The 110,838-nt window shown below is 62.3% G+C and carries 118 protein-coding genes (1 of these 118 only partly in view); 73 read left to right on the forward strand and 45 right to left on the reverse strand.

All coding sequences use genetic code 11. The annotated features are described in order from the left end of the window. Positions 1-339: 339 nt before the first annotated feature. On the reverse strand, positions 340-1,224 hold the full coding sequence (locus M3P21_RS04240; protein WP_249707127.1) for an ankyrin repeat domain-containing protein: 885 nt from the start codon (positions 1,222-1,224) through the stop codon (positions 340-342). 298 nt (positions 1,225-1,522) lie between these two features. Between M3P21_RS04240 and M3P21_RS04245 the strand changes: the two genes are divergently transcribed. Genes M3P21_RS04245 through M3P21_RS04260 form a run of 4 tightly spaced genes read left to right on the forward strand, consistent with a single transcriptional unit; the run spans position 1,523 to position 4,764 of the window. After that, complete coding sequence (locus M3P21_RS04245; RefSeq protein WP_249707128.1) at positions 1,523-3,010, forward strand: FAD-binding oxidoreductase; 1,488 nt, start codon at positions 1,523-1,525, stop codon at positions 3,008-3,010. Beyond that, positions 3,007-3,414, forward strand: coding sequence for a DUF4383 domain-containing protein (locus M3P21_RS04250; protein ID WP_249707129.1), 408 nt, complete (start codon positions 3,007-3,009; stop codon positions 3,412-3,414). The genes M3P21_RS04245 and M3P21_RS04250 overlap by 4 nt, the downstream gene beginning before the upstream one ends. Continuing rightward, complete coding sequence (locus M3P21_RS04255; protein WP_249707131.1) at positions 3,411-4,463, forward strand: hypothetical protein; 1,053 nt, start codon at positions 3,411-3,413, stop codon at positions 4,461-4,463. Before M3P21_RS04250 ends, M3P21_RS04255 begins: the two co-directional genes overlap by 4 nt. Next, positions 4,453-4,764 (forward strand): hypothetical protein, encoded by a 312-nt coding sequence (locus M3P21_RS04260; protein WP_249707133.1) that lies wholly within the window; start codon positions 4,453-4,455, stop codon positions 4,762-4,764. The genes M3P21_RS04255 and M3P21_RS04260 overlap by 11 nt, the downstream gene beginning before the upstream one ends. Here the strand turns inward: M3P21_RS04260 and M3P21_RS04265 are convergent. Beyond that, complete coding sequence (locus M3P21_RS04265) at positions 4,761-5,696, reverse strand: DMT family transporter (RefSeq protein ID WP_249707135.1); 936 nt, start codon at positions 5,694-5,696, stop codon at positions 4,761-4,763. The two genes, M3P21_RS04260 and M3P21_RS04265, sit on opposite strands and share 4 nt — an antisense overlap. A 172-nt stretch (positions 5,697-5,868) precedes the next feature. Between M3P21_RS04265 and M3P21_RS04270 the strand changes: the two genes are divergently transcribed. Further along, positions 5,869-6,627: a hydroxypyruvate isomerase family protein gene (locus tag M3P21_RS04270; protein ID WP_249707138.1), complete on the forward strand. Its 759-nt coding sequence runs from the start codon at positions 5,869-5,871 to the stop codon at positions 6,625-6,627. 7 nt (positions 6,628-6,634) lie between these two features. After that, positions 6,635-6,859, forward strand: coding sequence for a DUF2798 domain-containing protein (locus M3P21_RS04275; protein WP_249707141.1), 225 nt, complete (start codon positions 6,635-6,637; stop codon positions 6,857-6,859). Between the two features lie 3 nt (positions 6,860-6,862). Here the strand turns inward: M3P21_RS04275 and polA are convergent, their stop codons facing one another. The 3 genes from polA to M3P21_RS04290 all read right to left on the reverse strand — a co-directional run bounded on the left by polA (position 6,863) and on the right by M3P21_RS04290 (position 10,627). After that, positions 6,863-9,661: a DNA polymerase I gene (gene polA / locus M3P21_RS04280; protein WP_249707144.1), complete on the reverse strand. Its 2,799-nt coding sequence runs from the start codon at positions 9,659-9,661 to the stop codon at positions 6,863-6,865. Positions 9,662-9,762: 101 nt separating this feature from the next. After that, on the reverse strand, positions 9,763-10,428 hold the full coding sequence (locus M3P21_RS04285) for a YrbL family protein (protein ID WP_249707146.1): 666 nt from the start codon (positions 10,426-10,428) through the stop codon (positions 9,763-9,765). 19 nt (positions 10,429-10,447) lie between these two features. Next, on the reverse strand, positions 10,448-10,627 hold the full coding sequence (locus M3P21_RS04290; protein ID WP_249707148.1) for a zinc-finger domain-containing protein: 180 nt from the start codon (positions 10,625-10,627) through the stop codon (positions 10,448-10,450). 89 nt (positions 10,628-10,716) lie between these two features. Here M3P21_RS04290 and M3P21_RS04295 point away from each other — a divergent pair, with 89 nt between their 5' ends. Further along, complete coding sequence (locus M3P21_RS04295; RefSeq protein ID WP_249707150.1) at positions 10,717-11,646, forward strand: ABC transporter ATP-binding protein; 930 nt, start codon at positions 10,717-10,719, stop codon at positions 11,644-11,646. A 6-nt stretch (positions 11,647-11,652) separates the two neighbouring features. On the opposite strand, the gene M3P21_RS04300 is transcribed toward M3P21_RS04295, so the two are convergent. Further along, positions 11,653-12,105 (reverse strand): DUF1203 domain-containing protein, encoded by a 453-nt coding sequence (locus M3P21_RS04300; protein ID WP_249707496.1) that lies wholly within the window; start codon positions 12,103-12,105, stop codon positions 11,653-11,655. 146 nt (positions 12,106-12,251) lie between these two features. On the opposite strand from M3P21_RS04300, the gene M3P21_RS04305 reads away from it, so the two are divergent. The 6 genes from M3P21_RS04305 to M3P21_RS04330 all read left to right on the forward strand — a co-directional run bounded on the left by M3P21_RS04305 (position 12,252) and on the right by M3P21_RS04330 (position 18,805). Further along, positions 12,252-12,500 carry a hypothetical protein gene (locus tag M3P21_RS04305; protein ID WP_249707152.1) on the forward strand — a complete coding sequence of 83 codons (249 nt, stop codon included), beginning with the start codon at positions 12,252-12,254 and terminating at the stop codon, positions 12,498-12,500. Then, positions 12,497-12,907, forward strand: a complete 411-nt coding sequence (locus M3P21_RS04310; protein WP_249707154.1) for a hypothetical protein — start codon at positions 12,497-12,499, stop codon at positions 12,905-12,907. Before M3P21_RS04305 ends, M3P21_RS04310 begins: the two co-directional genes overlap by 4 nt. Before the next feature lie 105 nt (positions 12,908-13,012). Then, positions 13,013-14,530 (forward strand): 2,3-bisphosphoglycerate-independent phosphoglycerate mutase, encoded by a 1,518-nt coding sequence (gene gpmI, locus M3P21_RS04315; protein ID WP_249707156.1) that lies wholly within the window; start codon positions 13,013-13,015, stop codon positions 14,528-14,530. Then, positions 14,527-15,660 carry a murein hydrolase activator EnvC family protein gene (locus M3P21_RS04320; protein ID WP_249707157.1) on the forward strand — a complete coding sequence of 378 codons (1,134 nt, stop codon included), beginning with the start codon at positions 14,527-14,529 and terminating at the stop codon, positions 15,658-15,660. The genes gpmI and M3P21_RS04320 overlap by 4 nt, the downstream gene beginning before the upstream one ends. Positions 15,661-15,666: 6 nt before the next feature. Next, positions 15,667-16,995, forward strand: a complete 1,329-nt coding sequence (locus tag M3P21_RS04325; RefSeq protein WP_249707161.1) for a S41 family peptidase — start codon at positions 15,667-15,669, stop codon at positions 16,993-16,995. Positions 16,996-17,158: 163 nt separating this feature from the next. Next, positions 17,159-18,805, forward strand: a complete 1,647-nt coding sequence (locus M3P21_RS04330; RefSeq protein ID WP_249707162.1) for a tetratricopeptide repeat protein — start codon at positions 17,159-17,161, stop codon at positions 18,803-18,805. Between the two features lie 123 nt (positions 18,806-18,928). On the opposite strand, the gene zapE is transcribed toward M3P21_RS04330, so the two are convergent. Continuing rightward, positions 18,929-19,987, reverse strand: coding sequence for a cell division protein ZapE (gene zapE, locus M3P21_RS04335; protein ID WP_249707498.1), 1,059 nt, complete (start codon positions 19,985-19,987; stop codon positions 18,929-18,931). A 147-nt stretch (positions 19,988-20,134) separates the two neighbouring features. On the opposite strand from zapE, the gene M3P21_RS04340 reads away from it, so the two are divergent. Continuing rightward, complete coding sequence (locus tag M3P21_RS04340; protein ID WP_249707164.1) at positions 20,135-21,376, forward strand: MFS transporter; 1,242 nt, start codon at positions 20,135-20,137, stop codon at positions 21,374-21,376. On the opposite strand, the gene M3P21_RS04345 is transcribed toward M3P21_RS04340, so the two are convergent. The 7 genes from M3P21_RS04345 to mbfA form a co-directional block, all read right to left on the reverse strand. Further along, entirely contained in the window at positions 21,377-22,309 is a 933-nt protein-coding gene (locus M3P21_RS04345; protein ID WP_249707166.1) for an alpha/beta fold hydrolase, read from the reverse strand. Next, positions 22,306-23,220, reverse strand: coding sequence for an ornithine cyclodeaminase family protein (locus M3P21_RS04350; protein WP_249707168.1), 915 nt, complete (start codon positions 23,218-23,220; stop codon positions 22,306-22,308). Before M3P21_RS04350 ends, M3P21_RS04345 begins: the two co-directional genes overlap by 4 nt. After that, positions 23,217-23,510 (reverse strand): HAD family hydrolase, encoded by a 294-nt coding sequence (locus M3P21_RS04355; protein WP_249707169.1) that lies wholly within the window; start codon positions 23,508-23,510, stop codon positions 23,217-23,219. The genes M3P21_RS04350 and M3P21_RS04355 overlap by 4 nt, the downstream gene beginning before the upstream one ends. A 30-nt stretch (positions 23,511-23,540) precedes the next feature. Beyond that, positions 23,541-23,990, reverse strand: a complete 450-nt coding sequence (locus M3P21_RS04360) for a YaiI/YqxD family protein (RefSeq protein ID WP_249707171.1) — start codon at positions 23,988-23,990, stop codon at positions 23,541-23,543. Beyond that, positions 23,987-24,817, reverse strand: a complete 831-nt coding sequence (fghA, locus tag M3P21_RS04365; RefSeq protein ID WP_249707173.1) for an S-formylglutathione hydrolase — start codon at positions 24,815-24,817, stop codon at positions 23,987-23,989. The genes M3P21_RS04360 and fghA overlap by 4 nt, the downstream gene beginning before the upstream one ends. 74 nt (positions 24,818-24,891) lie before the next feature. After that, the gene (locus tag M3P21_RS04370; RefSeq protein ID WP_249707175.1) at positions 24,892-25,821 is read right to left on the reverse strand and encodes an AEC family transporter; all 930 of its coding nucleotides are present in this window, start codon (positions 25,819-25,821) and stop codon (positions 24,892-24,894) included. A gap of 73 nt (positions 25,822-25,894) precedes the next feature. After that, a complete protein-coding gene (gene mbfA, locus M3P21_RS04375) occupies positions 25,895-26,869 on the reverse strand; it encodes an iron exporter MbfA (protein ID WP_249707177.1) in 975 nt (324 codons plus the stop codon). A gap of 127 nt (positions 26,870-26,996) precedes the next feature. On the opposite strand from mbfA, the gene M3P21_RS04380 reads away from it, so the two are divergent. Next, a complete protein-coding gene (locus tag M3P21_RS04380) occupies positions 26,997-27,614 on the forward strand; it encodes a TetR/AcrR family transcriptional regulator (RefSeq protein WP_249707180.1) in 618 nt (205 codons plus the stop codon). Here M3P21_RS04380 and M3P21_RS04385 read toward each other — a convergent pair. Both M3P21_RS04385 and M3P21_RS04390 read right to left on the reverse strand, forming a co-directional pair. Beyond that, positions 27,611-28,327: an NYN domain-containing protein gene (locus M3P21_RS04385; RefSeq protein ID WP_249707182.1), complete on the reverse strand. Its 717-nt coding sequence runs from the start codon at positions 28,325-28,327 to the stop codon at positions 27,611-27,613. The genes M3P21_RS04380 and M3P21_RS04385 overlap by 4 nt on opposite strands. Before the next feature lie 114 nt (positions 28,328-28,441). Next, positions 28,442-29,554 carry an S-(hydroxymethyl)glutathione dehydrogenase/class III alcohol dehydrogenase gene (locus tag M3P21_RS04390; RefSeq protein ID WP_249707185.1) on the reverse strand — a complete coding sequence of 371 codons (1,113 nt, stop codon included), beginning with the start codon at positions 29,552-29,554 and terminating at the stop codon, positions 28,442-28,444. Between the two features lie 203 nt (positions 29,555-29,757). Between M3P21_RS04390 and M3P21_RS04395 the strand changes: the two genes are divergently transcribed. Further along, positions 29,758-31,893 carry a glycosyltransferase family 2 protein gene (locus M3P21_RS04395; protein ID WP_249707188.1) on the forward strand — a complete coding sequence of 712 codons (2,136 nt, stop codon included), beginning with the start codon at positions 29,758-29,760 and terminating at the stop codon, positions 31,891-31,893. A gap of 38 nt (positions 31,894-31,931) precedes the next feature. After that, the gene (locus M3P21_RS04400; RefSeq protein WP_249707191.1) at positions 31,932-32,564 is read left to right on the forward strand and encodes a class I SAM-dependent methyltransferase; all 633 of its coding nucleotides are present in this window, start codon (positions 31,932-31,934) and stop codon (positions 32,562-32,564) included. A 27-nt stretch (positions 32,565-32,591) separates the two neighbouring features. Here M3P21_RS04400 and M3P21_RS04405 read toward each other — a convergent pair whose 3' ends face one another. Continuing rightward, complete coding sequence (locus tag M3P21_RS04405) at positions 32,592-34,835, reverse strand: glycosyltransferase family 2 protein (protein ID WP_249707193.1); 2,244 nt, start codon at positions 34,833-34,835, stop codon at positions 32,592-32,594. 349 nt (positions 34,836-35,184) lie between these two features. Here M3P21_RS04405 and M3P21_RS04410 point away from each other — a divergent pair, with 349 nt between their 5' ends. The 9 genes from M3P21_RS04410 to M3P21_RS04450 all read left to right on the forward strand — a co-directional run bounded on the left by M3P21_RS04410 (position 35,185) and on the right by M3P21_RS04450 (position 43,234). After that, positions 35,185-36,924, forward strand: a complete 1,740-nt coding sequence (locus M3P21_RS04410) for an ABC transporter substrate-binding protein (RefSeq protein ID WP_249707195.1) — start codon at positions 35,185-35,187, stop codon at positions 36,922-36,924. Between the two features lie 100 nt (positions 36,925-37,024). Further along, positions 37,025-38,086, forward strand: coding sequence for an ABC transporter ATP-binding protein (locus tag M3P21_RS04415; protein WP_249707198.1), 1,062 nt, complete (start codon positions 37,025-37,027; stop codon positions 38,084-38,086). A 1-nt stretch (position 38,087) separates the two neighbouring features. Beyond that, positions 38,088-39,164 carry an ABC transporter ATP-binding protein gene (locus tag M3P21_RS04420; RefSeq protein ID WP_249707200.1) on the forward strand — a complete coding sequence of 359 codons (1,077 nt, stop codon included), beginning with the start codon at positions 38,088-38,090 and terminating at the stop codon, positions 39,162-39,164. Next, positions 39,161-40,024, forward strand: a complete 864-nt coding sequence (locus M3P21_RS04425; protein WP_249707203.1) for a carbohydrate ABC transporter permease — start codon at positions 39,161-39,163, stop codon at positions 40,022-40,024. Before M3P21_RS04420 ends, M3P21_RS04425 begins: the two co-directional genes overlap by 4 nt. Further along, on the forward strand, positions 40,021-40,818 hold the full coding sequence (locus M3P21_RS04430; RefSeq protein WP_249707205.1) for a carbohydrate ABC transporter permease: 798 nt from the start codon (positions 40,021-40,023) through the stop codon (positions 40,816-40,818). The genes M3P21_RS04425 and M3P21_RS04430 overlap by 4 nt, the downstream gene beginning before the upstream one ends. Beyond that, positions 40,818-41,222 carry a DUF2160 domain-containing protein gene (locus M3P21_RS04435; protein ID WP_249707206.1) on the forward strand — a complete coding sequence of 135 codons (405 nt, stop codon included), beginning with the start codon at positions 40,818-40,820 and terminating at the stop codon, positions 41,220-41,222. The genes M3P21_RS04430 and M3P21_RS04435 overlap by 1 nt, the downstream gene beginning before the upstream one ends. Before the next feature lie 71 nt (positions 41,223-41,293). Beyond that, positions 41,294-41,689: a BlaI/MecI/CopY family transcriptional regulator gene (locus M3P21_RS04440; RefSeq protein ID WP_249707208.1), complete on the forward strand. Its 396-nt coding sequence runs from the start codon at positions 41,294-41,296 to the stop codon at positions 41,687-41,689. After that, on the forward strand, positions 41,676-42,770 hold the full coding sequence (locus M3P21_RS04445) for a M56 family metallopeptidase (RefSeq protein WP_249707209.1): 1,095 nt from the start codon (positions 41,676-41,678) through the stop codon (positions 42,768-42,770). The genes M3P21_RS04440 and M3P21_RS04445 overlap by 14 nt, the downstream gene beginning before the upstream one ends. Before the next feature lie 113 nt (positions 42,771-42,883). Beyond that, complete coding sequence (locus M3P21_RS04450; protein WP_249707211.1) at positions 42,884-43,234, forward strand: DUF2794 domain-containing protein; 351 nt, start codon at positions 42,884-42,886, stop codon at positions 43,232-43,234. On the opposite strand, the gene M3P21_RS04455 is transcribed toward M3P21_RS04450, so the two are convergent. From M3P21_RS04455 to M3P21_RS04465, 3 genes are all read right to left on the reverse strand, one after another. Next, on the reverse strand, positions 43,235-44,059 hold the full coding sequence (locus M3P21_RS04455; RefSeq protein ID WP_249707212.1) for a C40 family peptidase: 825 nt from the start codon (positions 44,057-44,059) through the stop codon (positions 43,235-43,237). Further along, on the reverse strand, positions 44,056-45,438 hold the full coding sequence (locus M3P21_RS04460; protein ID WP_249707214.1) for a leucyl aminopeptidase family protein: 1,383 nt from the start codon (positions 45,436-45,438) through the stop codon (positions 44,056-44,058). Before M3P21_RS04460 ends, M3P21_RS04455 begins: the two co-directional genes overlap by 4 nt. 63 nt (positions 45,439-45,501) lie before the next feature. Further along, entirely contained in the window at positions 45,502-45,891 is a 390-nt protein-coding gene (locus M3P21_RS04465) for a hypothetical protein (RefSeq protein ID WP_249707216.1), read from the reverse strand. A 147-nt stretch (positions 45,892-46,038) separates the two neighbouring features. On the opposite strand from M3P21_RS04465, the gene M3P21_RS04470 reads away from it, so the two are divergent. Continuing rightward, entirely contained in the window at positions 46,039-46,689 is a 651-nt protein-coding gene (locus M3P21_RS04470; protein ID WP_249707219.1) for a carbonic anhydrase, read from the forward strand. Between the two features lie 27 nt (positions 46,690-46,716). On the opposite strand, the gene M3P21_RS04475 is transcribed toward M3P21_RS04470, so the two are convergent. Continuing rightward, complete coding sequence (locus tag M3P21_RS04475) at positions 46,717-47,613, reverse strand: LysR family transcriptional regulator (RefSeq protein ID WP_249707221.1); 897 nt, start codon at positions 47,611-47,613, stop codon at positions 46,717-46,719. A 99-nt stretch (positions 47,614-47,712) separates the two neighbouring features. On the opposite strand from M3P21_RS04475, the gene M3P21_RS04480 reads away from it, so the two are divergent. Next, positions 47,713-48,840, forward strand: coding sequence for an enolase C-terminal domain-like protein (locus tag M3P21_RS04480; protein WP_249707223.1), 1,128 nt, complete (start codon positions 47,713-47,715; stop codon positions 48,838-48,840). A gap of 11 nt (positions 48,841-48,851) precedes the next feature. On the opposite strand, the gene M3P21_RS04485 is transcribed toward M3P21_RS04480, so the two are convergent. Next, positions 48,852-49,367 carry a winged helix DNA-binding protein gene (locus tag M3P21_RS04485; protein ID WP_249707224.1) on the reverse strand — a complete coding sequence of 172 codons (516 nt, stop codon included), beginning with the start codon at positions 49,365-49,367 and terminating at the stop codon, positions 48,852-48,854. A 120-nt stretch (positions 49,368-49,487) separates the two neighbouring features. On the opposite strand from M3P21_RS04485, the gene M3P21_RS04490 reads away from it, so the two are divergent. From M3P21_RS04490 to M3P21_RS04530, 9 genes are all read left to right on the forward strand, one after another. Further along, positions 49,488-50,747, forward strand: coding sequence for an NAD(P)/FAD-dependent oxidoreductase (locus M3P21_RS04490; RefSeq protein ID WP_249707225.1), 1,260 nt, complete (start codon positions 49,488-49,490; stop codon positions 50,745-50,747). 42 nt (positions 50,748-50,789) lie between these two features. Further along, the gene (locus tag M3P21_RS04495; protein WP_249707226.1) at positions 50,790-51,773 is read left to right on the forward strand and encodes a TRAP transporter substrate-binding protein; all 984 of its coding nucleotides are present in this window, start codon (positions 50,790-50,792) and stop codon (positions 51,771-51,773) included. A gap of 65 nt (positions 51,774-51,838) precedes the next feature. Next, entirely contained in the window at positions 51,839-52,372 is a 534-nt protein-coding gene (locus M3P21_RS04500) for a TRAP transporter small permease (RefSeq protein ID WP_249707227.1), read from the forward strand. A 28-nt stretch (positions 52,373-52,400) separates the two neighbouring features. Then, a complete protein-coding gene (locus M3P21_RS04505; protein WP_249707228.1) occupies positions 52,401-52,787 on the forward strand; it encodes a cupin domain-containing protein in 387 nt (128 codons plus the stop codon). 17 nt (positions 52,788-52,804) lie between these two features. After that, positions 52,805-54,121 (forward strand): TRAP transporter large permease, encoded by a 1,317-nt coding sequence (locus tag M3P21_RS04510; RefSeq protein ID WP_249707229.1) that lies wholly within the window; start codon positions 52,805-52,807, stop codon positions 54,119-54,121. A gap of 88 nt (positions 54,122-54,209) precedes the next feature. Then, the gene (locus M3P21_RS04515) at positions 54,210-55,127 is read left to right on the forward strand and encodes a hypothetical protein (RefSeq protein WP_249707231.1); all 918 of its coding nucleotides are present in this window, start codon (positions 54,210-54,212) and stop codon (positions 55,125-55,127) included. Further along, entirely contained in the window at positions 55,114-55,863 is a 750-nt protein-coding gene (locus M3P21_RS04520; RefSeq protein ID WP_249707232.1) for a 5-oxoprolinase subunit B family protein, read from the forward strand. The genes M3P21_RS04515 and M3P21_RS04520 overlap by 14 nt, the downstream gene beginning before the upstream one ends. Next, on the forward strand, positions 55,860-56,867 hold the full coding sequence (locus tag M3P21_RS04525; RefSeq protein ID WP_249707234.1) for a 5-oxoprolinase subunit C family protein: 1,008 nt from the start codon (positions 55,860-55,862) through the stop codon (positions 56,865-56,867). Before M3P21_RS04520 ends, M3P21_RS04525 begins: the two co-directional genes overlap by 4 nt. 4 nt (positions 56,868-56,871) lie before the next feature. Beyond that, the gene (locus M3P21_RS04530) at positions 56,872-57,642 is read left to right on the forward strand and encodes a LamB/YcsF family protein (protein WP_249707236.1); all 771 of its coding nucleotides are present in this window, start codon (positions 56,872-56,874) and stop codon (positions 57,640-57,642) included. 64 nt (positions 57,643-57,706) lie between these two features. Here the strand turns inward: M3P21_RS04530 and M3P21_RS04535 are convergent, their stop codons facing one another. Continuing rightward, entirely contained in the window at positions 57,707-59,131 is a 1,425-nt protein-coding gene (locus M3P21_RS04535) for a D-alanyl-D-alanine carboxypeptidase family protein (protein WP_249707238.1), read from the reverse strand. A 236-nt stretch (positions 59,132-59,367) separates the two neighbouring features. Next, positions 59,368-60,069, reverse strand: coding sequence for an HAD family hydrolase (locus tag M3P21_RS04540; protein WP_249707240.1), 702 nt, complete (start codon positions 60,067-60,069; stop codon positions 59,368-59,370). A gap of 91 nt (positions 60,070-60,160) precedes the next feature. Between M3P21_RS04540 and clpS the strand changes: the two genes are divergently transcribed. From clpS to hemF, 4 genes are all read left to right on the forward strand, one after another. After that, a complete protein-coding gene (gene clpS, locus M3P21_RS04545) occupies positions 60,161-60,502 on the forward strand; it encodes an ATP-dependent Clp protease adapter ClpS (protein WP_249707243.1) in 342 nt (113 codons plus the stop codon). 75 nt (positions 60,503-60,577) lie between these two features. Continuing rightward, positions 60,578-61,558, forward strand: a complete 981-nt coding sequence (locus M3P21_RS04550; RefSeq protein WP_249707245.1) for a class I SAM-dependent methyltransferase — start codon at positions 60,578-60,580, stop codon at positions 61,556-61,558. Between the two features lie 19 nt (positions 61,559-61,577). Continuing rightward, positions 61,578-62,381, forward strand: a complete 804-nt coding sequence (locus tag M3P21_RS04555; protein ID WP_249707246.1) for an SDR family NAD(P)-dependent oxidoreductase — start codon at positions 61,578-61,580, stop codon at positions 62,379-62,381. A 46-nt stretch (positions 62,382-62,427) separates the two neighbouring features. Beyond that, positions 62,428-63,321 (forward strand): oxygen-dependent coproporphyrinogen oxidase, encoded by an 894-nt coding sequence (hemF, locus tag M3P21_RS04560; RefSeq protein WP_249707247.1) that lies wholly within the window; start codon positions 62,428-62,430, stop codon positions 63,319-63,321. On the opposite strand, the gene M3P21_RS04565 is transcribed toward hemF, so the two are convergent. Both M3P21_RS04565 and hemC read right to left on the reverse strand, forming a co-directional pair. Next, positions 63,318-64,262: a fatty acid desaturase family protein gene (locus M3P21_RS04565; RefSeq protein WP_249707249.1), complete on the reverse strand. Its 945-nt coding sequence runs from the start codon at positions 64,260-64,262 to the stop codon at positions 63,318-63,320. The two genes, hemF and M3P21_RS04565, sit on opposite strands and share 4 nt — an antisense overlap. A gap of 65 nt (positions 64,263-64,327) precedes the next feature. After that, positions 64,328-65,287: a hydroxymethylbilane synthase gene (gene hemC, locus M3P21_RS04570; protein WP_249707251.1), complete on the reverse strand. Its 960-nt coding sequence runs from the start codon at positions 65,285-65,287 to the stop codon at positions 64,328-64,330. A 106-nt stretch (positions 65,288-65,393) separates the two neighbouring features. Between hemC and hemE the strand changes: the two genes are divergently transcribed. After that, complete coding sequence (gene hemE, locus M3P21_RS04575; RefSeq protein ID WP_249707253.1) at positions 65,394-66,428, forward strand: uroporphyrinogen decarboxylase; 1,035 nt, start codon at positions 65,394-65,396, stop codon at positions 66,426-66,428. A 6-nt stretch (positions 66,429-66,434) separates the two neighbouring features. Here the strand turns inward: hemE and M3P21_RS04580 are convergent, their stop codons facing one another. Both M3P21_RS04580 and M3P21_RS04585 read right to left on the reverse strand, forming a co-directional pair. Next, positions 66,435-67,523 (reverse strand): CaiB/BaiF CoA transferase family protein, encoded by a 1,089-nt coding sequence (locus tag M3P21_RS04580; protein ID WP_249707255.1) that lies wholly within the window; start codon positions 67,521-67,523, stop codon positions 66,435-66,437. Between the two features lie 23 nt (positions 67,524-67,546). After that, entirely contained in the window at positions 67,547-68,527 is a 981-nt protein-coding gene (locus tag M3P21_RS04585; protein ID WP_249707257.1) for a DMT family transporter, read from the reverse strand. 204 nt (positions 68,528-68,731) lie between these two features. Here M3P21_RS04585 and M3P21_RS04590 point away from each other — a divergent pair, with 204 nt between their 5' ends. The 9 genes from M3P21_RS04590 (at position 68,732) to M3P21_RS04630 (ending at position 76,842) form a co-directional block, all read left to right on the forward strand. After that, positions 68,732-69,661, forward strand: coding sequence for an ABC transporter ATP-binding protein (locus M3P21_RS04590; RefSeq protein ID WP_249707259.1), 930 nt, complete (start codon positions 68,732-68,734; stop codon positions 69,659-69,661). Then, positions 69,658-70,419, forward strand: a complete 762-nt coding sequence (locus M3P21_RS04595) for an ABC transporter permease (protein WP_249707260.1) — start codon at positions 69,658-69,660, stop codon at positions 70,417-70,419. Before M3P21_RS04590 ends, M3P21_RS04595 begins: the two co-directional genes overlap by 4 nt. A gap of 107 nt (positions 70,420-70,526) precedes the next feature. Next, positions 70,527-71,324, forward strand: coding sequence for a S49 family peptidase (locus M3P21_RS04600; RefSeq protein ID WP_249707261.1), 798 nt, complete (start codon positions 70,527-70,529; stop codon positions 71,322-71,324). Between the two features lie 168 nt (positions 71,325-71,492). Continuing rightward, positions 71,493-72,443 carry a calcium/sodium antiporter gene (locus tag M3P21_RS04605; protein ID WP_249707262.1) on the forward strand — a complete coding sequence of 317 codons (951 nt, stop codon included), beginning with the start codon at positions 71,493-71,495 and terminating at the stop codon, positions 72,441-72,443. 22 nt (positions 72,444-72,465) lie between these two features. Then, on the forward strand, positions 72,466-73,245 hold the full coding sequence (locus M3P21_RS04610; RefSeq protein WP_249707263.1) for an SDR family oxidoreductase: 780 nt from the start codon (positions 72,466-72,468) through the stop codon (positions 73,243-73,245). Positions 73,246-73,535: 290 nt separating this feature from the next. Continuing rightward, on the forward strand, positions 73,536-75,410 hold the full coding sequence (gene uvrC, locus M3P21_RS04615; RefSeq protein WP_249707264.1) for an excinuclease ABC subunit UvrC: 1,875 nt from the start codon (positions 73,536-73,538) through the stop codon (positions 75,408-75,410). Positions 75,411-75,477: 67 nt separating this feature from the next. Then, positions 75,478-76,149 (forward strand): CDP-diacylglycerol--glycerol-3-phosphate 3-phosphatidyltransferase, encoded by a 672-nt coding sequence (gene pgsA, locus M3P21_RS04620; RefSeq protein WP_249707265.1) that lies wholly within the window; start codon positions 75,478-75,480, stop codon positions 76,147-76,149. Continuing rightward, positions 76,149-76,394, forward strand: coding sequence for a molybdopterin converting factor subunit 1 (gene moaD, locus M3P21_RS04625; RefSeq protein ID WP_249707500.1), 246 nt, complete (start codon positions 76,149-76,151; stop codon positions 76,392-76,394). The genes pgsA and moaD overlap by 1 nt, the downstream gene beginning before the upstream one ends. Before the next feature lie 4 nt (positions 76,395-76,398). After that, positions 76,399-76,842, forward strand: a complete 444-nt coding sequence (locus M3P21_RS04630; protein WP_249707266.1) for a molybdenum cofactor biosynthesis protein MoaE — start codon at positions 76,399-76,401, stop codon at positions 76,840-76,842. Here the strand turns inward: M3P21_RS04630 and M3P21_RS04635 are convergent, their stop codons facing one another. The 3 genes from M3P21_RS04635 to ubiA all read right to left on the reverse strand — a co-directional run bounded on the left by M3P21_RS04635 (position 76,843) and on the right by ubiA (position 80,092). After that, entirely contained in the window at positions 76,843-77,163 is a 321-nt protein-coding gene (locus M3P21_RS04635; RefSeq protein WP_249707267.1) for a hypothetical protein, read from the reverse strand. It abuts the gene before it with no gap. Beyond that, complete coding sequence (locus M3P21_RS04640; RefSeq protein ID WP_249707280.1) at positions 77,164-79,065, reverse strand: OmpA family protein; 1,902 nt, start codon at positions 79,063-79,065, stop codon at positions 77,164-77,166. It abuts the gene before it with no gap. Between the two features lie 64 nt (positions 79,066-79,129). Beyond that, complete coding sequence (ubiA, locus tag M3P21_RS04645) at positions 79,130-80,092, reverse strand: 4-hydroxybenzoate octaprenyltransferase (protein ID WP_249707281.1); 963 nt, start codon at positions 80,090-80,092, stop codon at positions 79,130-79,132. A gap of 12 nt (positions 80,093-80,104) precedes the next feature. Here ubiA and M3P21_RS04650 point away from each other — a divergent pair, with 12 nt between their 5' ends. From M3P21_RS04650 to M3P21_RS04665, 4 genes are all read left to right on the forward strand, one after another. After that, positions 80,105-80,824 carry a 16S rRNA (uracil(1498)-N(3))-methyltransferase gene (locus M3P21_RS04650; protein ID WP_249707282.1) on the forward strand — a complete coding sequence of 240 codons (720 nt, stop codon included), beginning with the start codon at positions 80,105-80,107 and terminating at the stop codon, positions 80,822-80,824. Next, entirely contained in the window at positions 80,825-81,655 is an 831-nt protein-coding gene (locus M3P21_RS04655; RefSeq protein WP_249707283.1) for a GNAT family N-acetyltransferase, read from the forward strand. A gap of 114 nt (positions 81,656-81,769) precedes the next feature. Beyond that, the gene (locus tag M3P21_RS04660; protein ID WP_249707284.1) at positions 81,770-82,297 is read left to right on the forward strand and encodes a hypothetical protein; all 528 of its coding nucleotides are present in this window, start codon (positions 81,770-81,772) and stop codon (positions 82,295-82,297) included. Between the two features lie 62 nt (positions 82,298-82,359). Next, a complete protein-coding gene (locus tag M3P21_RS04665; protein WP_249707286.1) occupies positions 82,360-83,730 on the forward strand; it encodes a glutamate--cysteine ligase in 1,371 nt (456 codons plus the stop codon). A gap of 159 nt (positions 83,731-83,889) precedes the next feature. Here the strand turns inward: M3P21_RS04665 and M3P21_RS04670 are convergent, their stop codons facing one another. The 9 genes from M3P21_RS04670 to M3P21_RS04710 form a co-directional block, all read right to left on the reverse strand. Beyond that, on the reverse strand, positions 83,890-84,363 hold the full coding sequence (locus M3P21_RS04670; RefSeq protein WP_249707288.1) for a YHS domain-containing (seleno)protein: 474 nt from the start codon (positions 84,361-84,363) through the stop codon (positions 83,890-83,892). 229 nt (positions 84,364-84,592) lie between these two features. Then, a complete protein-coding gene (locus M3P21_RS04675; protein ID WP_249707289.1) occupies positions 84,593-85,435 on the reverse strand; it encodes a fatty acid desaturase in 843 nt (280 codons plus the stop codon). A gap of 104 nt (positions 85,436-85,539) precedes the next feature. Beyond that, entirely contained in the window at positions 85,540-86,082 is a 543-nt protein-coding gene (locus M3P21_RS04680) for a GbsR/MarR family transcriptional regulator (RefSeq protein WP_249707291.1), read from the reverse strand. Between the two features lie 83 nt (positions 86,083-86,165). Further along, complete coding sequence (gene plsY / locus M3P21_RS04685; protein WP_249707292.1) at positions 86,166-86,774, reverse strand: glycerol-3-phosphate 1-O-acyltransferase PlsY; 609 nt, start codon at positions 86,772-86,774, stop codon at positions 86,166-86,168. Then, positions 86,774-88,054 carry a dihydroorotase gene (pyrC, locus tag M3P21_RS04690; protein WP_249707293.1) on the reverse strand — a complete coding sequence of 427 codons (1,281 nt, stop codon included), beginning with the start codon at positions 88,052-88,054 and terminating at the stop codon, positions 86,774-86,776. Before pyrC ends, plsY begins: the two co-directional genes overlap by 1 nt. Further along, positions 88,051-88,437: a hypothetical protein gene (locus M3P21_RS04695; protein ID WP_249707294.1), complete on the reverse strand. Its 387-nt coding sequence runs from the start codon at positions 88,435-88,437 to the stop codon at positions 88,051-88,053. The genes pyrC and M3P21_RS04695 overlap by 4 nt, the downstream gene beginning before the upstream one ends. After that, on the reverse strand, positions 88,422-88,949 hold the full coding sequence (locus tag M3P21_RS04700; protein ID WP_249707295.1) for a hypothetical protein: 528 nt from the start codon (positions 88,947-88,949) through the stop codon (positions 88,422-88,424). The genes M3P21_RS04695 and M3P21_RS04700 overlap by 16 nt, the downstream gene beginning before the upstream one ends. Continuing rightward, the gene (locus M3P21_RS04705; RefSeq protein ID WP_249707296.1) at positions 88,946-89,884 is read right to left on the reverse strand and encodes an aspartate carbamoyltransferase catalytic subunit; all 939 of its coding nucleotides are present in this window, start codon (positions 89,882-89,884) and stop codon (positions 88,946-88,948) included. The genes M3P21_RS04700 and M3P21_RS04705 overlap by 4 nt, the downstream gene beginning before the upstream one ends. A 71-nt stretch (positions 89,885-89,955) precedes the next feature. Next, positions 89,956-90,528: a scavenger receptor class F, member 2 gene (locus tag M3P21_RS04710; RefSeq protein WP_249707297.1), complete on the reverse strand. Its 573-nt coding sequence runs from the start codon at positions 90,526-90,528 to the stop codon at positions 89,956-89,958. 82 nt (positions 90,529-90,610) lie between these two features. Here M3P21_RS04710 and M3P21_RS04715 point away from each other — a divergent pair, with 82 nt between their 5' ends. From M3P21_RS04715 to M3P21_RS04740, 6 genes are all read left to right on the forward strand, one after another. Further along, on the forward strand, positions 90,611-91,372 hold the full coding sequence (locus tag M3P21_RS04715) for a uracil-DNA glycosylase (protein WP_249707298.1): 762 nt from the start codon (positions 90,611-90,613) through the stop codon (positions 91,370-91,372). A 2-nt stretch (positions 91,373-91,374) separates the two neighbouring features. Beyond that, entirely contained in the window at positions 91,375-91,974 is a 600-nt protein-coding gene (locus tag M3P21_RS04720; RefSeq protein WP_249707299.1) for a metallophosphoesterase family protein, read from the forward strand. Next, positions 91,971-92,591 carry a LysE family translocator gene (locus M3P21_RS04725; protein ID WP_249707301.1) on the forward strand — a complete coding sequence of 207 codons (621 nt, stop codon included), beginning with the start codon at positions 91,971-91,973 and terminating at the stop codon, positions 92,589-92,591. The genes M3P21_RS04720 and M3P21_RS04725 overlap by 4 nt, the downstream gene beginning before the upstream one ends. A gap of 6 nt (positions 92,592-92,597) precedes the next feature. After that, positions 92,598-93,140, forward strand: coding sequence for a molybdenum cofactor biosynthesis protein B (gene moaB, locus M3P21_RS04730; RefSeq protein ID WP_249707303.1), 543 nt, complete (start codon positions 92,598-92,600; stop codon positions 93,138-93,140). A gap of 106 nt (positions 93,141-93,246) precedes the next feature. Then, positions 93,247-94,701, forward strand: coding sequence for an efflux RND transporter periplasmic adaptor subunit (locus M3P21_RS04735; RefSeq protein WP_249707304.1), 1,455 nt, complete (start codon positions 93,247-93,249; stop codon positions 94,699-94,701). A 6-nt stretch (positions 94,702-94,707) separates the two neighbouring features. Continuing rightward, the gene (locus tag M3P21_RS04740; RefSeq protein ID WP_249707305.1) at positions 94,708-98,112 is read left to right on the forward strand and encodes an efflux RND transporter permease subunit; all 3,405 of its coding nucleotides are present in this window, start codon (positions 94,708-94,710) and stop codon (positions 98,110-98,112) included. On the opposite strand, the gene M3P21_RS04745 is transcribed toward M3P21_RS04740, so the two are convergent. Together M3P21_RS04745 and M3P21_RS04750 are read right to left on the reverse strand one after the other, a co-directional pair. Continuing rightward, entirely contained in the window at positions 98,093-98,518 is a 426-nt protein-coding gene (locus M3P21_RS04745) for an NUDIX hydrolase (protein ID WP_249707306.1), read from the reverse strand. The genes M3P21_RS04740 and M3P21_RS04745 overlap by 20 nt on opposite strands. Then, positions 98,515-99,321 (reverse strand): protein-disulfide reductase DsbD domain-containing protein, encoded by an 807-nt coding sequence (locus M3P21_RS04750; RefSeq protein WP_249707307.1) that lies wholly within the window; start codon positions 99,319-99,321, stop codon positions 98,515-98,517. Before M3P21_RS04750 ends, M3P21_RS04745 begins: the two co-directional genes overlap by 4 nt. Positions 99,322-99,468: 147 nt before the next feature. Between M3P21_RS04750 and M3P21_RS04755 the strand changes: the two genes are divergently transcribed. Further along, entirely contained in the window at positions 99,469-100,023 is a 555-nt protein-coding gene (locus tag M3P21_RS04755) for a YqgE/AlgH family protein (RefSeq protein ID WP_249707502.1), read from the forward strand. A gap of 1 nt (position 100,024) precedes the next feature. Here M3P21_RS04755 and M3P21_RS04760 read toward each other — a convergent pair whose 3' ends face one another. Beyond that, positions 100,025-100,975 (reverse strand): L-threonylcarbamoyladenylate synthase, encoded by a 951-nt coding sequence (locus M3P21_RS04760; protein ID WP_249707308.1) that lies wholly within the window; start codon positions 100,973-100,975, stop codon positions 100,025-100,027. Positions 100,976-101,109: 134 nt separating this feature from the next. On the opposite strand from M3P21_RS04760, the gene M3P21_RS04765 reads away from it, so the two are divergent. The 7 genes from M3P21_RS04765 to M3P21_RS04795 all read left to right on the forward strand — a co-directional run bounded on the left by M3P21_RS04765 (position 101,110) and on the right by M3P21_RS04795 (position 107,610). Continuing rightward, positions 101,110-102,816: an acyl-CoA dehydrogenase gene (locus tag M3P21_RS04765; protein ID WP_249707309.1), complete on the forward strand. Its 1,707-nt coding sequence runs from the start codon at positions 101,110-101,112 to the stop codon at positions 102,814-102,816. Then, positions 102,816-103,862 (forward strand): MBL fold metallo-hydrolase, encoded by a 1,047-nt coding sequence (locus tag M3P21_RS04770; RefSeq protein WP_249707310.1) that lies wholly within the window; start codon positions 102,816-102,818, stop codon positions 103,860-103,862. The genes M3P21_RS04765 and M3P21_RS04770 overlap by 1 nt, the downstream gene beginning before the upstream one ends. Before the next feature lie 3 nt (positions 103,863-103,865). After that, positions 103,866-104,324 (forward strand): DUF6173 family protein, encoded by a 459-nt coding sequence (locus tag M3P21_RS04775; protein ID WP_249707311.1) that lies wholly within the window; start codon positions 103,866-103,868, stop codon positions 104,322-104,324. A 65-nt stretch (positions 104,325-104,389) separates the two neighbouring features. Further along, positions 104,390-106,228 carry a glycerophosphodiester phosphodiesterase gene (locus tag M3P21_RS04780; protein WP_249707312.1) on the forward strand — a complete coding sequence of 613 codons (1,839 nt, stop codon included), beginning with the start codon at positions 104,390-104,392 and terminating at the stop codon, positions 106,226-106,228. A gap of 22 nt (positions 106,229-106,250) precedes the next feature. Then, positions 106,251-106,775, forward strand: a complete 525-nt coding sequence (locus M3P21_RS04785; protein WP_249707313.1) for a helix-turn-helix domain-containing protein — start codon at positions 106,251-106,253, stop codon at positions 106,773-106,775. A gap of 63 nt (positions 106,776-106,838) precedes the next feature. After that, entirely contained in the window at positions 106,839-106,973 is a 135-nt protein-coding gene (locus tag M3P21_RS04790) for an aa3-type cytochrome c oxidase subunit IV (RefSeq protein ID WP_249707315.1), read from the forward strand. Positions 106,974-106,989: 16 nt separating this feature from the next. Continuing rightward, positions 106,990-107,610, forward strand: coding sequence for a hypothetical protein (locus M3P21_RS04795; protein ID WP_373319948.1), 621 nt, complete (start codon positions 106,990-106,992; stop codon positions 107,608-107,610). 3 nt (positions 107,611-107,613) lie between these two features. On the opposite strand, the gene M3P21_RS04800 is transcribed toward M3P21_RS04795, so the two are convergent. Further along, complete coding sequence (locus tag M3P21_RS04800) at positions 107,614-107,946, reverse strand: AzlD domain-containing protein (protein ID WP_249707317.1); 333 nt, start codon at positions 107,944-107,946, stop codon at positions 107,614-107,616. Further along, positions 107,943-108,659, reverse strand: a complete 717-nt coding sequence (locus M3P21_RS04805) for an AzlC family ABC transporter permease (RefSeq protein ID WP_249707319.1) — start codon at positions 108,657-108,659, stop codon at positions 107,943-107,945. The genes M3P21_RS04800 and M3P21_RS04805 overlap by 4 nt, the downstream gene beginning before the upstream one ends. A gap of 49 nt (positions 108,660-108,708) precedes the next feature. On the opposite strand from M3P21_RS04805, the gene M3P21_RS04810 reads away from it, so the two are divergent. The 4 genes in view from M3P21_RS04810 to M3P21_RS04825 are tightly spaced (at most 19 nt apart) and all read left to right on the forward strand, a layout consistent with a single transcriptional unit that may run on beyond the window. Further along, on the forward strand, positions 108,709-109,596 hold the full coding sequence (locus M3P21_RS04810) for a formate dehydrogenase accessory sulfurtransferase FdhD (protein WP_373319949.1): 888 nt from the start codon (positions 108,709-108,711) through the stop codon (positions 109,594-109,596). A gap of 19 nt (positions 109,597-109,615) precedes the next feature. Next, a complete protein-coding gene (gene mobA / locus M3P21_RS04815) occupies positions 109,616-110,233 on the forward strand; it encodes a molybdenum cofactor guanylyltransferase MobA (RefSeq protein ID WP_249707322.1) in 618 nt (205 codons plus the stop codon). Then, positions 110,230-110,721: a molybdopterin-guanine dinucleotide biosynthesis protein B gene (gene mobB, locus M3P21_RS04820; RefSeq protein ID WP_249707323.1), complete on the forward strand. Its 492-nt coding sequence runs from the start codon at positions 110,230-110,232 to the stop codon at positions 110,719-110,721. The genes mobA and mobB overlap by 4 nt, the downstream gene beginning before the upstream one ends. Then, a protein-coding gene (locus M3P21_RS04825) for a molybdopterin-binding protein (RefSeq protein ID WP_249707325.1) crosses the window boundary here: on the forward strand, positions 110,718-110,838 show its beginning. It continues 1,949 nt past the right edge of the window; 121 of the gene's 2,070 nt are visible here — the first part of the coding sequence; the start codon lies at positions 110,718-110,720; its stop codon lies beyond the right edge, outside the window. The genes mobB and M3P21_RS04825 overlap by 4 nt, the downstream gene beginning before the upstream one ends.

Consider the following 110,838-nt stretch of genomic DNA (forward strand, 5'->3'; position numbering starts at 1 on the left):
CGCGACAGGTCCAGCCCTATTACGGCATTGGGATGAGCAACATGCCAAAGCTCGCTAACGCGGGCGCTGGCAGGAATGTGAGCGAGCGACGACCTGAATGGGCACAAGGATCGCGCAGATCTGGGCTGGGAAAACCAGTGCTACCGGCAGAGCTGCAAAGCTCGCACGTCAGATATGGACCTGTCCCGCAGATCACCAAACCGGCTGGCTGCTTCTAGCAGCGCCGCAAAAGAGGCCTGAAAGAACACCGCCATCGATCACATGTCAAAACGGTCAGAAATCTCTTGCATCACCGGCGGCAACCAAAGAAGCCGGTAGTGGTTTAGAAATTGCGCGTCTTCACTTGAGTGTCTCCAGATACGCAATAAGAGCCCAACGCGTTTCTTGATCAGTCACTTCAATACGATCATTGCTGGCTGCCATCATATTGCCGGGCATGGCCATCTTCGGGTCCGCGAGGAATGCATTTAGCCTGGCGATATCCCATACGCCGCCTTCTTCACGCATCGCATTCGAATATGGAAACCCTTCAAAACCGGCCACAGGCCGACCAACAATCTCCCATAGCGAGGGGCCTTTGGCCGACTCGCCCGCTCTGATCGGGTGGCAAATTTTACATGTTTCAACCGCTTTGCGACCCATTTCTTCGTCTGCTTTTGAGATGTCAGCTTCTGTAGGTGATGGAGGCGGCTTCCAAACTGTAACTTCCCCAAGCAAATCCACAACTGCGAAATGGTTCTTCTGCATTGCCAGATGAAGTGGCGGATCGCCAAATTTCGTGCGTGCCAACGGGTCAGCACCGTTATCAAGAAGAACCTGAACGATATCCGCGGCTCCAGAAAAGGCCGCTGTGTGCAGCGGAGTGCGTTTTTCACGCCCTCCTGCGATATTTGGGTCTGCCTTGTTTGCAAGTAACAACTCCACGAGGCCAATCCGTTTTCGACCTGCCGCTACCATCAATGGTGTGCCGAGTGCAGTGTCGGCGTTGGGATCGGCGCCGCGCGCCAGTAATATACCAGCGGCTTCTTCATGCCCTGACATGAGTGCGAAATGAAGTGGGTGAGCAACGCCCGGTTCATCTACGGGTGCGCCCTTGTCCAGTAGGATGATCAGGGCTTCAACGTCTCCTGACCGAGCCGCATCTGCAACTTCGCCAGCATTTGATGCGGCCGTTGAGAGGATACAAAATGTCAATGCAAACAGACTTGCAGCAAAATCTCTCATTGAGTTCCCTCCGCACTCGGCGATCAACTCGCTAGAACAGTAACACATTTCCTGCGTCAGTTCAGTATTTCGGAGTGGTATGCTATCGGCTCATGGCTGACCTTGGGCGAAATTAGGACCGTCTATGCGGGCCCCTGAAAGAGGCTCTGTCATGCCAGGCATCTTCGTGTCAGAGCGGTGGGATTCATGACTTTGCGCTTTTGGTCAGTCAGCGGATACTGTCGGGATGACAGGGCCACGCCTTCGGCAAGTGGTCCTTCAGGCTGGAATTGTGTTGTGGTTACATGGTGGAGACCTGATGAAAAAATTTGCGCGACGTGCGTTCCTGGTGGGCGCGGGCGGTGTGGCGGGCTGGGTCGCGGCAGAGCGGTTCGGTGCAAAGCAGCCCGTTTATGCCGGGGCGAAACGGATTGTACCTGCTTCGGGTGAGGGGGTGCTCAACGATGCCAGCGGGTTGTCGGCGACCCCGATCCACAAACATATCGTCATTGGCGAAGACCCTGGCGACGCGCTGGTGCAGGCCGTCCGCGACGAGATGCGTGCAGCACAGCAGGACGGGCGCGCCTTCAATATCGGCGCGGCGCGGCACTCGATGGGCGGGCAGGCGATCCCGCGCGATGGCATTGCCGTCACATTTGACAACGGCTGGATCGAACCGGACATAGATGCTGGTGTCTTCCGCGTCCATGCCGGGGCACGCTGGTCGGATGTGATCGCGACGCTCGACCCGATTGGCTTTTCGCCCAAGGTCATGCAATCAAACAACGATTTCGGGGTAGCCGCGACCTATAGCGTCAATGCGCATGGCTGGCCGGTGCCTCTGGGTCCGATGGGCTCGACCGTCCGGTCGCTCAGGATGGTGCTGCCCTCGGGCGATCTGGTCACCTGTTCGCGCAGCGAGAACGCCGATCTGTTTGGTCATGCGATGGGTGGCTATGGCCTGATCGGCGCGATTGTCGACATGGAGGTCGAGACGGAGCGCAACGCGCGGCTCTATCCGCTGTATGAGGTCATGCCTGCGGATGAATTCAGCAAGGCCTTCGAGGCAGCGCTTGCGGACCCTGAGGTCACAATGGCCTATGGTCGGCTGAACGTGCAACGCGCAGTGTTTTTCGAAGAGGCGCTGTTGGTGACCTACCGCAAGACGGATGATCAGCAGAACCTGCCGCCCGCTACCGGGTCGGGTTGGATGGCACATGTTGCAAGCCGGATCTACCGCGCCCAGCTGGGCAGCGAACCGATGAAGGATTTCCGCTGGTGGAATGAAACAACCGTCGGCCCGAGCCTGAGCAGCGGCGACGTGACCCGCAACAGCCTGATCAACGAACCGGTGGTGACGCTGGATGACCGCAACCCGGACCGCACCGATATCCTGCACGAGTATTTCGTGGGCTTTGACCGCTTCAATGATTTCCTGATCGCCTGCCGCGAGGTGATTCCGGCCTCGTATCAGGAATTTCTCAACGTCACTCTGCGATATGTGGCGACCGACGCCGAAAGCACCTTGTCTTATGCGACGGTGCCGCGGATCGCTGCGGTCATGTCGTTCTCTCAGGAACTGACCGAGCGGGCCGAGGCCGACATGGCGCGGATGACCGAGGCGCTGATCGACCGGATCGTGGCCATTGGCGGCTGTTATTATCTGCCCTACCGCCCGCATGCGCGGCTTGACCAGCTGGTTGCGGCCTATCCGCAGGCGCTGGAATTTGCCGCCGGCAAACGCAACCTGGACCCCGATCTGGTCTTGCGGAACAACTTCTGGGACAGGTATCTGAGCAAGCTATGAGCACACTCCAGAAAATCGCGATTTTCTACTTCGTTGCGCTGATGATCGCGGCCTCGATCAACTATATCCCCGGTCTGACCGATGAAAACGGGCTGGCCTTCGGCATCTTCGCGCTCGACCTCTACGATGATGCGCTGCATGTGGCCTCGGCGCTCTGGGCACTGGTCGCAGGGCTGATGTCGCGCAATGCGGCACGGATGTTCCTGATCCTGTTTGGCGCGGCCTATCTGGGCGATGGCATTTTCGGTATTTTCACCGGGTACGGGTTTCTGGATATGGGCATCTTCACCAACGCCTCGCTGGGGATGGATCTGTCGCTTGGGCGCTTCCTGGCGAACCTGCCGCATCTGGCCCTTGGTGGCTTCGGGCTTTACGCGGGGTTGTTCATCGAGCGTCACGCATGAGGTTCCTCTGGCGCTGGGCAGGGCGGCTGCTGCTGGTTCTCGCGCTGCTGGGCGTCGTGCTGGTGGCACCGGTTATCTATGTCGAGGCGCGCTGTCAGGGCGAGCCGGTCGCTCAGGATTATGTCGCGCTGCTGCCACCGGAACACCACCGGGCGGAATCGCGCACGTTCATGACCTATCCGGAATGGCACATCGTTCACGCCTATGACGATTACGGCAAGGTGATCAGCACCGGCGATCCGCATCACTATAGCTATCTGCGCAGCATCGGGGCGTTCTGGTCCTCGCTCTGCTACTTGTCCGAAAGATCTGCCGCGCATGGCGGCATCGACGGGCCGACCAAGCAGATGGTCTATGTGATCGGATCGAGCTTTACGCTCGAATTGATGCTGAAGGCCGCTTATGAGGAAACCATCGGGCGTGTGGCCACGATGATCCGGGGGGGTGAGAGGACCCAGACGGATGATCTGTCGGCGCAGCAGGCGGCGGGGTATGCCCGGTTCCTGCAGCAGATTCCGTGGTACAAATGGGATTTCCGCATGGATGCCGAGGCGTTGGACGCCGTGCAGGGTCAGGGGTTTCGCGATAGCGAACGCAAGACGGCGCTTGGCCTCGAATACGCGGCAAAGGCGGCTTATGCGGATGTGATCGCTGCTGCCGTCGACGGGGTCGGGGCGGATGAACTGACCCTGCGGATGGTGGTGGACGGAACCGATCCGATTGGCCTTGCATCTTATGACGGTGTTGAGCTTGTCGAAAGGCATAGCGAGGGTTTTGTCATCGAAACACCGCGCTATCGCGCGCTCACCACCCTTCTGGTCGAGATGGCGGGGGATGGCATCGACTTCGTCGAGATCGCCGGCAATGACGATATCCTGTTCACCGCGATTTCTTCAAAGGCGGGGCAGCCCGACGCGCTCTACAGCTTTGCCCGGCAGGGCTATGGGGATTACCGCCATCTGATCGTGGTAAAGGTCGCGGATCTGGCCGAAACGCTGCGGCAGTTGGACAGCGCTGGTCTGCAACTGGAACATATCCATGACTATTAGGCAGGTTCTGCTTGCCCTGCCGCTGCTCGTTTTGGGCTGGCTGTTGACGCTGGTGGCGGTCAGCCTGATGACAGATGCGGCCCCGGCTTATGTGGTTGTGCTGCCGTCTTCGGATTTCGTGGACAGGCTGGATCCGGACATGTCTGTGCTTGCGGCAGGGCCGGTCACCGTGACGCTTGCCGCAGAAGATCCGCGCGCGGCGATGCGGCTTTACCGGGCCGGGGCGCGACTGGTGTTGCCTGCGGGCCTGCCGGGCTGTCTGCCGCTGCCCAAACAAGCGCTGAAACAAGGCCGGGGTTAGGCGGGGCGCTGGCCGCCCTGCGCCAGAACGACCCCAAGTGCCACGATGCCCGCGCCCAACGCCTGCAACCAATTCCACCCGGCCCCCAGAACCACCATGATGATCATCACGTAAAAGGGCGCGGTGTTGATGTGGAAGGACGCAACCGTTACGCCCAATTTGCTGATCGAGGCGACGAACAACACTTGGCTTAGCCCCAACGCAAGGCAGGCATAGATCAGCAGCATGCCGATCTGGCTGGTGTCGACCGGACCAAGCGGCATCAGATCATGGCCAACGGCAAAGCCGGTCAGGCAGATCACCGACATCGCGATCAACCCCCCGGCAAGCGTGATCGTGCCACGCCCGATGGTGGACAGGTTCGGGAAATCGCGTGCGGTCGCCATGCCGGCCCAGGTAAAAAGAACGGTTGCAATCACAACGCAGGCGGCACCGACCCCGATCTGGCTGGGTTCCAGCGCGCTGGTCGCAACCACCCCGCCGGTGATCGAGGCCGCAACCCCAAGCGCAAAGCGCCAGCTCATCCGCCTGGTCTTTGCAAAAAGCTCCAGCACCGCGCCAACCAGCGGCGCGCAGGACGCGATCAGCGCAACGGTGACCGGGTCGGTCAGAGATTGCGCCAGCAACATCAGATAGGTCCCGGCGCCAAAGCCGATGCCTCCGACCCAGCAGGCGCGCGTCCAGTTGGCGCCCAGAACCTGCCGATGGCCGTCCATCCAGAGCCAGATCGCAATCATGAGCGACACCGCGACCGCGAAGCGCGCAGTGATCAGGGTCAGCGGTGGCCATGTCTGCAGCAGAACCTCGGCTGCGGGAAACCCCGCCGCCCACATCATCATCGATGACATGCCCAGCAGGTTGCCGTTCAGCGCAATGCTGCGCCCGCCGTAGCCAGCACCATGGCCACGGACGGGATCGGGTCCGAGAGGCATTCCGCGATCCTGTTGAATGTGTGAAGACCCGGGCCGAATCGCCCTGTCCCGAACATCTCAGATCATCCCGCGCCCCCGATCTGGTCTGAATTCGACAATTGGTCGTTTTTGATCGTTTGGGTCTTGCCGCGTGACCGGTTTGGCGGTTTTGTCTGTCGGACAAAGAGGTCCCATGCCCCGATTTGCCGCCAATATCAGCCATTTGTTCCGGGAACTGCCCTATGCCGAGCGGTTTCGCGCGGCGGCGCGGGCGGGGTTCGAAGGGGTCGAGGTTCTTTACCCCTACGAACACCCCGCCAAAGAAACCCATCGCGGGCTGCTGGCCAACGGGCTTGACCTGATTCTGATCAATGCACCACCCCCTAACTACGCCGGCGGCACGCCGGGCTATGCCGCCATTCCCGGCGGCGAAGAGCGGTTTCGCTCCGACATGCGGCGCATGCTGCGCTTTGTTGGTGAGATCAGGCCGGGCCTCATTCACGTCATGGCCGGGTATGATCCGGGGTCGGGGGCGTTCGAGACATTTGTGCAGAACCTGCAATGGCTTGCTGATCAGGCCCCGGCGCAACGCTTCACCATCGAGCCGCTGAACCCGGTGGCGCAGCCGGGGTATTTCCTGAACGATTACCAGCTGGCGACCGATATCCTGACGGCGGTCGCGCGGGACAATGTGGGGCTGCAATATGACAGCTATCACGCGCAGATGATCCATGGGGATGCGGCGGGTATCTGGGAACGTTTTGGCGCGGGGGCGTTTCACGCCCAGATTGGCGCCGTCCCCGATCGCAGCGAACCCGCGCCGGGTCTGATTGATTTCCCGGCGCTGTTCGCAGCTATAGACGCCAGTGGCTATTCCGGCTGGGTCAGTGCCGAATACACACCCTCGCGCGCCAATACCGCCGACACACTGGATTGGATGTCATGGAAGTGAACCCGTCATGATCCCGCCCCGCTTTGCCCATCCGGTGTTCTGCCTGATCACATCGGGGCTGATGTCCTGCATCGTGACCTGTGTGGCCACGATCAAGGCCATCGGTCTGGGGCCGCAGACCTTCGGCGACTGGATGGCAGCGTGGAGCCTGAGCTGGCCGATTGCCTTTGTCATCATCCTGATCGCCGGGCCGCGTATCCGGCGATGGGTGGACAGCAAGACGCGCCGATGAGCCTCAGTGTGCCTCGGCCCAGTTCGCGCCTTTGCCCGCATCCACCACAAGCCGCACATCCAGCTTGACGGCGGGGTCTGATGCACCCTCCATCACATCGCGGGCCGCTTCGATGGTTGCGTCCACCGCGTCCTCAGAAACTTCGAACAGCAGTTCGTCATGCACTTGCAACAGCATTTTTGCAGGCAAGTCGGCGATTGCCGCAGGCATCCGCACCATTGCGCGGCGAATTACATCGGCGGCGGTCCCCTGGATCGGCGCGTTGATGGCGGCGCGCTTGGCAAAGCCTGCATGCGGGCCTTTGGCATTGATCTCGGTTGTGTGGATCTTGCGGCCAAAGAGGGTCTGTACATAGCCATGTTCCTTGGCGAAACTGACCGTGTCGTCCATATAGGTGCGGATGCCGGGGAAACGTTCGAAATAGCGGTCGATGAAGCCCTGCGCCTCGGCTCGCGGAATACGCAGGTTGCGCGCCAGACCAAAGCCGGAAATGCCATAAATCACCCCGAAATTGATCGCCTTGGCCTGACGGCGGATGTCCGGCGTCATCTCATCGAGCGGCACGTCGAACATCTCGGAGGCGGTCATGGCGTGGATGTCCAGCCCGTCGGCAAAAGCCTGTTTCAGCGCGTCGATCCCGGCGATATGGGCCAGAATGCGCAGTTCGATCTGGGAATAGTCGAGCGACAGCAGCACATTGCCCGGCTCTGCCACAAAGGCCTCGCGGATGCGGCGGCCTTCTTCGGTACGCACGGGGATGTTCTGCAGGTTCGGATCGGTCGAGGCCAGACGCCCCGTGTTGGCCCCGGTGATCGAATAGGACGTATGCACGCGGCCCGTATCGGGATTGATATGCGTCTGCAGCGCATCGGTATAGGTTGATTTCAGCTTGCTCAACTGCCGCCAGTCCAGCACCCGGCGCGGCAATTCGTGCTCGGTGGCCAGATCTTCGAGAATATCCGCGCCGGTCGAGTATTTTCCGGTCTTGCCGCGCTTACCGCCGGGCAGCGACATCTTGTCGAACAGGATCTCGCCCAATTGCGCCGGTGAGCCGACATTGAAGGTCTCGCCCGCCAGGTCGTGTATCTCGGCCTCAAGCCCCGCCATCTTCTGGGCGAAGGCGTTGGACATGCGGCTCAGGGTCTCTCGGTCGACCTTGATGCCGTGCATCTCCATCTCGGTCAGGACCGGCACCAGCGGGCGTTCAAGCGTTTCGTAAACGGTCGTCACCTGCACCTGATGCAATTGCGGTTTGAAATGCTGCCAGAGGCGCAGGGTGATATCGGCGTCCTCAGCCGCATAAGCCGTGGCGTCGTCGATCGGGACCTTGTCGAAGGTAATCGCCGATTTTCCCGATCCCAGCAACGGTTTGATCGGGATCGGCGTGTGGTCGAGATAGCGCTCGCTGAGCGTATCCATGCCATGCCCGTGCTCACCGCCATGCATCGCGTAGGACATCAGCATCGTGTCGTCGATAGGGGCAACAGCCACGCCATATCGGGCAAAGATCTTGGCATCATATTTCATGTTCTGCCCGATCTTGAGGATCGACGGGTCCTCAAGAACCGGCTTCAGCAGCGCCAGCGCTTCTTCGAGTGGCATCTGCCCCTCGGCCAACTCGTCCGAGCCGAACAGGTCATCGGTGGCACTGGCACGGTGGGTCAATGGGATGTAACAGGCCGTGCCCGGTTCGACACAGAGCGAAATGCCCACCAGACCAGCGATCATTTCGTTCAGTCCGGTGGTCTCGGTATCCACCGCGACCCAGCCGCGTTCCCGGATCTGGCCGAGCCAGGGCTGCAGCGCCTCGGCGTCGCGCACGCATTCATAGTTCGAGGCATCGAAGGGGATGTCTTCCTGCGGTTCGGCCTCGGACTTGGCGGGTGCGTCCTTGATGGTCGGTGCCTCGACCCCCAGTTGGTCGGCGATGCGTTTGGTGAGGGTGCGAAACTCCATCTCGGCCAGAAACGCCATCAGCGCCTCGGGCTCGGGGTCTTTGACCACGAGATCGTCGAGGGTGAAATCCAGCGGCGTGGCCTCGTCCAATTGCACCAGTTTCTTCGAAAGCTCGATCTGCTCGCGCTTTTCCAGCAGGGTCTGGCGGCGTTTGGGCTGCTTGATCTCTTCGGCCCGGTCCAGCAGGGTTTCCAGATCGCCATATTCGTTGATCAGAAGCGCGGCAGTCTTCACGCCGATCCCCGGCGCGCCCGGCACATTGTCGACGCTGTCGCCCGCCAGCGCCTGCACATCGACGACGCGCTCCGGCCCGACGCCGAATTTCTCGAACACGCCATCGCGGTCGATCCGGCGGTTCTTCATGGCGTCGAACATCTCGACGCCGTCACCCACCAGCTGCATCAGGTCCTTGTCGGAACTCACGATGGTGACCTGGCCACCGGCATCGCGTGCCTGAACGGCCAATGTGGCGATGATGTCGTCGGCCTCGAACCCTTCGAGTTCCTTGCAGGCGATGTTGAAGGCCTGCGTCGCCTGGCGGGTCAGGGGCATCTGCGGGCGCAGATCCTCGGGCATCGCCTCGCGGTTGGCCTTGTAGAGATCATAGAGGTCATTGCGGAACGTGTGCGAACCCTTGTCGAAGATCACCGCAACATGGGTCGGCGCATCGGGACCTGCGTTATCCTCGACATATTTCTGCAGCATGTTGCAAAAGCCCGCGACCGCCCCGATCGGCAACCCGTCGGACTTGCGCGTCAGCGGCGGCAGCGCGTGATAGGCGCGAAAGATGAAGGCCGAGCCGTCGATCAGGTGAAGGTGGCAGCCTTTGCCAAAGTTGGAGGTCATCGCGCGCGCCCTTGTCGGAATTCAGGTGTCGGGGCCGTTATCGGGCATTTGCGCAGTGGCCGCAATCACTGCCCGCAATCACAGCCCAAAGGCGGTGTCGCTCAGGGCTTCGAAAAGGCGCGGGTGGCCTTGTCCCAGATCAGCCCGGTCCGGGTCGCGATGTTGCGCATCTGCTTGTTCAGGGAGCGGTCGTTCAGCCTGCGGCTCATGCTCCGCAGGGGGATCATGTTGCGTTCACCATAGCCGTCGATCAGAAAGAACCCTTGGACTTCGCCGCGGTGACCATAAACGATATTGGCCTCGTGAATGTCGCGCGCGACGACCTGCAAATGGAACAGCCTGCCCACCAGATCGTTGAGGTCCCGCAGCATCGCGTCACTCAACTGGCCGTCGTGGCAGATCGAGGACAGATGGGTCGCAAGCTCTCCGGTTTTGCTGGTGATGCGTTCAAAGACCGAGCCCGGCCCCAGATCGGTCTGCACCACCCCGAGCGAGCGGGCCAGCGGGGTACGCGCAATCTCGGACCCGACCTTCAGTGCGGTTTTCAGCTCGCACTCGATCTCTTTGAGGGTGTTGCGGTGAACGGAATCGGGAAACAGCTTCCAAGCCAGCCGCTTGGCCCAGGTGTGGTTGGCGTAATATTCCCTGATCGGTTTGATCTTGATCAGCAGGTCCGGCTCGCCCGGACAGGCATAGACGGTTCGGTGCCCGCCGCTGGCGACCGGTTCCAGATCGGACAGATGGAAAAGCTTGGCGGCAAAGAGCATCCGGCCTCCGTCAACTGGGTCAGCTTTGCGGGGCGTGGCCCTTGAGGATGTACTTGCAGTCGCAATAGGGGCACTCGACCCAGCCGGTGTCCTCGGGGATCTGCAGCCAGACGCGTGGGTGGCCCAGGGCGCCTTCGCCGCCATCGCAGGAAACACGGCTGGTCTCGGCGGTTCTGGTTTCCGGCGCGTCTATACTCATCGCTGGCAGTCCTTCTGGTGTTGTCGGCCCGGCGGGCTTGGATTAGGTGCTTTTATGAGCGATGAGCCAGCAAGGGGCAAGACCGTCAGATGACGCAGGACGCCATTCGGATCGAAGCACTGGTCAAGACCTATAAGGGCAGTGGCGGCATGGGCGACAAGCGGGCCCTGAACGGCATCGACCTGCAAGTGCCGCGCGGGTCGGTCTTTGGCCTGCTGGGTCCGAACGGAGCCGGGAAGTCGACCCTGATCAACATTCTGGCCGGGCTGGTGCTGAAGACATCGGGCAAGGTCACGATCTGGGGGTTTGATCAGGATGCCAACCCGCGGCAGTCGCGTGCCTCGATCGGGGTGATGCCGCAGGAACTGAACCTGGACCCGTTCTTCACCCCGCGCGGCGCGCTCGAAGTGCAGGCGGGGCTTTACGGTGTGCCCAAATCGCAACGCCGCAGCGACGAGATTCTGGAACTGGTTGGCCTGAGTGACAAGGCCGAGGCCTATGCCCGCACGCTCTCGGGCGGGATGCGGCGGCGGTTGCTGCTGGGCAAGGCGCTGGTGCATCACCCGCATGTGCTGGTGCTGGATGAACCGACGGCAGGTGTGGATATTGAACTGCGTCAGATGCTCTGGGCCAATGTGCGCAGGCTGAACCAGCAGGGCATGACCATCATCCTGACGACCCATTATCTGGAAGAGGCCGAGGCGATGTGCGACGAGATCGCCATCATCAACCATGGCGCGCTGGTGGCGCGCGACAGCACCGCCAACCTGCTGGGCCGCCTTGATGCGCGGTCGATGGTGATCGTGCCCGACGGGCCGGATGCGACCCTGCCGCAGGCTGAGGGTATCGAGGCGCATAAGCGCGAGGACGGCGCGCTGGTGTTGAACTATTTCAGCCGCCGCACCAGTGCCGAGCAGGTTCTGGCCGCCGTCCGGGACGCGGGTATCACGATCCGCGACGTCAAGACCGAGGAAGCCGATCTGGAGGATGTCTTCCTGTCCCTGACCGCCGCGCGCTGAGCGGCGTTACGCGTCACGATCCAGCCGCGCCTGATAGCAATTGTTGCTGGACGAGCGGATGTGGACATAGGCGATCTCCGGTCGCGCAAAGATGTCGCTTGCGGTGTCCAGCAGGGTCTGGGAGCTGGTGATCGTTCCGGTGCCATAGACGATCCGGTCATCCGCGCCATAGCCCTTGATCAGGTAATCGGGTGCGGTGGTCAGAACCTCGGGCAGCGCGCCGGTATCCTGATGCCGCTCGCAAGGCGCGGCGCACAGAAAGATCGGGCCGGTTTCGGCATAGGGTTGCACCGCGTCAAAAGGCCGATGCGCCAGGATCAGCATCGCTGCGCCCTCGGGTATATTGCGCAGACAATGGCGACAGGGATTGCCGGTTCCGGTCGAGGTGGCGCGCTCTGGCGCGTTGCCATAAGCGTCGGGCGCGCCCGACTGATATGCGCGGACCTGATCAGTGGGCAGGCGGTTATTCTGGGCATGGTGATCTCCTTTTTTTGGCAGTCTGGCTGATCCGCATGGTTCGGGGCGATCCGTTTCCTGCGCAATGAAGGTTGTGCTCGGGATGTTATCTTGATACCAAGATATCAAAATACTGCTGTGGAGCGACCATGAAAAACATCACGCGGGTGCAGACCGGGCTGCGCCTTGAAGCGAGACTGCTGAAAACAATGAAGGGGCTGGCCGAGTATCTCGACATGTCGGTGGCTGAACTGATCGAGGGCATGGCGCTGCATGCGTTTGAAGGCAAAGCACCGTTCTCGGAGGCCACGCTGCAGAAGATCGCGGCGCTCAGGGCGGTTTACGATCTGGACCTGACCGCCGAGGACAGTCACCGCCTGACGGAGGATCCTGCATGACCCAGGAACGCTACGATTACACGGCCATGGCGCAGGAAATGGCCGCCGGGACGTTGAGGCCCGAGGGCTTCAGCCATCGCGCCCATCTGGGCGTGGCCTATGAAATTCTGTCACGCCACGAGGTGTTCGAGGCGATGGCGATCTATGCCGGTGGTTTGCGTGCCCTTGCGGCGGCGGCGGGCGTGCCCGAGAAGTTCAACGCAACTGTCACATTCGCCTATCTCAGCCTGATCGCCGAGCGGATGGCGCAGGCGTCCCACGCCAGCTCCGAAGCGTTTCTGACCCAAAACCCGGATCTGCTGGGTAAGGGCCTGCTGGACGGGTACTTTTCCCTGGACGCCCTGTCCTCCCCCCTTGCACGGCGCGTGCCCCTGCTGCCGGGAACCGCGCGGGCAGGCCTGCATTAAGGCAAATTAATTTGACCCGCACGCGGGCGGACGCGACAAAGGCGGTTCACCATGGGGACGCCTGAGGATAGAAGGCAGCAAGAGCAGCTTCCGGAGTTTCTGACCATGCCCGCGCCCAAGCCCGTTGTTTTGTGTATTCTCGATGGCTGGGGCCTGTCCGATGACACCGCCGCCAACGCGCCTTATCTGGCCAAAACCCCCACTTTCGATGCGATCATGGCAAACGGCCCACATGCGCGGCTGATCACCCATGGTCCCGATGTCGGGTTGCCAAGCGGGCAGATGGGCAATTCCGAGGTTGGCCATACCAATATCGGGGCGGGCCGGGTGGTGGCGATGGATCTGGGCCAGATCGATCTGGCCATCGAGGATGGGTCGTTTTTCGAGAACGCCGCCTTGCTGGATTTCATCGCCAAGACCAAGGCCACCGGCGGCATCGCGCATCTGATGGGGCTGGTGTCCGATGGTGGGGTGCATGGGCACATCACCCATATCCTCGCCGCTGTGAGGGCGGTTACCGAGGCCGGTGTTCCGGTTGCCTTGCATGCCATCACCGATGGGCGCGACGTGGCCCCGAAATCCGCCGCCGGGTTTGTGGCGGAGCTGCAGGCGCAGCTGCCGCCAAACGCGCGCGTGGTCACCGTTTGTGGCCGCTATTATGCGATGGATCGCGACAACCGGTGGGAACGGGTCAGCCAGGCTTACGCCGCGATGATCCGGGGCGCGGGGCGCACGGCCGCCAATGCTTCCGACGCTGTGGCTGACGCTTACGCGGCAGGCGAGACCGACGAGTTCATCCTTCCCACGGTCATCGGCGATTATGCCGGTCTGAGCGACGGCGACGGATTTTTCTGCCTGAACTTCCGCGCCGATCGGGCCCGCGAAATCCTGCGGGCCATCGGCGAGCCGGATTTTTCCGAGTTCGAGACCGGTGCGCGCCCGAAACTCGCGGCACTACTGGGCATGGTCGAGTATTCCGATGGCCACAATGGCTACATGACCACCGCTTATCCCAAGGCCAGGGTTGTCAATACTCTGGGCGCTTGGGTCGCCAAACAAGGCCTGCGCCAGTTCCGTTTGGCCGAGACCGAGAAATACCCGCATGTGACCTTCTTCCTCAACGGTGGCAAGGAAGTGCCAGAGGTTGGCGAAGACCGTTTCATGCCGAAATCGCCCAAGGTCGCCACTTATGACCTGCAACCCGAAATGTCGGCGGGCGAGGTTACCGACAAACTCGTCGAGGCGATCGAGGCGGGCTATGATCTGATCGTCACCAATTTCGCCAACCCCGACATGGTCGGACATACCGGCGATCTGGATGCCGCGATCAAGGCTTGCGAGGCGGTGGATCAGGGTCTGGCGCGGGTTGTTGCGGCGCTGAACAAGGCAGGTGGCGCGATGATCGTGACGGCTGATCATGGCAATTGCGAGATGATGGTCGACCCGGTTACGGGCGGCCCGCACACCGCCCATACGCTGAACCCGGTCCCGGTGGTGCTGGTTGGCGGGCCGGATGGTGCGCGGCTGCGGGATGGACGCCTCAGCGATCTGGCGCCGACGCTGCTGGAACTGATGGACCTGCCGAAGCCCGAGGAAATGACCGGCGAGAGCCTGCTGGCATGAGGTGGGCCGGACCCATAGTCGGGGTCTGTCTCTGGGCCGGAGTGGCGAGCGCCGAAAGCGACCCGTCCGAGGCGGCGCGGCTGGCGTCGCAGATGTTGCAACAAGCCTCGGTGGCGCTGGATGAAGCCGACGGCGCCCGCAACCGGGTCAGGGCGCTGACCGCGACCGTGCAGGCCTATGAGGCCGGGCTGGAGGCGATGCGCGACGGGCTGCGCCGCGCCGCGAGCCGGGAGGCCGAGCTGACCGCGCGACTGCAGGCCCGCGAGGCGGAGATTTCGGAACTGATCGGCGTGCTGCAGACAATGGAAAGCGCGCCACCCCCGGTGCTGCTGCTGCATCCCTCCGGGCCGCTGGGCGTGGCGCGGTCGGGCATGATGCTGGCCGAGGTGACGCCGGGTCTGAACCAGCGTGCACAGGCCCTGTCGCAGGATCTGGCAGAGGTCAGCGACCTGCGCAGCATCCAGCAAAACGCGCTTGCCACCCTGCAGGAGGGGCTGACCGGGGTGCAGACCGCGCGATCGGAACTGAGCAAGGCGGTCGCGGATCGGACCGATCTGCCGAAACGCTTCGCCGAGGACCCGGTGCGCACCGCGATCCTGATTTCCTCGACTGAGACGCTGGATGCCTTTGCAAGCGGGCTGTCCGAGATCGCAGGTGCGGAGATCGCCGCGACCAATGCCGATATCTCGGAACGCAAAGGCGCGATCAAGCTTCCGGTGTCGGGTGTGCTGCTGCACAAGGCCGGGGCGGCGGATGCGGCGGGGATCACGCGGGAGGGCATGATTGTGGCCACCCGCCCCCGGGCGTTGGTCACGACGCCAACGGCGGCGACGATCCGCTATCGCGGGCCGTTGCTGGACCTGGGCAATGTGGTCATTCTGGAACCGCAGCCCGACCTGCTCTTTGTGCTGTCGGGGCTGAACGAGGTCTATGGCGAGGCCGGGCAGGTCATTCCAAGGGGGACGCCTGTGGGTCTGATGGGTGGTGCCGCCCCTGAAATCGGCACGATTTTGTCACTAAGCGGTGATGGCACTGGAACTGACAGGTCGGAAACGCTCTATATAGAAGTCAGAGAGGGCGGCAGCCCGGTGGACCCGGAGACGTGGTTCCAAACCGAGAAGGATGGATAAACCAGCATGAAGAAATTCGTGATTGCGGCCCTGAGCGGCTCATTGGCGGGGATCATCGTCACCTCACAGGTGGCGGGCCCTCTGGTCGCGCAGGAAGCCAAGAAAAATGCCAGCGTTTATGAACAGCTTGACCTGTTCGGCGACATCTTCGAACGTATTCGCATTCAATATGTCGAAGAGGTCGAGGCTGGCGAACTGATCGAGGCGGCCATTGACGGCATGCTCACTTCGCTTGACCCGCATTCCAGCTATCTCTCGCCCAATGACGCCGAGCAGATGCGGGTGCAGACCCGCGGCGAGTTCGGTGGTCTGGGCATCGAGGTCACGCAGGAAGAGGGCTTCGTCAAGGTGGTCTCGCCGATGGATGGCACTCCGGCGGATGAGGCCGGTGTCGAAGCCGGAGATTTCATCACCCATGTCAACGGCGAAAGCCTGCTGGGCCTGACGCTGGACAAGGCGGTGGACCTGATGCGCGGGCCGGTTGGTTCTGAAATCGTCATCACCGTGGTGCGCGAAGGCGAGCAGGAACCGTTCGATGTTTCGATCATCCGCGACACGATCAAGCTGACCGCCGTGCGGGCGCGCACCGAGGGCACCAGCGTGGTGCTGCGGGTGACCACCTTCAACGACCAGACCTTCGCGAACCTCGAAGAGGGGCTGATGGAGCAGGTTGATGAAGCGGGTGGCATGGACAAGATCAACGGTGTCGTGCTGGACCTGCGCAACAACCCCGGCGGATTGCTGACGCAGGCGATCAAGGTGTCGGATGCCTTCCTGGAAGAAGGCGAGATCGTCTCGACCCGGGGCCGCAACCCCGAGGATGGCGAGAGGTTCAACGCCGGTGAAGGGGATCTGGCGGATGGCAAGCCGATCGTTGTGCTGATCAATGGCGGTTCGGCCTCGGCCTCCGAAATCGTCGCGGGCGCGCTTCAGGATCACCGGCGGGCCATCGTCGTCGGGACGAAAAGCTTCGGCAAGGGATCGGTACAGACCGTGATGCCGCTGCGCGGCGAAGGCGCGATGCGGCTGACAACGGCACGCTATTACACGCCGTCCGGGCGCTCGATCCAGGCGCTGGGCGTTTCTCCCGATATCATCGTGGAACAGCCGCGCCGCACACCCGCCGAGGAAGAGGAAGAGAATGACCGCCCCTCGCGTTCCGAGGCCGATCTGCGCGGCAGCCTGAACAATGACAGCCTGACCGAGGACGAGATTCGCCAGATCGAAGAGGATCGCGCCAAGGCCGAAGCCACCGCAGAACTGCGCGAGCAGGATTATCAGATGGCCTATGCCATCGACATCCTGAAGGGGCTGTCCGCCTTCGGCAACGAATAAGCCCTGCGCGACCGCAGGGGTGAGATGACCAAGCCGCGCCAGCCTATGGCGCGGCTTTTTTGATGGCAGAACGTCCGGTTCGCGCACATCACCGATTTGATGCATTTTGTGAACCGAGGTTGATCGGATAAGCTGCGGGCAAAGGAAGAAGGGAGCCATTGCGATGGAATACTACGACCTTGGCGCGTACTCTCGGCAGGTTTCGACCTTGTCAGAGGAGGCACAATTGTGGTTCGACCGTGGTTTGGTCTGGACTTACGCATACAACCACGAAGAAGCGATTGCCTGTTTCGGGAAAGCTCTGGCAGCCGACCCCGGCTGCGCAATGGCCCATTGGGGCATCGCCTATTGCATTGGTCCCAACTACAACAAACCGTGGGAAACTTTCGAGGAAGAAGAAAAGCCGGATTGCATCGCGGTGGCCAATTCCTCAATCAATGCGGCAAACGCGTTGCTGGCCAATCTGAGGCCGGTCGAGCGCGCTCTGATTGACGCAGTCTCCGCACGCTATCCCACGACATCGGACGTTCAGGACTTTGGCCCGTGGAACGACGCCTTCGCCGATGAGATGCGCAAAACCCACGCGAAGTACCCTGACGATCTCGATATATGTGCGGTTTTTGCCGAATCGATTATGAACCGAACGCCCTGGCAGCTTTGGGACCTGCCGACCGGCCAGCCAGCAGAAGGGGCGGATACGCTGGAAGCCATCGCCGTCCTCGATAAGGCGTTTGAAACCTTGCCGGGGGCTTGGCAGCATCCGGGCCTGTTGCACATGTACATTCACTTGATGGAGATGTCGCCGCATCCCGAACGCGCGCTGCGCCACGGTGATGCGCTCAGCAGGCTGGTGCCCGATGCGGGCCATCTTCTGCACATGCCAACGCATGTGGATGTGCTCTGTGGGGACTACATGAATGTCGTTTTGCGGAACCAAGCGGCGATTGTCGCGGATCGGAGATTTCTAAAGCGCGCAGGTGCGGATAATTTTTATTCGGTCTATCGCTGTCACAATTTTCATTTCAAAATCTATGGCGCGATGTTTCTGGGCCAGCCCGGCGCAGCGCTGGAGGCCGCCGATGAGCTGATAAGCACGTTACCGTCCAAGACGCTTCGCCCCATGGCAGACTGGTTCGAAGGCTTCATTCCGATGAAGCAACATGTTCTGATCCGATTCGGGCGTTGGCAGGAGATTCTCGATCAGGCTTTGCCCGAGGATGAAGACCTTTACTGCGTCACGCTGGCCATGATGCGATATGCGCGCACGGTGGCCTTTGCCAATATGCAGCGGACCAAAGAGGCGGAGGCTGAACAGGTGCTGTTCTATCAAGCGCTCGAACGGGTGCCGGAAAGCCGAATGCTGTTCAACAACACCTGCCGCGATATCCTGATGGTCGCCGAGCAGATGATGCTGGGCGAGTTGGCTTACCATCAAGGTGACCATGAAACTGCCTTCAGCCATCTGCGCAAGTCCGTCGAAATCGATGACACCCTGCCATATGACGAGCCTTGGGGTTGGATGCAGCCCACGCGCCATGCTCTGGGTGCGCTTTTGTTGGAACAGGGCCAGGTTGAGGAAGCAGAGGCAGTCTATCGCGCCGACCTCGGGCTGGATGCGACGCTTAGCCGGGCCTGCCAGCACCCGGGTAACGTTTGGAGCCTGCATGGCTTGCACGAATGCCTGACCCAACGTGGTGAGACGGTAGAAGCGGCGCATATCAAGCTACAGCTCGACAAGGCTGTTGCGCGCGCGGACGTGCCAATCAAGGCGTCCTGCTATTGTCGGCAGAAAAACCTGGCAGCGGAGTGATTTTACAGGGCTAAACGCAGGTGGACACGACGTTTGACGGCCTCCTCTGGCGATGATTGCCGCTTTGTGAGCGAATAGGGCTTCCGGTTGGTTTGCTCTGCAGGAACAACCGGGCCAGCGTCCTCAGCTTCCCCATTCGACACTTTGCATCTCGTGCAGGCGCGAGGCGGTGCGTTCGAACTCGAACGTGCCTTCACCCTCGACATAGAGCATGTCCGGCGCCGCCGCCGCCGAGCAGATCAGTTTCACCTTTGCCTCGTAAAGCGCGTCGATCAGGGTGACGAAGCGTTTCGCCTCGTTGAAGTTGTTGCGCGACAGGCGCGGGATATCCTCCAGCACCAGTACTTTCACCGCATCCGCAATTGCCAGATAATCGCCCGGCCCCAGCATATGGCCGCACAGGTCATAGAATGTCGCCCGCGCCACGCCGTTGCGGAAGGCGGGCAGGGTGACCGCGCGGCCCTTGACCTGCAGAGTCAGCGGCTCGGCGTGGCCGCCTGCCAGATCACTCCAGACCGACTGGATTTCCTGCCGCGCCTCGGGTCCGATCGGTGTGAAGTAAACCTGCGAGGCCTCCAGCCGGTTCTGGCGGTAATCGGTCGGGCTGACCATCTCCCAGACCTCCATCCGCGCCTTGATGAGGTCGATGAAGGGCAGGAACAGCTGCCGGTTCAGCCCGTCCTTGTAAAGGTCGTCGGGGAGGCGGTTCGAGGTGGTGACAACCACCACCCCGGCATCAAAGAGCGCCTGAAACAGCCGCCCGACGATCATCGCGTCGGTAATGTCCGAGATCTGCATCTCGTCAAAGGCCAGAACCTTGGCCGTTGCGATCACCTGCTCGGCCACCGGGGCCAGCGCGTCCTCGACGCCGTTCTGGCGGGCCTGATGCATCTGGCTGTGGATTTCCTGCATGAAGGCGTGAAAGTGCACCCGGCGCACCGGGATATCGCCCAATGTGTCGACGAACATATCCATCAGCATGGATTTTCCGCGCCCGACCCCGCCCCAGAGGTACAGACCTTTTGGCGGCGGCGGCGCCTTACGGAACAACCCGCGTTTGATCGGCGCAGAAAGCGCGGCGTGGATGCGGTCAAACTCGGGCAGAACAGCTTCCTGCGCGGCATCGGGCGTCAGCGTGCCATCAGCGACGCGTTCAGCATAGAGAGTGGTCAGATCCGTCATTCCGAAGCCATAGCGCAGGGCAGGCAGAATTGGAAAGCGCCGCGCGCGGTGGCGCATATCAAATTCCCTGATCGTTGCCCGCAAAACTCCTGATTTGACCGCCGTGATATTTCGAATACCGTCAGACCGCCTGATTTGAGACGCCAGATGACCCGAGACACCCGCCTGATAACGCCAGTTCTGATCGTGAGCTGTATCATCATCACCGTCAGCTTTGCGGTGCGTGCCTCTTTCGGCGTGTTCCAGATCCCGATTTCGGACGAGTTCGGCTGGATGCGGAGCGAGTTCTCGCTGGCCATTGCGATCCAGAATCTCGCCTGGGGAATCGGGCAGCCGATCTTTGGCGCGATCTCGGAAAAGCTGGGTGACCGGAGGGCCATCGTTCTGGGGGCGCTGATCTATGCGCTGGGCATGGTGTTGTCGGCGGCCTCGACCACGCCGCTGGGGCATCAGTTGAACGCCTGGCTGGTGGGGTTCGGGATTGCGGGCACCGGGTTCGGGGTCGTGCTGGCGGTGGTTGGGCGGGCATCCTCGGACGAAAACCGCTCCATGTCGCTGGCCGTCGTGACCGCTGCGGGCAGCATCGGACAGGTGATTGGCGCGCCTGCCGCTGAGTGGATGTTGGGGTTCATCAGTTGGCAGATGGTGTTTGTGATCTTTGCCATCGCGATCCTGTCGCTGGTGCTGACCCTGCCGATGATGCGCCCCCCGGTGCAAGCCTGCAAGCAGGAGGTCGAGGAAAGTCTGAGCGCGATCCTGCAAAAAGCGTTTCGCGATCCGTCCTACACGCTGATCTTTCTGGGCTTTTTCAGTTGCGGGTATCAACTGGCCTTCATCACTGCGCATTTCCCGGCCTTTGTGGCCGAGATGTGCGGCCCGATCGAGGTGGGCGGCGTGCTGCATTCCATGGGCATCACCACAACCTCGGCGCTGGGGGCGGTGGCGCTGTCGCTGGTGGGGCTGGCCAATATCGCGGGGACGCTAACGGCGGGCTGGGCGGGCAAGCATTTCACCAGGAAATACCTGCTGGCCGGTATCTATACGGCGCGCACCATCATCGCTGCGGTGTTCATCCTGCTACCGATCACGCCCGGTTCGGTCATCATCTTTTCGGTGCTTATGGGCTCGTTGTGGCTGGCGACGGTGCCTTTGACCTCGGGGCTGGTCGCGCATCTCTACGGGCTGCGCTACATGGGCACGCTTTACGGGTTTGTCTTCCTCAGCCATCAGATCGGCGGCTTTCTGGGTGTCTGGCTGGGGGGGCGGATGTACGACACCTATGGCGATTACACCGCCGTCTGGTGGGTCGGCGTGGCCGTGGGCGCCTTCAGCGCGGTGGTCCATCTGCCGATCCGCGAGACCCGCACACCCAGTCCGCAGGCCGCCTGATCAGTTCAGACCTTCGCGCAGCCGTTCGCGCATAATGTCCAGCACCTGATCGGTGTGGGTATAGGTCAGGCCGTGGCCTGCGCCCTCGACCATCTCTTCGCGGGCCATGCGGCTCCAGGTGGTGAGCTTGCCCATGGCGGAGATCGGGATGATCCTGTCTTGCTGCCCCCAGATCGCCAGTACGGGCAGCCCGGCCTGATGAATCTCGCGGTGCTCGACTTCCAGCTCTTGCCTGAGCATGCCGCGCAGGCTGGACAGAACCCCAGCGATGAAGCCCCGATAGTTCAACTCCCGCTGTTGCAGATCAGCCATATCGGGAACCGAGCAGGGCAGCGCGCGTTCGGCCTCGGTTTCCTTGCGCTGCTTGTAGGGGAAGAGCAGCATCATCAGCCAGTCGCCCAACACCGGCATGTCGCGGATGAACCGGGACAGGCCATCAAGCGTCATCTGGATGCCTGCCGGGGCGATCAGGACAAGATGGCGGATCTTCGGGGCGTGTTTCGCCGCGTAGCAGGTGGCGATGGAGCCGCCCATGGAATAGCCGATCAGCGTGATCTCATCAGTGATCTCTTCGACCGCGAGCACCTCTTCCAGTTGCTGCAGGAAGAACGCCGCATCCTGTTCCCCTGCAGGCCGGTCCGAGTAGCCCCGTCCATAGAGGTCATAGGTCAGCACCCGATAACCCATCGCACCCAACCCTTCGGTGACGCTGTCCCACACGAAAGAGGGCGTGGTCAGCCCATGCACGCAGACCGCAACCGGGCCACGCACCGCGCCGCCCCATTTCACATGGGTCAGCCCTTGCGACAATTGCAGGAAATGGCCGGGCGCGTCGGATCGCTCTGAATCATCCATCACCTTGCGCCGCGCCTCGGTGTAGTAGGGCAGCGCCACGATCATGGCCAGCAGGATCAGGACAAGAAAAAGGATCATTGGGCCTCCTGCCATTTTTCGAGGATATAACGGCTGGTCATCAGGTCCAGATGCGCGCCGCCGCCATTCTTGAACAGCGTGGGTTTGGCGGGATCGTGGGCAAAGGCGCTCAGATCGTAGTAGTCGGCCAGTAGATGCTCGCGGGTGATGACGCCGGCATCGAGCGGCGTCTTGATCTCGCCGATATGGCCGATGGTGGTGTCGAAACTGTCGACATAGACCCGGCTCATGCGCAGCGCGTCATCATCTGCCTCGCGCATATCCGCGCGGTAGGCGCCGATCAGGTTGATATGTTGGCCGGGGCGCAACCACTCGCCCTTGATGATCGGGTCCGAGGACATGGTGGCCGAGACCACGATATCTGCCGCGTTCACCGCATCCGGCAGTGTTGCCGCCACATCGGCATTTCCGACGGTCTTTGCCAGCGCCTCTGCCTTGGCGGTGGTGCGGTTCCAGATCGACAGGCGCGCCTGCGGGAATCCGGCCGCGAATGCCTCGCACAGCGATTGACCCACGGTGCCCGCGCCAACGATCAAAATGCGTTTGCTGTCGGGATCAGCGAGGTGCAGCGCAGCCAGCAGGCTGTCACCGGCGGTTTTCCATTTGGTGACCAGATGAAAATCGATCAGCGCGGACAATATGCCGTCGCGATCGGCAAAAAGATTCACCGAGCCGTGGATCATCGGCTGGCCGTGATCGGGATTGGCGGGAAAGACGGTCGCGGTTTTTACCGCCAAGCCCAGCCCGTCGATCCAGGCCGCGCGCGACAGCAGCGTGTCCTGCCCGCGATAGAGGAACGTATCACCGATTTCGGCCTTGGGCAGGGCGTGCCCGTCGGCCAGCGCCTGGGTCAGCTCGACCCAATCCAGCAGCACCTCGCCCTCGTCAAAGGGGATGATCGGGATGCTCATGCCGCCTGATCCTGTGTCACTAACCCATCGGAGACCAGCCGTTCGGCGCAGCTTTTCGGTCCGTCGAAATGGTGGGTCTGCCAGCCGCGCGCCTGTGCGGCGGTGATGTTATTGGGCATGTCGTCGGTGAAATGCTCGCCCAGATCGACCAGTTCGTGCATGCCTTGCAGGTCAATCTCGGCAAACATCGCGCGGCGGCGGTCTTCGCCGATCACGCGGTCGTAATAGCGTTCTGGCTGCCATTCGATCAGCACATTTCCGATGTCATAAATGACGGCCTGTGGTTTCACAGCGCGCGCTCCTTCTTCTGTGAGAGCCTGCTAGCGTGTCGCCGCCCGGACCTCCCGCTCCAACACGTCCAGAAAACGGGAGCGGTCGGCTTTTGTAAAGCCTTTGCCGCCGCCTTGCATTCCCAAAGGGTTGGCGGCGCGCAGATCGGCCATCAGATCGCGCATCGCAAGCTGCTGGCCAATATTGGCAGCGGTGAGCGCGTCGCCATTGGGACGCAGGCAGCGCGCGCCGGCCTCGACGCATTTCGCGGCCAGCGGGATGTCAGAGGTGATCACGATATCGCCCGGCCCGCAGCGCTCGGCGATCCATTTGTCGGCTTCATCCGCGCCCTGATCGACCACCACGATCTGCACCAGAGGGTTCTGCGACGGGCGCAGCCCGCCGTTTGAAACCAGCACCATCGGCAGTTTGTGGCGGGTGGCCACCCGTTCCGCCTCGGCTTTGACCGGGCAGGCATCGCCGTCGATGTAAAGCGTCACGACCAGAGGTGTTCTGCATGGAAGGTCACGTGGTCCTCCATGAAGGAGGAGACGAAGAAATAACTGTGGTCATAACCCGGCTGCAGCCGGTTGATCACCTGCTGGCGGCGCGCTGCCATGGCTTCGGCCAGCGCCTCGGGACGCAGCAGCTTGATGAACTGGTCATTTGTGCCGGTGTCGATCAGGATCGGTCCGTCAAAGCCGGTTTCACGCATCATCAGCGTGCTATCATGCTGCGCCCAGTTGCTTTCGTCATCACCCAGATAGGCGCTGAGCTGCTTGCGGCCCCAATCGGCTCCGGTCGGGTTGGAAATCGGCGCAAAGCCCGAGACCGAGCGGAACCGGCCCGGCAGGTTCATCGCCAGCGTCAGCGCGCCATGGCCACCCATGGAATGGCCGGTGATTGCCTGCCGCTCGCCGTCGATGGCGAAGTTTGTGGTCAGCAGCGCGGGCAGTTCCTCGGCCACATAATTCCACATGTTGAAATGTGGGGACCAGGGTTTCTGGGTCGCGTTGACATAGAAGCCTGCGCCCTGACCCAGATCGTAATCGTCATGATCGGCCACGCCTTCGCCCCGTGGTGAGGTGTCGGGAAACACCAGCGCAATGCCCTGTTCGGCGGCCCAGCCCTGGGCACCGGCCTTGGTCATGGCGTTCTCATGTGTGCAGGTCAGCCCCGACAGGTACCACAGCACCGGCACCGGGCCATCCTTGGCCTCGGCGGGCAGGAACAGGCCAAAGGTCATGTCGCATTTGCACGCGTCTGATGCGTGTTTGTAGACGCCCTGAACGCCTCCGAAACAGGTGTTTTCCGAGAGAGTTTCCATTTGTTCCATCCTTGACCCAGCCGCTGTATCGTATCGCTAACCTTGCCGGACGGGCCTGTAAAGGGTGACGCGGCTCATGGCGCGGAGGTCAGCGCAATGAGCACCGGCACAGTGAAGATGCTGAGGCAGGTCGACACGAAGATTGCCGCTGAGGCCCGGTGCGGCGCGACCCCGTAATGCGAGGCCAGCATGAAGATATTGCCCGCCACCGGCAGCGCCGCCGCCGCGATCACCACCGAGGCAGAGAACGCATCAAGCGGCAGGATCACCAGCACCGCCAGCGCCACGAACAAGGGATGCAGCACCAGCTTGCAAAAACTGAGCCACCCGGCCACCGCCAGCCGCTCGGTCGATTTTAAGGCCAGCGAGGCGCCAATGGCGAACAGGGCGCCGGGCGTGGCCGCGCCGCCAAGGATCGTCAGGAACGACTCCAGCGGCTGGTGGATCGGCAGGCGCAGCGCCGACCAGATCAACCCGATGCTGATCGAGACGATCATCGGGTTTTTCAGCAGCCCAATCCCGATCAGCCGCAGCATCTGTGCGACCGGAACTCGCGCGCGGCCACCATTGATCAGGATCACGATCAGCGACGAGAACACGATCAGGTCCGTGGCCAGCACCAGCATCACCGGCCCGATCGCCGCCTCGCCGAACAGGAGCGCCAGCATCGGCAGGCCCAGAAAGCCGACATTGCCGATGGCGGCGCATTGCGCCTCGATCGCGGTGGTCGGCACGTCCTGCCGCCGCAGGAACCCGACGATGCTGGCCACGAAATAAACCGTGGCGGTTCCCAGCAGATATGCCAGAATCAGCCGCCCGTTGAAGATCTCGTTGAACGGCAGCGTCGCGGAAAACCGAAACAGCATCGCCGGAAGGGCGAAGAAAAAGACGAACTTGGTCAGATAGGTCGTCGCCTCTTGGGTGAAAAAGCGGGTGCGCCCGGCCCAGTATCCCAGGCCGATGATCGCGAAAAAGGGCAGCGTTCTGAGAAAAACCTCGACCATGGCGCGATTGGTAACACCAAGCGGTCAAAGCTCAACCGGATAATTCACACGCTAAAACAATTTGCGAAGGGCTTTAGCCGCTGCCGATCAGGATACCCGCCGCCAGAACCAGCGACCCGCCCAGAACCACCTGAAACGCCGCGCGAAAGAACGGCGTCTGCATAAAGCGGTTCTGAATCCAGGCAATCGCCCAGAGTTCACAGAACACGACCAGGAAGGCGATGGTGGTTGCGGTCCAGAACTCGGGGATCAGATAGGGCAGCGCATGACCCAACCCGCCCACCGTGGTCATCACCCCCGAGGCCAGCCCGCGTTTGAGCGGCGAGCCGCGCCCTGATAATTCGCCATCATCCGAGGCCGCTTCGGTAAAGCCCATCGAGATGCCCGCCCCGACCGAGGCCGCCAGACCGACAAGGAACGTGGTCCAGGTATCTTGCGTGGCAAAGGCGGTCGCAAAGATCGGCGCCAGGGTCGACACCGACCCATCCATCAGCCCGGCCAGCCCCGGCTGCACCCAGGTCAGGATGAATTGCCGGTGCGAATTGGCCTCTTCCGAGGTGCGCGCATCATGATCCAGAAACGTGTCTTCCAGATGGGAGGCGGTTTCCTGATGCCCGGCCTCCTCCACAGCGAGATCGCCCAGCAGCTTGCGCGTGGCGGCGTCGCTGGTGCGTGCGGCGGCGGTCAGATAGAACCGCTCGGCATCGCGCTCCATGCCCTCGGCCTCTTCGCGGATGCGTTCAATGCCCAGATTCTCGACCAGCCAGACCGGGCGGCGCGTATAATATCCCGCCACATGTTCGCGGCGGATCAGAGGAATGGTTGCGCCGAACCGATCCTCGTGCAGGGCAATCAGCCGCGCCCGGTGGGTGTCTTCTTCGGCAGCCATGCCGTCGAACATCTTGGCCGAGGCGGGGTATTCTGCCCTCAGACGCTCTGCATAATTGCGATAAATCCGGGCGTCGTCCTCTTCGGACGAAATGGCAAGCGCCAGTACCTCCTGCTCGGACAGGTCCCGGAAGTGTTTGCGATGAGAGAGAAATTTCATGCCTGCCCCATGATTTAGAATGATTCCAGTTCATAGTATCGTGACGTTAACCGAAGTTCATCCAGAAAGTCGTTGAAACTGAACTGATCGGTTTTATTCTCAGGGGGTCATTCAACCAGGAGTTCCCATGACCGAAACCTCGACTGTCCTGCGCACCGGACGCAAATTCGATCAGGTGTTGAAAGGTGCCCGCGAGGTATTTATGGCGGATGGATTCGAGGGGGCCAGCGTCGATGATATCGCCAAGGCGGCGAATGTGTCCAAGGCGACGCTCTACAGCTATTTCCCCGACAAGCGGCTTCTGTTCCGCGAGGTTGTGCAGACAGAATGTGGCCGCATGTCCGAACAGATCCTGTCCATGGTGGACGAAACCCAGCCCGCGCGCGAAGTGCTCACGGTTGCTGCGCAGCAATTGGCGGCCTTTCTGATCTCGCGTTTTGCGCAGCAGATTTTCCGCATCTGCGTGGCCGAGCGTGACCGGTTCCCGGAACTGGGTCGCGCCTTTTACGAGGCCGGGCCCAGGAATGGCTGCAAGCAATTGATGGACTATCTGGAGAAGGCCATCGCAAAAGGCGAGTTGCAGATCGACGACGTCGAACTGGCCGCCGAACAGTTTTCGGAACTGTGCAAGGCCAAGCTCTGGATGGAAGTCGCCTTCGGGGTGCGCACTTCCGTTGAGCAGGCCGAAATCGATGTGGTGGCCCACAGTGCCGTCGACATGTTCATGGCGCGTTACGGGGTCTAGGCCGCCTTTGGGCGGACCTTGAAACCGCCATCGGCTTTCTTGAGCTCGAACTGGCCCGAGTTTCGCAACAACGTGCTGAGGTTACTGCACCCGTAGCTGCGCGGATCAAAATCGCGATTGTTGGCCAGGATAACTTTTCCAAGCTGGCCCAGATGATACCACTCATCCTCCTGCGCGATCATATCCATTGCCCCTTTTACCAGGGATGCTGCCTTTTTGGGGCTTTTCTTGGTGCTGGATTCTGGCGCTTTATTGTCGGATTTATCCGGCTTCCCGATCAGGTTTTCGATCAGCACAAAGCGATTGCAGGCATTGCGCAACGATGTCGGCGTTTTGTCTTCTCCGATCCCGACAACGGTCAGACCCTGTTCCCGAATTCGGTTGGCCAGGGCCGTGAAATCGCTATCGGAACTCACCAGAACAAAACCGTCAAAACGACCGGAATGCAGTAGATCCATCGCATCAATAACAAGACCGATATCGCTTGCGTTCTTGCCCGATGTATTTGCGGTTTCCTGGCGGGCGACCATTCCCAGATTTACAACCGTGTCTCTCCACCCATTCAGATTGCCATTGGACCAGTCCCCATAGACGCGTTTCAGCGCGGGTGATCCGAAGGCGTTGATCTCTTTCAATATCTGTTCGGCAAATCTGGACGAAACGTTGTCCGCGTCGATCAGGACGGCAAGCAGTTGGTTTTCGGATTGGGACAATGGATGGACCTCAAAAGTATCATTTTGCGACGAACCTGCAAAAGGAACGTGGCAACAAAATGGCCGGGCACCACAGGGACCCGGCCTTGAAGCTGTAACAGGTCTGCCCGCGCGTCAGTACACGACCACCGAGCGGATGCTTTCGCCCGCATGCATCAGATCGAAGCCGTGATTGATCTGGTCCAACGTCAGTTTGTGGGTGATCATCGGGTCGATTTCGATCTTGCCGTCCATATACCAATCGACGATCTTGGGCACATCCGTGCGGCCCCGTGCGCCGCCAAAGGCGGTGCCGCGCCACGAGCGCCCGGTGACCAGTTGGAAGGGGCGAGTGCTGATCTCGGCGCCCGCAGGGGCAACTCCAATGATGATGCTCTCACCCCAGCCCTTATGGGCGCATTCCAGCGCGTCGCGCATGACATTCACATTGCCAGTGGCATCGAAAGTGTAATCCGCGCCGCCCTTGGTCAAGTTGACCAGATAGGGGACCAGATCGCCCTCGACCTCTTTGGGATTGACGAAATCGGTCATGCCGAATTTCTCGGCCATCGGAATCTTGTCGGGGTTCAGGTCGACACCGACGATCTGATCGGCCCCGGCCAGACGCAGGCCCTGAATGACATTCAGACCGATGCCGCCCAGTCCAAACACCACCGCGCGCGAGCCGATCTCGACCTTGGCGGTGTTGATCACCGCGCCGATCCCGGTGGTGACGCCACAGCCGATATAGCAGATCTTGTCGAAGGGCGCGTCCTCGCGCACCTTGGCCAGCGCAACCTCGGGCAGAACCGTGTGGTTGGCGAAGGTCGAACAGCCCATGTAATGCAGGATCGGCGTGCCATCCAGCATCGAGAACCGCGAGGTGCCGTCCGGCATCACGCCGCGGCCCTGGGTTTCGCGGATCGCCTGGCACAGGTTGGTCTTGGGGTTCAGGCAGTATTCGCACTCGCGGCATTCCGGGGTGTAAAGCGGGATCACGTGATCGCCCGGTTTCAGGCTGGTCACACCTGCGCCGACCTCCAGCACCACGCCCGCGCCCTCATGGCCGAGGATGGCGGGAAACATCCCCTCGGGATCGGCGCCCGAGCGGGTGAATTCGTCGGTGTGACACAGGCCGGTAGCCTTGATCTCGACCAGAACCTCGCCCGCTTTCGGGCCCTCCAGGTTCACCTCCATCACTTCCAATGGTTTGCCCGCCTCAACGGCGACAGCGGCACGGGTGCGCATCATAAAACTCCCTCTGAATTTTTCCCGACCATGCTTGAAAGCCCGCGAGTTTTCAACACGCGTTTCGACGCAATCCTGCCGATCCCGGCCGGATCACTTAGCTTTTGCATTGGCTCTGGATTTGACTTAGCCTCTCGCGCAACGCCCGGACAACCGGGCCACCTCAGGCAGAAGAGGGCACAGGGGCGATGAACGGGCACATCTTGGATCTTTCGCTTTCGTCTTTCACGTTTGACGGACAGCACCCCTCGCATTACCGCGACCGGCTGGGCGTGATCGAGGAACGCGATCTCAATTACGACAACCGCTATGATTTCCATACGTTGTTCTATGACTGCTATTTCGACCCCCAGGTGGGTGAGGTCATCCTGATATGCCCGTCGCTGATGAATTTCCGCCGTCTGGTGGAACAGGCCGCATTCTCGCTTGACGGAACGGATGTGCAGATCAAGGCGATCGACGCGCTGTCTCGCGGCAATGTGATCCGCTTCCAATCGCCGTCCGGGCACCCGGCTGAGCTGACGATCACCCACGAGCTCTTTTCCGGCGCGGTGGCGGTGAACGCGCTGCACACAGATGTGTTCGCGGGCAAGAATGTGCTCTATGCGATTTCCAAGGACAACAAGCTGGAATGGATCCGGGACTGGCTGATCTATTATGTCCGGGAACATGGCGCCAATGCCGTGGTGATCTATGACAACCACTCCACCGCCTATTCCATGGACGAGTTGAAGGAAACGCTGGCCTCGGTCGAGGGGATCGAGGCGTCGGCCGTGGTTCGAGCCTGGTTTCCCTTTGGTCCCGGCGGCGGCGGCAAGACCAATTTCAAGTCGAAATTCCTGCATCTGACAATGGTTGAACTGGGCCGGCGGCGCTTGTTGTCCGAGGCCCGCGCGGTGCTGAACGTGGATATCGACGAGTTGGTCTATTCCCGCTCGGGCGCATCGATTTTCGATGCCACCATGGCGTCCAGGCAAGGCTATGTGCGTATCGACGGGTGCTGGGCCTTTGCTGACCCGCCCCGGGATGGCCAGTTGATCCGGCACGCCGATCATCAGTTCATCCGTCGCGACAGCGGAAAAGCAAAGATGAACCGCAAGTATTGCGTTGCCCCGCAGGGCCCGCTCAAGGGGCACTTGTGGCTGACCCATCGGATCATCTCGCGCCGCGACCCCACCGATCCCGATTTCGGGTTCTGGCATTTCCGCCGGATCAGCAACAATTGGGACTACAACCGCGAAGATTTCGATGCCGACCTGATGAAAGTTGACCCGCGGCTGACAGAAACGATGAGCCGGGTTTACGGAACGGCGCCCAAAACCCCCGCCAGGCCGAAGCCTGATGCCGAAGAAATCAGTGAGCGAAGGGCCGAAACACCGCTGCTTATCACCGCGATGAAGAACGAAGGCCCCTATATTCTGGAATGGGTCGCCTATCATCGGGCCATCGGGTTCGAACAGTTTCTTGTCTATACCAACGACTGCTCGGACGGCACCGACCTGATCCTCGACCGCATGGCGGAACTGGGGCTTCTCACCCATGAACGGAACGAGGTTCTGCGCCGTGGCCCGCAGAAAAGCGCGCTGAAATACGCCTTTGATCACCCGGCGACGGCGCGCGCCGATTGGATTCTGGTCTCGGATGTGGATGAATTCCTCAACATCAAGATCGGTGAGGGCAAGCTGGATGACCTGTTGAACGCTGTACCCGAAGCGGATGTGATCCCGGTCACCTGGCGGCTGTTCTCCAATAATGGGCGGGTCGATTTTTCCGACAGACTGGTGATCGAGGATTACACCGATGCTGAATTGTCGGTTGAAAATGGCGGGCAGGAGCGGCGCTTTGTCAAATCCCTGTTCCGTCCGCGCCCTGAGATCACCCGCTTTGGCACCCATGGCCCGGTTCATGAGCCCGAGGATTTCGCTACGCTTCGCTGGGTTGCCCCCGATGGCGGCGTTGTCGACCCCGAGACTTGCACCCGACCGCGGGCGCGATTCGCCTACTCCGTGGCGCAGATCAACCATTACGCCACACGGTCCGTGGACAGCTATCTGGTCAAGCGCGACCGGGGCCGGGTGAACCACTACCGTGAGGTGATGGGCATCGAATACTGGACCAAGATGAACCGGGGCGGCCAGAAGGATACCAGCATCAACCGCTGGATCGACCCGACGCGAGCTGAAATGGCGCGCATTGCTCAGGACAGAAAGCTTGCCGACCTGCTGCAGGCCTCGACCGGGTGGCACAGGCAGCGCATCGCAGACCTGCGCGCGCAGCCGGAATACGAGGCGCTGCGATCCGAAATCCTCGGTGCCAGCGCGCCTGCCATTGCAGAATAAAATTCACCCGACTTAACCCTTCACAAAAGGAGCCGGAGATGGAATCTGGCCTGTCCAAGAATCCGATAGACCACCTGCACCACAGGGCCGCGTCCCGGTCTGCAGAGTTCATAGAAGAGCAAGGCGCGACCTCGATGATCTTTCCCAGGAAACAACGTCTCTGGCCGTGGTTGGCGACGCAGATCCCCGATACCGGCCTGATGATGGAATGCGGCGTGTGGAAAGGCCGCTCGATCAATGCGATGGCGCGATTTCATTCAAACAGGACGCTCTATGGTTTTGACAGTTTCGAAGGGCTGTCGGAAAGCTGGGTCGGGGTCGACCTTGGCGAAGGTGCGTTCGATCTGAAAGGGCAATTGCCCGAGGTGGAAACCAACGTGGTGCTGACCAAAGGCTGGGTCGAGGACACGCTGCCGCCGTTCTTCGAGAAAGAGCAGGGCGAGATCGCGTATCTGCATGTCGACACCGACACCTATTCCCCGGCCAGGACAATCCTCGGCCTTGCCAAGTCGCGGTTTGTGAAAGGCACGATCGTTCTCTTTGACGAGTTGATCGGCTACCCGTTCTGGGAGGCAGGCGAATACAAGGCGCTGACCGAGGAACTGGATCGCGACCAGTACGAATACATCGCCTTTTCGCAGATGCAGGCGGCCATCCGCATTCTCGGGTAAGGTCAAGGGCCGGGGCCAGACCCGGCCCTAATGTTCGGGTTCGCCTTTCTTGACCGTGAAGAAGACCGGATTCTCGGAATCCGACTCGAGCACCTCCTGCGGCACCGCGCCCGGCCCCTGCAGAAAGACGTTGGCGCCAAAATGCGCGTGCATGCGGGACAATTTCTCCATCCGCACGCTGGTGAGTTCTTCGAAGAAGGCGGAATAGTCGGGCGTCTGCTTCAGCGCGTCGATCTTGCCGCGATGCGCCTTAAGTGCCGCGTTATGGGCCGCCGCGATGTCGGGGTCCTGTATCAGAGCGTCAAACTCGGCCTGAAGGCGCGGCAGCATCCGTTGGATGGATGTGTCCGTTTCTGCGTTATTGTTCATCCGAAACCAGTAGGCGAGCCCCTGATCGCGGTCGACATGGTTCACGCGGCCCCGGTCACGCTTGACCAGAAAGCTCTCGGCGGATCGCACCGCGTAGTGGTTGAGCTGGACCAGATCATAGCCGTAGCTGTCCATCGTCGAGCGCCAGGCATTGCGGTACATTTTCCTGGGCAGTGGTTTGCCCGATCCGTTGACCCAGCGAATCTGCTCCCAAAGCTGTGGCTTCAGCCCCTTGGGCCGGTGCACGCCGAGCTTTTTGAAGATGCCGGAATTCCGGTAGAGCGTCTTGAACCCCCAGGCCTGATGCGGTTTGCGGGCAAGTTCAGGCGCACAGTTGGTGAACTGGTTGGTGACGAAATCGGGTGTGAAACCATGCCGGTCGCCATTTCCGAACAGCCGCCATGTCATTGAGATCAGGTTGACATCGCCAAGCGCCTCGAACAGTGCATCCAGCGTTCCGTCGCCGCATTTGATGTTGATGAATTCGTCCACATCCATACAGACGACCCATTCGGCCTGCGCAATCACCGGCTCGCTATCCGCCGCGCCGAGGGCTGCGTGCTGCGGCTTCATCGTCGTGCCGCGATAGGGGTTGTCGCGATGCTGGACGATGCCCTTCTCCTGCAGGACATTCAGCAGCGTGTCGGTGCCGTCGCTGCAATCATTGGTATAAACCAGAAAATCGTTAATCCCGATGGCACGGTGATAGGCAATCCACTCCAGAATGAATGGCCCCTCGTTCTTCATCGTGGTGACGATGGCCCGGCGTCCGTTGGTTTTGATATCCGTCTTCACAGTCGGGGGCAGGACAGGCTTGGTCTCGAAATGCCGCCCAAGCATCTCGATCAGCGGAGGGTGCGCGATCAGGCTGGATTTGGGCACGATGCGCGACACCGCGCCGGTCCGGTGCCGCAGCGCCATACAGCGGTAGAAGGGCTGCATCTGATCGGGGTCGGGCGCTGCGCCGCCCACCCGGATGGCGCGCCACATGCTGTCCTCGGCCAGCATATCCGGTGCCACGCACCAGCGCCGCCGCGCCCGTTGCGCGTCGAACTGGACGCAGGCGTGATCGCTGAAATCGGGCTTGTCCCCGTTGCGAATGCGCCAAGGATAACAATGCCGCCCCGCCATCGCGATATATCCCGTCGGACTGGTCGCCGCGCGATCAAAAACGCTTGGTCCCGGCGCGTCGGTCAGCAGGTCATGCACGTCGAAATTCGCCACCGCGTGGGCTGACCCGAGATATCGCGCGCGCGCCCATTCATAGAGGATGACCTCGGCGAAGGACGCATGCCAGGGGTCGGCTGGCGGGACCTCCATCCGGTCCTTCCCCGGCGCTTCGGGCACGCAATAGGGGTGGGTTTCCGCAGGCTGGTCCTTGCCTCCCAATGGATGATCGACCGTGACCACCAGAACCGCGCAGTCCGGCCCGTCGGACAATAGCCCAGCTTCGAGTTCCCGGACAAATTCCGGGTCCGCCCCCGGTTCGTCACGGTCAAGGATCACCGCGCCGTTCAACCCATGGGTCCGGTGGTGATAGCGCAGCCAGTCCAGGACCAAGTCCGCCCGCTCGCCATTGCGAAGGGCCAGCGCCACGTCGCGCCCGGCAAAAAGCCCGGTCTCGGGCGGGGTCGGGTGGATGGTGACCGGAGCGCTGTTGAGCAGCATCACCAGCGGCCCGGACCACCTGACCGTGATCATGGGCGAGCCGCCCAAAGTATGCTGCGCGATGATCTCGGCGCGCGGGCCTGCGGTGATCGCCTCAAGTGGCGTGTCATGGGTGAAGAACAGCTCGGCCTGGCCGGGTTTTGTGGCCACCGCGTCCAGCAACGTCACTGCGCCCTTCTGCACTTTCCGCAAGCTGCAGAGCGACAAGGTGCCGGATGATGCTGGCTTGGTCATGAAGTGCGCTGCCCGCGATGTGTTTGCCGGTTCCCGGGTCTGACTGCCCGTTTCCCCAAATGTTCTAAAGGTCGCGGCCATCGCTGCCAACGCCTTTCCCTTTCGCGCGTGATCCCGGCATCGCGTACGCTGGTGATTTTGACCCGCTTCATGTGGTGGGACAGGCAGCGGCAGAAGTCATATTTGGAAAATTGCATGCCTAAGATCTGTCAAATATACTGATTAAAGACAGTGTTTTACGAGGAATCTCCACATTTACTAATTTTTTAGTTTGACAAAGCCGCACTGCGTTCGGATGCTAATCGCGCTCAGGCTTGGCCTGACAATAATATCTCTAGGGAGGAGAATTATGCGGAAGTATCTGCTATCCGCTGTGGCGGCGTCTGCTGTCATGGCCGGAGGAAGTGCGGCCTGGGCCGATGAGGCCGCCGCGCAACGCTGGATCGACGAAGAGTTCCAGCCATCAACCCTGTCCAAGGATGAACAGCTGTCGGAAATGCAGTGGTTCATCGACGCGGCAAAGCCGTATGCGGGGATGGAAATCAATGTCCTGTCCGAAGGCATTCCGACCCATAGCTATGAATCCGAAGTGCTGACCAAGGCGTTTGAGGACATCACCGGTATCAAGGTCAACCACCAGATCCTCGGCGAGGGTGAGGTCGTGCAGGCGGTTCAGACCCAGCTGCAGACGGGGCGAAACCTCTATGACGGCTATGTCAATGACAGCGACCTGATCGGCACCCATTCGCGGTTGCAACTGGCTTACCCGCTGACCGACATGATGGGCGGCGACTGGGCAGCGGCGACTTCGCCGACGCTGGATCTGGATGACTTCATGGGCATTCAGTTCACCACCGGCCCTGATGGCAAGCTCTACCAACTGCCTGACCAGCAGTTTGCCAACCTCTACTGGTTCCGCAAGGACTGGTTCGATGATGAGGCCAACAAGGCCGCGTTCAAGGAAAAATACGGCTATGATCTGGGCGTTCCGGTCAACTGGTCCGCTTACGAAGACATCGCCGATTTCTTCTCCAACGACGTGAAAGAAGTCGACGGCACCACGATCTATGGCCACATGGACTATGGCAAGCGCGCGCCCGATCTGGGCTGGCGCATGACCGACGCCTGGCTGTCGATGGCCGGTGCTGGCGACAAGGGTGAGCCGAACGGTATCCCTGTTGACGAATGGGGCATCCGCATGGAAGCGGGCACCTGTAACCCGGTCGGTGCCTCTGTGTCACGCGGTGGTGCTGCGAACGGTCCGGCTGCGGTCTATGCGATCCGCAAATGGGATGAATGGCTGCGCAACTATGCGCCTCCGGGTGCGGCAAGTTATGACTTCTACCAGTCGCTGCCGGCACTCAGCCAAGGCAATGTGGCCCAGCAGATCTTCTGGTACACCGCCTTTACCGCCGACATGGTCAAGCCGAAATCCGAAGGCAACAACACCGTGGATGACGAGGGCACGCCGCTGTGGCGGATGGCGCCCAGCCCGCATGGCCCCTATTGGGAAGACGGCCAGAAGGTCGGCTATCAGGACGTGGGGTCCTGGACCTTCCTGAAATCGACCCCTGCGGATCGTGCTCAGGCGGCCTGGCTCTACGCTCAGTTCGTGACCTCCAAGACGGTCGATGTGAAGAAGTCCCATGTGGGTCTGACCTTCATCCGCGACAGCTCGGTCAATCACGAGAGCTTCACCGAGCGCGCACCCAAGCTGGGTGGTCTGGTCGAGTTCTACCGCTCTCCTGATCGCGTGGCATGGTCGCCCACCGGCATCAACGTGCCGGACTATCCGAAGCTGGCCCAGATCTGGTGGCAGCAGATCGGTGACGTGAACTCGGGCGCGTTTACCCCGCAAGAGGCGATGGACCGTCTGGCCGAAGAGATGGACATCACCATGGCCCGGATGCAGGCCGCAGATGAAAGCGCCGGTGTCTACGGGGGCTGTGGCCCACGCCTGAACGAACCGCAGGATGCCGCTTTCTGGCTGGAGAAAGAAGGCTCGCCCAAGGCCAAGCTGGAAAACGAAAAGCCGCAGGGCCAGACCGTCAATTATGACGAGCTGGTGCAGCGCTGGCAGTCCCAGTAAGCCTATGAAACCGGGGGTGCCGTGTCAGGCATCCCCACCTCAAGACGCCCCACCTCAAGACCAGAACAGCCCTCGTGCTGCGGGATCGGAACCCACGGACATGATCGAACTTCACGACGTGACAAAGCGCGTGGGTCAGGTGACCCATATCAAGCCCACCACACTTACCCTTGAACCGGGACAGTTCAATGTCCTGCTGGGGGCAACCGGATCGGGCAAAACCTCGCTGATCAAGCTGATGGCCGGGCTCGACCCGATGGCCTCGGGGCGCATCGAGATGGATGGGCAGGACGTCACACGGCTGAACACGCAGAAACGCCGGATCAGCCTGGTACATCAGTTCTTCGTCAATTACCCGCATATGTCGGTCTTTGAAAACATCGCCTCGCCCCTGCGTGTCGCGGGCATGACCAAAAGCGAGATCGAGGGCCGGGTCGAAGAGGCCGCCGACCTGCTGCAACTGCGCCCGATGCTGAACCGCCGCCCCAGCGAATTGTCCGGTGGCCAGCAACAGCGCACGGCGCTGGCCCGCGCCATCGCCAAGGACAGCCGGGCCGTGTTTCTGGACGAACCGCTGGCCAATCTGGACTACAAGCTGCGCGAAGAACTGCGCGAGCAATTGCCCGACCTTTTTGCCGGGCGCGGCGCGGTGGTGGTTTATGCCACCTCGGAACCCGAAGAGGCGCTGATGCTCGGCGGCAAGACAGCGCTGATGGATGACGGTCGGGTCACCCAGTTCGGCACCACGTCCGAGATATATCGCAACCCCGAGAACCTGAGCGCGGCGCGCGTCTTTTCGGACCCGCCGATCAATTCCGCCGCAGTGACTATTATGCGCAGCGAGGCGGAACTGGCCGGTGCGGCCAAGTGGGCCTTGACCGGGGCGGCAGCCGACCTGCCCGATGGTCTCTATACCGTGGCGATCCGACCGCATCGGGTTCTGCCTGTGCGCTCCGGCGCGGCCGAGATTGAACTCAAGGGCCGCGTCATCGTTACCGAGCTGTCAGGCTCGGACTCCAGCGCGCATTTCCAGATGGGGGCAGAGGCCTGGGTGTCGCTTGCGTCGGGGGTGCATCCCTACCGGATCGGCGAGGATCACGTCTTTTACATGGACCCCGGGAACTGCCGCTACTTCGGACAGGACGGGAGGCTGGTGGCCTGACATGGCACAGATCAAGCTTTCGAACCTCAAACACAGCTACTATCCGAACCCGCAAGGGCCGGAAGATTACGCGCTGAAAGAGATCGACGTCACCTGGCGCGATGGCGGGGCCTATGCGCTGCTTGGGCCGTCGGGGTGCGGCAAGTCGACCCTGCTCAACATCATATCGGGCCTGCTGATGCCCTCTGAGGGACGTATCCTGTTCGGAGACAGCGATGTGACCGCATTGCCGCCTGATCAGCGCAACATCGCGCAGGTGTTTCAGTTCCCGGTGATCTACGACACGATGAGTGTGCGCGAAAACCTGGCCTTCCCGCTCAAGAACCGGGGCGCGGCGCCGGACAAGATCGCCAGCCGTGTTCAGGAGATCGCCGAGATGCTCGATGTGGTCGAGATGCTCGACACCCGCGCCGCCGGTCTTAGCCCCGACAACAAGCAGAAGATTTCGATGGGGCGGGGTCTGGTGCGTGATGACGTCAATGTGGTGATGTTCGACGAACCGCTCACCGTGATCGACCCGCATCTGAAATGGAAACTGCGCTCGAAACTGAAAGAACTGCATCAAAGGGTGCAAGCCACGATGATCTACGTGACCCATGACCAGACCGAGGCGCTGACCTTTGCCGATGAGGTGGTGGTCATGCAGGAGGGCGAGGTGGTGCAGATCGGCACCCCGGTAGACCTGTTCGAGCGGCCCCAGCATACGTTTGTGGGCCATTTCATCGGCTCGCCCGGCATGAACGTGCTGCCCTGTCAGGCCACCGGCGATCACGCCATGTTCGAAGGCCATGAGGTCGCGCTGGAAGGGCCGGTGACCGGCGATGGCGGCACGCTGACACTGGGTGTACGCCCGGAACATGTGGCAATTGGCGAAAGCGGAGTGCCCGCCCATGTCACCAAGGTCTCGGACGTGGGGCGGCATTTCATCGTCGAGGCGATGGTGGGTCAGACACCGCTCAAGGCGGTGCTGGATCATGGCGCGCCCGAGCAGGGCAGCGAAGTGCGCCTGAGCTTCGATGCCGCAAAGACCCGCGTTTACCGCGACGGCTGGATCGCAACGCAGGAGCGTGGGGCATGAGAACCGAGAACCAAAAAGCCTGGCTGTTTGTGATCCCGGTGCTGGCGCTGGTGGCGTTCAATGCGCTGGTGCCGATGATGACGGTGGTCAACTATTCGGTGCAGGAAACATTCGGCAACAACCAGTTCTTCTGGGAAGGGTTGGGGTGGTTCGAACAGATCCTGCGCTCGGATCGCTTTCAGGCCGCGTTGGGGCGGCAGTTCATGTTCACCGCGATCATCCTCGCCATCGAGGTCCCGCTGGGCATCATCGTGGCGCTGTCGATGCCGCGCAAAGGGTTCTGGGTGCCGGTCTGTCTGGTGCTGATGGCCCTGCCGATGCTGATCCCGTGGAATGTGGTCGGCTCGATGTGGAACATCTTTACCCTGCCCAAGATCGGCCTGTTGGGCTATTTCCTGAACGATGTGCTGGGTATCAACTATGACATGACCCAACAGCCGATTTCGGCCTGGATCACCGTGGTGGTGATGGATGTCTGGCACTGGACGTCGCTGGTGGTGCTGCTGTGTTATGCGGGGCTGGTCTCGATCCCCGATGCTTACTATCAGGCCGCCAAGATCGACGGCGCCAGCGCCTGGTCGGTGTTCCGCTATATCCAGCTGCCCAAGATGAAGGCGGTGCTGACCATCGCGGTGCTGCTGCGCTTCATGGACAGTTTCAACATCTATACCGAGCCGTTCGTGCTGACCGGCGGCGGGCCCGGCAACTCGACCACCCTGCTGTCGATCGATCTGGTCAAGATCGCGCTGGGTCAGTTCGACCTCGGCCCGGCGGCGGCGATGAGCCTGATCTATTTCGCGATCACGCTGCTGGTGAGTTGGGTCTTCTACGTCTTGATGACAAAGGACGATCAGCCATGAAGAAGCGCTATCTGATTCCGATCCTCTATATCGCCTTCCTGATGCTGCCGATCTACTGGCTGGTGGCGATGTCGTTCAAGACAACGAACGAAATCCTGTCGGGTTTCTCGCTGTTCCCGCAGACTTTCACGCTGGAAAACTATGCGGCGATCTTCACCGATCCGACCTGGTACTGGGGCTATATCAACTCGATCCTCTATGTGTCGTTGAACACGGTGCTGTCGGTCTGTGTGGCGCTGCCTGCGGCCTACGCGTTTTCGCGCTATCGCTTTCTGGGCGACAAGCAGTTGTTCTTCTGGCTGTTGACCAACCGGATGGCCCCGGCGGCGGTCTTTGCACTGCCGTTCTTCCAGCTCTATTCTTCGATCGGGCTGTTTGACACCCATCTGGCGGTGGCGCTGGCGCATACGCTCTTCAACGTGCCGCTGGCGGTCTGGATTCTGGAAGGGTTCATGCGCGGCATTCCCAAGGAGCTGGACGAGACGGCCTATGTGGACGGCTATTCCTTCCCGGGGTTTTTCGTGAAAATCTTCCTGCCCAACATCAAGGCGGGCGTGGGCGTGACCGCGTTCTTCTGCTTCATGTTCTCCTGGGTCGAGATGCTGCTGGCCAAGACGCTTACTGCGGTCGAGGCCAAGCCCATTGCCGCCGTGATGACACGCACCGCCTCCAGCGCGGGCTATGAACTGGGTCTGCTGGCGGCGGCCGGAACGCTGACCATCATTCCCGGCGCCATCGTGATCTGGTTTGTCCGCAATTACATCGCGCGCGGTTTTGCGATGGGGAGGGTGTGATGCTGCGATCCCTGACAGTCATTGCCGCACTGCTGCCGATTCAGGCCATGGCGCAAACCGCCGGCTGGGGTAGCGTCGGGCAGCAAGAGGAAAAAGGGTTCTCCTGGACGGCACCGTTCTGGCCCGATTTCTGGATGGCCTGGACGCCTGCGACTCTTGTGGTGTTCATCGGGATATTCTCGGCCATCGCCCTGATCGGCCTGCTGGAAGGGTTCAAGTACCGCGACGGGATCGAGCGCAAGGGCGTGTTGGGCCTGACCACCACGTTGGGCGACCGGTTGTTCATCACGCTGCTGGGGTCGGTCTACATCTTTCTGGCCTGGCTCGGGATCATGGGGCAGCCGATCTGGATCCCGCTTTTCATCGCCATCGGGTGGGGAATTTTCGTGTTCTGGAAAGTTTAGGCTTTGAGAATGGGCGCCATGCTGGTTTGTTTGCGGCGGTAGCGGGTGTTTGGATTGGTAGTTGTACACCGATGAGGAAAAGAAAAGCGGGAAATCTGCTGACGGATGTCGAGCTGGAGTTCATGACCGAACTTTGGGAGCTTGGCGAAGGGTCGGTGCGCGATGTGCTTGGGCAACTGCCACCCTCGCGGGGGTTGGCCTATACTTCTGCCGCGACGGTGTTGCGCATCCTAGAAGACAAGGGTTTCGTCGAAAGCCGAAAGCAGAATAAATCGCTGATCTACACGCCGCTTCTGGCCAAGGACGCCTATCAGACGCGTTCATTAAAAAACCTGTCTCAGACCCTGTTTGACGACACCCCGGCCACTCTGGTTGCACGGCTTGTCGACGATGCCGGGCTGACCGAGGCCGATCTTGAGGAAATTCGGGCGCTGGTGGAGAGGAGGCTCCGGAATGATGGCGGCTAAACAGATCCTTGAGGTTTTCGTCAACCTGAACATCATGCTTGCTCTGGGATGTCTCATCTGGCTTGGGCTGCAAGCGCTCGTGGCCAAAACCGCGTTGCGGCATGCGTTCATCCTGCAATTGGCGGCGTTGAAGACCGTTCTGGCGCTGATTCTGCTCAGCCCCGTTCTGGCCATCGCGGCAACCCAAGCGGTCGAGCTGTTCTCGCCCGGTCGCAGCCTTGTGCTGAGCGATTTTGTGGTCGCCGCCTATCTGCGCGGCGAGATCGCAATGGATGCTATCCGCTTTGAGCAGATCCTGAACACACGCGAAAACTGGACCGAGCGTTTCCTGCTGATGAATACGAAGGGACCGGCCATTGTTGCCTTGCTGCTGGCAGCGGGGATGGTGGTTGCGATCCTGCGCCTGGCCCGCTCTGCGCTGCAATTGCACCACCTGCTGGATGACAGCTATCTCTGGAAACGGGTGGGTCCGGTGGACGTTCGCCTGTCGGACCGGATCGCGGTGCCGATGGCGACCCGTGGGCTGTTCCGGCGGCATGTTCTGTTGCCCTCGGATCTGATCTCGGACAGCGACCGCCGCCGCATTGCGATCGCGCACGAGTTGCAACATTTCCGGCAATCGGACCTTGAATGGGAGATCGTGTTCGAATTGACGCGCCCGTTCTTCTTCTGGAACCCGGCCTTCACCCTGCTCAAGCGGCGGTTCAACCGGCTGCGCGAACTGGCCTGCGATCAGGCCGTGGTCAGCCGGTACCGGGTCGCCCCGCTGGATTACGCGCGCTGCCTGCTGCATTTCTGCGAAAGATCGGTGGGCCTTGCCCAGGCGCAGCGGCTGAACGTGGCGCTGCTGAGCGCTGGCCGCAAGGATGCCCGGCAGGAACTGGCCAATCGTCTGCTGTCGCTTAAATCCACGGCCAGCCAGCTTTCGGCCCCGCGCAGGCATCTGATCGCGCTTGCCTGTGTCATGGGTACATTTCTGTCCTTTGCGGGCGCTTCTCTGGAGGCACCAAAGGACTGGAGCCATGACCGGCTTATGCTGTCGACGGTGGTCAACCTTGAGCGGCTGCGCGCGGATCGTTGAGCACCACACAGGCTGGGAACGAACCGGATCGCGGCGTGCCACATTACCTCAGTTTGCTGTGATTCCAGCGCGTCAGGCTTGATTTGACACGAAAATGCGGCAAGGCTGAACGCATGAACATGCAGCCTCCAAGCCGGTTTCCCGCCGGACAGGCCCAGATGCAGGTCGCGTTCGACCGGCGCGAGCTTAGCCTTATTCTCTCGGTTTACGGGCGTATGGTCGCCGCCGGAGAGTGGCGGGATTACGGTATCTCAAACCTCCGCGACAGCGCCATATTCTCGGTATTCCGGCGTACGGCCGAACATCCGATCTACCGGATCGAAAAACAGCCGAAGCTGCGCAATCGGCAGGGGATGTATTCGGTGATCGGGATGGATGGGCAGATCCTCAAGCGCGGGCAGGACCTGAAAGCGGTGCTGAGGGTGCTCGAGCGCAAGTTGATCCGCGCGATCGACCCTGATTGATCAGAGCCGCTTATGGGCCGTAACCGGCCCGCCGCCCTGTGCCTGAATACGCGCAAGCGCCGCCTGCAGCGGTTCATAAGTCACCGCCATATGGCCCGCATTTGCATGTAGAATGGTCTCTGGGTCTGCAACCCAGGCCACATGACCTTTCCAGAACAGCAGATCGCCGCGTTCGGGCACGGTGCCTTTGGGCAGCGCCCGGCCCAGCCTCTGTTGCTGCAGGTCGCTGTCGCCGGGGCAGGCGATACCACAGGCCAGGAGTCCGGCCTGCACCAGACCCGAGCAATCGATGCCGAACCGGCTGTTGCCACCCCAGAGATAGGGCGTGCCCAGAAACCCTGCCGCCACCGTCGCCGGGTCGCTCATCAGCGTGTCGATCTCCGACAGGTGGACCGTTGGCATATAGCCCAGCGGCGTCTTGGCAAACCCGTTCGTGATTTCGGCAACCTCCAACCGGCTGGCGAAGCTGAGCGATGCGGCCTCGGGCGATTTCATGTCGGGCCTCACATAGGCATGGGTTGCGGGCGCAGAAACCCAGTGCGTGGCCTGCGCAACCGGGACCAGTGCGCTGCTGGGCAGATAGCCGACATAGCCGTCCTTATCGGCCTGCACATAGGCCCAGCCGTCACGATCCTCGAAGACGCGCAGCGTGTCGCCATAGAGAAGCTGCCGTTCGCGCGTGCCCTCGGGCGCGCGCAGCAGGTCGATGACCGGGACACCAACCTGCCGGGCTGTGCCTTCGACCCGGGCAACCCCGTCCGGAACATCGTGCAGCCGCGCGTCGGCCACACGGGTGTTCATCGGTGTCAGGCGCGGATCGCTCATAGGTTCAGAATCTCGGGCAGGCTCGCCAGCAGGGCGCGTGGGCCTTGCGCGGCCCCCCCCTTGGGCCGGGCCGGGGCTTTTGCCGGTTGCCAGCCATAGATGTCGAAATGGATGTAGCGCGAGGCGGTCACAAAACGGCGCAGAAACAGCGCGGCGGTGATCGACCCGGCGAACCCGCCACCCGGCGCATTGTCCAGATCGGCCATGTCCGGTTCGATCATGCTTTCATACGGGGTGTGGAAGGGCAGCCGCCAGACCGGGTCTGCCACCCGCGCTGCGGCCTTGCTCAGGCTTTGGGCCGCGTCTTCGTCATCGGTATAGAACGGGGCCAGGTCCGGCCCCACCGCCACACGCGCCGCCCCGGTGAGCGTGGCCATCGAGATGATCAGATCGGGTTCACCCTCATCCGCGAGCGCGAGCGCATCCGCCAGCACCAGCCGCCCCTCGGCATCGGTGTTGTTGACCTCGACCGTCAGCCCCTTGCGCGAGGTCAGGATGTCGCCGGGCCGGAACGCGTTTCCCGCCACCGCGTTTTCGACCGCCGGGATCAGGACACGTAGTTGTACCGGCAGATTCAACGCCATGATCATCCGCGCCAGGCCCAGCACATTTGCCGCGCCGCCCATGTCCTTTTTCATCAGCGCCATGGCCGAGGCCGGTTTCAGGTCCAGCCCGCCAGTGTCAAAACAGACACCTTTGCCAACCAGTGTCAGGCGTGGTCCGGTGTTGCCCCAGTTGAACTCGATCAGGCGCGGCGCTTGTTCGGCGGCGCGCCCGACCGCATGGATCATCGGCAGGTTCTGCGCCAGCAGGTCATCACCCAGAACTGTGGTCGCGCGCGCGCCGAATTCACTGGCCAGCGCCAGCGCCGCCGCCTGCAATTGCACTGGCCCCATATCGGCGGCGGGGGTGTTGATCAGGTCGCGCGTCAGCGCCTCGGCGTTGGCCAAGGCCTCGATCCGGGCGCGGTCGACCCCGTCGGGGGCCACCAGACGGGCCTTGCTGCCGGTTTTTGTCTTGTACCGGTCAAAGGCATATCCGCTCATCAGCCAGCCAAAGCATTCCGCCGCCAGATCGTCGTCGGTCAGTTGGTGCTGCAACCGGTACACGCCTTCAGGCAGGGATTCCGCAGCGGCGGCCAGACAAAACCGCTTGCGCGCCCGGCTTTCGGGCGTTCCGTAGCCCAGCAGCGCGCAGCGCGGCCCGCCCTGTGACGAGGGGATCAGCAAAGCCTGCCCGATCCTGCCGGTGAACCCGTTTGCCGCGACCCAATCGCGGGTCACCTCATCCTGGTCGGCCAGCCAGCCCTCAAGCGCAGGGCGTTCCAGCGCGTGCGCGGGCAAGGTGGTTTCGGTCGGATCGGCGAAGGCAAGGGTCATGATGTCTGCTCGGTCGTTGGAGTTGGGTCCAGACTAGCCTCACCGCTGCCGCCCGCAAGCCCCTCAGACCGTCAGATCACGCTGATCCCAGATCGCGGTCAGCGACCGTTCGCCCACCCGGATCAGTCGATAGAGCGTCGCGCCCGTCGCCACCGGATCCTCATTGTCGATCGTGTCGGTCACATCCTGTGCCACACGGGCCAGCGCCACCATGCCGATCTGCTCGGCGATCGCGACCAGCGACCGCGCGCTCTTGCGCAGATCGTTCCAGTCTTTGTTGCGCCAGAGCCGTTCACAGACCGACAGACGAACGGCCAGCTCCTCGACAGCGCGGCACACCACGTCTTCGGCCGACGAATCGCCCAGTTCCCGATAAAGCCCAGCCAGCTGGCCGGGATTCAGACGAACGGATTCGTCCTGTACCAATGCGACAATCTTGTCCACCACACACACCCTTGATTCATGTGCCCCCACGGCACGCGGCCATCCTGCGCCGGGAGTGGTTTGCAAAAGGTTGCCTTGGCTGCGCGAAAAACCTCGAATTCGCTGCAAATAGGAACTATTGCCTGTGAAACGAACAAACTGGACAGGTCAAATCTGATGGAACATGCCCGGCCCCTGCCAAGCTATCTCGTGCAACGCTATCACGGATGGAAAGCCACAACCTATGCCGAAAATCACGCCTGGTACGAGCGTCTGGCCGCAGAGGGTCAGCGCCCGCGCGCGATGGTGATCTCGTGCTGCGACAGCCGGGTGCATGTCACCTCGATCTTCGGGGCCGATCAGGGCGAGTTCTTTATCCACCGCAACATTGCCAATCTGGTGCCGCCCTATCTGCCGGACGGAGACCATCACGGCACCAGCGCAGCCATCGAATACGCGGTGACCGCGCTCAAGGTCACGCATCTGATCGTGCTGGGCCATTCCCAATGTGGCGGGGTGCAGGGGTGCATCGACATGTGCCACGGCAAGGCACCGCAGCTGGAAGCCAAAGAAAGTTTTGTCGGGCGCTGGATGGATATTCTGAAACCGAAATTCGAACTGGTGGCCGATATCGAAGATGGCACGGAACAGGCGCGCCAGCTCGAGCGCCAGGCGGTTGTGGCCTCGCTGGAAAACCTGATGAGCTTTCCTTTTGTCAACTCGGCAGTCGAGAACGACACGCTGAGCCTGCACGGGCTCTGGACCGATATCGGTGCGGGCGGGTTGGAATATTACGACCCGTCCAGCCAGAAGTTCAAACCGGTCTGACGGAACCCGGCCGGGGCAGGGGTCGCATCAGTTGACCGCCATCGCAGCCATGCTTTCCGAGATCTGGTCCAGGAACTGGCTGGCGATGGTGGAAAGCGGGCGTTCCCGCGCGGTCACGATCACAACGTCCAGCAGGATGCGCGGCATGAATCGGCGCAACACATAGCCGCCGCCGTCATCGCTCAATAAGGTGAAAGGATCGACAAAGGTTGCGCCCAGACCCTCCTTCACCATGTTGAGCGCATTGCGGAACAGATCGGTCTGGCACCGCACCCGCCAATGAGCGCCGACCGAGTGAAACGCCTCGCTGGCGCGGCGGTTGACCATGTGATCGGCCCCCATCACGATGAAGGGCATGTCGCTCAGCAGGGCGGGGGTCAGCACGTCATGTTCAGCCAGCGGACTGTCCTCGGGCAGGGCGCAGACGATCTCGAAGAAGAAGGGGATCTTGTGCAACCCGTCATGGCGTACCGGTAGCTCGCAGATACCAATCTCGAACAGCCCGGCCATCACCCATTCCTGTATCTTCGAGGAATATTGCGACTGGAACGCGATGGTCAGATTCGGCTTGTCCGCAGTAAAGCGCGCGATCTGGCCAGGCATGAAGCCGAAGGCCATCGCGTGACTGGTCGCCACCTGCAATTGCCCCGCCTTCTGGTTCTGCAGATCCACCACCGCCTGGTTCACATGATCCAGCCCGCGCACGATGGTGTCGATCTCGTCGAACAGAACAACCGCCTCTGGGGTGGGCAGCAACCGGCCCCGGCTGCGTTCGAACAGGCGCAGCTTGGTCCGGCGCTCCAACTGCGCCAGCAGATTCGAGATCGCGGGTTGTGACACGCCAAGCTGTTCGGCGGCACCGGTCACGGTGCCGGTGTCGATGATCGCGTGAAAGGCCTGGTATTGGCGAAAATTGGTCTGCATGAGGTCAGTCTATAAGATTTTATGATACCCTGACAAAAACATAATATTGGAAATGATGAAGTTTGCCGCGCACACTTCCCCAACGGCAGGGAGGGCGACGTGTCGAACCTAGATCAGCGCATTACCGGTTTCGATCTGTGGCATCTGGCATTGCCTGTGCGATCGGCGCGGGATCACGGCATCGGCCGTGTCGAGGGTCATTGCGAGGTCATCATTCTGCGGTTGACCAGCGAAGACGGAACGCAAGGATTCGGCGAGGCCTCGCCGTGGTCGGTCTTCACCGGTACGCCCGAGGCAAGCTATGCCGCGCTCGACCGCTACCTGCGACCTTTGGTGGTCGGGCAACGCCTTGCAGACCGGGCCGGGATCATGGGGCAGGCGGCCCGTGCAGTTGCGCATTGTACCGAGGCCAAGGCGGCGCTCGACAGTGCCCTGCTTGATCTGACCGGTCAAATCTCCGGGGTTCCGGTCTGGGCGCTGCTGGGCGGGCGTTGCCGCGACCGCATCCCGCTGAGCTGTTCGATTGCGAACCCGGATTTCGATCAGGACATCGCCTTGATGGAACGCCTGCGCGACGATGGTGTCGGGGTCATCAAACTGAAAACCGGGTTTCGCGACCACGCCTTTGACGTGATGCGGCTGGAGCGGATTGCCAGCGACTTTCCCGACTTCCGTGTCCGCGTCGACTACAATCAGGGGCTGGAGGTGGGCGAGGCCATGGACCGGGTGCGTGACGTGGCGCAATTCCGGCCCGATTTCATCGAACAACCGGTGCGTGCACCCGAATTCGGTATGATGGCTCGGCTGCGCGACGCGATCGACGTGCCCTTGCTGGCTGATGAAAGCGTGTTCGGCCCCGAGGATATAACCCGCGCCGCGCGCGAAGGCATCTGCGACGGGGTGTCGATCAAGATCATGAAATCAGGCGGGCTGGGTCGAGGCCAGATCGTGGCCCGCATTGCGGCAGCCAACGGTCTGACCGCTTATGGCGGTGATATGTTCGAGGCCGGTCTCGCCCATCTGGCGGGCACTCACATGATTGCCGCGACCCCGGAAATCACCTTGGGCTGCGAGTTCTATCAGGCCAGCTATTACCTGCGCGAGGACATTCTCCAGACGCCGTTTCCCGTTGTCGACGGTCATGTGGTCGTGCCCGATGGCGCCGGGTTGGGGGCGGTGCCGGATATCGACAAGCTGAACCATTACGCCGCCCGGAGACCCGAATGAGCCACGCAGGGTCAATACACCGTCGCCGCCCGCGCCGCCTGATCATATTGGCCGGACATCAGCCGCATCAACGCGGACAACCGGTCCATCTGCTTCGCTTCGATGCCAACCTCGTTCATCGCGCGCAGCAGCAGCACCTCGCGGATCTCGCGGTACCGATCGCAAGCCTCCGCGCCCTGCTCGGTGGCCTCGACCGTCTTTTCCTTGCCTTGCTTGCCTTCCCTCACCAGCCCCGCCTTGACCAGTTTCTTGATCGCATAATTGACCGTGTGGGTGTCCTCGACATTCAGCACAAGGCAGATATCGGCAAGCTTCTTGGGTTTGCCACGATGACGCACGGTGTGCAGAACGCACACGTCGAGCGAGGACAGGTCTGCAAACCCCGCCGCTGCCATGCAACGTGTCGTCCAGCGGCCAAAGGCGTGGCTCGCGATGATCAGCCCGAACTCGAACTCGCTGACCTCGGGAAAGCTGCCATCGGCCAGATGGGCCGACGAGACAACCGGGCCGAGAGAGGGGTCTGACATGCGCGTGCTCCATCCAATTCAGGTGTTTTATAAACATTTTGTTGACGTTTTGTCAATGTATGCAATGCTGTGTCCCGGAGAATCGGTGTGCGGCACAGACGCACCCGGTGGGAGACCACAATGACCACGGACCAGAAAACAGTGGCCATCATTGGCGCGGGCATCGTTGGGGTGTCGGCGGCAATCTGGCTGCAACGCGCAGGCCATGACGTCATCCTGATCGACCGCAAAGGCCCGGCCGAGGGTACGTCTTACGGCAATGGTGGCGTGCTGGCATCCTGCGCGGTGGTGCCGGTCACGACGCCGGGCCTGCTTGCGAAGGCGCCGAAGATGCTGTTCAGCGCCAATCAGCCCTTGTTCCTGCGCTATGGCTACCTGCCGCGCCTGTTGCCCTGGCTGGGAAAATACCTCTCGCATGCCAATGCCGACGACACCACACGCATCGCCTCGGCCCTGACCCCTATCGTCGGCGACAGCCTTGAGGATCATACGGCATTGGCCGCGGGTACGGGGGCCGAGCACTATATTCATCCCTCGGACTATCTGTTCCTCTATGACGACCGCGCGCATTTCAATGGCGATGCGTTTGTATGGAACCTGCGCAAGGCGAACGGTTTTCAGTGGCAGGAAATGGAGGGCGCGGACCTCCATGCCTATGATCCGGCGTTTTCCAAAGATCTGACATTTGCGATCCGGCTGGGCAACCATGGCCGGATTTCTGACCCCGGCGCTTATGTGCAAGCGCTTGCCCGCCACCTTGAGGCGCAAGGTGGGCGTTTCCTGCGCGCCGATGTCGAGGATGTGGTGCAGCAGAACGGATCCCTCACCGGCATACGCGCGGGCGGAGAGACGATCGCCTGCGACGCAGCCGTGGTTGCCACCGGCGCCTGGTCGGGCCCGCTGGCCAAAAAACTGGGACTGAACGTGCCGCTGGAATCCGAGCGGGGCTATCACCTGGAATTCTGGGAACCCACGGTTATGCCGAAATCGCCGGTGATGATCGCAGGCGGCAAATTCGTCGTCACGCCGATGGAGGGCCGCGTCCGACTTGCCGGGGTGGTGGAGTTCGGCGGGCTGGATGCAGGTCCCTCGCGCGCGCCGCTGGATCTGTTGCGCCGCAACGCGGTCAAGGCGCTGCCGGGCCTGCGCGGCGCGCATGTGACCGAATGGATGGGCCATCGACCGGCCCCGGCGGATTCGATCCCTGTGATCGGCGAGGTGCCGGGCATCAAGGGGGTCTTCACAGGCTTTGGCCACCACCATATCGGCCTGACAGGGGGGCCGAAAACCGGGCGCCTGCTGGCGCAGATGATTTCGGGAAGGCAACCAAATATTGACCTGAGCGTCTATTCCCCTGCACGTTTCAAAGAGGCTGGGTAACAACAACCAAAAAACCGACAAAACCAAAATAGGGAGAAGACAATGACGAAACTCACACATCTGCTGGCCGCCACCGCCCTGACTGCGGCAAGCGCTGCACCGGCGCTGGCCGAGAAATGGGATATGCCGATGGCCTACTCCGGCTCGAATTTCCATTCGGTGACCGGGGCGGAGTTCGCCAAATGCGTGACCACCGGCACCCAAGGAGAGATCGAGATCGTGACGCATCCGTCCGGCTCGCTCTTCCCCGGCGGGCAGATCAAGCGCGCGATCCAGACCGGGCAAGTCCCCATTGGTGAGCGGCTGCTGTCGGGCCACCAGAACGAAAACGCAATTTTCGGCGTGGATTCCGTGCCCTTTCTGGCGACGTCCTTTGATGATGCCGACAAGCTCTGGAGCGCGGCCAAGCCAACGCTGGAGAAAGTTCTGGCCGACCAGAACCTGACCCTGCTCTATTCGGTGCCCTGGCCGCCGCAAGGGCTGTATTTCCGGGACGAGGTGAATTCGGTCGCGGATATGGAAGGGATCAAGTTCCGGTCCTACAACAACGCCACCGCGCGTCTGGCGGAACTGACGGGCATGCTGCCGGTGACGATCGAAGCAGCTGAGATCAGTCAGGCCTTTGCCACTGGTGTGGCCGATTCCATGGTCAGCTCGGGCGCCACCGGATATGACCGAAAGGTCTGGGAAAGCCTGAACCATTTCTACGAAGTCGATTCCTGGCTGCCGCGCAACTACATCATGGTGAACTCCGATGTCTGGTCGGGCGTGTCCGATGGCAACAAGGCCGTGGTGCAGGCCTGTGCCGGTCTGGCGGAATATGCGGGCACATGGCGAGCGGTGCAATATACCGACTTCACCCTCAAGGGCCTGCGCGATGGCGGCATGAACGTGGCCCCCGCCAGCGATCAGCTCAAAGGTGAGTTGCAGCAGATTGGCGAAACCATGACCGCCGAATGGCTTGAGGCCGCGGGCCCCGACGGGGCTGCCATTGTCGAAGCCTTCAAGGCGTCGAAGGCGGAATAAACCCGACCACCGGGGCAGACCAGCGGTCTGCCCCGACCCCAATCCAACATCGAAAGGGGAACCTCATGCCACTCGCAAAGCGACTGCGTACCGCGCTTGATTTTCTGTATCTCGGCTCGGGCATTCTGGCCGCGCTCTGTCTGATCGCGATTCTGATCCTGATCGTGGTGCAAATGCTGGCGCGCTGGACCGGCGAGGTCTTTCCCGGCGCACCCGACTATGCCGGTTATGCCATGGCCGCCGCCTCCTTCCTGGCCTTTGCCAACGCGCTCAATCGCGGTGCCCATATCCGGGTGTCGATCCTGATCAACGCGGTTGGCCCCAAGGCGCAGCGGATCATCAATATCTGGTGTTTCGCCATCGGCACGGCAGTGGCGTGGTATTTCGTGCGCTACTGCGTGGACTTCGTCTACTGGTCGTGGAAATTCAACGATATCAGCCAGGGCCAGGACCGCACCGCGCTGTGGATTCCACAGTCGGTGATGCTGCTGGGCGCGGTTATCTTCGCCATCGCGCTCACCGATCATCTGATCAGCCTGATCCTGAAGGGCGATCACCGCATCCAGCGGGATCTCGTCGATCAGAGCTTTGGTGAATGACATGCCTCCTGTCGAAGGAACAAAATCCATGATCCGCACCGCCATTGCCATCACCCTGTTTGCTCTTGCCCCTGCATTTGCATGTGCCGAAGGCGCCATCAATCGAACCGAGCTTTCACGCGCCGATGTGCCCGGGTCCGACACCCATGAGGTCATCGTCGCCCGGCTTGAGATCGAACCGGGCGCATCGGTGCCTCGTCACACCCACCACGGCGATGAGCACCTTGTGGTGATCACCGGCGGCACCATGCAGACCGGTGACGGCAAGCAGATTCCGTTTCCCGATGGTATGGCGGCGCATTTCCCGCAAGGTGAACCGCACGGCGGCCTGACCAATGCGGGTGACACGGTAATGATCGCCATCACCACCCATGTGGTCGAGAAGGGCAAGCCCCTGAACGTCCCGCTCCAATGATGCGGAAAGGATAAGACATGGAAGACTTTTCGATCATCATCCTGTTTCTCTTCGTGCTGTTCCTGCTGTTGGGCACCGGAGTCTGGGTCGGGCTGGCGCTGATGGGCGTGGCCTGGGTCGGGATGGAGCTGTTCACCTCGCGCCCGGTGGGCGATGTCATGATCACCACGATCTGGACTGCCTCGTCCTCATGGACGCTGACGGCGCTGCCGCTGTTCATCTGGATGGGCGAGATCCTGTATCGAACCCGGCTCAGCGAGGACATGTTCAAGGGGCTGGCGCCCTGGATGGCCGGGCTACCCGGCGGGCTGGTGCATACCAATATCGTGGGTTGCACGGTCTTTGCTGCCGTATCGGGGTCGTCGGCGGCGACGCTGACCACGGTGGGCAAGATGTCGATCCCCGAATTGCGCAGGCGGGAATATCCTGAACCGATGATCATCGGCACCTTGGCCGGGGCTGCGACGCTTGGCCTGATGATCCCGCCCTCGCTGACACTGATCGTTTATGGCGTGACCATTAACGAAAGCATCTCGAAGCTGTTCTTTGCCGGCATCCTGCCCGGTCTGGTTCTGGCGAGCATGTTCATGGCTTATGTGGCGATCTCCAGCCGGGTCTCGAAAAAGTGGAACCCGGCGCAGGAGCCGCCGATGACCCTGGGCCAGCGCATCGCCAATTCGCGCTTTCTGCTGCCGGTGATTTGCCTGATCATGGTGGTGATCGGCTCGATGTATCTGGGCTATGCCACCGCAACCGAGGCAGCCGCCTTTGGGGTGATCGGCGGGCTTGTGCTGGCCGCCAGTCAGGGCTCGCTGACCTGGCAGACCTTCACCGAAAGCCTGATGGGGGCGACCCGCACCTCGGCCATGATCGCGCTGATCCTTGCGGGTGCTGCGTTCCTGTCGCTGTCGATGGGGTTCACCGGGCTGCCGCGCGGATTGGCCGACCTGATCGCGCAATGGGAACTCAGCAAGTTTCAGCTGCTGATGGTGCTTTTGGTTTTCTACATCGTGCTGGGCATGTTCCTTGACGGGATTTCGTCGGTCGTGCTGACCATGGCCGTGGTCGAGCCGATGGTCCGTCAGGCGGGGATCGACCTGATCTGGTTCGGCATCTTCATCGTGGTTGTCGTCGAGATGGCACAGATCACCCCGCCGATCGGCTTCAACCTGTTCGTGCTGCAGGGAATGACCAATCACGAGATGGGCTTCATTGCCCGCGCCGCCTTCCCGATGTTCCTGATCATGGTGGTGATGGTCTTTGTGTTGATCCTGTTCCCGGAAATCGCCACATGGCTGCCTGAAAACCTCAGGCAGGCACCCGGAGGCGGCTAGCACGGCCATCCCGGTCGGGCGGCGCCACCAGCGCCGCCTGCGCATCCCCCATGACCAACAATAGGGCCCGCAAGGGCAGTCCTGCCGCATGACCGCGCTTATCTTCATCGCCAGACATGGGAAAGTCGCGCTGATCTGCGGGTTGCTGGCCGGGTTGCTTTTGCCTGATATCGCACAGGTGCTGCGATGGAGGATTCCCGAACTGGTGGCGCTGCTGCTGCTTCTGACCGCCTTTCGCATCGGGCTGGTCGAGACGCTCTCCAATCTGGCAGAACTGCGCCGGACGGTGCTGGCGGTGCTGATCCTGCAATTGGCCCTGCCGGTCGGGGTCCTGCTGATCGTCGTGCTGTTGGGCCTGCCGGTGACACCACTTGCGCTGGCGCTGGTGCTGGTCATGGCAGCCCCTTCGGTCACCGGGTCGGCCAATTTCGCGATCCTGCTCAATGGCGATCCGGCCCCGGCGCTGCGATTGCTGATCCTTGGCACGGCGCTGCTGCCGCTGACCTGCATTCCCGTTTTTGCCCTGCTGCCCGGTTTCGGAGATATCAGCGACGTCATGATCGCCGCGCTGCGTCTGCTGGTGGTCATTCTGGCGGCGGCGGCGCTGGGCTTTGCCCTGCGGCACTGGTATGCGCCCGACCTGTCGGAACGGGGCCGCAAGGCAACCGACGGTCTGACCATGATCGTGCTTGCCGTGGTGGTAATCGGTCTGATGTCGGCGGTCCGCCCGGCATTCGAAAACGACCCCGTGGAACTGGCCTTTTGGGTCGTGGTCGCATTTGCGTTGAATTTCGGTTTGCAGGCGGTGGCCTATCTCACCCTGCGCCGCCGGGGTTCACCTGCTGCCACGCCGCTGGCCATCGTTGCGGGAAACCGAAATTTCGCGCTGTTCTTTGTCGCGCTGTCGCCCCAGGCGACGGACCCGCTGTTGATCTTTCTGGGCTGCTACCAGTTCCCGATGTATCTTACCCCGACCCTGCTGCGGAGGCTTTATGACTCACGCTGACGCCTTCCCCCTGATCCGCCCGCTTGGGCTGGACGGTCTGCTGGTCAGTTTTGCCGACACCATGTCGGAACCGGCCAACCGTGCGGCGCTCGCCTTTCGCGCGGCTCTCCTGTCGGATCTGCCCGAGGGCGTGCTCGAGACATCAACCTCGCTGACCTCGGCCTATCTCCGCTTTGATCCGCTGGTGCTGCCACATGCGGCGCTACAGTCGTGGCTGGGGCAATTGCTTGCCACGCAGGACTGGTATGCGGCCCCTTTGCCTGCCGGGCGCAGGCTCTGGCGGGTGCCCACGGTCTATGGCACCGACCTGGCACCACAACTGGAAGAAGCCGCGGCACTGGCAGGCCTGTCGCCACAGGACGCGGTAGAAAGGCTCAGCGCATCGCGGGTCCGCGTGCTGACCATCGGTTTTGCACCCGGTCAACCCTATCTCGGCTCGCTTGGGCCAGAGTTCAACATCCCCCGGCAGCAGGAGCTAACACCGATGGTGCCCGCCGGAGCGTTGATTCTGGCGATCTCGCAATTCGTGCTGTTTTCCGGCCCCGCACCCACCGGCTGGCGGCATGTGGGGCAGACGGCTTTCCGGTGTTTCCGCCCGGAACGGAAACACAGCTTTGCACTGGCTGCCGGTGACGAGATGATCTTCGAGGCGGTTTCACCCGAAGCATTTGCGGCGATCGACGATCGCGACGCGGGCAGCAATGGCGGCGCGCGGGTCGAGGCGATCCGGGCATGAGCCTGATCGTTCACAGCATCGGCCCGGCTTGCACGGTTCAGGATCAGGGGCGACCGGGCTATCTGGATCAAGGCCTGTCCCGTTCGGGCGCGGCCGATCTGCTGGCGCTTCACGAGGGGGCGGCGCTGCTGGGTCAGCGTCCCAGTTGCGCGGCGCTGGAAATGGCGGGGTTCGGTGGGAGCTTCGAAGCGGTGGGCGCGGTGAACATCGCGCTGACCGGTGCGCCGATGCAGGCCAGTATCGATGGCGCTCAGGTTGCGTGGAACGCCTCGCACATGTTGACGAACGGGCAGGTCCTGACCATCGGCGCCGCGCGGCAGGGTACCTATGGCTACCTGCATATCGCCGGAGGGATCGATGCGCCGCTGATGCTTGGCGCGCGCGCAACCCATCTGACCGCGAATATCGGCAGGGCGGTCACGCCCGGGGACATGCTGCCCGCCAGCGGTGGCAAGGCGGCGGGCGGCTACAAGATCGCCAGCACCGACCGATTCACCGGCGGTTCCCTGCGCGTGATTGCCAGCGCCCAGACCGGGCTGTTCAGTGCCGCAACGCTTGAGCGCCTGGAACACACAATGTTCCACCGCGGCGCGCGCGCCAACCGGATGGGCATGCAACTGGACATGGACGGCCCCGGATTTGCCGCAGAAGGCCAGTTGAACATCCTGTCCGAGGTGATCACCCCCGGCGACATCCAGATGACCGGCAGCGGCAATCCGTTCATCCTGCTGCCCGAGTGCCAGACCACCGGCGGCTATCCCCGGATCGCCACGGTGATCCCCTGCGATCTGCCGCGCGCGGCGCAGGCCCCGGGTGGTGCGCCGCTGCGGTTGCAGTTCGTGACACTGGAGGAGGCTCTGGCATTGCAGGCCGCGTTCGAGGCCGAGCTGGCGCGGCTGCCTACCCGCCCCGAACCGCTGGTGCGCGATCCGCATGACATCAGCGATCTTCTGTCCTACCAACTTGTCAGCGGCGTGGTGTCCGCAACCGATCAGGGAGAGTAAACGCATGACCTCAGTGGATCTGAATGCCGATATGGGCGAAAGCTTTGGCCCCTGGAAAATGGGCGATGACGCGAGTCTGCTGGACATCATCACCAGCGCCAATATCGCCTGCGGCTTTCACGCGGGCGACCCGGATGTGATGGCCAGCACCATGGCGCTGGCGGCACGAAACGGGGTTGGCATCGGGGCGCATCCCGGTTTCGGCGACCTGCAGGGGTTTGGCCGCCGTCGCATGGTGCTGCCGCAAGACAGCCTGCGCAATCTGGTGCGCTACCAGCTCGGCGCGGCGCGCGGCATGGCGCAGGCGCTGGGGACACAGGTGCGGCATCTGAAGCTGCATGGCGCGCTCTCGAACATGGCCTGCACCGACTATGACATGGCGCGCGCCTGTTACGAGGCGGCGCTGGAGGTCGACCCCGACATCATCATCATGGTGCTCGCCGCCACCGAGATGGAGCGGGTGGTGCGTGATCTGGGCTGTCGCTGGGTGGGCGAGATCTTTGCCGACCGGGCCTATAATGATGACGGCACACTGGTGGACCGGTCACTGCCGGGCGCGGTGATCCATGACCCTGAACTGGCGGGGCCCCGGATTCTGGAGATGGTGCGCGAAGGGGCGATCATCACCGAAAGCGGCAAGCGCATCGAGACCTCAATCGACACGATCTGCCTGCATGGCGATACGCCAACCGCCGTAGAACTCGCACGTTCGGTTCGCGGCTGCCTTACCGATGGCGGTGTGGAGGTGACGATGTTTGCCGCGCCCGGTAGTTGAAAAAAAAGACGGCCACGTGGTGGGGCGTGGCCGTCAGGTCGTCATGGTGCGGGTCTTGTTTTTGCTAGGAGGGCCCGATCATGAAACAGGTCACATTGCGGGCCTGAAGCCTGCGGCAAGCCAAATCGGCCTGTTCGCGGGTCATGCCCTGAAACGTCGCTTCAAATCCTTTCGAGGATTTGTTCACCTTGCGCAGCGTGCCATCCAATGTCGACATCTCGGCCAGCGCGGTGCGCAGCAACACCTTTTCGGCCTTGTAGCGGGTTGTGTAGCGACCCACATTGACGCCCCAATGATGCCCGCCCGAGGTCGAAAGCCGCGTGACCACCTCTGGCTGCGCGGCCTGAGCGCTGACACCGGGGGTCGCGTTCGCCAGCACCAGGTTCTCGGGCCGCAGGGCGGGGCGGGTGGCCGAGGAGGGCGGCGGCGTCACGGTCTTTGATCCAACATCCGCCGCCACGATGGCCGCCGTGATGCCGGCCTGAATCCGGTCGCCATTCTGTTCGGCCGCCACCGCCACCGCATCCGCGACCACGACTGCACCCGCGCTTGGGCGAACACGCGGCCGGAGGCTTTTCTTGGGCGCGCTCGCCAGACGGATGGTCTTGCCCTGGTTGGTATCGCCAAGACCCGAATTGCCAGCATAGGTCGGGCGGCCCGGCTTGCGGATCGGCGCGCGCGAGGGCGCGCGGCGGAAACCCATATCAAGCAGCTCGGCCACCCGTGCATTGCGCGACGCGGTGGACTGGCCGCCAAAAACGGTGGCGATCACGCGCTCGTTGCCGCGTTTCGCCGACGCCACAAGATTGAAGCCCGCAGCGCGGGTATATCCGGTCTTGATCCCGTCGGCACCCTTATAGGCCCCCAGCAGGCGGCGGTTGGTGTTGTTCACCGTCTTGATCCCGGCATGGGTCGATTTGCGCGAGAACAGATTGTAATATTGCGGATAGTCATAGAGCATGTGACGGCCCAGCGTGGTCATGTCACGCGCCGTTGACAGGTGCCCCTTTTCGGTCAGCCCATGGGCGTTCTTGAACGTCGTGCGCGTCATGCCCATCGCTTTGGCGGTTCGCGTCATGCGGCGCGCAAAGGCGGCCTCGGACCCGCTGATGGTGATCCCGATGGCGGTGGCCGCGTCATTGGCCGATTTCACCGCAGCCGCACGGATCAGGTAGCGAAACGCGATTTTCTGTCCCGAACGCAGGCCCAGTTTCGAAGGCGGCTCTGCCGCAGCGGCCCTGGGAATGCGCACCTGCGTGTCCAGATCGATCTCTCCATTTCGAATGGCTTCGAACGCGATGTAAAGGGTCATCATCTTGGTCAGAGACGCCGGATGCAGCCGCGTATCCGCGTTGCGTGCATGCAGAACCTCACCAGTTCTCGCATCAATCACCATCGCAGCATAAGGCGCTGCCGCGACACTGAGCGGCAACAGCACGCAGAGCCACAGAAGTGTGAGTACAATAAGGCCCCATCGGGCCGGTTTCATCCACCGAACCTGCACGATCATTTCTCTATCTGCCTCTGGCCGCCCGATTATTTCGAACTGGCTCTGTTTGATAATTGCGTCAACGCTAACACAGCACCGGATTGAAATAAACGGTGAGATTTAAGCGAACGCAAAAATTGGGACAAATGGGAAACCCATATCTAGTGGTCGAACCCGGCTCTTCCGCTAGGAATGCGATTGTCTAAAATTTGCTGCGCTTTCTTAATGCGCCGGGCTTACCCCAGCACGCGGACCAATTCCGGAAGGCCCGACAAATCAGGCAGTTCGTGGAACCTGGCCGCCTGGTCCGGCGTCTCGGCCCGTTCCAGATCCCACAGCAACGCATGCGGGACGTGAACGCCCCAGCCGCCGACCTGAATGACTGGCGCCACATCCGAGCGAATGGAATTGCCGACCATCATCGCGCGTTCCGCGCCCTCGCCGTGGCGCGCAAATAGATCGGCATACACTTCTGCAGTCTTTTCCGATACGATCTCGACCGCATCGAAAAGATCACCCAAACCCGATTGCGCCAGCTTGCGCTCCTGATCCAGCAGATCGCCCTTGGTCACCAGCACGACCCGATGGGTATCTGCAACTGCCGCGACCGCCTCGGCGGCATGGGGGAGCAATTCGATGGGGTGGGCCAGCATCTCATGCCCCGCCTCGATCAGTTCCCGGATCGCAGATGCAGGCACCCTGTCTTCGGTCACCTCAAGCGCGGTTTCGATCATCGACAGGACAAAGCCCTTGATACCATAACCATAGCGGCCCAGATTGCGCCGCTCGGCGGCCAGCAGCCGGTCCATCAAATGGTCGCGTTCGGCGTGATCCGCCAGCAGATCGGCGAACCGATCCTGGGTCAACTGGAAGAAGCGCTCATTGTGCCAGAGCGTGTCGTCGGCGTCGAAACCGACAAGGGTCAGGTTGCGTGACATGCGGCTTGTGATCGCGGGCTCTTTTCGTGGGTCATGGAAAAGGTATATATCCTCCTATGTAATTCCCAAGCGAGAGCGGATTCTCTGCGCCATGCAGCTTTTTCCTGTCACACTATCGAATGACCCGGACGAAGATCCGGCCCTGTCGATTCTGGTCGAAACCCGGCCAAAGACCCAACGCCCGCCGCTTTATAAGGTGTTGCTGCTGAATGACGACTATACGCCGATGGAATTCGTGGTGCATGTGCTGGAGCGGTTTTTCGGCATGACTCATGCCGAAGCCTTCGAAGTGATGCTGACCGTTCACAAGAAAGGCGTCGCGGTTGTCGGCGTCTTCAGCCACGAGATCGCCGAAACCAAGGTGGGACAGGTCATGGATTTCGCCCGCCGCCATCAGCACCCGCTGCAATGCACCATGGAAAAAGAGGAATGAGGCGGTTGACCGCCCCGACCTCAGAGCGCAGGCTCGCCCGCACCATTCGGTGACGGCGCAGGATCACACCACGCGATGTCAATACGCCTAGACCTTGCCCGCGACAGCGGCCTGACCTTGTCGGATGCGCTGTCCGTCATGCTGCCCACCCCGGCGCAGGACCTGTCCGGTTTGCCCCGGACCAGTCTGGTGGTTCAGCCATTCAAACCATTCCACGACCATTTCGCGGATCAGGGGTTCCACTGTGCTGATGCCAGCGACGCCACCTGCGATGACATCATCCTGTTTATCCCGCGCGCCAAGGCGCAGGCGCGGGCGTTGCTGCATAGGGCCTGCCAGCGGGCCAGCGGCTGGGTTGTGGTGGACGGGGCCAAGACCGATGGCATCGACAGCCTGCTGAAAGAGGTGCGCAAGCGCGTGCCGGTCGAGGGGCCGATTTCCAAGGCGCATGGCAAGATCTTCTGGTTCAGGGCCGACGCGGATTCGTTTTCGGACTGGGCGATGGCGGACACCGCGTTGCCCGACGGCTACCGAACCGTTCCGGGCGTGTTCTCGTCGGACGGGATTGATCCGGCATCCGAGCTGCTGATCGCGGCGATGCCGGACCGCCCCGGTGCCCGACTCGCCGATCTGGGGGCCGGGTGGGGGTATCTGTCCGCGCAGCTTCTGGGTTGCGATGGCGTGCAATCGATCGATCTGGTCGAGGCCGATCACGCCGCGCTGGATTGCGCACGCCAGAACGTTTCAGACCCGCGCGCGCGCTTCCACTGGGCCGATGCCCTGACCTGGGTCGCGCCCGAGCCGCTGGATACGGTTGTCATGAACCCGCCTTTCCACACATCGCGCACCGCTGATCCCGCGCTTGGTCGCGGCTTTATCGCGGCGGCGGCCCGCGCACTTGCGCCCAATGGCCAGCTGTGGATAGTGGCCAATCGCCATCTGCCCTATGAGGCCGCGCTGGAGACGCATTTCACCCGGTTCGAAGAACATCGCGGCGATGGCCGGTTCAAGATATTCAACGCCTCCCGCCCGCGCCGCCGGGCCGGGGCAACCTGAGCAAGAGCGGGAGGAACAGATGTCCTATTCCATTGCCGGAAAGACAGCCATTGTCACCGGGGCAGCCGCTGGCATCGGTTTGGCGATCGGCCGCCATTTCGCCGACAAGGGTGCCAATGTCGTGTTTGCTGACATTGATGAAAAGCGCCTTGCCTCGGAACTGGGCGAAAATGGCGAGACCGAGAACATTCGCTATTTCGCAGGCGATCTGCGCGAGCGGCTGACACTGGCCAATCTGCTGTCGGCCTCACTCGATGCGTTCGATCAGGTCGATATTCTGGTCAACGGCGCGCGGCAGGTGGTGCCGACCGATCCACTGGACATGGATGACGAATCGACCCGGACGCTGCTGAACCAGAACCTGATGCCGGCCTTGCGGCTCAGCCAGCTGGTGGCGAAGCGGATGATCAAGCAGGCTGGCGACAACGAGGACGGACGGCAGGCGGGCGCGATCATCAACCTGTCCTCGGTGGCGGCGCGGCGGACCCACCCCAACCTGCTGGCCTATTCCGTCTCGACGGCGGCGTTGGATCAGATGACCCGCTCGCTGGCAGTGGCGATGGCGCCGCACCACATCCGCGTGAACGCGATCGCGCTGGGCTCGATCATGAGCGCGTCGCTGCAGGCCGCGCTCAAGGACAACCGCGAATACCGCCGCGATATTGAGAACCACACACCGCTTGGACGGATTGCCGCTGCCACCGAACTGGCCGAAGCGGCGCAGTTTCTCGCCTCCGAGGCGTCTGGCTTCATGACCGGTCAGATCATGACGCTGGATGGCGGACGTACCCTGCTGGACCCGGTTGAGGCACCCGCACACTAATCGGACCCATTGATCGAGCCCACTGAGAATTGAAGAAGGACAGATCATGACCCAGGCGATGGATGCCCAAAAGGCACAGGCAGCAGCCTGGTTCCGCCAGTTGCGCGACGAGATCGTCGCCGCTTTTGAAGGGCTGGAGGACAGCCACGCGTCGGGGCCACTCTCGGATGCGTCTGCGGGGCGGTTCGAGGTCAAGGAAACCCGGCGCTCCTCCGAGGACGGCTCGGATGCGGGCGGCGGACTGATGTCGGTGATGCGCGGCGGGCGCGTGTTCGAAAAGGTCGGCGTGAACGTGTCTGAGGTCTATGGCACGTTGTCCGACCGGGCGCAGGCTGCCATGGCCGCACGCAAGGGCCTGCCGGGGATGAAGGATGATCCACGCTTCTGGGCCTCGGGGATTTCGCTGGTGGCGCATATGCAGAACCCCCATGCGCCCGCCGTGCATATGAACACGCGGATGTTCTGGACCCCGCATGCCTGGTGGTTTGGTGGCGGGTCCGACCTCAACCCCTGTATCGAATATGACGCGGACACCGCGCATTTCCACGCCGCACAAAAGGCCCATCTGGACCCGCATGGTGCAGGCCACTACCCGCGCCTGAAAGAATGGGCGGATGAGTATTTCTACATCCCCCACCGCAAGCGTGCGCGGGGCGTGGGCGGGATATTCATGGATGACTACTGCACCGGCGACTGGGAGGCCGATTTTGCCCTGACGCAGGATATCGGCCGCGCCTTCCTACCCGCCTTTGTGCCTCTGGTCGAAAAACGGCGGGTACAGCAATGGTCAGACGCCGATAAAGAGGTGCAGTACCGGCATCGGGGCCTCTATGCCGAATACAATCTGGTCTATGATCGGGGCACGAAATTCGGGTTGGAGACGGGCCACGATCCTGACGCGGTGCTGATGAGTCTACCGCCGATTGCAAAGTGGTACTAGGCTGACCGCCACCCGGCTTCGCGCAGCGCAGCGCCATAGGTGGGAGCCATGTTCATCTGCGTATCATAGCCTTTGCCCAGCAGCAGCTTGTGCAGTTTGGGCAGGTTATAGCAGGGCACATGCATGATCATGTGGTGTTCGAGGTGGTAATTGACCCAATAAGGCGCCACAAACAGCCGCGCCAATGGCCCGGCCAGCGTGGTGCGGACATTGCGGAACGGATCGTCGGATTGCTCGGTCGCGCCATGTTCAGCGATATTACGCACCCGCAAAACGAACTGAAACCATGTGAGATAGGGCAGCAGCCAGAAGGCCAGCCCCCACCACCAGTCTCCAACCAGCCCCATGATCAGCATCACCCCCAGAAAGACGGGCACCGTGATCCAGAAATGCAGGGTCTGGAAGCTTTGGGCGAAATCCCCCTCGGCCGCTTCGATCGCCTCATGATCCCCGGCCATGCGCAGAGACATGACGATCTGCCCCACCAATTGCTTTACCCCGGTCTGCCCGGTCAGGTCCCGCGTGAATTTGCGCCGCATCGAGGCATGCGAGGTCGGGAATTTCGACGACAGCGGCAGGTCGGGGTCCTTGTCGGACTGGGTAAAGCGGTGATGGGTCAGGTGATAACGCCGATAAGCGCCAAGGTCAGCCAGGATAGGCCGCGCGCAGAGCCACGTGCCCACGGCATCATTGAGCCGCTGACGCTGGAACAAAGCGTTATGCGCGGCCTCATGCATCAGGATCGCCAGCCCCAATTGCCGCGAGCCGATGACCATCACGGCAAGAAGAAAGGTCAGCGGATTGGGCCAGAGACCGAACAGAGCAAGCGCCAGCGCGATGGTGCCCCAGCAATGCAGCACCAGCCAGGCACCGCGCAGGTCCGACCGCGCGGCCAGCGGACGAATTTCGTCAGTTGTCAGATAGGCCTTTCCCGGTGTCATGGCAGGGCTCCTCTCTGGTCAAAGTGTCCCAGAGAGGGCGGGCCTCTGTCAAACAGGCCGTGGCGTCAGTCGCGCCACTCGAAAAAGCCCTCGCCCGCCTGTTTCAGCATATCCGCCGCCATGTCGCGACCCAGCTCTGCGCCATCGGCAACCGGGCAGGACCGCTCTTCGAACACATCCTCGGAGCCGTCGGGGCGCAGGACCTGACCGCGCAGGCGCAGCGTATCGCCCTCAATCTCGGCCAGCCCGGCAATCGGGGTTTCGCAGGATCCGTCCAGTGCGGCCAGAAACGCGCGCTCAGCCGCCAGCCTGTGTTCGGTCTCTGCGTGATGAATGCGGGCCAGCAATTCGCCGGCGCGCGCATCATCGCCGCGCCGTTCGATCCCGATGGCACCCTGGGCGATGGCGGGCAGCATGTCGTCGGGGGATATCGGCGTCGCGGGCACCTCATCCATATCCAGCCGGTTCAACCCGGCTAACGCCAGAAAGGTGCATTCCGCCACGCCTTCGGACAGTTTGCGCAGCCGGGTCTGCACATTGCCCCGAAACTCGACCACGGTCAGATCGGGCCGCCGGTTCAGCAATTGCGCCCGGCGACGCAGCGACGAGGTGCCGACAACCGCGCCCTCGGCCAGATCATCCAGCGCGGTCAGGCCCGGAGAAATGAAAGCGTCACGCACGTCCTCGCGGGGCAGGAAGACATCCAGCACCAACCCCTCGGGCTGGGCCACCGGCATGTCTTTGGTCGAATGCACCGCGATGTCGATATCGCCGCGCAGCATCGCCTCTTCGATTTCCTTGGTGAACAGACCCTTGTTGCCGATCTCTTTCAGCGGGCGATCCGCGTCGATCAGTTTGCGATTGTCACCGCTGGTCATGATCACGGTGATCTCGAAGGCGTCAAGCGGCAGCTCATGCGCCTCGGCGAGGCGTTTGCGGGTCTCATAGGCTTGCGCCAGCGCAAGCGGTGAACCACGGGTGCCGATTTTCAGCGGGTCGGACGGGGAGGGCAGGGCATGTGTCATGGGCCACAGCTTTAGTCGCGTCACTTTGCCCTGACAACGGGGGAATGCTTGACAAATTGCCGCTCAGCATAGACCGGTGTTCCGCAATCGGAAATTGAGGGCAGGCATGGCTGAGACAAAAACGATATTGCGCGCATTGGCGGGCGAGGTTCAGGACGTGCCGCCGATCTGGATGATGCGGCAGGCGGGGCGCTACCTGCCCGAATACCGCGCCACCCGGGCGCAGGCGGGCGATTTCCTGTCGCTGTGCTATAATCCTGATCTGGCCACCGAGGTCACTCTGCAACCGATCCGTCGCTATGGGTTTGACGCGGCGATCCTTTTCGCCGATATCTTGTTGGTCCCGCAGGCGCTGGGCGCGGATCTGTGGTTCGTGACGGGTGAGGGGCCAAGGTTGTCGACCATCACCACGCAGGCAGAGTTCGATGCGCTCAAACCGGCGATGGATATCCACGAAGTGCTGTCGCCGATCTATCAGACCGTCCGCAACCTGTCGCAGGAATTGCCCTCCGAGACGACGCTGATCGGCTTTGCCGGTGCGCCCTGGACCGTGGCGACCTATATGATCGCCGGGCGTGGTACGCCCGATCAAGGTCCGGCGCATGCGCTGCGACTGGAAAACCCGGCGCTGTTCGAGGCGCTGATCAGCCGGATTACAGCGGCGACCATCGACTACCTGTCGATGCAGATCGAAGCCGGGGCCGAGGTCATCAAGATTTTCGACAGCTGGGCTGGCTCGCTGCCCGATGACGCCTTCGAGAAATACGCGCTCGAGCCGACCCGCGCGATCACCCGTGCCCTGAAAGAGCGTCACCCCGGCATTCCGGTGATCGGCTTCCCGCGTGAAGCGGGCGAGAAATACGTGGGCTTTGCCCGCGCCACTGGCGTTGACTGCGTGGCGCTGGACAATTCCGCCGACCCCGACTGGGCGGCGCGCCATGTGCAGGTCGATGGCTGCGTGCAGGGCAATCTGGCCTCGCGCCACATGGTAACCGGCGGTCAGGCGCTGGTGGATGAGACCCGGCAGATCGTGCAGGCGTTTTCCAAGGGGCCGCATATCTTCAATCTGGGCCACGGCATCACGCCGGATGCCGATCTGGAGAATGTACAACTGATGATCGACACAGTGCGCGGCGGCTAAAGCGCGTCAGGGCGCGGCAGAGAATTCGGCCCGAATCTCGTCGCTGTGCTCTCCGCGCTGCGGGGCGGGTTTTGGATGCGCTAACTGGCCGTCAAAGCGTGGCGCAGGCGCGGCTTGCAGAGCGCCCTCGGCCTCCTGCCAGGTCCGGCGATGCTGGTTTGCAGGGTGGGACATGGCCTCTTCCGGGCTCAGAACCGGCGCGACACAGGCGTCGCTGCCTGCAAACAGATCAGCCCAATGCGCGCGGGTCTTTTGGCCAAAGATCGCGCTCAGCCGCCGGGTCAGGCGCGGCCAGAGCGTGCGGTCGAATTGCCGGGCAAACTCGGCGTCCTCTGCCAAGCCCAGATGATCCAGAAACAACCGGTAGAATTTCGGCTCAAGACATTGCACCGAAATATAGCCGCCATCGGAGCAACGATAGGTCCGGCTCCAATGCGGTCCGTCCAGCAGGCTTTCGCCGCGTATCTCGGACAGGTTGCCGGATTGCCGCAGGCTCATCAGCAGGTTCATCATATGGGCCGAGCCGTCATAGATCGCGGCATCGACCACCGTGCCGCTGCCACTCACCCGCGCCTTCAGCAGCCCGGCCAGCAACCCCGCCACCAGATACATCGCCCCCCCGCCGATATCGCCCACCAGTGTGGCGGGCGTAAGCGGTGCCTCTTCCGGCGCAGAGCCATACCAGAGCGCGCCGGACAGGCCGATATAGTTCAGGTCATGCCCCGCGACAGAGGCCAGCGGGCCATCCTGCCCCCAGCCAGTCATGCGGCCATAGACCAGCGAGGGCTTGCGCGCGTGACAGGCTTCGGGACCCAGCCCCAGCTTTTCCATCACGCCCTGACGAAACCCTTCGATCAGCGCGTCAGAGCCTGCAACGATGCGCAGCGCGGTCTCGCGGTCGTCCGGGTCCTTGAGGTCCAGCTCGATCGAGCGCTTGCCACGATCCAGCAGCGATCTGTCTGGTTGGCCGGGATTGGGGGGACCGCCCTTGCGGTGGATGACGATCACATCCGCCCCCAGATCGGCCAGCGTCATCGCCGCGAAAGGAGCAGGGCCGAGCCCCTCGAATTCAACGATGCGTATTCCGTCCAGCATGTGTGTCCCCTGTCCCGTTGGCCTTACCGTGGAATATTGACACGCCGCCGCGCAAGCCTGCGCGATTTCTGCTGTTCGCGCAGGAACACGAACAGGCCCGCGCCCATGATCAGGATCATGCCGATCCAGACCTCGAGATCGGGCAGTTCCGACCAGATCAACCAGCCCCAGAACACCGCCATCGGCAACCCGACATATTCGAAAGGTGAGAGGGTCGCGGCGTCGGCCAGCCGGTAGGCCTGGCTCAGCGTATAGCCGATCACCGCGACATTCATGCCCAGCGCCAGCAGATAGATCCAGTCGCCCTCGCCGGGCCAGATCCACGCCCGGAACAGAAATAACAGGCTGGGATCATCGGTGCCTTCGGCAAAGCGCCCGTCGCCCGCGATCAGGTAAAAGCCCAGAGAGACAAGGATGAACACGGCCTGCATGTAACAGGCCAGCGCCGAGGCCTTGGTCGTCGCGCCAAGTTTGCGCGTCATCAGTTGCAGCAGCGCATAGGTCAGCGCCGCAAGCAACGGCAGCAGCAGCACAAGGCGGTTGGCCACCAGGGCGTCGCCACTTTCCCAGGGGCGCAGCATGATGATCACTCCGATGAATCCCACCACAACCGCGCCAATCCGCAATGGCCCGACCTTTTCCCCCAGCATCGGGATCGACAGCAGCGTGATAAAGAGCGGCGCAACAAAGAACAGCGCGGTCACATCGGCCAGCGGCATCACCGCCAGCGCCATGAAGAAGCACATGTTCGAGGCCACAACCAGCAGGCCACGCAGCAGATGCAGCAGCGGTTGCCGGGTTCTGAGGATCGAAAACCCACCTTCATACTGCACCAGCGCAAGGGTGAGGATCAGACCGATCGAGGCACGGCACATCACGATCTGATGCAGCGGGTAGTCGCCCGACAACTGCTTGATGATCATGTCGTTGATCGAGATACAGATCATGCCGACAACAATGCAGGCGATCCCGGCGGCGGGCCGGTTCTGGGCCAGTGTCTCCATGTGATGCTCCTCCGGCGTGCCGTGAAATTGCGCGCCCGGTGGCATCAGGGCTATCAGAGCCGGGCCTCAAGTCCATAAGTATTGCGACGAAATCTGTCGCAATTCTCGGATCATCTGCGCGTTCCTGCGGGGTTTTTTGTGCATTTGCGCTCTGTCGCCCCGGTCCGTCGCGCGATAGGATCGCCGCCGGAACAGGGGCGGTACATGAGCACAATTCTTTCGATCAAGGATCTCAGGAAATCTTACGCGGATGGTTTCGAGGCCCTGAAAGGTGTCACGCTGGACATCGAAGAAGGCGAGATTCTCGCCCTTTTGGGCCCAAACGGGGCGGGCAAGACCACCATGATCTCGACGATCTGCGGGATCACCATGCCGACATCGGGCCAGGTTACCGTCGGGGGGCATGACATCCTGAATGACTACCGCGCGGCGCGGCGGATGATCGGCCTAGTGCCGCAAGAGATTGCGCTGGAACCGTTTGAGAAGGTGATCAACACCGTGCGCCTGTCGCGGGGTCTGTTCGGGCTGGGGCGCGATGATGCACGGATCGAGGATATCCTGCGCAAACTGTCGCTGTGGGACAAGCGCCGGAACGCGGTCAAGGAGCTCTCGGGGGGCATGAAACGCCGGGTGCTGATCGCCAAGGCGCTGGCGCATGAGCCGCGCATCCTGTTTCTGGACGAACCCACTGCCGGGGTGGATGTCGAGTTGCGCAAGGACATGTGGGAGATCGTGCGCGAGCTCAAGGCGAACGGCGTGACGATCATCCTGACCACCCACTACATCGAAGAGGCCGAGGCCATCGCCGACCGTGTCGGTGTCATCAACAGCGGCGAATTGCTGCTGGTTGAAGACAAGGACAGCCTGATGGCGCAGATGGGAAAGAAACATATCGAGGTGATGCTGGCCGAACCCGTCGATGCGATTCCCGAGGTGCTGCGGCACTACGACCTGACCCTGAACGGGGCGGGAGAGTCCTTTGTCTACTCCTATGATATCCATGGCGAGCGTACCGGCATAACCTCGCTTCTGAACGATGTGGCCAAGGCCGGGCTGGTGTTGCGCGACGTGCAGACACGGCAAAGCAGCCTTGAGGAAATCTTCGTCAATCTTGTGTCAGGAGAGCAGGCATGAACTGGGCCGCCGTTGTCGCCATCTACCGATTCGAGATGGCCCGCTTTTTCCGCACGCTGGCGCAGAGCTTTTTCTCGCCCGTCTTGTCGACCTCGCTGTATTTCATCGTGTTCGGCACTGCCATCGGCAGCCGCATTGAGACGATCGAGGGCGTGTCCTATGGCGCGTTCATCGTGCCGGGGCTGGTGATGCTGTCGGTTGTGACGCTGTCGATCTCGAACGCCTCGTTCGGGATCTATTTCCCGAAATTCCTCGGCACGATCTACGAGCTGCTCTCTGCGCCGATCAACTTTCTCGAAGTGGTCATCGGCTATGTCGGCGCCGCCGCGACCAAGGCGCTTTTTGTCGGGCTGGTGATATTAGCGACCGCCACCTTCTTTGTCGATATCCGGATCGAACACCCGTTTGCCATGGCGGCGTTTCTGATCCTGACCTGCCTCAGCTTTTCGTTACTGGGCTTCATCGTCGGCATTTGGGCCAGCAATTTCGAGCAGATGTCGCTGATCCCGCAACTGGTGATCACGCCGCTGATCTTTCTGGGCGGTACATTCTATTCGATCACCATGCTGCCACCGATCTGGCAGACCATCACCCTGTTCAACCCGGTGGTCTATCTGGTCTCGGGCTTTCGGTGGTCTTTCTACGGTCTGGCGGATGTGCCAATATTTTTTAGCCTGCTGGCAATCGCTGCCTTTACCGGTATTTGCCTTGCCATCATCTGGTGGATATTCAAGACTGGCTGGCGCATCCGCAGTTAGGAGCCCGTTGCAAATATGCCCGCCCGGCCCGTGAAACGCGCCCTTGCACCATTTCTCTGCGCCAGCGTGCCTTGTCTGCGACGAGAGGGCATTCTACATGGGCATTCATGAAACTGCGCCTGCCTTTCCTTAACAACCCGCCTCTTGTCGCCGTGGTCCGCCTGTCCGGAGCCATCGGGATGAGCGGTCGCGGTTCCCTCAATGACGTCACGCTGGCCCCGATACTGGAACGCGCCTTCCGGCGCGGCAAGCCTGCTGCCGTCGCACTTCAGATCAATTCGCCCGGCGGCTCGCCGGTGCAAAGCTCGCTGATCGGGTCGCGCATTCGCCGCCTGTCCGACGAGTTGAACGTGCCGGTCTTTGCCTTTGTCGAGGATGTCGCGGCGTCGGGCGGCTATTGGCTGGCTTCGGCGGCGGATGAGATCTGGGCCGATGAAAGCTCGGTCGTGGGATCCATCGGTGTGATCTCGGCCGGCTTCGGTGCGCATATCTTTCTGGCCCGCCAGGGGATCGAACGCCGGGTTCACACCGCAGGACGGTCGAAATCCATGCTCGACCCGTTCTCCCCCGAAAAGGAAGAGGACGTCTCGCGCCTCAAGGTGCTGTTGGCCGAAATGCACCAGACCTTCATCAACCAGATCAAGACCCGGCGCGGCGACAAGCTGAACGACAATGGCGATCTCTTCACCGGAGAGTTCTGGCTGGCGCGCCGCGCGCAGGAACTGGGCCTGATCGACGGCATCGGTCATCTCAAGCCCAAGATGCAGGAACGGTTTGGCGAGAAAGTGCAGTTCCGCCGCTATGGGCTCAAAAAGCCGCTCTTCCTGCGTCTGGGCGCACAGGTCGCCCAAGACGCCGTTGCCGGGCTGGAGGAGCGGGCCGCCTACGCGCGCTTTGGTCTCTAACGTGATTGTGAAAGTTGTTCTTCTTTTCCTCATAGGCATGGCGGTTCTTGCGATGTTCGGCAAATTGCGTTTTCCGGGTCAGACTGCTCTGCGCTCGGCCCGGTGCACGGGCTGCGGCCGGTTTCGCATCGGCAAGGGGCCGTGTCGCTGCGGGCAGGGGGGGCGTTCATGACGGCGTGGCTGCTGTCCGGCCTTGGCCTGATCATCCTGCTTTTGGCAGGTGACGCGCTGGTGCGCGGCGCGGTCAACCTGAGCCTGCGCCTGGGCGTGCCTGCCCTGATCGTCAGCCTGACCATTGTCGCCTTCGGCACCTCGGCACCCGAATTGCTGATCGCGATCAAGGCGGTCGAAGAACATGCACCGGGCATCGCGCTGGGCAATGTGGTCGGCTCGAACACCGCCAATATCCTGCTGGTGCTGGGTCTGCCCGCACTTTTGGCAACCTTGCACACCAGCGAGTGCAACAGCCGCAAGACCTATGTTTTCATGCTGCTTGCGTCGGTGCTGTTCATCGGGCTGGCCTTTCTGGGCACCTTCACCTTCTGGACGGGTGCGATCCTGTTGGCGGTTCTGGGTCTCGTGCTGGCGGATGCGTTCCGCGATGCCAAGGCGCACCGACGGGCCTGCGGTGCCGCAGAAGAGATCGAGGACCTTGAAGAGGCCGATCCCGACATGCCGTTCTGGCGCATCGGTATCTACCTGATGCTGGGGCTGATCGGCCTGCCCATGGGCGCGCATCTGCTGGTGGAAAACGCCACCGTGATCGCGCGCACATACGCTGTCAGCGAGACCGTGATCGGCCTGACACTGGTTGCGATCGGCACCTCGCTGCCCGAGCTTGCAACCACGATGATGGCGGCCCTGCGGCGTCAGGCGGATGTGGCGCTGGGCAATGTGATCGGGTCGAACATGTTCAACCTGCTGGCCATCATCGGCATCGCCACATGGTTCGGCCCCATTCCGGTCGATCCCGAATTCCTGGAGTTTGACCTCTGGGTGATGCTGGGCGCGTCGGTGCTGCTGTTCCCGTTTGTGTTCCTGAAAAAGGACATCACCCGGATCTGGGGGGTGATCCTGACAACCCTTTACGTCGTATATGTCGTGAGCGTTTTGCTGTAACCCACAGGGGCGGAGGTTAGGCATGGCCCGGGCATTGGTCACAGGTGCAGGTATTCGGCTGGGCCGTGAGATGGCGATCTATCTGGCGCAACGCGGTTTTGACGTGGCGGTGCATTTCGCCACCTCCGAAGCTGCCGCGCATGAGGCGGTGGCGGCGATCGAGGCGCTTGGCCGCTCCTCTGTTGCCCTCAAGGCCGATTTGTTGAACGAAACCGAGGTCGAGGCGCTGCTGCCCCGCGCCGCAGAGGCGCTGGGCGGGCCGATCACCTGTTTGGTGAACAACGCCTCGGTGTTTGAATATGACAACCTGCACTCGACGACGCGACACAGTTGGGACCAGCATCTGGAAAGCAATCTGCGCGCGCCGTTTGTGCTGACACAGGCCATGGCCGCGCAGGGCATGGCAGCCCTGAGCGACCACAATGACGAACCGCAGGCCAGTGGGCTGATTGTCAATATGATCGACATGCGGGTGCGCAAGCTGACACCCGAATTCATGAGCTACACCATCGCCAAATCCGGGCTCTGGACCCTGACCCAGACAGCCGCGCAGGCGCTGGCCCCCGCGATCCGGGTGAACGCGATCGGGCCCGGCCCGACCCTGCGCGGGCATCGGCAGTCCGAGGCGCATTTCGCTGCGCAGCGCGCCAACACGATCTCGGGGCGGGGCTCGAACCCGTCAGATATCACCGCTGCACTGGGTTATCTGCTGGAAGCGCATGCGGTTACCGGACAGCTGATCTGTGTCGATGGTGGCCAGCATCTGGGATGGCAGACACCGGATGTTCTGGGGGTTGAATAGGCCTTGGCGATGCAAGTTTTGCACCGCTCGCATTTCTGTTACTTAACCGTTACAGAAATGTCTTTCTTTTCATATACTTGCTATGTGTTCAAAAAAATTCCTTTTAAAAACAGAGAGCTACAATAGTGCCTATTTTTTGTGCAAATCAACGAAGCCCCCTGTTTTCAACGAATTTCTCTGGTTGGCCGGAAGATATACGCAAGGTTATCCACAGAAGTCGTGGATTTGTTTTCCCTTGAACTGGTTCCCGCAAGATTGCAGCCCCCAGCCGAGAATCATATCTGTGGTCCATGAGTGACGCGCCCGACAGAATCACCGATCCCGCTCCGGCGGGATATTCCTGCATTCAGGCCTATCTGAAGACGCTGGACAGTTCGCCCGGCGTCTACCGGATGCTGGATGCGCAGGCGCGGGTTCTTTACGTGGGCAAGGCGCGCAATCTGCGGGCGCGGGTGTCGAACTATTCCCGCCCGGGGCATTCGCCACGGATCGAGCGGATGATCGGCGAGACTGCCTCGATGATGTTCCTGACGACGCGCACCGAAACCGAGGCGTTGTTGCTGGAACAGAACCTCATCAAGCAGCTGAAACCGAAATACAATGTGCTGCTGCGCGACGACAAAAGCTTTCCCAATATTCTGGTATCGAAGCAGCACGGCTTTGCGCAGATCAAGAAACATCGCGGTGCAAAAAAGGAGAAGGGCACCTATTTCGGCCCCTTCGCCAGCGCGGGCGCGGTGAACCGGACGCTGAACCAGTTGCAGAAGGCGTTCCAGCTACGCAATTGCAGCGATTCCATGTTCGACAGCCGGACGCGGCCCTGTCTGCTCTATCAGATCAAACGCTGTTCCGGCCCTTGCGTTGGCCTGATCTCGGAAGAGGATTACGCCGCACGCGTAACGGACGCCGAACGGTTCCTGTCCGGCCGCTCCACCCGTGTGCAGGAGGAGTTGGCCGAGCAGATGCAGGTCGCCTCGGACGCGATGGAATTTGAACGCGCCGCAGGATTGCGCGACCGGATCAAGGCGCTGACCAGCGTGCAGACCAGCCAGGGCATCAACCCGCGCGGTGTGAGCGAGGCGGATGTGATCGCGCTGCATATGGATAGCGGTCAGGCCTGCGTGCAGGTGTTCTTCATCCGGGCCAACCAGAACTGGGGCAACCGCGATTTCTATCCCCGCGTCGGAGCGGATGTCGCTCCCGCCGAGGTGATGGAGGCGTTTCTGGGCCAGTTCTATGACAACAAGGAACCGCCGCGTCAGTTGATCCTGTCCGACGGGATCGAAAATGCCGACCTGATGACCGAGGCCCTGACCGAGAAAGCCGGTCGCAGGGTAGAGATACTTGTGCCGCAGCGCGGGGAGAAGGCCGAACTGGTCTCTGGCGCGTTGCGCAACGCGCGTGAATCGCTGGGCCGCCGCATGTCGGAAAGCGCCACACAGGCGAAGCTGCTGCGCGGGCTGGCCGAGGCCTTCGATCTGGATGCGCCGCCCGACCGGATCGAGGTCTATGACAACTCGCATATCCAGGGCACAGATGCCGTCGGTGCGATGATCGTGGCGGGGCCCGAAGGGTTCACGAAAAACGCCTATCGCAAGTTCAACATTCGTGGCGACGACCTGACTCCGGGCGATGATTTCGGCATGATGAAAGAGGTGCTGAACCGCCGCTTCGCCCGGTTGCTGAAAGAGGACCCGGACCGGGGAAAGGGGCTGTGGCCCGATCTGCTGTTGATTGATGGCGGGGCCGGGCAGGTCAGCGCCGTGCAAGAGATCATGACCGCGCATGGTGTCGATGACATCGCCATGGTGGGCGTCGCCAAGGGCGTCGACCGCGACCACGGAAAAGAGGAATTCCACCGCACCGGCCAACCCGTCTTTGCGCTGAAACGCAACGACCCGGTGCTGTACTTCGTGCAGCGTCTCAGGGACGAGGCGCACCGTTTTGCCATCGGCACCCACCGGGCCAAGCGCGCCAAGGCGGTGGGGGCGACGCCGCTGGATGAGATCGCGGGTGTTGGTGCGGCACGCAAACGCGCCCTGCTGGCGCATTTCGGTAGCGCCAAGGCGGTCAGCCGCGCCAATCTGGCTGATCTCAAGGCGGTTGACGGCATCTCGGCCGGGTTGGCGCAAAAGGTCTATGACTTCTTTCATGACAAGGGCTGAAGCAGTGGCTGAGAGATTTATCGCACCTCATCTTCCAGTTCCCGCATCGCCGGGATAAGGTCCGGTCATGAAATGGAACCTGCCGAATATACTGACCCTGCTGCGACTTCTGGCAGCCCCGGGTCTTGCCATCATGTTTTTGTATTTCACCCGGCCTTACGCGGACTGGTTTGCGCTGATCCTGTTTGTTTCGGCGGCGGTGACGGATTGGTTTGACGGCTATCTGGCGCGGGCCTGGGGGCAGGAAACCAAGATCGGTGCAATGCTGGACCCGATTGCCGACAAGGCGATGGTGGTGATCGCGCTGATGATCCTTGTGGGCTATTCGACCGAGCACTGGACGCCCTGGCTGGTGCTGCCCGCGACGGTCATCCTGTTCCGCGAGGTCTTTGTCTCGGGGTTGCGCGAATATCTGGGCGACACGGCGGGCACGCTCAAGGTGACGAAACTTGCGAAATGGAAGACCACCACACAGATGATCGCGATTGCGGTTCTGTTCAGCCAGGGGATATTCGAGCACTATCTGGTCATGTCCTCTTTTGGCATGGATCAGACGCTGATCGACGGGATCATGGCAGGCACGGTCGAGGATCTGAACGGGTTGCGCTGGAAGCTTGAGGGTATGATCTGGTCGGGCCGCGCCGGTCTCTGGCTGCTCTGGATCGCGGCGGCGCTGACATTGGTTACCGGTTGGGACTACCTGATGAAATCCATGCCGCATCTGAAGGAGACGCAATGATGGACGTGCTTTATTTTGCATGGGTCCGCGAGCGGATCGGCATCCCGAAAGAGAAGGTCGAGACCGAGGCTGCGACCGTGGCCGATCTGGTGAGTGAACTGGTCGCGCGGGAAGAGCGCTATGCCGCCGCCTTTGCCGATCTGTCGGCACTCCGGGTGGCGCTGGACCAGGAACTCAGCGGTTTTGACGCGCCGCTGAGTGGGGTGCGCGAGGTAGCGTTCTTTCCCCCGATGACCGGCGGATAGTCCAATGCGCGTCTCGGTTCAGGAAGCGCCCTTTGATCTGGGTGCCGAGGCCAACCGCTTTGCGGCAGGTGACACTGGCAGTGGAGCAATCGTCACCTTTACCGGCGTGGTGCGCGATCTGGCGCAGGGCAATCTGGATGTGATGGAGATCGAGCACTATCCGGGCATGACCGAAAAGGCCATTGAGGCCATCGCCGACGAGGCGCGCCAACGCTGGTCATTGGCGGATGTTCTGGTGATCCACCGCCATGGTCGCCTGTCCCCGGGGGACCGGATCATGATGGTCGCCACCGCCGCGCGGCATCGCAAGGACGCGTTCGAGGCGGCAGAGTTCCTGATGGATTACCTGAAATCCCGCGCGCCCTTCTGGAAGAAGGAAATCACGGGCAAGGGTGGTGAATGGGTGGCCGCAAAAGACGAGGACGAGGCCGCGCTCGACCGCTGGTGATCAGTTGACGCTATGGAGCCGCGCGCGCAGCTCCTCGGCCTCTTGTCTTACAGCGCGTAGCCCGTCCATGGCCGCGCCCAGTTCGGCCTCGGTCTGGGTCAGCTGGTTGGTCAGTTCCGCCTCGCGCTGCTGCAGGTAGGTGATCGCCTGATCGCGGGTTTCCTCGGCCTCGTGCAACTCCTGACTCATCCGGTCCAGATCGGCGACGTCGCTTTGCCGGACACGGGTAAAGCGATGCACCAGCCAATTGGCGAACCAGCCCATCGCAAAGGCGACAAACAGGATGATCGCGGTGGTGAGGATGAATTCGGTTCTGTTCATTTACTGGTCCTCTCCGTTTTCCGCGTCCGTCTCAGCCGCCGGTTCGGGCTGCTGTTCCACCGCTTCCAGCCCGGTCTGGGTCTCGGGGATCGGTTCGGGGCGGATCAGATAGAAGTTGATCCGCCGGTTGGCTTCGCGGCCGTCTTCGGTCTTGTTGTCGGCGATGGGGTCGTTCTCACCGTACCCTACGGCGGTGAAACTTGAAGTCAGCACCCGGCGTGCGCGCAGCTCGTTCAGGACCGATTGCGCACGGGCCTGGCTGAGCTGCAGGTTCATCTCTTCGCGGCCCTGACTGTCGGTATAGCCCTGAATTTCCATCCGGATGCCACCACATTGATCCAGCACATCGGCGATACGGTTCATCGTGTCCAGTGACTCGCCAGCGATGGTGGCCGAACCGGGTTCAAAGGTGATCTTTGCCTCGCCCTGGATCTCTGCCACCCGGCTTTCGCAGACCTCGGGGTCGAGCGGTTTGTCGGCGGGCTCGGGTGGTTCCTCATAGGTGATCGACAGGTCGAACCCCTGCGCCTCGCCCAGTTTTTCGGCCAGAAGCCGCGCCGCCTGCGCGCTGGCATCTTCAAGATAACTGACCCCCTGCAGCGTCACGCTGTCCGGGGTGACGGTCAGCACGCCGTTGCGCAGCAGCGACAGCGTTTCCAGCCCGGCCAGCACCCGCACCGGCCATTCGCCGGGCAGGTCCGGCACGATCCGCGTGGCGGTATGCACCACGTCCGAGCCGAAGGCGGCCCTGGCATAACTGTCGACCATATGGCGCATGTTCTCGTCCGCCAGACGTCCGCGCAGTTGCACCAGACCTTCGGGGCTGAGTGTCGCGGTGAACTCGACCGGTCCTGCGGGGTCGGCCTCGACCGGTTCCGGCAGCACGGCGTGCAGGGCAAAGACCGCTGGCAGGTCGGCCTGAAGCTCGCCGATGACCCGGTCGAACTGCCCCTGATCGGTGCCCTGGGCCGCGATCAGCGTGACATCGGCGTCCGACATCGTGATCGACCCCTGACCAAGCGTAGTCAGCGCGTCGATGCCGAGCTCGGCGGCGGTGCCCCACTTTGGCGAGGGCACGCCCAGACCGATGACACAGGCCTGTTCGGTCGCCACGCCAGCGCGCCGTGCGGCGGCGGCGATCTGGTCGCGCGCGCCCGTGCTGTCGGCGGAACAGGCGTCGAACCGCGCACCGTCTTCGTCGATCAGGAACCGCAGGGTGAACGGGGTGATCACCGGGCGCGGCGCCGAGATATCCAGCCGGATGCGCAGCCCGCTTGGCACCACACGGGTCAGTGTGTTCTCGATGCGGGTCTTGTCTTCGGCACTGTCAGCGATGGCTGTGACGCTGACCAGATCCGCACCCACCGAAATCTTCGAGCGCGGCAACACCGACAGCGCCGTGGTGGCGAACTCGATTGCGTCGCTCCAGCCTTCGGGCTCGGCATAATCGGCGGTTTCCAGCAGGTCGGTCACGCCGCCCCGGTCGGGTATGCCGCGCAACTGGTTGATCAGGCCGTCACGATCCATCGTTGTGGGCACCAGCCCGATGATCGAAATGCCGCTGTCGTTGCGCAGAATCTCGGCCGAGAAACGCGGAGCGCGCAGATTGGCGGTGGGAATGATCTCCATCTCATCGATGACGCGCGAGGCGTCGACCTCATCCCCGACGACGGTCAGGGCGTTGAACCGGGTCGCCTCGTCGGTGGCGGTTCCGGTCAGGACCACCCGCAGCCCGTCCGCCTGCACTTCGGCCCAGTCATGGCCGTTCAGATCAAGCGCGCGGCGCACCGAGATTTCCGAAGCGTCCTCGACCGCCTGAACCGCGAAACCGGCGGCGATCACGCACAGCCCGGCAGCCAGCGCAAAGGTCATGGCAACGATGAACGTCTGGGAAATACGCATGGGCCGAGTCGGTTTGTCGTCCTTTGGGTTCGGATGTCTTACAAGGCTGTTGGCCGGGGTGCAATCAGACCAGCAGCGCGGCGCAGAAGAAAACCAGCGGGATCAGGCCGGTATCGCGATTGACCCGGAACAACTGCAGCAGTTTCGCGTTGTCCTCGATGTCGAGCCCGCGCAATTGCCAGGCCATGTGCCAGCCCATCGCCCAGGGGCCGGCAAGCGCCAGCACCAGCGCCATCAATGGTGCATCGGGCAGGGCGGCCTCGATCACGGCCAACCCCATCAGGGCCACGGTTGCGGCCAGGAAATACTTCAGCCATTGCGCTGTGTTCTGTCCAAACAACCGTGCGGTCGATTTGATGCCGATCAGCTCGTCGTCCTCGGTGTCCTGATGGGCATAGATCGTGTCATAAAACAGCGTCCAGGCGATGCCGGCGGCATAGAGAAAAACCGCAGGCCAGCCCAGCGATCCGCTATGCGCGGTCCAGGCCAGCAGTGCGCCCCAGTTGAAGGCAAAGCCCAGAAACACCTGCGGCCACCAGGTGAAGCGTTTGGCAAACGGGTAGATGGCGACGGGCAGCAGGCTGAGCACCCCCATCGCAATCGCGGCGCGGTTGAAGCTGAGCAGGATGGCAAGTGACAGCAGACATTGCAGGATCATCCAGATATACGCGCCGGTCACCGTGACCTGCCCCGAGGGCAGTGGCCGTGAACGGGTGCGCGCCACCTGCGCGTCGAACTCGCGGTCGGTGATGTCGTTCCAGGTGCAGCCCGCGCCGCGCATCAGCCAGGCCCCGAGGGCGCAGCCCGTCGCGATCCACAGATCACCGGGTCGCGGGTCGCCGCCCGCCAGAATGGCCAGCGCCAGGCCCCACCAACAGGGGATCAGCAGCAGCCAGGTGCCGATGGGCCTGTCCGCGCGGCTGAGCCGCAGATAGGGTCGGGCAAAGCGCGGGGCATGGCTGTCGACCCAATTGCCCGAAACCGAATCCGAGACCTGACCGTCTGGTGTTGGCGTATCGCCTTGCATATGTAGGCTCTCATGAGTGCAAAGATCAGGCTGTATGTAGAGCACCCTCTGGGGCAGGGGCAATCGGTTCCTTTGACGCGGGATCAGGCGCATTACCTGTTTGGGGTGATGCGGCTTGCCGTTGGCGCGTCTGTTGCCCTGTTCAATTCGCGCGATGGCGAATGGCTGGGTGAAGTGGCCGAGGCGGGCAAACGCGGCGGGTCTCTGACCTGTCGCAAACAGACGAAACCGCTGCAGATGCCGCCCGACCTCTGGCTGCTCTTTGCGCCGATCAAAAAGGCGCGCACCGATTTCATCGTTGAAAAAGCCGCCGAAATGGGCGCGCGGCGCATCGTACCGGTGCAGACCGCGTTCACCAATTCTGACCGCATCCGGCAGGACCGTCTGCAGGCCCACGCGGTTGAGGCGGCAGAGCAATGCGGCGGCACGTTCGTACCCGAAGTGAGCGCGTTGCAAAAGCTCGACCGCCTGCTGGCCGACTGGCCCGAGGAGCGGCAATTGATGTTCTGCGACGAGGCCTTGGTGGGTGCCGGGCAAGCGTTACGTGATGCGGGGCCGGGTCCATGGGCGATCCTGATCGGCCCCGAAGGCGGGTTTTCCGACGACGAACGCGCACGATTGATGCGGGCCGACTTTGCTTACGCAGTCAGTCTCGGGCCGCGCATCCTGCGCGCCGACACGGCGGCGGTGGCGGCGCTGACCGTCTGGCAGCAGGTGCTGGGGGACTGGTAGATGCGCCGCGCGACGCAAAAGGATGCCGCTTCGATCGACGGGTTCCTAGCGGACCATATCGAGACGTCGATGTTTCCCCTCTTCAACCTGCGACGCCATGGTCTGGACGGGGCGCATCCGCGCGCAATCTCGGTCTGGATCGACCCGCAGACCGGTGGGACGCTCGCGGTCACAAACGAAGGCATGATCCTGCCGCAACTGCCCGGTTTCACCGAATGGCCCCGCCTGAAACCCCTGCTGACAGGCAGGCCATTGATCGGATGCGTCGGAGAGACCGATCAGGTTCGTGCCCTGCTGGCGGCCTGCGGGCTGCAGGACCGGCCAATGAACACTGACAGTGACGAACCGCTGATGCACCTGCGCCTCTGTGATTTGGCAGAACAGGGAGGCGAGGGGCGGCTTGTCCCGCTTGCGGCCGCGCCGCGAGAGATCATCGCGGCGTGGCGCGCGGCGTATCATCGGGAGGTCTTGGGCACCTCGGCCGATCAGGCCGAGGCGGCGGCGCGCCGCGATGTCGAGGGTTACATCGCGGCAGATACCCATCGCGCCCTCATGCTCAACGAGACACCTGTTGCGATGACCGGCTTCAACGCAATCTGCGGTGATGTGGTGCAGATCGGCGGGGTCTTTACACCCCCAGACCTCAGACAGCGCGGCCATGCAGGCCGCGCCCTGCGCCTGCATCTGTCCGAGGCCCATCGCGCAGGCAAGACCCGTGCGATTCTCTTTGCGGCTTCCGAGGCGGCGGCAGGTCTCTACAAATGCGTAGGGTTCGAGATTATCGGATCCTATTCGATGTGCCTGTTTCGCGACCTCGAGCGCGTTGGCTGATCCCGAATCTCATTCATGGAGGGCTTGAAGATTGTCCCGCACTACACACCTTAACCACATTGGTGCGCCGTACTGGCGCAACCGCCCGCAAGTCATTGAAGAAAGGTCGGACCCATGAGTTTCATCCGCCCCGAAGCAAAGCTGGCCCTGTGGAAATGGCGCGAAGTGCTGGTCGCGGCGGCCCTGCTGCTGGTCGGGCTGAGCTGGATCGTCGGGCCGGGTGGATTGCTGGCCTGGCTGGGCTGGGCTCTGCTGATCGCGGGAATTGCCCTGATCGTTATTGGCATCCAGCGGGCGCGGTTCCGCTCGGGCACAGGAGGGCCGGGCGTGGTTCTGGTCGATGAGGGCCAGATCAGCTATTTCGGGCCGCTGACCGGCGGCGTCATTGCGGCTGCGGATCTGAATCAACTGACGCTCGACCCGACGTCGAAACCCGCGCATTGGGTGTTGCGCCAGCCGGGTCAGCCTCCGCTGCATATTCCGGTCAATGCCGAAGGGGCCGAGGCGCTGTTTGATGTCTTCGCCGCCCTGCCGGAGTTGCGCACCGAGAGTATGCTGGCAGAGCTTGGCGGCCGGTCCCCTCACCCGGTCGTGATCTGGGAACGCCATTCAAGCCGCCCGCCACAGATGCGGCTGCATTGACAGTGGCCGCGTTTGTGACCACGACTGGCGAATAAGCGAAGCAGTCAGCATCGGAGCGAGCCATGTCCATTCCCCAATCCGGCGGCGGGCCGATCGAACGGCACGAACAACTGGCCGAATACCTTGCGGACGGGTGCAAGCCCAAGGACCAGTGGCGGATCGGGACCGAGCACGAGAAGTTCGGTTATTGCAAGGACACACTGAAACCGCTGCCCTATGAGGGCGCGCGCTCGATCCTGGCGGTGCTTGAGGGGCTGCGCGACGGCCATGGCTGGGCTCCGGTGGAAGAGGGCGGCAAGCTGATCGGGCTGGAAAAGGACGGTGCCAATGTCAGCCTGGAACCGGGCGGGCAGCTGGAACTGTCGGGCGCGCCGCTGGAAACCATCCACGAGACCTGCGACGAGGTAAACGCGCATCTGCGCGACGTGAAGGATATCGCCGACAAGATCGGTGTGGGCTTCATCGGGCTGGGGGCCGCGCCGATCTGGGCGCATGAGGACATGCCCCTGATGCCCAAGGGCCGCTACAAGCTGATGGACAGCTACATGCAGAAGGTCGGCACGATGGGGCGCGTGATGATGCGGCGCACTTCGACGGTGCAGGTCAATCTCGACTTCGCTTCCGAAGCGGACATGGTGCAGAAACTGCGCGTGGCCATTGCCCTGCAGCCCGTTGCCACCGCGCTTTTCGCCAACTCGCCCTTCTTCGAGGGCAAGCCCAACGGCCACAAAAGCTGGCGCAGCCGGGTCTGGCGCGATCTGGACGCAGACCGGACCGGGATGGTGCCGTTTGTGTTCGACGACGGCTTCGGCTTCGAGGCCTGGGTGCAGTATGCGCTCGATACGCCGATGTATTTTGTCTATCGCGACGGGGTCTATCACGACGCGCTGGGGCAGTCGTTCCGCGATTTCCTGAAGGGCGAACTGCCCGCGCTGCCCGGTGAAACCCCGATGCTCAGCGACTGGGCCGATCACCTGACCACGCTTTTCCCCGAGGCTCGGATCAAGAAATTCATGGAGATGCGCGGTGCCGACGGCGGGCCGTGGCGCAGGCTCTGTGCCTTGCCCGCCTTCTGGGTCGGGCTGATGTATGACCAATCCGCGCTGGATGCGGCCTGGGATCTGGTCAAGGGCTGGGATGGTGAAACGCGTGAGGCGCTGCGGGTTCAGGCCTCGGTCGACGGGTTGCAGGCGCGGGTCGGCGATATCGACATGCATGCGCTGGCGCGCGAGGTGGTGGCGATCTCCGAAGCGGGCCTGAAGGCCCGCGCCCGACCCGGCGTGGGCGGCATGGTGCCTGACGAGACTCATTTCCTGAACGCGCTCAAGGACAGCCTTGAGACCGGCAAGGTCCCCGCTGATGAGTTGCTTGATCGCTACAATGGTGATTGGGGTGGCGATTTGACCCGAATTTATGGCGAGTACAGCTACTGACACGCAGCCCATCAAGGTGTTCGCAGGCGGTCGGACCCGGAAACGTGTCGTGGCCAATGGTCTGACCGTGGCGCTGAGCGATCTTCACCGGATCAGGTAAATCAACGAAAAAGGCGGCAGGTGTCCCCGCCGCCCTTCTGAACGATCTTCAGGACAAGGTTACTGCTGCAACGATGCAGGGTCCTTGTCGGCGATCTCTTCCCAGTTGGCGCTCGCCTTTTCGATGAAACCGGGGATGTCGCCCTCCCAGCGTTCCTGAATGTCGGACGAAATGTTCAGATACAGCTTGTCGTCGACGATCTTCCAGACTTCCGGGTCGCCGTCAAACTTGAAACCCATCGCGGCGCCAAAGGCGCAATAGCCGCCATAGACCGGCAGATAGGCCTCGGGGTTGCGCTCGAACTCGGCCTTGCTCTCTTCCGAGGCAAAGCGGTAGGTGGCGTCGTTATAGGTCGAGGTGATTTTCCAGTTTCCCGGCGTTGCCTCACCTTCGGTGAAATAGGCCACGGGGTCATGCCCCTGCAGGGCGAGACCGGTCGAGGATGCATTCAGTTCAACGCCCGCCGCCAGTGCCGATGTCGCCAGCGCAACCGAGAGCGCCACGCCGCCAAAAAGAGCTTTTACCTTGTTCATGGTGATATCCTTTGTTTTCGGGGTGCATCAGCCGCGTTCGAAAATGCGAAGCGGATGATGCGTGTGTTGTTCCGTGCGGATCTGAATTCTCCGTCACGCAACATCACCTGTTCATCCCGGTGGTCACGTTCAAAACAAGTAATGGTGATTGTGTGCTGGTGAACGAACCCTGTGCACTCACGCTCAGGGTCCGCCAAAATCCCGGTCCGCTCACCCGCACCGGACCGGATCAGGGTTCGATCCTGAACCGGCGCGGTTCCAGCCACCCGATCACGGGCTTGCGACGCGAGGCATATCCTGCGACCGAGCGATCCAACCGATCTGCCAGCACGGGCAGGCGGCTGACCGGAACCTTCGGAAACAGGTGATGTTCGCGATGATAGAACATCAGGTAAGCCAGCCGCGCCAGCACGCCCCGCTGACTGCGGGCCGCGACGCCGCTGCCATGAGTGTCCTGATGGGTGATCCAGACCGCAAAGAGCGCGGAAAGACATTGGGCGACGCTCATCGCCGCCACATGCAGCAGCAGGACCTGAGAACCGGTCAGCAAGGCGATGGTGATGACGGCAATCACGAGGCTCCAGTCAATCAGGATGCGTCGGCGTCCCCGCGCATTCGACCCCGCCCAGGCGGCGCGATTGATATCAACCGGAAAACGCGGGCCATAGATCAGCACCTGTGGCAGGGTCATATGGCCGCATTTCCCTTCGCAATCCCCCGGTCCCATCGCATGCTTGTGATGCAGCAGGTGGCAATGGCTGAAGGCATGGTTCGACCCCAGCATCAGGGCGCTCAGCACATGCATCACCAGATTGTCCCCGCTGCGGGGCAGGCCGAGATTGCCGTGGATCGCTTCGTGATTGAGGCGCAGGGCGCAGAGGAAGAACATGAAGCTGCCGATGCCGCCCAGCGGCCACAGGGACGTGCCGTAGAGTGTCAGGGAAAACAGCAGCCACGGCAGCGGAAGCATCAGTTCCTTCGCTTTGGTCCAACGGCTCATAGGCACCAGATCGGTCCAGATGATGCCGCGTGGTGGACGCTCCGGGTGCCGGGATGGGTTCAGATCGGTCATGTGATAGCTCCCTTCGTGGATCGTTTGGGAAGAACCGTCGAGCGCCGCTACTTACGAAAAAGACGGTTATTTCTGTTATGAGAGAAATAAAGGTGCAAATTTTTTTACTCTGACATTTCCTTCTGTCCCTTTGGCAACAGGCGGGCGATGCGCCCGCCCAGCTTGACGACGGCTAGCTGAATGCCGCGCGGCAGCCTGCGCACGTCGACATACCAGTCATCGAACATCTGCATCGTATCGAGCGTTTCACCGATACGTTGGCGTATCTTGGTTGAGGTGCCGTCGGTTTCGGCCTCTTTCGCCACTTCACGCAGGGCCGCCAGGGTCGGCGCGAATTCCCGCTCGCGGCGGCCTTCGACCACCGCCTTGGTCAGGTCGAACATGTCCCGGATTGAATGGAAATGGTCGCGGCGATCCCCCAATTGCCGGCTGGATTTCACCAGCTTCCAGCTTTGCAACTCTTTCAACCCGTTGGAGACGTTCGAGCGCGCAAGGCCCAGCGTGTCGCAGATGTCATCGGCTGTCAGCGGATCGGGCGAGATATGCAACAAGGCGTGGATCTGCGCCACCGAGCGGTTCACGCCCCACTTGGTGCCCATATCCCCCCAGTGAAGGATGAAGTCCTGCATGGCTGGTGTCAGTTGCATCAAGTGTTCCTGTAATTTCTGTATTATCAGAATTTACAGATAAACACGATTCGATCAAGTGTCTTTGCGGAACCGTTATGGGATCAGGATTTCGAGCCGATCCTGGGTTCGGTTCCGGATTTGATCCGGCCGATGTTCTCGCTATGCCTAAGATAGATCAGCAAGGTCAGGATGATGCCCAGGACGAGTGCTCCGCCATAGCCCAGAAAAATGATCCAGAGCGTGGACGCCGCCGCTGCCGCCAGTGCCCCGACCGAGGACATCCGCGAAACCGCCGTGCCCGCCAGCCATGTCAGGCAGCAGGCGATGCCGACAGGCCAGGCCAGCGCCAGCCAGATGCCCAGAAAGGTGGCCACACCCTTGCCGCCCCGAAACCCCAGCCAGATCGGAAAGCAATGGCCCATAAAGGCGGCAAGCGCGGTGATCTGGGCGGCTTGCTCGCCCGCGAAGTGGCGCGCCAGCAGCAATGCTACCGCACCTTTTGCACCATCGAACAAAACGGTCAGGGCGGCGGCCAGCTTGCTACCGGTGCGCAGGACGTTTGTGGCGCCGATATTGCCCGACCCGATCTCGCGCAGGTTTCCCAGCCCCATGAGGCGGGCAAAGATCATGCCGAACGGGATCGAGCCCAGCCCGTAGCCGATGATGGCCCACAGGATCAGCATGTCGGATGAAGTGTCGTTTGCGAACATCAATTTCTCCGGTAGACGGCCGCTCCGGCCACGTAGGTTGCCAGCACCCTACCTTGCATCCGCTGGCCGTCAAACGGCGTATTCTGCGATTTTGACTGCAGGGTGAACCGGTCAAGCACAAAGGGCGTTTCGGGGTCGAACAACACCAGATCGGCGGGCGCATCCGCGGCCAGCTTGCCGGTGTTCAGCCCCAGGCGTTTTGCGGGGTTCAGAGACATGGCGCGGAACAGGGTGGGCAGGTCCAGTTGCTCGCCATGGTAAAGCCGCAGTGCTGCGGGCAGCAGGGTTTCCAGCGCCACCGCGCCCGAGGCGGCCTCTTCAAACGGCAGCCGCTTGCTTTCTTCGTCCTGCGGGGTGTGCATCGAACTGATGATGTCGATCAGACCGCTGCGCACCGCCTCGATCACGGCTTGGCGGTCGCCTTCCGATCGAAGCGGCGGCTTGACCTTGAAAAAGGTGCGGTAATCGGCCACGTCCAACTCGTTCAGCGTCAGGTGATGGATCGAGGTGCCTGCGGTGATGTCCAACCCATTGCGCTTGGCGCGTTCCAGCGCGGGCAGGGCGCGGGCGGTGGTGATCTGGTCGGCGTGATAGCGGGCGCCGGTCATTTCCAGCAGCGCGATATCGCGATCCAGCCCCATACGCTCGGCCATCGGTGACACGGCAGGCAGGCCGTAAAGCGTCGCGAACTTGCCGCTGGTGGCGGCCGCGCCCTGGCTCAGGCCCGGCTCTTGCGGGTGGGCGATGACCAGCGCGCCGCAGGAGCGGGCATAGGTCAGCGCGCGGGAGAACACCTTGGTGTTGCTCACCACATGATCGCAATCAGTGAAGGCGACCGCACCGGCATCCATCAAAAAACCGATCTCGGTCATCTCGCGGCCCTCACGGCCTTTGGTCAGCGCCGCCATCGGCAACACGTTGACCGGCGCATCCGCCTGTGCCCGGCGGGTGACGAATTCCAGCGTTTCGGGCGTGTCGATGACCGGCAGCGTGTCGGGGCGGGTCACGATGGTGGTGACCCCGCCCGCCGCCGCCGCCAGCCCGGCGGATTTGTAGCTTTCCTTGTGCCGCTCGCCCGGCTCGCACACCTTGACGCCGATATCGACGATGCCGGGTGCCAGACACTTGCCACCGCAGTCGATCACCTCGCCATCGGTTTCCGGCGGTGTCTTCGCCCCTCGGGCGGCGATCACGCCATCTCGGGCAAGCAGCCAGCCGGGGCTGTCGGTGCCGGCTTCGGGGTCGATGAGGCGGGCATTGGTGAACAGGGTTGTGGTCATGTCATGGCCCCTTCAATCGCGGCTTTGGTGGCTGCCGGGTCGGCCTGGAATTTGATCAGATGCTTGTCGCCCGCCCCGGTGATCACCTGCACGGCGCTGCCCAGCGTGCGCACGGTTTCGATCTGGGGCAGGGGGATCGTCTGGACCGGTCCGCGCAGCGCGCCGTCGCGCAGTTCCCAGACCGCGCTCAGTTCTTCCGAGGACATGTACCAGCCGCGCAGCATGATGGCCGCCAATCCGGCGGGCGCGCCAGTCCAGATATAGGGGTTGCCCATCATCCAGAGCACGGCCATCGCCAGCGCCATGCCAAAAGCGGCGAGCCAGGCATGCGCCCGGATATAGGCCTGCCTGTCGGGCACGAACCGGATCACAGGATCAGCCATATCACCCCGGCAACAAGCGCGATCATCACCATGGAAAAGATCGCAAAGCCGATGCGGACCGCTTTGGAGCGGGCTTCGCGCGGCGGGGTGCGTGGGGCTGAGTAGGGCGTGGCGCTTTTGGTGATCAGCGGCTCTGCGGACCAGTCGATCCGGTCCTCGCGATAGCAGCCAATCGGTTCAAGGCGGCTGTCCAGGGTCAGGTCCATTGCGCGGCTCCGGAAGGCGGCGCTGCGCACCAGCATCACCCAGCCCATGATCTTGTCCAGCGCCTCAGCGTCCAGTTGATCCTCGGGAATGCCGCAGCCCTCGGCGAGGTAGCCATAGAGGCCGAATCCTTCGAGGTCCCAGACCGGGAAAATCTCGATCTCGCTTGAATCGAGTCCCTCGACTCCCAGCAATTGCTCGGCGGCACCCGGTTCGCGCAGGAATTTCGCATGCTCCGGCGCGACATCCAGTGCATACAGCCGCAGATAGCCGAACTCGTTTGCCTCAACGGTGACCGGATCGCTCATGCGGCAACCTCCCGGTGATGACGGGCCAACAGCTCCATCGCGGCCATGCGGACGGCGACGCCCATCTCGACCTGCTCCTGAATGACCGAGCGGTTGATGTCATCGGCCAGCGTGCCGTCGATCTCGACACCCCGGTTCATCGGGCCGGGATGCATCACGATGGCGTCGGGCTTTGCCAGTGCCAGCTTGGCGGCGTCCAGCCCGTAGCGATGGTAATATTCCCGTTCTGAAGGAATGAACCCGCCATCCATGCGTTCCTTCTGAAGCCGCAGCATCATCACCACATCGGCGTCTTTCAGACCGTCGCTCATATCCTCGTACACCTCGGCCCCGAATTCGGCGAAATGTCCGGGCACCAGCGTGGGCGGGCCGATCAGACGGATGCGGTTCTCCATCTTGCCCAGCAGGATCAGATTAGACCGGGCGACGCGCGAATGGGCGACATCGCCGCAGATCGCCACGGTCAACCGGTGCAACCGCCCTTTTGCCCGGCGGATCGTCAGCGCGTCCAGAAGCGCCTGGGTGGGGTGCTCGTGGCGTCCGTCACCGGCGTTCAGTACCGCGCAGTTGACCTTCTGCGCCAGCAGGTCCACCGCACCCGATTGCGGGTGACGCACCACCAGCAGGTCAGGGTGCATCGCGTTCAACGTCATCGCCGTGTCGATCAGCGTCTCGCCTTTTTTGATTGAGCTGGCCTGCATCGCCATGTTCATCACATCCGCGCCCAGCCGTTTGCCCGCCAGTTCGAAACTGGCCTGTGTGCGGGTGGAGTTTTCGAAGAACATGTTGATCTGGGTGAGGCCCGACAGCTCATCGGCGTGTTTCAGCGATTGCCGGTTCAGCTCGACATATTTCTCGGCCAGGTCGAGGATTGCAGTGATGTCGGATTGGGACAGTTGTTCGATGCCAAGAAGGTGACGATGGGCAAAAGACATGGCTTGGCTCCGAACCGGTGTTGCCAGCGCTTATAGGAAGCTCGGCGGGGCGGAGCAATATCCCGCCTGCCTCAATCTGCTGCCTCAAGGCAGGCGCCGTCCTCGCCGCATTGCTGTCCCGGCCTGCACCAGCGGCCATAGCCGCAATCCACCGCCTTGACCGGAACGCATCCCCGCCCGCGTGAGCATTTGAAGCCGGGACGGCATTGCGATTCGGTGTCTTCGCATTGGAACCAGCCCGCGCGGGGGCAGCGTCCGGGCAGGCAGCCACCGGGGTCGGAGCGATCGATGGGGCGCTGGATGTCCTGCGTGCCGGGTTTTGGCTTACAGCGGCCTGCGCCCGCGCAGACATTGCCGGGCGTGCAGACGGTTCCGTCGGCGCATTGGGTCGAACCATGTGGCGCGCAGCGCAGGCCCCCAGTCATGCACAGCTGACCGGCGGGGCAACTGCGCCCGCCACCGCAGTAATTGCCGCCCAGCGGGATGCAATGGCCATCAAAGCTGCAGCTTTCACCCGCGCTGCAGCAATTGCTCGTACCGCATTGCAACTGCCCGGCGCGGCATTTGCCGAAACCCTGCGCCGATGCGGGCAGGGTCCAGCACGTCAGAAGCGCCAACCAGAACAGGGCAAGCAATCGGGTCATGTGGGCATGCTCGGGGCAGAACGCGCCACTGACAAGCGCTTATCGCCTTTCCTCCGTTCACTTAGAGTTTAGACTGGCGGGCATGGAATCGGTGTTTGACCCATATGCGGCGAAGGCCCTGCTGGAATGGCAGGTGGAACTGGGCGCGACGGATGCGATCTCGGATGCACCGGTGGACCGCTATGCCCTGGCCGAAAAGACGCCAAAGCCCAAACCCGCACAACCTGCGCAGACCCCGGCGATACCTGCAACGCGCGACCCGGTCGCAGTGGCGAAACAGGTGGCAAACGCGGCCGCGTCGCTTGACGATCTGAAAGCCGTGATGACGGCGTTCGATCTGTGTGAGTTGAAGAAGGGCGCCCGCCAGCTTGTCTTTGCCGATGGCACGCCCGGTGCGCGGGTGATGATCATCGGTGAGGCACCCGGACGCGACGAGGATCGCGAAGGCAAGCCGTTTGTCGGCCGTGCCGGGCAGTTGCTGGACCGGATGCTGGACGCAATCGGGCTGAACCGGACCGAATCGGTCTACATCACCAATGTGCTGCCCTGGCGGCCACCGCAGAACCGTGATCCCAAACCGGAGGAGATCGCAATGATGGTGCCGTTTCTGCAGCGGCATGTGGCGCTGGCCAAACCCGAGGTGCTGGTGCTGATGGGCAATATCAGCTGTCAGGCGGTGCTGGGCAAACGCGGCATCACCCGGCTGCGTGGCAAGTGGGATCAGGCGATGAACCTGCCGGTCATGCCCATGTTCCACCCCGCCTACCTGTTGCGCCAGCCGCAGATGAAGCGGCAGGCATGGGCCGATCTGCTGGACCTGAACGCCAAGCTCAAGGGGCATTAGATATGCGCATTCTGGCCTTTTCCGATCTGCATATGGCCCGCAACAGGGCTGCCGCGATTGTCGAGGCCAGCACCGGGGCGGACCTGGTGATCGGCGCGGGCGATTTCTGCAACATGCGGCAGGGTCTGGCAGAGGCGATGGAGATGCTGGCCGGTATCTCAGCCCCGCTGGTCATGGTGCCTGGCAACGCCGAAAGCGCTGAAGAACTCACCGGGGCTGCCCGCCACGGCGTCCATGTGCTGCATGGTCAGGCGGTCGAAGTGGATCGCCTGTCGTTGTTCGGGCTTGGCTATGGCGTTCCCCTTACCCCGTTCGGTGCGTGGTCCTGCGATCTGAGCGAGTCGGAGGCGACGGAACTGCTGGATCGCTGTCAGGAGACGGATGTGCTGATCACCCATTCTCCGCCCAAAGGGGTGGGGGATGTGACCTCGCAGGGGGATTCGGTCGGCTCAAGTGCCGTGCGCGATGCCATCGAACGGCTGCAGCCAAAACTGGCCGTCTGTGGCCACATCCATGACAGCTGGGGTGCGCGGGGCCGGATTGGACGTACTGAGGTCGCCAACCTGGGACCAGCGGTCAACTGGTTTGAGGTCGATGCATGATCGACCCGGTTGTGTTGCTTACTTTCCTGCCTGCAGCCATGGCACTGAACCTGACGCCGGGCGCGGATATGATGTTCTGTTTCGGTCAGGGGCTCCGGTCCGGCCCGCGCGCCGCGATCGCGGCCAGCGCCGGGATTTCGCTTGGTTCGCTGGTGCATGTGACGCTCGCCGGTCTTGGGCTGGGCGCAGCGGTGGCGGCGATGCCGTGGCTCTTTGACGTGATCCGCTGGGTCGGGGTTTTGTACCTGCTCACTCTGGCCTGGTCCGCCATTCGCAATGGTGCCACGCCGCCCGATGCGCCCGCACAACCGGCCAAACACGCGTTTCGTGACGGGCTGCTGGTCAACCTTACCAACCCGAAGGTGATCCTGTTCGTGCTGGCCTTCATCCCGCAATTCATTGATCCAACAGCTGGTCCGATCCTGATGCAGTTCATGGTTCTTGGCGCGGTGATCGCGCTGGGCGGCTTTGTCATCAATGCAGGTGTCGGGCTGATGGCGGGCGGGGCCAGCAGGCATCTTGTCGGCAACCGTCGCGCCGGGCGCATTCTTGGCTGGATCACGGGTGGTATCTTTATCACGCTTGCCGTGCGTTTGGCCGTTTTGGAAAGGGCATGACCACAGATGTCGCGCATTGACGAAAGCATGGAGTTTCATCCGGTCCGCATCGCCGTGCTGACCGTCTCGGATACCCGCGCTCTGGCAGACGACAAATCGGGGCAGACTCTCGTGGACCGGATCGAGGCGGCGGGCCATTTGGTGGCGGACCGCAAGATCCTGCCCGATGAGCGCACCGAGATCTCCGGCCAGTTGCGGGCCTGGGTTCAGGACCCGCAGATCGACGTCGTGATCTCGACCGGCGGCACCGGGCTTACGGGCCGCGACGTGACGGTCGAGGCGCACAGGGACGTCTATGAGAAAGAGATCGAAGCGTTTGGAACGGTCTTCACCATTATTTCGATGGAAAAGATCGGCACATCCGCCGTGCAGTCGCGTGCGACGGGGGGGGTTGCGGGGGGCACCTATCTCTTTGCGCTGCCGGGCAGTCCGGGGGCCTGCAAGGACGCCTGGGACGGCATCCTGCAAAAACAGCTCGATTACCGCCATCGCCCCTGCAATTTCGTCGAGATCATGCCCAGATTGGACGAACATCTGCGACGGAAGTAAACTCTTCGTACGTTCAAGGCTTTGCAGGCGTCGACAGGGTTGGCAAATCCATCAGGCCCGCTAACCTTTGGCAAGGCAGCGCAACGCCACCGGAGAAGGATGTAAGATGCGGTTTTTACGCCAGAGTCTGCTCGGCGTGTTCCTGGTGTCGATGACGCTGGCCCTGCTTCTGTATGCCGGCCATCTGGTGTTTGACGCGGTTCGCACAAGTCTGGCCGACAAGGCCCGGCCCATCGAGGTGCGCGAGCGGGTCTTTGCGGTCAATGTAGAAACCGCCGAGTTGCAGGATGTGATCCCGGTTCTTAAAGCCTTCGGTCAGGTTCAAAGCCGCCGCACGCTGGAATTGCGCGCCGCGGCGGGCGGGCGCGTGCTGGAACTGTCACCCGATTTCGAGGAAGGCGGCACCGTCCGCGCGGGTGCGGTGCTGGTGCGCATCGACCCGGCGGATGCCCAGACCGATTGGGACCGCGCCTCCTCCGACATGATGGATGCCGAGGCCGAAGAACGCGACGCCGAACGTTCCCTGCTTCTGGCGCGGGACGAATTGCAGGCGTCCATCGACCAGTCCGAACTGCGGGACAAGGCATTGCAGCGGCAGCTGGATCTGGCCGAACGCGGCGTGGGCACCGCTGCGGCTGTCGAATCGGCCGAGCTTGAAGCCGCCTCGTCCCGGCAGGCCGTGCTGGCGCGCCGAATCTCGGTCGCGCAGGCCGAGGCGCGGGTGGATCAGACCGAAACCCGCCTGATGCGCGCCCGCAGTGCCTTGTCGCTGGCCGAGCGCGATCTGCGGGAAACCACCGTGACCGCCCGGTTCGATGGCACGCTGAACGATGTCAATCTGGTCGAGGGGCGGCTGGTCTCGGCCAATGAGAAACTTGCCGAACTGGTCGACACCGACGCGCTTGAGGTGGCGTTTCGTGTCTCGACCGCGCAATATGCAAGGCTGCTCGATGACGAGGGCGACCTGATCGCGGCGCCCGTAATCGCCTCGCTGGAAATCACCGGGACCAACCTGACTGCGCGCGGCGTGATCAGCCGTGACAGCGCCGCCGCTGGTGAGGGTCAGTCCGGACGGTTGATCTTTGCCCGGCTGGAAGCGGCGCGCGGTTTCAAACCCGGGGATTTCGTCACCGTCGCGGTCGAAGAACCCGCGCTGCAAGCCGTCGCGCGCCTGCCGTCCTCGGCGCTGGATGCGGCCGGGACCGTGCTGGTTCTGGGCGCCGATGACCGGCTCGAGCTGCTGCCCGTCCGTCTGGTCCGCCGTCAGGGCGACGAAGTGCTGCTGCGCGGTGACGGGCTGGCCGGGCGCGAGGTGATTGTCGGACGCACGCCGCTGCTGGGGCCAGGGATCAAGGTGCGCCCGGTCCGCAGCGAGGCGCAGCTGGTTCCGGCGGCCTCGCTGCTGGAGCTCAGCGACGAGCGCCGCGCGCGTCTGGTGGCCTTTGTCGAAGGCAGCGATGGTATCCCGCCTGACGAGAAAGCGCAGGTTCTGGGGCAATTGGCGGAACTGCGCGTACCCGAAGATCTGGTGCTGCGGATCGAATCCCGGATGGGGGGATAACCCGCTATGGTCCGCGAGATCCCAGGTGCGGCAGGCGGGCTGCTCAGTTACTTCACCCGGCATCGCACGGCGGCCAACCTGTTATTGGTAGTGCTGCTGGTTCTGGGTGCGGCGGCGATCCCGAACATGCGGGCACAGTTTTTTCCCGATGTGATCATCGAAGATATGCGCATCAGCGTCGAATGGGATGGCGCAGGTCCAGAGGATGTGGACAGTGCCATCGTTCAGGTGATGGAACCCACCCTGCTGGCGCTTGACGGCGTCGCCGGGTCCGAGGCCCGGTCGCGCGAGGGGCGCGCCAACCTGACGCTGGAATTCGAACCGGGCTGGGACATGTCGCGCGCCTCGGACGATGTGCAGGCGGCCGTTGACGGGATCACCACGCTGCCCGAGGACGCCGAAGAGCCCAAGGTCCGGCGTGGCGGCTGGCGGGACCGGGTAACCGATGTCGTCATCACCGGCCCAGTCGAGCCGGCGCAGCTAGGCCTGCTGGCGGATGAGCTTGTCACGCGCCTCTTTGCGGCGGGCGTGGCACGGACCACCATTCGCGGTGCTGCAGCGCCGCGCACCATCATCGAAGTGCCGACGATGCAGCTGATCGCCAATGACATAACGATGGCGCAGATCGCTGATGCCATCGCGGGCGAAGTCGACACCAACCCGGCCGGAGATGTGACCGGCGCCAATGCCCGCGTGCGCACGGGGGTCCAGAAACGCGCGCCGGAAGATATCGAGGGGATCGTGCTGCGCTCCAACCCGGACGGCTCGAAACTGCTGATCAGCGATCTGGCCACCATCCGGGTCGAGGGGGTGGACCGCGAGCGCAGCTATTTCGTGGGCGACAACCCGGCCATGTCGATCCGCGTCGACCGAGCCGATGGCGGTGACGCGATCGAGGTGCAGCGTCAGGTCGAAAAGGTCGCCGCCGAAATGCAGGCCAGCCTGCCGCAGGGCGTGACGGTCGAACTGATCCGCACCCGGGCCGAGGCGATCACCGGGCGGCTGAACATTCTGGTCGATAACGGCCTCGTCGGGCTTGGCCTCGTTGTCTGCCTGTTGTTCCTGTTCCTGAATGCGCGCATCGCCTTCTGGGTGGCAGCGGGTATTCCGGCGGCGATGTTCGCGGCGATTGCACTGATGTATATTGGCGGTCTGACCATTAATATGGTCAGCCTCTTTGGCCTTATCATCACGCTGGGTATCGTGGTGGATGACGCAATTGTTGTGGGCGAACACGCCGATTTCCGCGCCCGGCGACTGGGCGAATCCCCTGTTGTCGCCTCGGAACGCGCCGCGCAGCGCATGGCAATGCCGGTTCTGGCGGCGACCCTGACCACGATCATCGCCTTCTTTGGCCTCACCGCCATCGGTGGGCGGTTCGGAGAGCTGATCCAGGACATCCCCTTCACCGTGATCGCCGTTCTGGCGGCCTCGTTGGTGGAATGTTTCCTGATCCTGCCCAACCACATGTCCCACGCCATCGCCCATTCCGCCAAAGAGCATTGGTATGACGCACCCAACCGCATCGTGAACCGGGGCTTCCGCTGGGTGCGCGACACCTGGTTCAGACCGCTGATGGGTTGGGTCGTGCAGGCCCGCTATGTCGTGATCGCAGGCGCGCTGGCTCTGCTTGCCGGCCAGCTTGCGCTGTTCATTCAGGGCGATGTGCAATGGCGCTTTTTCAACGCGCCTGAACGGGGCTCCGTGACCGGCAATATCGCGATGGTCGAGGGGGCGAGCCGCACCGACACGATGGCCATGCTGGCCGAGTTGCAGCGTGCCACGGATGCGGTCTCGGACCGGCTAGAGCGGCAATATGGCTGGTATCCGGTTGACTATGTCATGGTCGAGATCGGTGGCAATGCCGGTCGTGCCCTGTCGGGAATGGAGGGCAAGGAGACCGACCTCCTGGGCGGGCTTTCGATCGAACTGATCGACGCCGACCTGCGCCTTGACCAGGACGAGGTCCCCTATTCCAGCTTCCAGTTCATTGCCGAATTGCAGGAAGAGATCCGTCGCCACCCGCTGGCCGAAGTGGTCAGCTTCCGCGGCTGGCGGTCCGGGCCCGGCGGCGATGCGCTGGATGTGCAATTCTATGGCGCCGATGTCAGTACGCTGAAAGCGGCGTCCGAGGATTTGCAGGCCGCCGTGCTGCGCTACCCGGAAGTGTCAGCCGTCGAGGACAATCTGGCCTATGACAAGGAAGAGGTGATCCTGGATCTGACCGCGCAGGGACAAGCGCTGGGCTTTACCATCGAGATGCTGGGCCGGGCGCTGCGCAACCGGCTGAACGGGATCGAGGCGGCGACCTATCCCGACGGCCCGCGCAGTGCCGAAATTCGCGTCGAACTGCCCGAGAATGAGCTGACCGCCGATTTTCTGGAACGTACGCTGATGCGGTCACCCTCGGGCACCTATGTGCCGCTTGCCGATATTGTCTCGGTCCAGCAGCGGACCGGGTTCTCGACCGTGCGGCGTGAGAATGGCGTGCGGGTGATTTCGGTCACCGGCGATATCGCCGAAGATGATCCGGCCCGCGCGGCAGAAATCGAGACCGCCCTGCGTAGCGAAATCCTGCCCGAGATCGCCAGCACGCGGCAGGTCGAATGGCGGCTTGCCGGGCTGAGCGAGCAGGAGGATGAATTCCTCACCGACGCACGAACCGGCCTGATCCTGTGCCTGACCGGTATCTATCTGGTTCTGGCCTGGGTCTTCGGCAGTTGGACACGGCCTGTGGTGGTGATGGCGGTGATCCCCTTCGGCCTAGTCGGAACGATCTTTGGACATTACTTGCATGGTATTCCGTTGAGCATGTTCACGGTGGTAGGGCTGCTGGGCATGACCGGGATCATCATCAACGATTCAATCGTGCTGGTCACGACGATTGACCAATATGCCCAAGAGCGCGGTCTTGTCCCCTCGATCATCGAGGGCGCGGCGGACCGGTTGCGGCCGGTGATGCTGACAACACTCACCACGGTTCTGGGGTTGGCGCCGCTCCTCACTGAGGGTTCGCAGCAGGCGCAATTCCTGAAACCCACGGTGATCACGCTGGTCTATGGGCTGGGCTTCGGCGTTTTCATGGTGCTGCTGTTGGTTCCGGCTCTGATCGCGATTCAGCGCGATGTCGGGCGGCCCGTCAGCGCCCTGCGTCGCGCGCTGCGCAGTTCCGACCCGCGAATCCGCCTGGCGATTTTGGTCAGCGGAGTTGCAACGCTCGGCTGGCTGGTGCCTACCATGATCTGGCCGCTGGTCACCGGGACGCTGCCCGCGCCACTGGCGACGTTCACTGCCGGAGGCGGCGTGCGCAGCGGGCTGGTCCTGTTCTTTGCGGGCGCGCTGGTGATTCTGCTGCTAAGCTGGCTGGTATCGGCGCTTTATGCGGCGCGGCTCACCAGAACCCGCTCCTGAGCGCCAGCCCCAGCAGATCGGGCACGCGGGCGCTCATTGCCAGCTCTCCGGCCAGAACCGTCCGGGTATCGAACCATTGCGCGTCCGAAACGTCATCTGCGGCCTGAAGGGTCCCGCCGACATAGCGGCAGGCCACGCCGACCAGCAGGTAGTGCAGCTCGACATTGCCATCCTCGCCATGCTGCAACAGGTCCAGATTGGTCAGGTAGTCGATCGGCTCGGCATGGATGCCGGTTTCCTCGCGCAGCTCGCGCGTTGCCGCTGCAAGCACGGTTTCGCCCCATTCCACATGACCGCCGGGAAAGCCCCACAGCCCGGCATCGGGATTGTTGCGGCGTCGGGCCAGCAACACCTTGCCATCGCGCAGAACCACCGCCAAGGCCCCAATTCTGGGAACCTGTGTCATCCGGGTGCCGCCGGGCAGCCCTGAATGTCGACACTGTGTTTCGCACCCAGCACGGTGATCCGGATTTCGGACCGGTCCAAGGCCATCGGGCCGTTGCTGCTGGTGACGAATTCTGAAGTGGAGATCAGCGTGTTGCCCTGCCTGCGAGTTTCAGCCGGAGCGGCCCAGATCGCCGGATCGCCGGGTTCGAATATGGCAACCTCGGTGCCACCCGCTGATGGCATGGTGATCTGTGCCTCAATGCGCACGCCCTGAGTGGTGGGTTGCAGGCGGCAGGTGACCGAGGTGACACCGGCCTCTTTGCCGGAATAGGGCCGTTGCGCGAAGGCTGCGGCGATGGCCGGGTGGCGGCCCGCCTCGGCGTCGAGCTTGTGATCGAAATCGAGCGTGCTGGGAATGCAGACATCCTTGCAGATGCCAAGCTCCATTTCACCGCGCAGGCGCACCGGCTTGTTTGCGTTCCGGGGTGTGATCTCGACCGGCAGAACTAGCTGGTCGGTATAACCGATGCTGCGCAATCCGTTCTGGTCGTGGATTTCAGGGGTGGGCCAGGTAATGTCGATCCCGCCCAGATTGCGCGACGCCCCCCAGTCAAAGCGCGGCGGTATCCCCGCGTCGCCGGGCGCGCGCCAATAGGTTTTCCACCCGTCTGCAAGGGTCAGGCGCAGCGCCCCCAGATAGGTGCCCCGCTCGGTTCGCCCGCCGTCCAGCACATCAAGCTGCACGATATCGTCCATGTTTTGCGACAGCGCCGGGGTGGCTGCCAGCGTGGTGAGCAACAGGAGGGGGAACGCGTGTTTCATCATGGTTTCTACATGCGCTCTTGCCGGGGAAATTCCAACTCACGTTAAGGTCAGTGCCGGTAATTTCAACCCACACGTGCCGCTGCCCTTGCGTCTGGCCGCGGGCGGGGCCATTGTTGAATCAGCAAGGAGATTTGCCGGAACATGATGGACCTTACCGGACAGCTTCTGATCGCCATGCCGGGCATGGGCGATCCGCGTTTTGAACATTCGGTTGTCTTCATATGCAGTCATGGCGAAGACGGGGCGATGGGCCTGATCGTGAACAAACCCGCCGATCTGCGCGTTGCGGCCCTGCTGACGCAGCTGGACATTCCCTGCCAAATACCGGTTGTCAACGATACGCCGGTGCGGTTTGGCGGGCCGGTCGAAACCGCGCGCGGTTTTGTCCTGCATTCCTCCGACTATGACGCCAACCTTCATTCGATGAGTGTCGATGCCAGCTTCAGCATGACCGCGACGCTCGACATCCTCGAAGACTTGGCCAAGGGCACCGGCCCCGAGCGGAGCCTGCTGATGCTGGGATATTCCGGCTGGGGACCGGGACAGTTGGAGGATGAGATCGGCGACAACGGCTGGTTGACGGTTCAGGCCGACCCGGCACTGATCTTCGATATCGCCGATGATCGCAAATGGGAGGCGGCGCTAAAACTGCTGGGCATTGATGCGCTGACCCTCTCGGCCAGCGCCGGACACGCCTGACCTAGGTTTCGCGCGGCGCGGCGGCGCGGCGCAGGCGGTCGTTGATCGCCGCACCAAGCCCCTCCTGCGGGATAGCTGCAACCGCGATCGGTCGGCCGGTCTGATCCAGTTCGTGCAATGCCGCAAAAAGACGCGCCGCCGCTTCGACCAGATCACCCGATTGCGACAGGTTCAGATCGCAATCTATGTCGTCAAAGCCCAGCAGGATTTCCTCGCCGCGCCGGTCCGAGGCATTGAGCCGTACGCTGGAGGTTGGCGCATAGTGCGACCTCAACTGACCCGGTGCGGTGATCGCCTCTGCTCCGTCACGGGTCAGCGGCGCCACGCCAAGCACCTCAGCGATTTCTTCGGCGCTGATGCCGCCGGGGCGCAGCAGGGTGGGTTGATCGAACAGCCCCAGGATCGTCGATTCCAGCCCGACGGTGCAGGCGCCGTCATCCAGAATGGCCTCGATCCTCCCGCCCAGCCCGACGCTCACATGGGCGGCAGTGGTCGGACTGATCCTGCCAGAGGGGTTGGCCGAGGGCGCCGCAACCGGGCCGTCGAATGCGCTGAGCAGCGCCCGCGCCGCCGGGTGGGCAGGCACCCGCACCGCCAGCGTGTCGAGCCCGGCGGTGACCAGGGGGGATATGCCGTGCCCCTCAAGCAAAGGCAGCACCAGCGTCAGCGGACCCGGCCAGAACGCCGCTGCCAGCGCCTCGGCCTGATCGGACCAGGCCACGTAGCGCCGGGCGGCCTGCACCGAAGGCAGATGTGCGATCAGCGGGTTGAAGCTTGGCCGCCCCTTGGCCGCGTAGATCGCGGCCACGGCGTGATCATTGCCCGCGTCGCCGCCCAGCCCATAGACCGTCTCGGTTGGAAAGGCGACCAGACCGCCCGCCTGCAGGATCGCCGTGGCGCGGGCAATGTCGGCGGGCGCGGCGGACAGGGATTGGGTTTTTTTGTCCAACATTGTCGGTGACGCCGCGTTCCGGTTGCTTGCAATAGGGTGCCGGTTAGTTATTTACCAAGCCAAGTTCAATACAGAATTGGATCAGGCGCTGTCCAGCCGGTGCGGCAGGCGCGTCTTTTGTGACCGAGGTTCCCATGTCTTATACCGCCCCACTCTCTGATTTCGAATTCCTGCTTTACAACGTTGCGGGGCTGGACGGCATCGCCGCGACTGACCGGTTCGCCGATGCCGACCGCGACGTTGTCTCTGCCATCCTGAACGAAGCCGGAAAGATGTGCCGCGACGTGCTTGAACCGCTGCGCCGGGTGGGCGACCTGCATCCGGCAACGCTGGAGAACGGTGTGGTGCGGACACCTCCGGGCTTCAGCGATGGTTGGAACGCGATCGCCGAAGGCGGTTGGGTCGGCATCAGCAGCAATCAGGAATTTGGTGGCATGGGGCTGCCGTTGACGGTGGCAACCGTTGTGAACGAGATGATGAGCGCGGCCTGCCCGTCGCTGCAGATTGCGCCGCTGATGTCCCAAGGCCAGATCGAGGCGCTGGAACACCATGGTAGCGATGACCTCAAGGCGCTGTACCTGCCCAAGCTGATCTCGGGCGAATGGGTCGGGACCATGAACCTGACAGAGCCGCAGGCGGGATCCGATGTCGGCGCGCTCAGCGCCCGGGCGGAACCCAATGGCGACGGCACCTATGCGGTGAGCGGTCAGAAGATCTTCATCAGCTGGGGCGACAACGATTTTACCGAAAATGTCTGCCATCTGGTTCTGGCACGGCTGCCGGATGCCAGACCGGGCACCAAGGGCATTTCGCTGTTTCTGGTTCCGCGCAATTTGCCCGACGAAAACGGCGCGCCCGGCGTGGCGAACACCCTGAACGTGGTCTCGCTGGAGCATAAGCTGGGCCTGCACGGCTCGCCGACCTGCGTGATGCAGTATGACGGTGCCAAGGGCTGGCTGGTGGGCGAACCGCACAAGGGTATGGCGGCCATGTTCACCATGATGAACAACGCCCGCCTTGGCGTTGCCGGGCAGGGCATCGGGATCGCCGAAGGCGCCTATCAGCACGCGCTGGCATATGCGCAGGAACGCAAGCAGGGCCGCAGTACGCCGACCGGGACCATCCTCGACCATGCCGATGTCCGCCGCATGCTGATCGAGATGCGGGCCGATATCTTTGCCGCGCGCGCCATTATGCTGGCCTGTGCCGGGGCCATCGACATGGGCCGCGCCACCGGTGATGCGGACTGTATCGCGCGCGCCGCGTTCCTGACGCCGATTGCAAAGACCTTCGGTAGCGAGACCGGCATCCGCGTGGCCGAAACCGGCGTGCAGGTCCATGGTGGCATGGGCTTCATCGAGGAAACAGGCGCCGCGCAATTTTACCGCGATGGCCGGGTGAGCACGATCTACGAGGGCACCAGCGGCATTCAGGCGATGGATCTGGTGGGCCGCAAACTGATGGATGGTGGCGAGGCCGCCGCGCGCCTGCTGGACGAGATCGAGGATCACGCCGAACGCGCCCGCACCACGCTGCCCGATCTTGCCGGTCCGGTCTGGGAGGCCACGGAATCGCTGCGCGAGACCACCGAATGGCTGGTGGCTCAGGGTGACATGAACGAACGTTTTGCCGGTGCGTTGCCGTATCTGCGAGCCTTCGCCCGGGTGCTGGGCGCGCATTACCATCTGGTTGCGGCGCTGGCCGAACCCGAGGGTCCGCGCGCCAAGCTGGCACGGTTCTACATTCATGCGCTGCTGCCGGAATATACCGGCCTGCTGGTGCAGGCGCAGAATGGTGCGGCTGATCTGTTTGCGCTCAGCGCCGACGATCTGGCCGCCTGATGGACGGGTTGCCACCAGCCGGAATCCGGCACCCGTGGCAGGGCCCGCCCGCGCCGGGCGAAGCGATCGAGGTGGCGGAAGGCGTGTTGTGGATGCGCCTGCCGCTGCCGATGAAGCTGGACCATGTGAATGTCTATGCTCTGGATGACGGCGACGGATGGACGCTGGTCGACACCGGCTTTTCGTCCAAGAAGACCCGCGCGATCTGGCAGGGCCTGATCGACGGGCCGCTGGCGGGCAAGCCGGTGCGCCGGGTGCTGGTTACCCACCACCATCCCGACCACATCGGCAATGCCGGTTGGTTCCAGACCGAGTTTGATGCAGAACTGGTCACCACCCGCACTTCCTGGCTGTTTGCCCGGATGCTGACGCTGGATGTGCAGGAAACCTGGCCTGAGGAAACGCTCGATTTCTACCGCAGCGCCGGGATGGACGCCGAGATCCTCGAAGCGCGCATGGCGCAGCGCCCCTTCAACTTTGCCGACATGGTCTATCCGATGCCGCTGGGCTTCACCCGGATCAAGCAGGGTGGCCAGATTCGGATCGGCGGACGCGACTGGGACATCCACACCGGCAATGGCCACGCGCCCGAACATGCGACGCTGTGGAGCCGCGAGGGTGATCTGGTGCTGACAGGCGACCAGATCCTCAGTTCGATCAGCCCCAATATCGGCGTCTACCCGACCGAGCCGATGGCAGACCCGCTGGCCGAATGGCTGGAAAGCTGCGAGCGGCTCTCGGGGTTGGCGCGGCCCGGACATCTGGCGCTGGGCGGACACAAGCTGCCCTTCACCGGATTGCCCTTCCGGATGCGGCAGCTGATCGACAATCATCACAGCGCGCTGGACCGTCTCAAGGATCATCTGGATGTGCCGAAACCGGCCTCGGACTGTTTCCTGCCGCTGTTCAAGCGCAATATCGGCGAGGGCGAATACGGGCTGGCCCTGGTCGAAGCGGTTGCGCATCTCAACCATCTTTACCACATTGGAGCGGTCGAACGTGACCGCCGGGCCGATGGCGCCTGGCTCTATCAGCGCAAGGGGTAAAGCATGGGTGACCAGATCGAGACGGCGGCAGAAGCGATCGAAAGCGATGCGCTGCCGCGCTGCCACGAGGTACATGCCGATCCCAAAAGCCCGGCGCGGATGGATCAGGGACCGCACCCGGTGCCCGAACCCGCGCATAAGAAAAGCCCGGCGCAATGGGCCTATGAGCGGCTGATCATCTATATCCGCAATTTCGAGAAACAGCTTGATGCCAAACACGAGGTCGCCATGGGCTTTACCGGTGGCGACGCCGGCGTGCTGCGGATCGAGGGCATGGGCTATTACGACCCCGATATCGTCACGTTTTATGGCAGCGATGCGAGCGGTGCAAAAACCCAGCTGGTTCAGCATGTGAGCCAATTGAACGTGATGCTGCGCGCGCTGCCCATCCCCTCGGAAGAGGAACCGGCCAATCGCATCGGCTTCCGACTGGCCGCCGATCTGGAAAACAGCGCGGGCTGAGCGGTTTCACTTGCCCTCCGGGCCGTTGACCCATTCTATGAGGGCAACCGGACGGAGGGACAGATATGGCGCATTTGACCGCAGTGGTGCGGGCGTATCGTGATGCCTGGGCAAGGCGACGTATTTTTGTGCCGCTCTATGTGGTTCTGCGCCTGTTGACCGTTGCCCTGATCGCGCCGGGTGTGGCGCTCGCCATCAACCTTGCGGTCTCGTTGTCCCACCAATCCGCGCTGACCGATCAGGACATTGCGTTTTTCCTGCTGTCGCCAGTGGGTTTTATCGTCGGTGTGGTTGTTCTGAGCATCGTTCTGGTGGCCGAAATTCTGGGCTTTGCGGTCATGGCCGCTTGCTTGCGGGTCGAGACGGGCAACCTCTGGCAGGCGGGGTCGGTGGCGCTGCGGCTTGTTCTGGGCAAGCTGACGCGGCTGCTGGAATTTGCGCTGCGGCTGGTGTTGCAGGTGCTGCGGTTGGTCGTGCCGTTTGCGGCGATTGCCGGTTTCATCGCCTGGTGGGCGCTGACCGAATACGACATCAACTACTACCTGACCTTCAAACCGCCCTCGTTCCTGATTGCCGTCGGTTTGATCGGTCTGTTGGTTCTGGCCATGGTCTGGGTCCTGATCCGACGGCTGTCGGGCTGGGCGTTGGCGCTTCATATGGTGTTGTTCGAAGATCTGCGCCCCAAGGCGTCTTTTGCGGTGAGCGTGTCATTGATGCAGGGCAAGCAGACCGCGCTCAAGCTGCGGTTGGCGCTGTGGCTGATCGCGCGGGCCGCGATCGCCGCGCTGATCGCCGCAGTGGCAGGTGCGGCGCTGGGGCTGATGCCGGTGCCCGATGGCGGCGGGCTGACGCTGGTCTTGCGGCTGAGTATGGCGGTGGTTGTCCTCTGGGCGGTTCTGGGGCTTGTGCTGGCGGCCACGGCGCTGGGGGCGTTGGCGGTGCTGCTGGATGGGTATCTGGACCACCCGGTGCATCTGAAACCCCATCAGGGATCGGCAGGGCTGCGGGGCCGCCTGATCGCTGCGACCTGTCTGTCGGTGCTGGCGGTGATCGCCGGCGGCTGGGTCGGCAACACGGTTCTGGCGCGGGTACAGGATGACAAGCCGGTTGCGGTGATCGCCCATCGTGGCGCTGCCGGTCAGCGCCCGGAAAACACCATGGCCTCGGTACAAAAAGCCATTGAGGATCAGGCCGACTGGGTTGAGATCGATGTACAGGAGACCGCCGATGGCGTGGTCGTGGTTATGCATGACAGTGACTACATGAAGCTGTCCGGCGTCGACCTGAAGATCTGGGATGCCACGATGGGTGATCTTGATGGGATCGATATCGGCAGTTGGTTCGACCCGGCCTATGGCGAAGAGCGCACCCCGACATTGCGCGATGTTCTGGCCGCCGCGCGCGGCAAATCCAACGTTCTGATCGAGTTGAAATATTACGGTCATGACGTGGATCTGGAAAACCGGGTGATCGCCATTGTCGAGGAACTTGGCATGCAGGATCAGATCGCCACCATGTCACTGAAATATCAGGCGGTGCAGAAGATGCGCGAATTGCGCCCCGATTGGCGCACCGGTGTGCTGGCGGCGACCGCCATCGGTGATATGGCGGGGCTTGAGGGCAATTTTGTCGCGGTCAGCACCACGATGGCACGCCCCGGCCTGATCCGCTCGGTACAGGAGGCGGGCAAGGATTTCTATGTCTGGACGGTGAACGATCCGCTGGAAATGTCCAAGATGATTTCGCTGGGCACCGACGGGCTGATCACCGACGAACCTGCCCTGGCCAAAGAGGTGATCCGCATCCGGCAGGAATTGGGCCCGAGCGAGCGGGTGCTGTTGTGGTTTGTCGAGGAAATGGGTGTCGATCTGACACAGGGCAGCTACCGTGATAACAGCCCGTAACATCGCTTGCGGTTTCTGCCTATTGGCACTGCCAGTTTCCGCGCAGGACTTTGGCAAAGCGCTGGAAATGCCCGCGCATCGCACGTTGATGGAACTGCGCGCAACTGCCAAGCTGCGCCCGTTCGAAAGTGATGGCTGTTCCGGCGGACTGTCCAGTTCCTGGGAACTGGTCGCTGACACCTTCCCCGATTTCGAGGCAAGTTTTGAGGGCACCCCACCATGGGAGGCCTGCTGTGTCACCCATGACCGCGCGTATCACGATGCCTCCGGCGCGGTAGAGGCCGATCAGAGCCTTGCGGCCCGTCTGGTCGCCGATCAGGCCTTGCGCGCCTGTGTGATCGCCACCGGGGCTGAGCAGGAACATGCGCTCGCGGATCGGTATGATGTCTCGCAGGACACCGTGCGGCAGGCCTATGCGAATATCGCCGGGGCGATGTATCTGGCGGTGCGGTTTGGCGGCGGACCATGCTCTGGCCTGCCGTGGCGCTGGGGCTATGGCTATCCGGCCTGCGACCCCTTTGGCTGGACCACCCCTGCGCGCGATTGACGTGGTGACACGGGCCTGCGAATCCAGTATCCACCTGTTAAAACGCGAATAGGATAGTGACCCATGGCAGATCATAAACACGGCGAAATGGACATCAAGGATCAGACCGCGACCTTTGACGGGTTCGTCAAGTTCACCACCTGGACCGTTATCGTGATCCTCGCGATCCTGGTGTTCCTGGCCGTTTTCGCCACCTGATCCGGCAGGATTCCCCTTGTTCCGTCCGCTTTTTGCCTGCGCGGTGGCGCTGACGCTGGTCGGCTGCACCCAAAGCGCGCCCAATGCCGATCCGCAAACCATTGCGGCGGTGTCTTACCGCGATGCAGGGCCTGCCTACCTGACGCTCTACACGATGGTGAACAACCGCACCGGCGGAGGTGGCCACTCGTCCCTGATGATCAATGGCAGCGAGCGGGTGATCTTTGACCCGGCCGGATCGTTTCATGCCGATGTCGTGCCGGAATATAACGACGTGCTGTACGGGATCACCCCCGCGGTCGAGCAAGCCTATCGCGGCGCCCACGCGCGCAGCACCTACCACGTCGTGCGCCAGAAGGTCGAAGTGACGCCGGAACAGGCCGAGATCGCGCTGCAACTGGCCAAGCAGAATGGCCAGGTAATGGGGGCGTGGTGCTCCAATGCCACGGCGCGGCTCTTGCAGCAGGTGCCGGGGTTCGAGCAGATCGATGTCGTCTACCAACCCGTCAAGCTGCAGGAACAGTTCGAACAAATACCGGGCGTGGTGACCGACCGGTATTACGAGGACGACGATGAGGACCTGCAAAAAGGCCTGACCGAGGGCAATTCCGACCTGAACCAGCAGGCTCAGGGCTAGGCATCACCCCACCAGATAGAGCAGGCCGTAAAGCGTCGCGGCCCCGGCGAGAATGCCGGAGATTACGTTCTTGGTGATGTAGCCGACCGCCAACGCCATGCATGCCGCGCTCACATGGGCGATGTCCGGCTTGCCGTCCGTGGCGCTGGGCCAGACCACCAGCGGCGCGACCATGGCCGGGATGATCGCAGCCGCTGTATAGCGCAGATGCCGGAGCAGCCAGTCCGGCATGGCGCGGCCACCAACAAAGCCGATGAACACGAACCGCAGCGCATAACTGCCGATCGCAAGGCTGGCGATCACGATCCAGATCGTTGTCGGGTCGAGGGTTTTCATGTCGCGGCCCTCCGCCGTTCAAGGATCACTTCGCAGCGCGCGCCCGCCATCATCCCGGCACAGCCCGCGATCAGCAGCCCGAGGTTGAAGGGGACGGTGGTGCTCAGCAGCGCCACCACGATCGCGACCAGCGCCGCAACCACATGCGCTGTGGTCCGCAGCATGGGGCCGATCATGGCCAGAAAGGTGATCGGCAGCGCGAAATCCAGCCCCCAGCTTTCGGGTATACGTGTGCCGACAACCGCACCCAGATAGGTGGCGACAAGCCAGGCGGGCGTCAGCGGGGATACCACCCCAAAGAAGTACCGGATACGCTCCGACACCCGCATCTTTGGGTCTTTCTCGAATTGCATCATCGAACAGGCATAGCTTTGATCGATGGTGAAATAGGCCGCAAACACCCGCTGCCACAGCGGAGCGGCGCCCAGGTATGGCGTCAGCGAGGCCGAATACATCGCCACCCGCAAATTGACCGCGAGGGCGGACAGGATCGCCACGATGGTGGGCGCGTTGTCATTCAGCAGATGCAGCGCGGTGAACTGCGCGGCCCCGGCAAAGACGGTGGCCGAAAATGACATGGTCTGCACCACGCTCAGGCCCGCCTCGGTCGCCAGCACGCCAAAAAGCATGCCGAAGGGGACAGCCATTACGATAAAAGGCGACCCGTCGCGGAAACCTCTCCAGTAGTAGGATTTCGTGGTGGTGATTGCCATGATCCGATCCTAAGTTGGCCCAGACCGCAGTAACGGGCTTGCGAAAGGGTTGCAATTGGCCAGATCGGACAATGTCTCGGACTATATCATCGCCCCGGACCCCAAGGCGGCCCGCCTGACGCGATCGGTTGAGGGCGTCGACCAGAACGGCGCGTCCGAGGTCATTTCGGTGGTCGAGGAACGGCCCCTGACCATCTACCTCAACGCGCAGGAGATCGTCACCGCGATGACGATCGGGGACTATCCCGACTATCTGGCACTGGGATTCCTGCGCAATCAGGGCATGTTGCTGGACGATGACGAGATCACCGGGGTGGAGTATGACGAAGAGCTTGAAACCGTCGTGGTCAGGACGCAGCGTGAAACCTCTTACGAGGACAAGCTCAGGAAAAAGACCCGCACCAGCGGCTGTGCGGTGGGTACTGTCTTTGGCGACATGATGGAGGGGCTGGAGGGTGTTCGCCTGCCGCAGACCCCCCTGCGCACCTCGTGGCTTTATGAGCTTGCGTCGAAAATCAATCGCACGCCTTCGCTGTATCTGGAGGCCGGCGCCATCCATGGCACGGTTCTGTGTCATCAGAACCGCCCGCTGGTCTATATGGAGGATGTCGGTCGGCACAACGCGGTCGACAAGATCGCCGGATGGATGCTGTCCGAAGGCGTGTCGGCGCAGGACAAGATCCTCTATACCACCGGTCGGCTGACCTCGGAAATGGTGATCAAGACGGCGATGATGGGCATTCCGGTCCTGGCGTCACGCTCGGGCTTTACCGCCTGGGGGGTCGAGATCGCGCGCGAACTGGGCCTGACCCTGATTGGACGCATGCGCGGGCGGCGCTTTGTCTGTCTGGCCGGAGAAGGGCGGCTGGTGCGCGATATCGACCCGTCCACCGTGCCCGTCGAGGATAAGAAGCATCGTCGAAAGAGCGCAGAGTGATGGCAGGGGACGACGCATCATGAAACAACCGCTCGGCGTCATATTGGCCGGGGGGCAGGCCACACGGATGGGCGGTGGCGACAAGGGGTTGTTATCCTTGGGCGGCACCACCCTGCTGGACAGGGTGATCGAGAGGTTGGAACCGCAGGTCAGTGGGTTGGCGCTCAACGCCAATGGCGATCCGGCGCGGTTTGCCACGCTGGGCCTGCCGGTTCTTGGCGACAGTATCGACGGGTTTGCCGGTCCATTGGCGGGAGTGTTGGCCGGGATGGACTGGGCCGCCGGGCAGGGTGCCGAGACCATCGTGACGGCAGCGGCGGACACGCCGTTTTTTCCCTGCGATCTGGTGCCGCGCCTGTTGCTGGCCGCCGAAGGGATGCAGCACCCGCTGGCACTTGCCGCGACGCCCGACCCGAAGCGGGGCATCGCGCGCCAGCCGACATTCGGGCTGTGGCCGGTCGCGCTGCGCGACGATTTGCGCGCGGCACTGGCGGGGGGATTGCGCAAGGTCGTGCTCTGGACCGAGGAGCATCAGGGGCGCGAGGCGCTGTTCGAGACGGGCAGCATTGACCCCTTCTTCAACGTCAATACGCCCGAGGATCTGGCCCGGGCCGAACAAATGCTGGAGCGCGGATGAAGATCTATGGCGTCACCGGCTGGAAGAACACCGGCAAGACCGGGCTGATGGAGCGGCTGGTGGCCGAGATCACTCGCCGGGGCCATTCCGTCTCGACCATCAAACACGCCCATCACGCGTTCGACGTGGATCAACCCGGTCGCGACAGCCATCGCCACCGTGTGGCGGGCGCGCAGGAGGTGCTGTTGGCCTCTGCCCATCGCGTGGTGCTGATGCAGGAGTTGCGCGGCGCGCCAGAACCCGCGCTGCCGGACCTGCTGGCGCGGCTCTCACCGGTCGATCTGGTGCTGATCGAAGGCTACAAGCGCGAACCACACCCCAAGATCGAAGCGTTTCGGGCAGCGGCGGGCCATACCTTGATCGCACCGGGTGATCCCGCCATCCGGGCGGTGGCGAGCGATTGCGCGTTGGAGGTCGACCGCCCGGTCTTCGATCTTAACGATACCGAAACGATTGCCGATTTCATCCTCTCCGAGGTCGGGCTGTGACACCGTTCCAGACCATCGCGATGGTCGACTGGTCGGGTGGCAACGACACCGGGCCGAAACCGCGAAAGGATGCGATCTGGGCCTGCATCGCCCGTGCCGAGGCTCGCGAAGACCCCG

This window comes from Ruegeria spongiae (assembly GCF_023502395.1).
GTDB lineage: Bacteria > Pseudomonadota > Alphaproteobacteria > Rhodobacterales > Rhodobacteraceae > Ruegeria_C > Ruegeria_C spongiae.

Excerpts from the sequence above, each read along its gene's own strand:
- M3P21_RS04240 (WP_249707127.1), bottom strand. The coding sequence starts at position 1,224 with ATGAGAGATTTTGCTGCAAGTCTGTTTGCATTGACATTTTGTATCCTC.
- M3P21_RS04245 (WP_249707128.1), top strand. The coding sequence starts at position 1,523 with ATGAAAAAATTTGCGCGACGTGCGTTCCTGGTGGGCGCGGGCGGTGTG.
- M3P21_RS04250 (WP_249707129.1), top strand. The coding sequence starts at position 3,007 with ATGAGCACACTCCAGAAAATCGCGATTTTCTACTTCGTTGCGCTGATG.
- M3P21_RS04255 (WP_249707131.1), top strand. The coding sequence starts at position 3,411 with ATGAGGTTCCTCTGGCGCTGGGCAGGGCGGCTGCTGCTGGTTCTCGCG.
- M3P21_RS04260 (WP_249707133.1), top strand. The coding sequence starts at position 4,453 with ATGACTATTAGGCAGGTTCTGCTTGCCCTGCCGCTGCTCGTTTTGGGC.
- M3P21_RS04265 (WP_249707135.1), bottom strand. The coding sequence starts at position 5,696 with ATGCCTCTCGGACCCGATCCCGTCCGTGGCCATGGTGCTGGCTACGGC.
- M3P21_RS04270 (WP_249707138.1), top strand. The coding sequence starts at position 5,869 with ATGCCCCGATTTGCCGCCAATATCAGCCATTTGTTCCGGGAACTGCCC.
- M3P21_RS04275 (WP_249707141.1), top strand. The coding sequence starts at position 6,635 with ATGATCCCGCCCCGCTTTGCCCATCCGGTGTTCTGCCTGATCACATCG.
- polA (WP_249707144.1), bottom strand. The coding sequence starts at position 9,661 with ATGACCTCCAACTTTGGCAAAGGCTGCCACCTTCACCTGATCGACGGC.
- M3P21_RS04285 (WP_249707146.1), bottom strand. The coding sequence starts at position 10,428 with ATGCTCTTTGCCGCCAAGCTTTTCCATCTGTCCGATCTGGAACCGGTC.
- M3P21_RS04290 (WP_249707148.1), bottom strand. The coding sequence starts at position 10,627 with ATGAGTATAGACGCGCCGGAAACCAGAACCGCCGAGACCAGCCGTGTT.
- M3P21_RS04295 (WP_249707150.1), top strand. The coding sequence starts at position 10,717 with ATGACGCAGGACGCCATTCGGATCGAAGCACTGGTCAAGACCTATAAG.
- M3P21_RS04305 (WP_249707152.1), top strand. The coding sequence starts at position 12,252 with ATGAAAAACATCACGCGGGTGCAGACCGGGCTGCGCCTTGAAGCGAGA.
- M3P21_RS04310 (WP_249707154.1), top strand. The coding sequence starts at position 12,497 with ATGACCCAGGAACGCTACGATTACACGGCCATGGCGCAGGAAATGGCC.
- gpmI (WP_249707156.1), top strand. The coding sequence starts at position 13,013 with ATGCCCGCGCCCAAGCCCGTTGTTTTGTGTATTCTCGATGGCTGGGGC.
- M3P21_RS04320 (WP_249707157.1), top strand. The coding sequence starts at position 14,527 with ATGAGGTGGGCCGGACCCATAGTCGGGGTCTGTCTCTGGGCCGGAGTG.
- M3P21_RS04325 (WP_249707161.1), top strand. The coding sequence starts at position 15,667 with ATGAAGAAATTCGTGATTGCGGCCCTGAGCGGCTCATTGGCGGGGATC.
- M3P21_RS04330 (WP_249707162.1), top strand. The coding sequence starts at position 17,159 with ATGGAATACTACGACCTTGGCGCGTACTCTCGGCAGGTTTCGACCTTG.
- zapE (WP_249707498.1), bottom strand. The coding sequence starts at position 19,987 with ATGACGGATCTGACCACTCTCTATGCTGAACGCGTCGCTGATGGCACG.
- M3P21_RS04340 (WP_249707164.1), top strand. The coding sequence starts at position 20,135 with ATGACCCGAGACACCCGCCTGATAACGCCAGTTCTGATCGTGAGCTGT.
- M3P21_RS04345 (WP_249707166.1), bottom strand. The coding sequence starts at position 22,309 with ATGATCCTTTTTCTTGTCCTGATCCTGCTGGCCATGATCGTGGCGCTG.
- M3P21_RS04350 (WP_249707168.1), bottom strand. The coding sequence starts at position 23,220 with ATGAGCATCCCGATCATCCCCTTTGACGAGGGCGAGGTGCTGCTGGAT.
- fghA (WP_249707173.1), bottom strand. The coding sequence starts at position 24,817 with ATGGAAACTCTCTCGGAAAACACCTGTTTCGGAGGCGTTCAGGGCGTC.
- M3P21_RS04370 (WP_249707175.1), bottom strand. The coding sequence starts at position 25,821 with ATGGTCGAGGTTTTTCTCAGAACGCTGCCCTTTTTCGCGATCATCGGC.
- mbfA (WP_249707177.1), bottom strand. The coding sequence starts at position 26,869 with ATGAAATTTCTCTCTCATCGCAAACACTTCCGGGACCTGTCCGAGCAG.
- M3P21_RS04380 (WP_249707180.1), top strand. The coding sequence starts at position 26,997 with ATGACCGAAACCTCGACTGTCCTGCGCACCGGACGCAAATTCGATCAG.
- M3P21_RS04390 (WP_249707185.1), bottom strand. The coding sequence starts at position 29,554 with ATGCGCACCCGTGCCGCTGTCGCCGTTGAGGCGGGCAAACCATTGGAA.
- M3P21_RS04400 (WP_249707191.1), top strand. The coding sequence starts at position 31,932 with ATGGAATCTGGCCTGTCCAAGAATCCGATAGACCACCTGCACCACAGG.
- M3P21_RS04405 (WP_249707193.1), bottom strand. The coding sequence starts at position 34,835 with ATGACCAAGCCAGCATCATCCGGCACCTTGTCGCTCTGCAGCTTGCGG.
- M3P21_RS04410 (WP_249707195.1), top strand. The coding sequence starts at position 35,185 with ATGCGGAAGTATCTGCTATCCGCTGTGGCGGCGTCTGCTGTCATGGCC.
- M3P21_RS04415 (WP_249707198.1), top strand. The coding sequence starts at position 37,025 with ATGATCGAACTTCACGACGTGACAAAGCGCGTGGGTCAGGTGACCCAT.
- M3P21_RS04420 (WP_249707200.1), top strand. The coding sequence starts at position 38,088 with ATGGCACAGATCAAGCTTTCGAACCTCAAACACAGCTACTATCCGAAC.
- M3P21_RS04425 (WP_249707203.1), top strand. The coding sequence starts at position 39,161 with ATGAGAACCGAGAACCAAAAAGCCTGGCTGTTTGTGATCCCGGTGCTG.
- M3P21_RS04430 (WP_249707205.1), top strand. The coding sequence starts at position 40,021 with ATGAAGAAGCGCTATCTGATTCCGATCCTCTATATCGCCTTCCTGATG.
- M3P21_RS04435 (WP_249707206.1), top strand. The coding sequence starts at position 40,818 with ATGCTGCGATCCCTGACAGTCATTGCCGCACTGCTGCCGATTCAGGCC.
- M3P21_RS04440 (WP_249707208.1), top strand. The coding sequence starts at position 41,294 with ATGAGGAAAAGAAAAGCGGGAAATCTGCTGACGGATGTCGAGCTGGAG.
- M3P21_RS04445 (WP_249707209.1), top strand. The coding sequence starts at position 41,676 with ATGATGGCGGCTAAACAGATCCTTGAGGTTTTCGTCAACCTGAACATC.
- M3P21_RS04450 (WP_249707211.1), top strand. The coding sequence starts at position 42,884 with ATGAACATGCAGCCTCCAAGCCGGTTTCCCGCCGGACAGGCCCAGATG.
- M3P21_RS04455 (WP_249707212.1), bottom strand. The coding sequence starts at position 44,059 with ATGAGCGATCCGCGCCTGACACCGATGAACACCCGTGTGGCCGACGCG.
- M3P21_RS04460 (WP_249707214.1), bottom strand. The coding sequence starts at position 45,438 with ATGACCCTTGCCTTCGCCGATCCGACCGAAACCACCTTGCCCGCGCAC.
- M3P21_RS04470 (WP_249707219.1), top strand. The coding sequence starts at position 46,039 with ATGGAACATGCCCGGCCCCTGCCAAGCTATCTCGTGCAACGCTATCAC.
- M3P21_RS04475 (WP_249707221.1), bottom strand. The coding sequence starts at position 47,613 with ATGCAGACCAATTTTCGCCAATACCAGGCCTTTCACGCGATCATCGAC.
- M3P21_RS04485 (WP_249707224.1), bottom strand. The coding sequence starts at position 49,367 with ATGTCAGACCCCTCTCTCGGCCCGGTTGTCTCGTCGGCCCATCTGGCC.
- M3P21_RS04490 (WP_249707225.1), top strand. The coding sequence starts at position 49,488 with ATGACCACGGACCAGAAAACAGTGGCCATCATTGGCGCGGGCATCGTT.
- M3P21_RS04495 (WP_249707226.1), top strand. The coding sequence starts at position 50,790 with ATGACGAAACTCACACATCTGCTGGCCGCCACCGCCCTGACTGCGGCA.
- M3P21_RS04500 (WP_249707227.1), top strand. The coding sequence starts at position 51,839 with ATGCCACTCGCAAAGCGACTGCGTACCGCGCTTGATTTTCTGTATCTC.
- M3P21_RS04505 (WP_249707228.1), top strand. The coding sequence starts at position 52,401 with ATGATCCGCACCGCCATTGCCATCACCCTGTTTGCTCTTGCCCCTGCA.
- M3P21_RS04510 (WP_249707229.1), top strand. The coding sequence starts at position 52,805 with ATGGAAGACTTTTCGATCATCATCCTGTTTCTCTTCGTGCTGTTCCTG.
- M3P21_RS04515 (WP_249707231.1), top strand. The coding sequence starts at position 54,210 with ATGACCGCGCTTATCTTCATCGCCAGACATGGGAAAGTCGCGCTGATC.
- M3P21_RS04520 (WP_249707232.1), top strand. The coding sequence starts at position 55,114 with ATGACTCACGCTGACGCCTTCCCCCTGATCCGCCCGCTTGGGCTGGAC.
- M3P21_RS04525 (WP_249707234.1), top strand. The coding sequence starts at position 55,860 with ATGAGCCTGATCGTTCACAGCATCGGCCCGGCTTGCACGGTTCAGGAT.
- M3P21_RS04530 (WP_249707236.1), top strand. The coding sequence starts at position 56,872 with ATGACCTCAGTGGATCTGAATGCCGATATGGGCGAAAGCTTTGGCCCC.
- M3P21_RS04535 (WP_249707238.1), bottom strand. The coding sequence starts at position 59,131 with ATGAAACCGGCCCGATGGGGCCTTATTGTACTCACACTTCTGTGGCTC.
- M3P21_RS04540 (WP_249707240.1), bottom strand. The coding sequence starts at position 60,069 with ATGTCACGCAACCTGACCCTTGTCGGTTTCGACGCCGACGACACGCTC.
- clpS (WP_249707243.1), top strand. The coding sequence starts at position 60,161 with ATGCAGCTTTTTCCTGTCACACTATCGAATGACCCGGACGAAGATCCG.
- M3P21_RS04550 (WP_249707245.1), top strand. The coding sequence starts at position 60,578 with ATGTCAATACGCCTAGACCTTGCCCGCGACAGCGGCCTGACCTTGTCG.
- M3P21_RS04555 (WP_249707246.1), top strand. The coding sequence starts at position 61,578 with ATGTCCTATTCCATTGCCGGAAAGACAGCCATTGTCACCGGGGCAGCC.
- hemF (WP_249707247.1), top strand. The coding sequence starts at position 62,428 with ATGACCCAGGCGATGGATGCCCAAAAGGCACAGGCAGCAGCCTGGTTC.
- M3P21_RS04565 (WP_249707249.1), bottom strand. The coding sequence starts at position 64,262 with ATGACACCGGGAAAGGCCTATCTGACAACTGACGAAATTCGTCCGCTG.
- hemC (WP_249707251.1), bottom strand. The coding sequence starts at position 65,287 with ATGACACATGCCCTGCCCTCCCCGTCCGACCCGCTGAAAATCGGCACC.
- hemE (WP_249707253.1), top strand. The coding sequence starts at position 65,394 with ATGGCTGAGACAAAAACGATATTGCGCGCATTGGCGGGCGAGGTTCAG.
- M3P21_RS04580 (WP_249707255.1), bottom strand. The coding sequence starts at position 67,523 with ATGCTGGACGGAATACGCATCGTTGAATTCGAGGGGCTCGGCCCTGCT.
- M3P21_RS04585 (WP_249707257.1), bottom strand. The coding sequence starts at position 68,527 with ATGGAGACACTGGCCCAGAACCGGCCCGCCGCCGGGATCGCCTGCATT.
- M3P21_RS04590 (WP_249707259.1), top strand. The coding sequence starts at position 68,732 with ATGAGCACAATTCTTTCGATCAAGGATCTCAGGAAATCTTACGCGGAT.
- M3P21_RS04595 (WP_249707260.1), top strand. The coding sequence starts at position 69,658 with ATGAACTGGGCCGCCGTTGTCGCCATCTACCGATTCGAGATGGCCCGC.
- M3P21_RS04600 (WP_249707261.1), top strand. The coding sequence starts at position 70,527 with ATGAAACTGCGCCTGCCTTTCCTTAACAACCCGCCTCTTGTCGCCGTG.
- M3P21_RS04605 (WP_249707262.1), top strand. The coding sequence starts at position 71,493 with ATGACGGCGTGGCTGCTGTCCGGCCTTGGCCTGATCATCCTGCTTTTG.
- M3P21_RS04610 (WP_249707263.1), top strand. The coding sequence starts at position 72,466 with ATGGCCCGGGCATTGGTCACAGGTGCAGGTATTCGGCTGGGCCGTGAG.
- uvrC (WP_249707264.1), top strand. The coding sequence starts at position 73,536 with ATGAGTGACGCGCCCGACAGAATCACCGATCCCGCTCCGGCGGGATAT.
- pgsA (WP_249707265.1), top strand. The coding sequence starts at position 75,478 with ATGAAATGGAACCTGCCGAATATACTGACCCTGCTGCGACTTCTGGCA.
- moaD (WP_249707500.1), top strand. The coding sequence starts at position 76,149 with ATGGACGTGCTTTATTTTGCATGGGTCCGCGAGCGGATCGGCATCCCG.
- M3P21_RS04630 (WP_249707266.1), top strand. The coding sequence starts at position 76,399 with ATGCGCGTCTCGGTTCAGGAAGCGCCCTTTGATCTGGGTGCCGAGGCC.
- M3P21_RS04635 (WP_249707267.1), bottom strand. The coding sequence starts at position 77,163 with ATGAACAGAACCGAATTCATCCTCACCACCGCGATCATCCTGTTTGTC.
- M3P21_RS04640 (WP_249707280.1), bottom strand. The coding sequence starts at position 79,065 with ATGCGTATTTCCCAGACGTTCATCGTTGCCATGACCTTTGCGCTGGCT.
- ubiA (WP_249707281.1), bottom strand. The coding sequence starts at position 80,092 with ATGCAAGGCGATACGCCAACACCAGACGGTCAGGTCTCGGATTCGGTT.
- M3P21_RS04650 (WP_249707282.1), top strand. The coding sequence starts at position 80,105 with ATGAGTGCAAAGATCAGGCTGTATGTAGAGCACCCTCTGGGGCAGGGG.
- M3P21_RS04655 (WP_249707283.1), top strand. The coding sequence starts at position 80,825 with ATGCGCCGCGCGACGCAAAAGGATGCCGCTTCGATCGACGGGTTCCTA.
- M3P21_RS04660 (WP_249707284.1), top strand. The coding sequence starts at position 81,770 with ATGAGTTTCATCCGCCCCGAAGCAAAGCTGGCCCTGTGGAAATGGCGC.
- M3P21_RS04665 (WP_249707286.1), top strand. The coding sequence starts at position 82,360 with ATGTCCATTCCCCAATCCGGCGGCGGGCCGATCGAACGGCACGAACAA.
- M3P21_RS04670 (WP_249707288.1), bottom strand. The coding sequence starts at position 84,363 with ATGAACAAGGTAAAAGCTCTTTTTGGCGGCGTGGCGCTCTCGGTTGCG.
- M3P21_RS04675 (WP_249707289.1), bottom strand. The coding sequence starts at position 85,435 with ATGACCGATCTGAACCCATCCCGGCACCCGGAGCGTCCACCACGCGGC.
- M3P21_RS04680 (WP_249707291.1), bottom strand. The coding sequence starts at position 86,082 with ATGCAACTGACACCAGCCATGCAGGACTTCATCCTTCACTGGGGGGAT.
- plsY (WP_249707292.1), bottom strand. The coding sequence starts at position 86,774 with ATGTTCGCAAACGACACTTCATCCGACATGCTGATCCTGTGGGCCATC.
- pyrC (WP_249707293.1), bottom strand. The coding sequence starts at position 88,054 with ATGACCACAACCCTGTTCACCAATGCCCGCCTCATCGACCCCGAAGCC.
- M3P21_RS04695 (WP_249707294.1), bottom strand. The coding sequence starts at position 88,437 with ATGGCTGATCCTGTGATCCGGTTCGTGCCCGACAGGCAGGCCTATATC.
- M3P21_RS04700 (WP_249707295.1), bottom strand. The coding sequence starts at position 88,949 with ATGAGCGATCCGGTCACCGTTGAGGCAAACGAGTTCGGCTATCTGCGG.
- M3P21_RS04705 (WP_249707296.1), bottom strand. The coding sequence starts at position 89,884 with ATGTCTTTTGCCCATCGTCACCTTCTTGGCATCGAACAACTGTCCCAA.
- M3P21_RS04710 (WP_249707297.1), bottom strand. The coding sequence starts at position 90,528 with ATGACCCGATTGCTTGCCCTGTTCTGGTTGGCGCTTCTGACGTGCTGG.
- M3P21_RS04715 (WP_249707298.1), top strand. The coding sequence starts at position 90,611 with ATGGAATCGGTGTTTGACCCATATGCGGCGAAGGCCCTGCTGGAATGG.
- M3P21_RS04720 (WP_249707299.1), top strand. The coding sequence starts at position 91,375 with ATGCGCATTCTGGCCTTTTCCGATCTGCATATGGCCCGCAACAGGGCT.
- M3P21_RS04725 (WP_249707301.1), top strand. The coding sequence starts at position 91,971 with ATGATCGACCCGGTTGTGTTGCTTACTTTCCTGCCTGCAGCCATGGCA.
- moaB (WP_249707303.1), top strand. The coding sequence starts at position 92,598 with ATGTCGCGCATTGACGAAAGCATGGAGTTTCATCCGGTCCGCATCGCC.
- M3P21_RS04735 (WP_249707304.1), top strand. The coding sequence starts at position 93,247 with ATGCGGTTTTTACGCCAGAGTCTGCTCGGCGTGTTCCTGGTGTCGATG.
- M3P21_RS04740 (WP_249707305.1), top strand. The coding sequence starts at position 94,708 with ATGGTCCGCGAGATCCCAGGTGCGGCAGGCGGGCTGCTCAGTTACTTC.
- M3P21_RS04745 (WP_249707306.1), bottom strand. The coding sequence starts at position 98,518 with ATGACACAGGTTCCCAGAATTGGGGCCTTGGCGGTGGTTCTGCGCGAT.
- M3P21_RS04750 (WP_249707307.1), bottom strand. The coding sequence starts at position 99,321 with ATGAAACACGCGTTCCCCCTCCTGTTGCTCACCACGCTGGCAGCCACC.
- M3P21_RS04755 (WP_249707502.1), top strand. The coding sequence starts at position 99,469 with ATGGACCTTACCGGACAGCTTCTGATCGCCATGCCGGGCATGGGCGAT.
- M3P21_RS04760 (WP_249707308.1), bottom strand. The coding sequence starts at position 100,975 with ATGTTGGACAAAAAAACCCAATCCCTGTCCGCCGCGCCCGCCGACATT.
- M3P21_RS04765 (WP_249707309.1), top strand. The coding sequence starts at position 101,110 with ATGTCTTATACCGCCCCACTCTCTGATTTCGAATTCCTGCTTTACAAC.
- M3P21_RS04770 (WP_249707310.1), top strand. The coding sequence starts at position 102,816 with ATGGACGGGTTGCCACCAGCCGGAATCCGGCACCCGTGGCAGGGCCCG.
- M3P21_RS04775 (WP_249707311.1), top strand. The coding sequence starts at position 103,866 with ATGGGTGACCAGATCGAGACGGCGGCAGAAGCGATCGAAAGCGATGCG.
- M3P21_RS04780 (WP_249707312.1), top strand. The coding sequence starts at position 104,390 with ATGGCGCATTTGACCGCAGTGGTGCGGGCGTATCGTGATGCCTGGGCA.
- M3P21_RS04790 (WP_249707315.1), top strand. The coding sequence starts at position 106,839 with ATGGCAGATCATAAACACGGCGAAATGGACATCAAGGATCAGACCGCG.
- M3P21_RS04800 (WP_249707317.1), bottom strand. The coding sequence starts at position 107,946 with ATGAAAACCCTCGACCCGACAACGATCTGGATCGTGATCGCCAGCCTT.
- M3P21_RS04805 (WP_249707319.1), bottom strand. The coding sequence starts at position 108,659 with ATGGCAATCACCACCACGAAATCCTACTACTGGAGAGGTTTCCGCGAC.
- mobA (WP_249707322.1), top strand. The coding sequence starts at position 109,616 with ATGAAACAACCGCTCGGCGTCATATTGGCCGGGGGGCAGGCCACACGG.
- mobB (WP_249707323.1), top strand. The coding sequence starts at position 110,230 with ATGAAGATCTATGGCGTCACCGGCTGGAAGAACACCGGCAAGACCGGG.